Source organism: Sulfitobacter geojensis, assembly GCF_000622325.1.
Lineage (GTDB): Bacteria > Pseudomonadota > Alphaproteobacteria > Rhodobacterales > Rhodobacteraceae > Sulfitobacter > Sulfitobacter geojensis.
This window is the reverse complement of the sequence record NZ_JASE01000005.1, coordinates 3,656,523-3,771,865: the sequence shown is the minus strand read 5'-3', so window position 1 is coordinate 3,771,865 and position 115,343 is coordinate 3,656,523. Positions and strand designations below refer to the sequence as shown.

Genomic DNA, 115,343 nt, shown 5'->3' with positions numbered 1-115,343 from the left:
GTGGTTTGCAGGCCTCGAAAGATTACACAAAATTCACCATGGACGGCTTGGCCGAGGGCGGCATGACTGTTGCGCCGGCGGGTGATGCGCTGATGGGCGAATTGCGCGAAATCGGCGCAACGATGACATCCGAATGGCTTGAAGCGGCGGGTGACGATGGTGCGGCCATTGTCGACGGCTTCAAGGCGATGAAGTAACCGTTGATTGCAAAAGGGTAGGGTCGCGCAAGCGGCCCTATTTGCCGATATGACATATGACGCATTTATAAACGCCGAGCGGACAGGCTGGCACGAGCGGGCGGAGGTCTATGCCACGCACACTGCGCGGGCGACCCTGCAGATCGTGCCTGCAATGTTGGATGCTTTGGGGCTGCGCCCCGGCATGCGTTTGCTGGATGTGGCATGTGGCCCCGGCTACGTTGCAGGAGCGGCAGCTGCGCTGGAGGCCGAGGCAACAGGCGTAGATTACGCTGCTGGTATGATTGACGCCGCAAGGCAGCGATTTCCCGATTTGCCGTTCGAGGTTGCGGACGCGCAAGCGCTTCCGGTTGCGGATGGGACGTTTGATGCTGTCGCCTGCAACATGGGATTGTTTCACATGGGGGATCCGGCGCTGGCCATGCGCGAGGCCGCACGCGCGTTGCGCAGGGGCGGCCGGTTTTGTTTTAGCCAGTGGACGGCACCATCCGATTCAACGCTGTATGCGGCATTGTTTGCAGTGCTGAAGGAAGAGGCCGATATGGGCCGCGCCGATCCGGCACCCGATGCCTATGCGCTTTCTGATCCGCAAACCGTCACCAGCATGATGGATGCCTCCGGTTTCGACGACATCACGACGCGTCGGCTGGACACGGAATTGATCGCCACGGGGCCGGATTTTTTCGATTTTTTCATGCAGTTTGGCGTGCGCGTTCCGTTGATCGTCGCCGCACAGGAACCGGATGTTCAGCAGCGGCTGCGCGACCGCATCAACGCGGCCATGACACCGTTTCAAACGCCAACAGGTTTTGAGGTGCCCATGCCCAGCCTGATTTATACAGGGACCAAGAAATGAAAATTCTCCGGCGTGTGCTTGATCTTCTATACAGTGCTGCGGGCGTTATCGCAGCGTTGTGCCTGATTGCCATTTTGTCGTTGATCGTTGCTCAGATGATCGCGCGCTGGACCGGAGAGATATTTCGCGGCGCCCCTGATTACGCGGGATACGCCATGGCGGCCGCCAGCTTTTTCGCTTTTGCCAGTGCCTTGAACAGGGGGGCGCATATTCGCGTGTCTGTTCTGCTGAACGCCGTATCGCCGCGCGTCAAATACGCGTTGGAAATCTGGTGTTTCGCGCTGGCATCGGCCATCGCGTGGTATTTCAGCTACTACGCCTATTGGTTTGTTTACTGGTCCTGGAAATTCAACGAGGTCAGTCAAGGGCAGGATGCAAGCCTGTTGTGGATCCCGCAATCCGTGATGGTGATCGGCGGCGGGCTGCTGGCTGTCGCGCTGACCGACAATCTGATCCACGTGTTGCTCAAGGGCAAACACCGCATTGTCCGCGACACTGTTGAAAGCCACGGGGAATAACCATGACAGAGCTTTACGCAATTATCCTGTTTCTTTTTGTCCTGTTCCTGCTGCTTGGCACTGGTGTCTGGGTTGGTCTGGCCCTGATGGGGGTTGCTTGGGTCGGGATGGAATTGTTTACGACCCGCCCAGTGGGGGACGTGATGATCACAACGATCTGGGCCTCGTCATCATCTTGGACGTTGACGGCGCTACCGTTGTTCATCTGGATGGGCGAGATCCTGTACCGAACGCGCTTATCCGAAGACATGTTCAAAGGGCTTTCGCCATGGCTTGCCCGTTTGCCGGGGGGATTGGTGCATACCAACATCGTGTCTTGCACCGTGTTTGCGGCTGTTTCGGGATCTTCCGCCGCGACGCTGACGACGGTGGGCAAGATGGCGATCCCTGAATTGCGGGCGCGCAACTATCCCGAAAAGATGGTCATCGGCACGCTTGCCGGTGCGGCGACCCTTGGTCTGATGATCCCGCCGTCGCTGGCGCTGATCGTTTACGGCGTGACCGTCAACGAAAGCATCACCAAGTTGTTCTTTGCTGGTGTGTTCCCCGGTCTGGTGCTGGCAGGGATGTTCATGGGCTATGTCGCTTTCGTCAGCGTTACCTCGAAAGACTGGAACCCGACTGTCGAGAAAGGCATGAGCTTTTCCGAAAAACTCGCCAATTCGCGTTTCCTGTTGCCGGTTTTTGCCCTGATCACAGTTGTCATTGGTTCAATGTACGCCGGTCTTGCCACCGCGACCGAGGCGGCGGCGATCGGGGTGATCGGCGCGCTGGTGCTGGCATTGTTGCAAAAGTCCCTGACGTGGGACAGCTTTCGCGAAAGCCTGATGGGCGCGACGCGGACCTCTGCAATGATTGCGCTGATCCTTGCCGGGGCGGCCTTTCTGAAGCTGTCGATGGGGTTTACAGGCTTGCCGCGTTCACTCGCTGACGGCATCGCCGCGATGGAACTGACACGGTTCCAACTGCTCATGGCGCTTTTGGTTTTCTATATCATCCTTGGCATGTTCCTTGACGGAATTTCCGCCATTGTGCTGACCATGGCTGTGGTCGAACCTATGGTGCGCAGCGCGGGTATTGATCTGATCTGGTTTGGTATCTTTGTGGTGGTGGTCATCGAAATGGCGCAAATTACACCGCCCATCGGGTTCAACCTGTTTGTCCTTCAGGGCATGACGGATCATGAAATGGGCTATATCACCCGCGCCGCCCTGCCGATGTTTGCGATCATGGTGCTGATGGTTTTCGTTCTGATCTGGTTCCCCGAAATCGCGACTTGGTTGCCGGAGAACATGCGGTCAGGGCCGGGTTAAGGGGATGTTTGATGCAACGGTTTCTTTGGCTCGCGTCATCCCATGCGCGGGCCTGTCTGATCCTCGGATTGCTGGGCGGTTTGGCCCTGCCGTCCTTTGCGGCGACGCTGGTGGTGTGGTTGCCGCATATGGTGGCGATCCTGTTGACCGTGACTGCCCTGCGCATCGGGCACCGCGCCGCGATGGGGGCGGTTGGCGATCTGCGATGGGGGCTCAGCGCGGTCGCGCTTTTGCAAACGGGCGTCCCTTTGGCGTTGCTGGGGGCGCTGATGTTGGCGGGCCTGCAAGACACATCCGCGACGCTGGCGATTGTGCTGGCCTGTGCAGCACCGGCGATCACCGGCAGCGTCAATCTGGCACTGATGCTGCGGTTGGACGCGGGGCGGATGATGCAAATTCTGGTGCTCGGCACCGCGGCGTTTCCAGTGACGGTTCTGCCGATACTGGCATTCTTGCCGCAAGCGGGTGCACCCGCGGTGATCATCCTTGCCGCGCTCAAGCTGTTGGTGGTGATCGTGTTGGCAACGGGGCTTGGGTTTGTTCTGCGGCATCGGTTTTTTCCGCTCCCCAGCGAGGGACAGGTCAAGGCGCTGGATGGTCTATCGGTGCTGGCGTTTTCGTTCATCGTCGTGGGGCTGATGGCCGCGCTCAATCCGGCGCTACGCAGCGATCCTTTGGCGGTGGCGAAATGGGCGGTGCTTGCCTTTGCGATCAGCTATCTGTTGCAACTGGCGACTTTGCTGGTGTTGCGACGCAGCCCATTGCGACGTGTCGCGGGACCGTTGGCCATCGGGGCAGGCAACCGCAATATCGCGATCTTTCTGGTGGCCTTGCCCCCCGAGGTTCTGGCCCCGTTAATGATTTTTATCGGATGTTGGCAATTGCCGATGTACCTGACACCGATGCTGTTGCCACGGCTTTACACATGGGCGCTGCGTGATGGGTAACTGGCCGCAAATCCGTACTGTCGGGCTGTCTGGGATGTTGGTCACTTTCGCAGGTGAGATGTCCGAACCGGCCAACCGTGCTGCCCTTGCCTTTCGCGCTGCTGTTGATGGGGCGGCGTGGCCGGAGGTGTCGGAAACCAGCACTTCACTGGTCTCAACGTTTCTTGAGGTCGACCTTGCGAGCACCGCGCCCGAGGAGATGAAAGAACGCCTTGAGGCACTATTGAAAAGCCGCGACTGGTTTGATGCGGATTTGCCGACCGGCCGGACCTTGTGGCATGTGCCAACGCTTTACGGCACTGAACTGGCCCCACAGCTTGAGGAAGCCGCTGAAGTTGCGGGTGTTGATCCTGATCAGGCCATTGCGGAAATATCCGCCTCTCGCGTGCGGGTTCTAACCATCGGTTTTGCCCCCGGTCAGCCCTATATGGGTGAACTTTCAAAGACGTGGAACATCCCGCGCCAACAGGGGCTTACCAAATCTGTGCCCTCCGGTGCGCTGGTCATTGCCATTCGTCAGTTGATTGTATTTACCAACGCCGCGCCCACGGGTTGGCGTCACATCGGGCAGACGGCGTTTCGAACTTTCCGCCCCGATGCAGATATGCCTTTCACGCTGGCACCGGGGGATGAATTGACCTTTCCCGCGATCAGCCGCGCCGAATATGATGCAATCCTTGCCAAGGACTCTTCCGGTCTTGGTGGTGCGTCCCGCGAGGTGCTGACATGACAGCGCATCTGACAATTACCCAAGCCGGTCCAGCGCTGAGTTTGCAGGATCAAGGCCGTGCCGGATATCGTGCCCAAGGGTTGACCGTTGGCGGGGCGGCAGATCGCACCGCCTTGTTTGAAGGTGCCGCGTTGCTGGGCCAGTCCCCGACCCATGCGGCGATCGAAATGGCCGGCAGTGGCGGCAGTTTCACCAGCGACGCCGATATCCGCATTGCGCTGACGGGTGCTGAGATGGCCGCCCAGATTGATGGCGAACCACTGGTTTGGGGCGCCAGCCATCGCCTGCCTGCGGGTGTAACGCTGACGATTGGTGGCGCGCGCAATGGCAGCTACGGGTATCTGCATGTGGGCGGTGGTTTTGCTACGCCGCCCGTGATGGGATCGCGGGCCAGCCATCTTGCAGGTGGCATCGGAACGCTGTTGCAAACCGGTGAAGCCTTGCCGCTTGGCCCCGACGCGGCGCAGGATGTTGCGATGACCCTGCCCAAATCCGACCGTTTTGGCGGCGGGAAAATACGGCTGGTGGAATCGATGCAAACGACATCCTTTGATGCAGAAACCATCGAACGCTTTACCGCCACGCCCTTTCGCCGTGATGCCCGCGCCAATCGCATGGGCGTGCGCATGGATCATGATGGGGACGGATTTGCCACCGGCGCGCAGCTGAGCATTGTGTCCGAAGTTGTCGTGCCCGGTGACATCCAGATATCGGGTGACGGTGCCCCCTATGTACTGATGTATGAATGCCAGACCACGGGGGGGTATCCGCGTATCGGATCGGTGCTGCCTTGCGATTTGCCGCGCGTGGCGCAGGCGCAAACCGGGGCGGCCCTGACGTTTGAATTTGTCGGGATGGAAGAAGCGGTAAACCTGCAAGCCCGCTACATCGCCGCCCTGAATTCCCTGCCGTCGTCCGTGACGCCGCTGGCGCGCGATCCGGCCGGCATGCGTGATTTGCTAAGTTATCAAATGATCAGTGGTGTGGTTTCCGCCGCTGCGAACCCTTTCGAAGAGGAGAGTTGAGCCATGCCAACTGTAGATCTGAACGCCGATATGGGCGAAAGCTTTGGCCCGTGGAAGATGGGCGATGATGCGGCGTTGTTAAGCATTGTCACCTCCGCCAATGTTGCCTGTGGTGGGCATGCGGGGGATGCGGATGTGATGGCCGCGACGATGACACTGGCGCATCAGAATGGCGTTGGTATCGGCGCGCATCCGGGGTTCATGGACCTTGCGGGATTTGGCCGCAATCGGATGTCGGTGCCGCGCGGGACCTTGCAAAATCAGGTACGGTTTCAGGTCGGCGCGTCGCTTGGCATGGCGAAATCAGTCGGCGCAAAGGTACGGCATCTGAAGCTGCATGGTGCGATGGCGAATATGGCGTCCGAAGATGAACAGATGGCGCGTGACCTGTATGAGGCGGCATTAAGCGTTGATCCTGATCTGATCATCATGGTGCTGGCCGCGACAGCGCAACAAAAGGCGGTTGAGGCGCTAGGGTGTGCTTGGGCGGGTGAGATTTTTGCGGATCGCGCCTATAACGATGATGCCACGCTTGTTGACCGGTCTCTTGACGGTGCGGTGATCCATGATGCGGAACTGGCCGGCGCGCGAATGGTCGAGATGGTTAAGGCCGGTGCGATCATCACGCAAAGCGGCAAACATATCCCGACGCGGATCGACACAATCTGCCTGCATGGCGACACCGCCGAAGCGGTGCAGATTGCCGGCTCGGTGCGCCGCCAACTGGAAGCGGCAGGGATCACGTTGGCGCAGTTCAGCGGTCAGGTATAGGCGGGTCGTTTAGGATACGTATCCGGCAACGACTTGCAGCAGTTTGTAAGCCGTGCGGGCATCGCTGCCGACCACGTCCAAAAACTCTTCGGCGCCGATCCGAAGACAGGTCAACTCACTGGCCGCACGCATGTCCAACGCGCGCGGTTCATTGCGGATCAGTCCCAGTTCGCCCACCAGTTTGCCCGCACCGGAAGTGGCGATCAGCACGTCATCCTTGCCCTCAACGGGCAGCAACAGGTCAGCTTTGCCTTCGGTGATCAGATAGGCCCCGCTGGAGGGGTCATCGTCTTTGTGGAACACATATTCGCCCGTCTTGGCCTGATACCAGCGCGCACTAAAAGCAAGCAGGCGCAATTGCTTACGCTCCAGCCCCGCGAAAAGGTCGGTCTGTTCCAGCGCACGCAGTTTACGCGCAAGATCAGCCCCTACCGTGTCATCCTCATCAACCGGCGCGGCGCTGGCGAGTGTTGAAATCCGGCCCTGTTGCAGAACGAACTGGGCATCAAAACCGCTGGTGTCGTCAAAGCTGGGCTGTAAGCAAATGATCGTCGCCTCTGGCAAAAGGCCGCGCAAACGGTCGTGCAGGCCGGCGCGGGTGGGCGCGTCAAAACTGGACAGCACATTGTCGAGGATCAGCACCTGCGGCCGCTTGATCGTGGCGCGGCTGATCGCCAGCGTTTCGGTCAACATAGCCGACAGATTGGTGCCCCCCAGCGTTAGCGGCAGATCAAAGATCAGGTCCAGCACCAGCCCTTCAAGCTGTGCCGCATACAGGGCATCCACTGCCACACCGCGCAGGGCGTCCCCTTGCGCACCGGCGGTTTCGGCAATCTTGCCAAACAGCACATTCTCCAGCACGGTCAGCCCTGCAACGGGGGTGTCGGGGGTGATCGGGCTCATCAATCCAGACAGGCTTTGCTGTAGGTCGGCCGCATGGCTTTGGCGGATTTCCAGCACGCGGTTAATGATCTTGTCGGGAAAGGCAGATCCCAGCTTTTCTGCAGATATGGCAAAGGTTACGGCCAGCAAAGACGCCTTGTCAGCAACACTTAAGGCGGCACCGTCGCGCTGTTTGGCCCGCAAATCAACCGCGGCTTCAAAGGTTGCCGGGTCAAGCCCCAATTTGCGAAACAGCGGGTGATCGGTGCCGTCCACGCCGAAAGTCTGGCGCAGGACATCAACGGTATCAACGGCCAGTTGCAGTAGATCCTGTTCAAGATCCAGCTTGGCAAGCAGTTCCATGAATTCGGTCTGTTCTTGCAAAAGTGCCGGGGTGATCACCTGTTTTGGGGTGGCGAAAATCAGGTTCTCCGCAACGGGCAGGGCTGGATTAAACTTTTGTTTGTCAAAGACATGGACATGTTCAGTCAATTCCGAACTGCGCAGTTTATCATGGACTTCGCCGCGCAGATTGACCAGGGCGGCCGCGAGTTCGGAGTGGGCATCTGCCTCGAAACGCTGATCCAGACCGCGCAGAAATAGGGCGCGGTCAATCTCCATCCCCTTGATCAGAGACAGCCACCACGCCCGTAGGCCGGTTTCACCGTCAATTTGCATGTCAGCCAGATCGAACCAGTTTGCCTCTGACGGATCCGTGCTGTTGCCTGCCCGCGCGCTTTCTTGTCCCAATGGCGTGAGGGTACCATCCCCTAAAGGGCGCAGCCGTAAGGGCAGAACTACGTTATCGCCAAAGCTGCCCAAAAACATCACCGGGCGCGAGGTGGCATGGCCAATGCGCTTGGCAATCGTTGCCTGATGCAGTTCGGACAGGGGCTGTCCGGCAAGGCTGACCTTGCCCGCTGATGGGATCACTTCGCGCATCAGCACTTCGGCAAAGGCACGGCGGTCTTCGTCGCTGGGTGCTGTGATGGCAACCGTGCTGCCTTTGGCAAAGGTCGCGCTGACATCTTCCAGAACCGCATTCCCGTCCGCGTCCTGAACGCTGATCGCGTTGAACGTTACATCACCAACAAGGGGGGGAATGTCGCCGGGGTCTGTGTCGAACAGGTCTGACGATACCATGCCGCTAGGCGCAAACCGTTCCATGATGATCTCCCAACGCAGGGCCATGTCCTGCGATTGATTGTAGTAGGCCAGCAGCTCTTTCCACGGACTGGACAGATCCTTGTAGGCCGCGAGGGCAGCGACTAGCGCGCCAACGGTGACTTCGCCGGTGATGGTCAGGTAACCGCCAATGGAATAAAAGAAAAACGGTGTGAGCTGGCCAATGAAGTTGTTGAGAAACTTCATAAAGAACTTCTTTTGGAAGATCTCGAAGCGGATCGCATAGAGCCGGCCCAGACGTTCGGAAAACAGTGCCATCCGATAGCGCCAGCCACCATTGGTGCGTAAGGTGCTGGCACCGGCCGCCCCTTCGCCGATCTCGGCGGCCAAGGCCCGGATCTGGATCACGCGTTTCTTGTTCAGCAGGTTGATCTGTCGTTGCAACTTGGGGATCAGCCATGCTTGCAAGGGGATCAACGCGCATGCGGCAAGGCCAAAGGCGATGCTTTGCATGAACAGGAACACCAGAATGGTCAGCATCTGCCCAGCCTGCAACACGGGTTGCGCGACGGCATCGCCCATCAAACCGCCCATCGGTTCCGATTCCGATGTCACCATCGACACCAGTTCACCCTGGCTGGTGCGTTCAAAATAGGGGGTGGGAAAGCGCAGGATGCGCGCAATCAACGAATAGCGCAAGCGGCGCAAAAGCCGTTCCGCAAGCACCCCTTTCATCGTGTTGATCCGCATCTTCATGATGCCGTGGCCCAGCACGGACAACAGGAACGCCCCGCATAAAAGCATCAGGAATGTGATCTGGTCGACAGTAACGCCAAAGAAATTGATGTTATCCGACGCTGCACCAATCGCGTCGTTGATGATGCGTTTGGGCAGTTCGAGTGTGAGAAATAATAAGGGGAACAGAGTAAGCGTGACGGCCAGCAGGATCAGCTGATCGCGTTTGGAGTACTTCCAGATAAATGAGAACAGTGAAGGTTCGATGGAAATTGTCCGGAAATGAAAATTGGCAAATGGTGTGGTAACAGGGTTAACAAGAGCTGGCCTTCGAAATCAAATGAATTGCGCCGCGTTGTGAATTCACTACCATACCACTGGAGGAGAAAGCATCTTGGATACGGCGCTTAACACGGCCCTTTTGCTATTGGTCCTTTTGCAGGCCAAACACATGTTTGCAGATTTCTTTTTGCAGACCCCGCGCATGTTGGCGGCGCGCAGCACTTATGTCCATTTCGGACGGGCGGAACATGCTTTTCTGCATGCGATCCTGTCCTTTGTCGCGCTCAAGATCTGTGGCGCGCCATTGGTTTTTTCCATTGTTATCTGCGCAGTTGAGTGGGTCGCCCACTATCACATCGACTGGATCAAAGGGTGTCATTCCGAGCGCAAGAAACATGGCCCCACAGATGCCGCGTACTGGCGTGCGTTTGGCCTCGACCAACTGATGCACCAACTGACCTATATCGCCATGATCTGGGCCTTTGCGCGTTACGCGTTCTAGACCTTCACGACCTGCTTTCCTCCCTTCGAAAATCTGATTTCGACGCTGTCCAGCGGTTTTATTGTTGCTGGTTAACGAACAGTCTTTTTCCGGCCGTCTGATTGTAAGGCGGAAATGTGGCCAATTTTGTTCAAATTGCCATATTTCATCTATTATCAACGATTTGCTTGGAGGTTTGTCTTCAATTCGGGCATTTTCAGGACGGTGGGGGCCGTATTGACTTGGAAATGTCTTTTGCGATGGTTGTGAGTGAAGGGGAACCAGCAATGCCGATTGTGGCACTTTCGAGTCTGCAGAAAACGGGCCAGTTTGTTTCGGGCGATATGTTCGGTGCAAACGCGGTTTTTGGGCTGACAGAGGACGGGATTCCGACGGGTGCGTTTGCGGATGCGGCAACGGTTCTGGGCGTGCAGAATGTTCGCTTTGGCGGTGGGCAGGCGGACCTTGATCCGAGCAAGCCAAACGCCGCCGGTGAATTGCCGGTGCAAGGTGTCGATGCGATCAATGTTGTCGAGATGCCCGGCGGGGCCTTGCGCGCCGAGTTGGTTGAGTTTTTAGACTGGTGCGTGCGCACAACAGCCAGCGGCACCCCGACCAAAGCGACGTTGATCATTCCCACAAAGCACCTCAGCGCTGAAGATTACGCCGATTTCGCACAGGAGATCGAAGTCTTCGCCACAGCGGCCATGCAACAATATGGCGATGTCATTGCCGCGTTCCAGATGGGGAACGAATATTGGGAAATGGGCGAGACTTCATATGGTATCAAAGCATCGCTTGGGGCCGAAGCGCTGGCGCGGGGGATGGCAGCGGCAGGGGTGGCCGAGGCGGATCAGCCTGACATTCTGGTGCAGATGGGCACGGCGGGCAATCTGGGGTCGGAATTTCCTGCGGTTCCCGGCGTTTCCGATTTTGCGGCCCGCAATCAGGCGGCCAACAACCAGATCATTGATCAACTGAGCGAGGAAGCGCGCGCCGCGATTGATGGTGTCACCGAGCACTACTATTACAACAAGCTGGATTATGAATTTGCCGACCTCGACAGCGGGGTAAAGAACATCAACAAGGATTTCGACATCTGGTCGGACAGACTTGGCGACGATCTTGATCTGCGCATCACGGAATGGAACGTGAAAACCACAGCCGATACGCAGCATGGCATGGTGGCGGGCTCCAGTATGGTCAAACAATTCGCGAATATGATCGCGATTGGTGTAGAGGGTGCCCATGTTTGGGCATTGGATTACCATTCGCGCACAGCTTTGACGCTGGACACGGACGAAGGCGTTCGGCTGGATGCGCAAGGGCGGTTGACTAATTCGGCCCAAGGCGCGGTTTTCGATTTGATGTCGGATGCCTTGGTGGGCAAGGAACTGGTCTCGGCCGGATTTAGCAACGGCTTGCCCGAAATTGCGGTGACGGCTTATGCGGACGCGCAGGAGATGGTTTTTTACATTACCTCGCGCAGTCTGGAGGAGACAGGGTTCACGTTAGATCTGGCAGCCCATCTGCCGACAGCTGCGCCAGTAACTGCGGTGCAGATTTCGATGGATATGGACAGCTCGAATGGAATGCAATGGAGCGTTGGCGATGAGGCCAAAAGCGTTCTGGTGAACGGGCAACCGTATTTCTACAACGAACATGATGTCGATGTAACGCTGACGGATATGGTTTTTGCCGATGCCAGCGAAATTGCGCTGGAATTGAAACCATTCGACGTGATCGAATTGACGGTGCAGCTGGACACGTTGCTCGAACCTGAAGAGCCGCAAATTCAGGAAACACCACAGACACCAGCAACATCCGCCAAGCATTACTTTCTTGGGGATGAGGCGGATGACCTGATCCAGCTGACGGACAACATTGTCTTTATCGAAAGTGGTGCTGGCCTGGACACGCTTGTGGTGGACGCTATGAGATCCGACGCGGTGCTCGACATTGACGGTTTCGGCAGGCCCATCCTGAACGTAACCGGTTTTGCCCCTGAGGTGATCCTGACCAATCTGGAAAGGATAGAGTTTTCCGATGGGATGCTTGCGCTGGACATCGAAGGGAACAGTGGCCAGGCTTACCGGCTGTATCAGGCCAGCTTTGCCAGAACGCCGGACGAGGCGGGGTTGGAATTCTGGATGCAACAGCTCGACAGCGGGGCGCTGTCCCTTTTGGACGTCGCGGAGCAGTTTTTAACGTCGGCCGAATTTTCAGGAACTTACGGACAGAATGAAACCCTTGGGGATGCCCAGTTCATTGACCTGCTCTATGAAAACGTGCTGGATCGTTCTCCTGATGCGGCAGGTTATGATTTCTGGCTGACCCAAGCTGCCCAAGATGTGTCGCGCGAACAGATGTTGATCTCATTTTCCGAAAGTGACGAGAACAAGCAACTGGTTGCGCCGGCAATTGATGATGGCATCTGGTTCAGCTAGAACGCGAGCCGGCCCGCTTTTGGGGCACCGTTGTTTAACGGCACCGCCTGTTTTAACGCAGCTTAACCCTTTTGATTTCGCTGCCCCAGCCAGAAATATTATCGCGGGCCTGAATGCCGACTTCGGTCATACCCGCAGGAATTTCCACGCCTGACAGCGAGCGCGTGAAAGGCTGTTCGTTGGTATGTGGATGCGCCAAATTGCGCAGACCCAGTTCGTTGCCATCCATATCCACAACGCGCCAGGCATCTGCGTAATGATCCCACCCCGTGTCGCCATGTTTTAAGGTGACATCAAAACTCCAGTAGTTGCCCGATTTTCTGGCCGCTACGTTTTCGATCTGTGGGGAGTCGGCAAAGACCAAGGTTGAAGAAAGAAACAATGCAAGGGTCGAAGAAATAATGCGTGTAAACATGACATCACCAATTGAGTTGGGTGGTATGTAATCTACTGTACTATTTTTCCAAGAGGATGCCACGCGACTGTGAAGCGAATTCCCGCCGCCAGATGACGATAAGTGTCATTATTGCACCAGCAAGCAGCAGTACAGGGCCGCCCAGCCAGCAAACAGAGGCGAGTGAAAAGTAAACAGCCCGCAGGCCACGGTTGAAGCTGCGCGCGGCTGTGACGTTCAATTCGCCAGCTTTGCGGGCCATTTCTGGTGCCCGCGGATCGGTTGGATCATTCGGAACCGCTCCCATTATCACAGAGCAATAGCCGAAAAGCCGGTTGGACCAGACGAATTTTAAAAATGCATTGGTCAGAAAAAACACCACCAAGAGCAGCTTGATTTCCCAAACGATGGGGGGATGCGCCGCCAATGTCAGATCCTGTGCCACCACGGCAAGGTTGTTCGCATTACCAATCACCGCAAGAATGCCGCCGATTGCAATCATCGAGGTCGAGGCGAAAAATGAGGTGCCCTGGCGCAGCGTGGCGATGGTCTGGGCGTCAAAAATGCGCGGCTCGCGGGTCAGCATTTGTTGCATCCATTCGCGCCGGTAATTCGCCATGATCATCGACACCGACGGTTGACGGGCGCTGGCGTGTTCGATGCGCCAGCCAATCACAAGCCAGACGCAGAACAGCGTGCCAAGGGCGACAAAATCCAAAGGGGCAAAGAGGGCAAGGCGATCGGTCCAGTTCATGGTATGCTCATAGAGTGGTGAGATGCATCTTGCCAGCTTTCATAATTGGTAATATTAGTTTACCAAAACCCGAGGTGCCGATATGGAAATGCCAACGCCGGATAAAAGAGTGATTGCGCGTAAGGCGCGGGTCGTTGCACGGTTGCAGTCTGTGCTGCCCGCAGATGCGGTTATCCACGACGAACGTGAAACGCGGGCCTATGAGTGTGACGCGCTGACGGCCTACCGCTGCCCGCCAATGGTCGCGGTTTTGCCGTCAACCACGCAAGAAGTCTCGGACGTTTTGCGCATCTGTCATCAGGAAGGCGTGCCTGTGGTGCCGCGCGGGTCGGGGACGTCTTTGGCGGGTGGGGCCTTGCCCACGGCGGATTGTGTGATCCTTGGCGTCGCACGCATGAGTGATGTGATCGAGACGGATTACGACAACCGGCTCGTCCGGGTGCAGACAGGGCGCACCAACCTGTCGGTGACGGGGGCCGTCGAAACGGACGGATTTTTCTATGCGCCGGACCCGTCCTCGCAACTGGCCTGTGCCATCGCAGGCAACATCGCGATGAATTCAGGGGGCGCGCATTGTTTGAAATACGGGGTAACAACGAACAACTTGTTGGGCGTGACCATGGTGATGATGGACGGGGAGATCATCGAGATTGGCGGCGGTCATCTGGACGCGGGCGGTTTGGACCTGTTGGGGGTTATCTGCGGCTCCGAAGGTCAGTTGGGTGTCGTGACCGAGGCCACCTTGCGGATATTGCCCAAGCCTGAAGGGGCGCGACCTGTGCTGATGGGATTTGATGACAATGAGGTGGCGGGTGCCTGTGTCAGCGACATCATCAAGGCCGGCGTTTTGCCTGTCGCCATCGAATTTATGGATCGCCCCTGCATCGAAGCAACAGAAGCGTTTGCCAAGGCGGGGTACCCCATGTGCGAGGCCTTGTTAATTGTCGAAGTTGAAGGATCGGATGCCGAGATCGATCACCAACTGGAGCTGATTATGCAGATTGCGCGCCGGCACAATCCTGTGGAGCTGCGCGAAAGTAAATCGGCAGAGGAAAGCGCGAAGATCTGGCTTGGGCGCAAGTCGGCCTTTGGTGCTATGGGGCAGATCAACGATTATATGTGTCTGGACGGGACCATTCCGGTGTCGGCCCTGCCGATGGTGTTGCGGCGGATTGGCGAGATGTCGGAAGAGTTCGGGCTGAAGGTAGGCAACGTATTTCATGCGGGCGACGGCAATATGCACCCGCTGATCCTGTTCGATGCCAATAAGCCCGGTGATCTGGAGCTGTGCGAAGCATTCGGTGCCGAAATCCTGAAGCTGTGTGTTGAGGTCGGGGGCTGTTTGACCGGCGAACACGGCGTCGGAATTGAAAAGCGTGATCTGATGCATGTGCAATATGAACCGGCGGATCTGGAAGCGCAGATGGCGGTGAAAGATGTGTTTGATCCGGCGTGGTTGTTGAACCCGGCCAAGGTGTTCCCGCTGGATGTTTCCGAAGCGCGGCGTGCTGTGGTTTTGGCGGCGCAATGAGTGGTCGCGATTGAGGATGGTGGGGATGAGAATGCGGACAGTATATAAGGCCAAAAAGAGATGATGGTTGCGAGTGAAGCAGAGCTGGCGGCCTGTGTCGCGGACGCGGTTGATCCCTTGTCGATCCGGGGGGGCGATACACGCGGGATGGCGGGCGCGGGAGCGGCTTTGTCCGTTGCGGGGCTGTCGGGCATTACGCTTTATGAACCCGGCGCGCTGACCATGGTGGCGCAGGCGGGCACGCCGGTGGCCGAGATCGAGGCGTCGTTGGCCAAAGAAAACCAGCGATTGGCGTTCGAGCCGATGGATCATTGTGGTGTGATGGGACGGCAAGGTGACGCAACCATTGGCGGTGTTTTCGCCGCGAATGTCAGCGGGCCAAGACGGATCAACGTGGGGGCGGCGCGGGATTTCCTATTGGGTGTGCGCTATGTCGACGGGCGCGGCGTTGTTGTGAAAAACGGCGGGCGGGTGATGAAGAATGTCACCGGTTATGATCTGGTAAAGTTGATGGCGGGGTCGTTTGGCACTTTGGGGGTGTTGAGCGAAGTGTCATTCAAGGTTTTGCCAAGGGTAGAGACGCAGGCGTCGCTGGTGTTGCACGGGTTGGACGACGCGCAGGCAGTGACGGCGATGAGCCGTGCGATGGGCAGCCCGTTTGAAGTGACAGGTGCGGCGCATGATCCGGCAACGCGGCAGACCGTGCTGCGGGTGGAAGGGTTCGAGGCCAGTGTTGCGTACCGGATCGAGCAGTTGAAAACGCTGCTGAGGGCCCAGGCGGACCATATGACGGTTTTGGCGTCCTCCGATTCCGATGCATTCTGGATCAAGCAGCGCGATCTGACCGCTTTCCACGGGGGCGAGGGCGACGTTTGGCGGGTGTCTTGCAAGCCCTCTCTGGCACCAGCATTGATCGGCAAGGCCGGTGCGCAGGCGCATGTGTTGGATTGGGCTGGCGGGTTGCTTTGGCTGCGGATGGCACAGGGAGCTGATCTGCGCAAAAGGCTTGGCCCATTTGACGGACATGCGACGATTGTCCGTGCGGATGCGCAGACCAAAGCGCAGTTGGGGGTGTTTCATCCCGAAGCGGCAGGTGTGGCGAAATTGACCGCTGGATTGCGGGCGCGGTTCGACCCTAAGGGGTTGTTTAGCCCAAGCCTGATGGGCGCGGTCGTATGATCCTTACGGCACTCTTTGTCGTGTTTTTTGTAGCGGGGCCTTTGGCCTTTCGCGGCTTGACCCGAGGCCGCGTACAACAGCGTTCACTCGGCGTCGGGACAGCGGTTTGCGCGGGTGCGGGGCTGGCGCTGCGTTACGGGTTTGCGGAACTGTGGGGGCGCAATGTGGCGCTGACCGTGCTTTCCATTGCGCTGATCTGGTTCGCGTGGATCGGCGTTTTGGCCTATGGTGCGCGAAAGCTGCGTCAGGTCGACGGCGGTCTGCGCATGCGACGCTGGACCGGCGTCATCGGGGCGGCAGGTACAACGATGCCGTGGTTCGGTCTGGCCTCGGCCAATCTTTTACAGGGGTAGCCGCCGTGCGCCCGACATAATCACCGGAGCTTTCATGCAGACGACATTTACTGACACACAGATGCGCGATCCGGCGATCCAACGTAGCAACGAGATATTGCGGTCTTGTGTGCATTGCGGGTTTTGCACGGCGACGTGCCCGACCTATCAGGTTTTGGGCGATGAATTGGACAGCCCGCGGGGGCGGATTTATCTGATCAAGGATATGCTGGAAAATGACCGCGACCCGGACGCGAAAACGGTCAAACATATTGACCGTTGCCTGTCTTGTCTGGCCTGTATGACCACCTGTCCGTCAGGCGTGCATTATATGCATCTGGTTGATCATGCGCGGGAATATATTGACCAGCGGTACAAGCGCCCTTTCACAGATCGGGCTTTGCGCTGGATGTTAGCGCGGATCCTGCCCTATCCGATGCGGTTTCGGGTGGCCTTGCTGGGGGCCAAGATCGGACGGCCCTTTGCGCGGTTCATGCCGGATGTACGGTTAAGGGCGATGTTGGAAATGGCACCCAAGGTGATCCCGCCGGTCAGCCGTAACGATGATCCACAAAGTTTCGCGGCCGTTGGCCCAAAGCGCAAGCGCGTTGCCCTGATGACGGGCTGTGCGCAAAAAGCGTTGAACACCGATATCAACGACGCCACGATCCGTCTTTTGACGCGGCTCGGGGCCGAAGTTGTGGTGGCCGAAGGGGCAGGGTGTTGCGGGGCTTTGACCCATCACATGGGCAAAACCGATGAAAGCCACGCCAGTGCCGCCAAGAACATCCGCGCATGGTGCCGCGAAATGGATGGTGAAGGGTTGGACGCGATTGTGATCAATACGTCGGGCTGCGGTACAACGGTTAAGGACTACGGGCATATGTTCCGCAATGATCCGCTGGCGGCTGATGCGGCAAGGGTGTCGGCGATTGCCCGCGATGTGTCCGAAGTTTTGATGGATCTGGAGCAGGATGCGCCTGCACACGGCACCGCGTCGGTCATTCCCGAGGGCATGGTGGTGGCGTATCATGCGGCCTGTTCCTTGCAACATGGTCAGCAGATCAAAACCTTTCCCAAGGATTTGTTGAAAAAGGCGGGGTTCACGGTGGTGGAGCCCGCCGACAGCCATTTGTGCTGTGGGTCGGCAGGCACGTATAATCTGATGCAACCCGAGATTTCAGGCCAGTTGAAGGCGCGTAAATTACGCACGCTTGAGGCCAAGAACCCCGATGTCATCGCGGCGGGCAATATCGGCTGTATGATGCAGATCGGATCGGCGGCATCGGTGCCGGTGGTGCACACGGTTGAGCTGCTGGATTGGGCATCGGGAGGGCCGAAACCGGCGGCGTTTACGGATGTAAACCGGCGTGATCCTGCGATTCCCCGCCTGCGGTAACGCATTTGCCCTAATTTTGCCGCAAGTCGTCTGTAGCTGCTTGATTATAGCAAATTTGGAGACTTTCGGTGCGGCGTTGGGTGGCTCTTACTTTGATGATGGCTGTCATCACGACAGCAGCTTTTGCACAGGATGCAAGGCTGAAACGCCTGAGTTCTGGTGTGGATGCGACCGCATGGGAAGCTGTCGGGCGTCTGAATATTGGCGGAGCGGGATTTTGCACCGGTGCCTTAATTGCGCCGCGATTGGTGCTGACGGCGGCGCATTGCCTGTATGATCGCGACACAAAGCTGCGAATTGATCACGGGACAGTGCAGTTTCTAGCGGGCTGGCGCAACGGACGGGCCGGTGCGTACCGCGACATTCGCCGCGCGGTGGTTCACCCTGATTTTGTCTATGATGGCGATGTGTCATCGGATCGTGTGCGCAACGATCTGGCCCTGTTGGAATTGCAGCGGCCCATCCGTAATACTACGATCAAACCTTTCGGCACCGCTGCGCGGCCCCGTCCGGGGGATTCCGTTGGTGTCGTTAGTTATGCCAAGGATCGTTCCGAAGCCCCGTCTTTGCAGGAAGTCTGCAAGGTTCTGGCCCAACAGGAAGGCGTTCTGGTCACATCCTGTTCGGTGGATTTCGGTGCCAGTGGGGCCCCGATTTTCAGTTTCCATGACGGGGAAGCCCATATTGTTTCAGTAGTTTCGGCCAAGGCCGAAGTCGACGGGCAGCGGGTTTCTTTGGGCACCGCCTTAGGCGCGACTTTGGCGGTTTTGCAGGCCGAGTTAGTCGCCGGCAAAGGTGTGTTTCAAGATGATGCGCCACGGCGTAAACGGGTGTTGGTTGGTCAGGGCAATGCCAGCACCGGCGCAAAGTTCGTGAAGCCATGAAGATATTTGTGAACATCGCGATGGCCGCACTATGTGCGATGATGCTGGGCGGTGCGGCGGATGCGCAATCCACCAAGTTGCGCAAGCTGGGCACCCAGAACGATGCGCTGGCTTGGCAATCCGTCGGCCGGCTGGACATCGGGCGCAGCGGGTATTGCACGGGCACGCTGATCGCGCCGGATCTGGTCTTGACCGCGGCCCATTGTGTGTATCAGAACGGAAAATTGGTAACGCCCGCAAACATGACCTTTCGTGCAGGGCTGACCAATGGGACGGCTGCTGCAAAGCGGGTGGTGTCCCAGATAGAGGCGCATGTCGGGTATACTCCGAATCGCGGTTATGATCTTGATAACGTGCGTCATGATTTGGCTTTGGTGCGGCTTTCCGATCCGATCCCGACCCATGAACTGAACCCTTTTGCAGTCTTTTCCAGCGCGATCCCCAAAGGGCCGGTCAGCGTTGTGTCCTATGGGCGCGGACGTTCGGATGCTCTGTCGCGGCAGAACCAGTGTCAGGTGATGGGCATGCGGGACCGGCTGATTGTGCTGGATTGCGACGTCACATTCGGGTCAAGCGGTGCGCCGGTGTTTACTCATTTGAACGGGCGCGCGCAGATCGCTTCGGTAATTTCGGGCGGGGGCACCTCTGCCGGTAAGGAAGTTGCATTTGGCATGGCGCTGCCGCAGCTGATTTCCGATCTCAAACGCCAGATGCGGGCGAACAAAGTGCGCCCCGGTGCCAAAATCCGGCGGGTGACCGTCGGGACGCGCAAGACATCCACCGGCGCAAAATTTGTACGCGCGAACGGGTCTTGAAACCGTAAACCATCCTTCCCACATGAGTGACATCAAGATGCCTAATCAGGGTCTTGGTGACAGAAACAGGGCCTGTCCAATAACGGAAGGTCCAACATTCAATCGCTCTAGAATGAGGATGAACACGATGAGAACCTATGATTTTGCACCGCTGTACCGTTCAAGCGTCGGCTTTGACCAGATCGCCAGCATGATGGACCGCGCCCTGCGCGCCGACAGCACAACGCAAAGCTATCCCCCTTACAACATCGAAAAACTGCAAGACGACGCCTATCGCATTTCCATCGCGGTCGCCGGCTTTTCGGACAATGACCTGTCCGTCGAAGTGCGCGACAAAGCGCTGATCGTGTCTGCCCGCAAGGCGGATGAGGAAGAAGGCAAAACTTACCTGCACCGCGGCATCGCAACGCGTGCCTTTGAACGCCGTTTCCATTTGGCAGACCACGTTCAGGTGACCGGCGCAGAGCATGTCGATGGCATGTTGCACATCGAGCTGGAGTTGCAGGTGCCCGAAGCCCTGAAACCCCGCCAGATCCAGATCGCTTCTGACGTGAAGCGGGTGGAGAAGGATGTCGTCGATGCGAAATCCGTCAACTGAGGCAGCTCGGGCATGACCCGACAGCCCTTGACGGCGACAGAGTTCTGAACCTCCTCCCCCGAGACAGACTCTGTAAGGTCCGGTGCCACGCGCACCGGACCTTTTTTATGGCTGGCGACGTTCGCTACTCGGCCGACAGGCTTTGCGCCAGCCGCATCAGTTGCACGGCTTCAGCGCGATAGCCGAAAGGATCATCGCCCTTGGTTTGCGTCGCCAGCTTGATCGCATCGGCGTAAGTCCAATCGCCCGTATAGGTCCCGTCGCGTAGCAGTTGACCGAACCCCGCGATGGCAGTGGCAAAACCGGCCTCGCCCGTTACGGTGGCCTGAACCGGCGTTTCGATCAGCGCACTGGTATCGCTGCCCGGCGCTTTGTAGCGCAGCCGCAGAAAGGCCAGTTCGTCGCTGGCGTCCTGAGCAATCACAGGTGCGCCATAGCGCAGCGGGTCATTGCGTTCGGCGGCTGATCCTGTCGGTGTAACCTCGTAAATCGCGGTGACTTGGTGGCCTGCGCCAATGTCGCCTGCATCTACCTTGTCGTTGTTAAAATCCTCGCGGTTCAACGCGCGGGTTTCATAACCGATCAGACGGTATTCTGATACAGTAGCCGGATTGAATTCGATCTGAATTTTCACGTCATTCGCGATGGGAAAAAGGGCACCGCCCAATTGATCCACCAGCACCTTCTGCGCTTCAGACAATGTGTCGATGTAAGCAGCCTGCCCGTTGCCGTTTTGCGCCAGCGCTTGCATCGTCGCGTCGTTCAGATTGCCACGGCCAAAGCCCAGAACGCTAAGGTAGGTGCCGCTGTCGCGCTTATCCGCGATATAGTCCTTCAGCGCGTCGGGGTCGTTCAGCCCGACATTGAAATCACCGTCGGTGGCAAGGATGATCCGGTTCACGTCTCCCTCCTCGGACATGGCGGCGGCGGTGGCATAGGCCTGTTGCAGTCCTGCCTGCCCAGCCGTTGATCCGCCTGCGCCCAGATTTTCCAGTGCATTCAGAATAGTCGCGCGGTCGGATGCCGCAGTGGGGGCCAGAACTTCACCCGCCGAACCGGCATAGGTGACGATGGCAATCTGGTCTTCAGGGCGCAGCTGGCCCAGCATCAGACGGAAACTTTGTTTCAGCAGCGGCAGTTTATTGGGCTGCTCCATAGAACCAGAGGTGTCGATCAGGAACACAAGGTTCAGCGGGGGACGGTCGGCCAGATCGGGCAGCGCCCCCTGAATGCCGATGTGCAGCAATTGCGTGTCCGCGTTCCACGGAGTCGGGGTCAGTGTGACGGTCGGCTGAAACGCGTCAGTGCCAGTTGGCGCGGCATATTCGTAAGGGAAATAATTGATCATTTCCTCTATGCGCACCGCGTCTTTTGGCGGCAACTGACCGTTGCTCAAAGAGTTGCGGATCACTGCGTAAGACGCGGTATCCACGTCGATAGAAAAGGTCGACACAGGCGTTTGGGTTGTGACCTGCACGGGATTCGTGTCCGCGTTGGCAAAGCTTTCTGTAGTGCTTTCGGGGACGGGCAACATTACGGGCGCATCCAGCATCATGCGACTGGTGGCGGGCGCGGGGGCGATCATCGGCATGGGGCTGACGGGGGCGGTTGCCATGCTGTCAGCGGCCATTTCGGCGGCGACCACTGGCGCGCTTTCGGTCATGCCCGCGACGTCCTCGGGCGCGGTTTTGCGCAACACAACGGCGGGTGCTTCCTGAATGGGCGCGGGTTCGAATGCGGCATCCGAGGTGGTCGGCATCAGGTTTTCGCCCAGTGGCGACAGCATCACGAGGCCAACTGCAACAATGGCGGTCGACGCGGTAAGACCGGCGCGCGAGGTGATGGTGGTCAGCATGTTTCGTACTCCTGAGATAAGGCCCTTTTTCGGGCGATCAGAAGTAAGACGCGCCGCGTCCCGTGATCCTTGGAGGTCGGCAAAGTTTTTTTGCGCCAAGGCGATATTATCGGCCTTTTTCTTGGAATCGGGGCCGGGTGTGGCGGCGTATAACAGGGATTTCAATTCATCGAGGTCGTCGCTCATGGCGTGTCCTCCTTGCGCAGGGTTGCGAGGTGTTTTTTGGCTTGGCTGATGCGCCAGCTGATGGTGCCTTCCGAAACGCCCAGAATGTCGCCGGCCTGTGCATGGGTCATCTCATCAAGGATCAGCGCGAGCGTATCGCGCAGGTCGTCAGGCAGGGCGCACATGGCTTGTGTTAACCAATCCAGTGCTTCGTCGGCTTCTTCATTGGCGGCGCGGCGGCTGACTTCCCAATCTCCCCAACCTTTGGCGGCCTTGGCGTGGGTTGCCGCGCGGCGGCGGCGGTCATGGGCCGCGTTCACACACAGACGATAAGCCCATGTGGTAAAGGATGCCTCGCCGCGAAAGCTCTGCAATTTTGCGGGCAGGGCGGCGCAGATATCCTGGGTCAGATCCTCGGCTTCGGGTTGGGATCCGGTCAGCCGGAAACACAGGCGGAACAGGCGGTCATAATGCCGCTCTATCAGCGCAGCAAAAGCACCAGCATCGCCACCAGCCGCCGCGAGGGCCAGAGAGGTATCGTCGGTTTGCATCAACATCACCTACGTATGACGCGCGCGCTGCGTCAATCCTTGGCTGTTGTAGAAATTTATTTTCTGAACGGCTTGGCAACTTCTTTGCGCGATAGAGGGGGCGGCGGCGATCTTGAGGTATCCATGCAAATAGTTCTGCGCAATCTGTTGTTTGCCTTTACGGGGCTGTCGGGCAGTGTGGCCCAAGCGGAAGCGGTTTCGATCCTTGGCAAAAATGTCCTGAACGCAGATCGCGGCAGCCTGTTTGTCGCCGCGCGGTCGCCGCAGTCGGGGCAGACTGCAGCGCTGTTTATTGATCGGGATCACAGGGGCATGTTTTCAGACCGGCCCGCGCATGTGCCGGCCTATGCCAGTGCGCCTGCAATCCTGCGTGGCACAGACGTGCAAGTGATCCGCGCGCTGATCGAGGAAGCCGAGTCGCGCCGTGACGGCTATGATGCGGTGCAGCACGGGGCGCGGATCAAGCCGCGCAAACGGCCCACGCAGATGACATTGGCCGAGATTTTCGACTGGATCAAAGCAACGCCGGGGCAACCGCACGCGATTGGTCGTTATCAATTTGTGCCGAAAACCCTGCGCCGTGTGGTGGCCAAGGTGGGGGCGAAACCGACACAGCGGTTTGATGCCAAGATGCAGGACAAGCTGGCAGATGTTTTACTGGTTGAGGCAGGGCTGCACAGGTTTCGCGCCGGTGCATTGGGGCGCAAGGGCTTCATGAACAATCTGGCAAAGATCTGGGCGGGTTTGCCCAATAGCTCGGGGAAATCCCACTACGAGGGTTATGCAGGCAACAAGGCGTCAATCACGTTGCGCCGGTTTGATGCTGTGATGGCGCGGATTTCGCCGGATCGAGGGTAGGGTAGGGCGGGGTTAACCCCGCCCTACGGATCATACAGACATACAGATGTATTTCATTTCGAGGTAATCCTCGATGCCGTGGTGGCTGCCTTCGCGGCCAAGGCCGGACTGTTTGACGCCACCGAACGGTGCCACCTCTGTCGAAATGATACCGGTGTTCACACCAACGATGCCGTATTCCAGCGCTTCGGCGACCTTGTAAACGCGGCTGAGATCTTTGGCGTAGAAGTAGGAGGCCAGACCAAAGATCGTGTCGTTTGCCATTGCGATCACCTCGTCTTCGTCCTCGAACTTGAACAGGGGTGCAAAGGGGCCAAAGGTTTCGTCCTGTGCGACCTGCATGTCCTGCGTGACGCCCGTGACGATTGTGGGCGGCAGGAAGTTACCGTCCATCGCGCCATTGCCACCAAGGATCACGGTGGCCCCTTTGGAAACCGCGTCATCAATATGTTCTTTGACCTTTTCGCCAGCGGCGGTGTTGATCAGCGGACCAAGGTCTACGCCCTCTTCAAAGCCGTCACCGATTTTCATGGTTTCAACGCGGGCTTTCAGGCGTGCGGCGAAGTCGTCGTAAACGCCTGCCTGCACATAGATGCGGTTGGCACAGACGCAGGTCTGGCCGTTGTTGCGGAATTTGCACAGGATTGCGCCCTCAACAGCGGCATCCAGATCGGCATCATCAAACACGATGAACGGCGCATTACCGCCCAGTTCCATTGAGCATTTCATGACTTGATCAGCGGCTTGCTTCAACAGGATGCGACCCACTTCGGTCGAGCCGGTAAAGGTAATTTTGCGCACGGCCGGGTTTTCGCAGAACTCTTTGCCCACGGCAGAGGACGACGAAGACGGCACCACGTTGAACACACCCGCGGGGATGCCTGCGCGCTCGGCCAGCACACCCATGACGATCGCAGACAGTGGCGTTTCGGCTGCAGGGCGGGCGACAAATGCGCAACCGGCGGCCAGCGCAGGCGCGGCTTTGCGGGTAATCATTGCGTTGGGAAAGTTCCAAGGCGTGATTGATGCGGCAACGCCGATGGGCTGCTTGATGACAGTGATGCGTTTGTCGCGCTGGTGGCCGGGGATTGTTTCGCCGTAGACACGTTTCGCTTCTTCGCCGAAAAATTCGATGAAGGACGCGCCATACCCGATTTCGCCTTTGGCTTCTGCCAATGGCTTGCCCTGTTCAGCTGTCAGGATTGCGCCAAGGTCATCCTGGTTCTCCATCATCAGGTCGAACCATTTACGCATCACGCCTGCGCGTTCCTTACCGGTCCATTTCGCCCATTCTTTTTGCGCGGTTTCAGCCTGCGCAATCGCGCCTGCGACCTGTGCGCGGCTCAGGTTTGCGACCTTGGCGACAACATCGCCGCGCGCTGGGTTCAGCACATCGAAAGTGCCGTCTTCGCCATCTACCCATTTACCACCAATATAGGCACGGGTTTCCAGCAAGCTTGGATCGTTCAAAAGGGATTTCAGGTCAGTTACATTGGTCATCGGGATTCTCCGCTAGGGTTGCGGGACTCCTTTCAATTCTAATGCGATTTGTCCAGTTTTTCTTGGTCTACGCGCCTGTCGTAGGCATCAAGCCAGCGCGTGTTTGCCGTTGCGTGTCAACCGTTGGACAAGACGATCCGCGCGGTGACCGGGCAGGAGGGTGCGTGCAGGGGTGTTGGACGTTGTGCCGGCCATCAGGCCTGGAAAAAGCGCTGTGATTTCAGCGATGGCCGCGGGCGTCAGGCTTTTGCGGGCTTCGGCACCCAGATACAGTGTTTCGGCCGGAACATTATCGGCAAACACCACTTCATGCGCGTCGCACAGGAAATGCCAATAGGTCACGAAACCTTGATCGGTGACGGGCGTCACGCCGGGCAGAATCGTCAGTTTATGCGCGGGGACAAGCACCTGACGGGTGCCGGTCATGCGTTCCGCTACCTTGTTGTCCAGCATTACACGGTGTTGTCGGGACAGAACCATCGGACGGCTGGGGCATCCCAGCCCAAGACTGCCAGCCGCGAACCGCACCGGCGTCATGCCACCGGTTGCCCGCACACTGCGCCCGCCAATCCACCGGATCGCTTGTGCCCCGTGATCCAGCGTTTCAACCAGATCACCGGCGTTTAATGTTTCGACCGCACGTTCGCCGCTGGGCGTTTTGATCATTGTGCCCTGCACAAAACAAACGGCAAAGTTGGAGGTCTGGCGTGAACCGGTCAGGCCGGAATAGCCGTTCCCGAATAGCGAATCCAAGGTCAGGGACCGGATCGCGCCTGCTTCCAATGCGGTCTGGTCGCCATTCGCCGAGAACTCGGGCGCGAGATAGGTATTGCCTGCCGTGTCTTGAAAAAGAACAGCGGTGATCGTGGCCGTGGTGCCATCCGTATAGGTGATCGTCGCGTTGTAGATCGACGTGCCATCAAAGGTCTGTTCGGGGCCGCCATCAAGACTGAATGTCTCATTGGCAAGGTTGTTGTTCATATCGTAGGCTGTGCCTGTGCCGCCGGCAAACCCTGTTGACCCCGGCGCAAAGGACTGCGTCTGTTCCCACAAAGGATTGGACACATCGCCGAACGTCAGCCCGACAAGATCACCGGCGTTTTCAGCAGTGGTATTGCCTTCGGTCGGGTCAATGAGTGACTGGACGCCGAGACTGATGACATTGAATGTGGTGGGCATAGGATTATTGGCAACTTTTAACAAAACACAGGTCGTCACGAGAAGGGATAGCCTTGCGATGCGGTGGTTCTGGGTCAAATTTGAGGCAAATCGTGAACAATTGTGTCATTCACTAAAAATGCGGGTTCGCAGGGCTTTGGCGGCTAAACCAATGGTTTTGCTCGCATGACGCGCAATGTCGCCTTGTATCCGTGGTTCAAGTTTGTCCAGAATTTGACGTTTTGGCAGGCCATCTGGTTTCTTCTGTTCCAGAACGCGCTGTCAGCCGCCGAAGCGATTCTGCTTTATGCTGTGTATGATGTGGCAACCACCGTGATGGAGGTGCCATCGGGGTATATGTCCGACCGACTGGGGCGGCGCCGCACCTTGATTGCGGCGGCATTTTTCGGCGCAGTCGGGGCCGGGCTCATTGCTGCTGGATCGGGGTTTGCGATCTTTGCCATTGCGCAGGTTTGTCTTGGGGCAACGGCTGCTTTCAGTTCCGGTACAGACAATGCGCTGCTGTATGAGTCTCTCAAGGCACAGGGGCGCGAAGCCGAAGTAGAGGCGCAAGAGACCCGTGGTTGGCAGGCGGCTTTGATGGGCCTTGCGTTATCGGCAATCACCGGCGGGTTTCTGGCCAGTTACGCTTTCCAATGGGCGTTTGTCGCGGGCGCGGCAGCGCAAGCGGTGGCACTGTGTATCGCGTGGCGCTTCGTCGAGCCGCCGCATGGCACACGCGCCATCGCCAACGCGGGACCATCCGGTCAATGGCAGCATTTTCGACAGGCGATGCAACGGTCCGTGCTGGTCTGGCTGTTTGTGCTATCAGTGCTCATGTACGGCTTTAGCCATGTGCCCTTTGTATTTGGTCAGCCGTTTATCGCCCAAGCGTTGGAAGGCGTGGCGTGGTCACCGCCCATCGTCAGTGGCGCGGTCAGTACAGTGATGATGCTGGTGTCGGTTCTGGCCTCGTTGATTGCAGTGAGGCTGCGCCAGCGGATTGGCTTGGCCGCGATTTTGCTGTTCGCTTTCGCGATCCAGATCGGGTTGATCGGGGTCTTGGCGCTGACCAGTTCTGCATTGGCCATTGCGGTGCTGTTCCTGCGTATGGTGCCTAATTCCTTTGCGCGCCCTTTCATCGTGGCGCGCATGCAGCCCCTGCTGGATGATACGGGGCGGGCAACCTATCTTTCGTTGCAAAGTTTTGTCGGACGATTGTTGTTCGCGGGCAGCTTGTTGCTGGCGTCGTCGCAGGTTCAGCAAGGGACGGTGATGGCATCCGCAGACATACAGGCGACCCTAGGCATCTATGCAATCGGCGGCGTTTTCTTTTTGCTTGCGCTTACGGGATTGGCGGGCTGGGCCAAGCTGGATGTCGATCGTACCGGTTAGCCCTTTCCAACACCAACGGCTTTTGTCACAGTCCAAGAAACAAGGCCCGCAGGTGATGTAAATCGTCGTTACATCGCCTATATTGAGTTTATCATTTTGAAGGAACGGAGTGTCGCATGGCAAATTTGGACGCACAGGTCAAAGAATCGCAGACGCAGGTGGCGCAGGCGCAAAGCAAAATTGCCGAGCTGACAAGCCGCATTGAAATCGCGCGTGCCAAGATGAAATCCGGCGATGACGCGATGATCGACATTGAAAACGCGACATTGGAAGATGTGCACGCCCACACCGATGTGATGAACGCCAATATCGCCGAGTTGATTATGGGGCTGGACGATGTGACCGCAGGATTCAGCCGCGATTTCGACGAGATGCGCAACAAGACCGGTTGGGAGAGCTTTGTCGGCATCTTCGCCAGCGCCAAATCGGATGCGATGCGGCAGGAACGTGTGCGCTCGGCCTCGATCGACGACAAGTTGCAGGATCTGATTTCCAAGTCCGACACGATTGTTCAATTGCTTGAAGGGCAATTGGCGATGCTGGAAGAACAAAAGATCAAGGTCGAGGATAACCTGACCGGCACGCTGGACGAGCGTGAATTTACGGTGGGCGAATTGGAAACCATCCGCGCGGACCTGCAAGCGATGGACCCAAGCATCATCAAACTGGAGAATGCGATTGCGTCGGAAACAGACGCTGCCAAACGCACCAAGCTTGAGACGGAGCTGGCCGAGGCGAACACCAAATACAATGCCTTGGTGCAAGAGGAGCAGGTCAAGCTGGCCAAATCCCAGACGCTGGAGCGCTATATCGAGAAGGGCAAAACCTGGATCGACTCTCTGCAAAATCAGGCGGCAACGCAGATGGTTTTGATCAACAAGTTGCAGACAGATACCAAACAACGGGTTGTGTTGTACGATGCGCTGACCAAATCGTTGAAAACCGCGCAGCAGCAGGATGTGGCGCACCGGATCAACGAGATCGGCGTGAAAACGGATCAGGAAGCACAAACAGCCATGGCGGGGATCGGCGCGGCGACGAATGCGCGCATGGCCGAGATGATGGAAAAGCACGAGGACCACATGGTGTTCGCCAGAGAAGTGTTGGAAGCGAAAGCGAAAGCGGACGAGCGCTTTGCGCGGCGGTTCCAGTCGATCATCGAGAAGCATGACAGCAATCAGTATGGTGGATAACGGCTCTTCAACATCCGGTTTAAGACCGGATTTTCATCGCACCCTATGCGGACCGGTTCCGAGCGTTCATGTCTGAGGTGAGTCGCGATCACGTTGGCCTGTCCGACACCTATGCCTCGCGCCGGTATTTCCGAAAATTCGAAGGCATCATGCAGCATATGTTGCATGTAGCAGGGGTCATGCAGGCCGAGGGCCAGTTGAACGAGGATGAGGTGGAAATCCTGACGCGCTATGCGGTCAAGCTGACCCATAGTTTCAAGGCCTTGGGGTTGAAGTATCTATTGGCGGGGCGTGAAACAGGACGGTTTTTCGGGTCTCTGACAATGGACAATCGTGACAGTGGTTTTCCGGTCGCCGAAGAACTTATGACCATGGCCAATGACGCGCAACAAGCGGGGGCGCACCTTGAAAACATGGCCGGTGTCGAGGCGCTGAAAGACCAGATGGTGCAGACCATTCTGGGTGCGCGCGAAATTCCGACGAAGCTGCAGTTTTCCCTGTCGCAGCGGTTGTATTACGAAGAGCTTTTGAAGGGTGATCTATTCTGGGTGCAAAATGACGCGCAGGCGCAATGGATCGGAAATATTTCCGAAGGGCGCCGCCGGTTCCGTTTGCATTGGGCCAGTTACGACAGTCAGGTGAACCTGCCGGTCATCTATTTGATGGAGCTGGAAGATACGGGAAAAATCGGGTTGCCCAAAGACCAGCGGCGCTGGCCCGAAGTACAGGCGCATTTAAGTGCACAGGCGCTGGGCGGGTTGAAACTTTTGACGATTGCCAAAGGGTTTGACGAGGATTTTGACGATCTGCACCCCAAACGGCTGCGCCGGTTTCATTTGGGGCCGATGTATTCGCATAGCTATACCAAACAGGCAGGGCCGTTACGCGAGGTTCTGGCAGAAGCAAAAGCACCTGCGGGGCAGGATTGGGCCTTGGTCTGGACCGAGGAAGAGCTGGTTTCGGACCGGGTCATCGCGCAGAAATCGGGATGGTTTTCGACGGTGGAGCGTGAGGTTTTCGCGCTGGATCCCTTTGCGGCGCAGGGATCGGACTTGGGGGCCACACGGCAGGAACGCAGCATCATTCTGCCGCAACGGGTATTTCAGGTTCTGGATGAAAAACAGCCGTCAGGCTTTGGCGCGGTGCGGAAATTTGTGGTCAGCGGGTCAGGGCGTGTGTTGCAGTATTAAACGCACACGAGGGGCGCTGGGCGTGAGTGCGGACAGTATATAAGGCCAAAAAGAGAATAGGATTGGAGCAACGATGAGCCAGACATCAGATGCCATGGAGTTGCGTGAGGAAGATATTGCGGGCCATGTGGCCGTGGCGCAGGCCTTGTTGGAAGGGTTCGACCATGCGCCGCGCATTGGCACGGCGGCCGGGGCGGAACCGGTGGAACGCTCGTCAGGAATTGGAACAAGGCGCAGGTTTCGCAGCACGACACCGGGTTTGGTCACGCAACGGCGGGTAGCATCGGGTGCGGTGTCACTGATTGCACGGGTTGAGGGCGCGGACGGCGATGATGCGCTGATGTCGCCGATGCAGGCGACGGTGCTGCACGCATTGCGCCGCGCTATCGCGATTGCCTTGGCGGTGGCGGAGAATGTGGCAGAGCATTCGGGCCTCGGTGATCTGAAGCGGGCTAACCTTGAGGGGTCTTTGCCTGCCGCCCGCAAGTCGGAGTTTAGTGAATTGTTGGCGGCGGAGGCCTTGGTCACGCTCTACGTCTTTGGCAATGCAGCCGCTTATCTGCTGTCCTCGCATTTGCCGGAAGCCTCTGTTGAGGTGGGCGATGTAGAGGAAGTGCTGACCGATAATGGTCAGAACGCGCTGCACGGAGCATTGTGGGAGCTGGATCAGGACATCGCGGCGCATGGGACGGATGATGCCCGTCTGGTGGCGACGGTGTCAGCCTTTGCCGAGGTTTTGATGGAAAAGGTCGCGCTGCGGGCGCAATCGGCCCCGAGGCTGGAGACGTTTTCATCGGCAAGCTGGCGTGTTGAGGCGGATGATTTCACCGTGTCCGGCTTCACGCCTGCGCATAAGGCGGCGTCGACCAAGCTGACCATGACGTTCAAGAAACCGAACGAGGTGGTAGGCAATCACATCGCCAAGTATCAGGCGATGAAACTTGCCAAGATGCTGATGGCCTATGACTTCGACCGGCGGTTGAACCCCTTTGCGGAGTTGGGCGGATTTATCTTTACCTTCATGGGCGATGGCGCGCCGGGGACGGGGAAAACGACTCTGATCCAGATGATGGCGGGGTTAATCTCGGAGTATTGTGCCAACGCGGATTATCCGTTTCGCTATCAGAACCTGAGCACGGATAATATCGACAGCTATCAGGGCAAATCGGGCCAGAACGCGAAGGCGTTTATCAACACTATCATTGACCCGTCAGTGATTGGCTTTGGCACGATTGACGATATTGACCAGCTGGCGGGCAAGCGCGGGGACAGGCAGTCGAGTGCGGGGCAGTTGGAGATTACCGCCGTGTTGATGGAGAGTTTCGCGGGGGCCAATACGGTTGTGCGGGGAAATTGCACCTTCGGGATGTTCTCGAACTACCCCGAGAACGTGGACGATGCTTTGCGCCAACGCGCAGGGGCGCGGTTCCTTGTCGACGGTCCGCAGACGCGGGAGGATTACGTCGATATCCTCTATCTGCTGATGGGCAAGAACCACGATATTCCGCTGGGGGAGCATCAGGTGTTCGAGGCGCAGGCGATCAAGAAAGCCGTTGCCGCGTCGTTCGAGGGGCACTCAAAACCGCATGAGGCGGGGTTGCTGACGGTCTATGAAGCTGTGCGCTCGGAGATTGGCGAGTTGGATACGATCAACAAGCTGGGCACCTATCTGAAGGGGATACAGGAGGCCGATCCGCGTTTCACGGGGCGGGCGATCAAGAACATCACGGATGCGGTGAAGGTGCGGGCGATGGACTTTGAATTGCCCGATGAGTGGATGGAGCAGCCGGATTTGTTCCTGTTCAAAGGCTATGACGAGAAGAAAGCGATGATTGAGGGGATGCGCCAGCCGATCACGGTGGAGATGGTGGTGCAGGAGATCAATCGCTACGCGGATTCAGAGTTCCGTTATGCGGATAAGTCGGATGAGGTGGCGATCGAGAATGCCGTGAGGGATATGGGGCGGATGGAAGAGGCGAAGAAGCGTTATTTGTCGGGGGGTGAGGGGTGAGTAAAAGATCTAAAGAAGTGTTGGGACGAGTTATAGACAGATATAGAAATATTCCTGATGAATTAAGAAGTGGCAAACCACTTCGAGTTGGGGAAGCTCTCACAAAGATTTTTTTGCTAGTTATACTTATGTTAGCGATAGGGCCACAGCATACGGAAAGTAATGGCTGGCAATGGCGCTTCTTCGTCTTCTTGTTGTCTCCGCCAAATGAGATCGGCGACACCTTTGCAGGAATTGCAGGCGTCCTTGCTTTTCTTTGGATCATTGTGACCGTTTGGCTTCAAAGCTTGCAGCTCGCAGATCAAAAAGAGGAGATATCTCGACAAGCTGATGAGTTTGAAAAGATGAACTCGACGATGAGCCAACAGAATTTTGAAAATTTCTTTTTTGAATTGGTAAATACACAGAACTCAATTGTGAATTCGTTTGATTTACGGAAGTCAAAAGACGGATCAATTATTTCTCAAGGGCGCGATTGCTTTGAGAATTTTTATAGGGATGTCGTTGGCTACGATATGCGTTGGATAACGCAGGAGTCGGAGAACCCTGATAATGCAAGTGAAAATTATGAGAAAGTACTTCAGGATCATGGATCAGACTTAGGCCAGTACTTTAGGTTCACCTACAACGCTATGAGGGAGATTGAAGAATCTGAGTATTCTTCTAAGCGGCATCGACGTTTGTTCAGAGCACTTTTTTCAGATGATGAACTTCTTATAATTTTCTACAATTGCTTGAATCGACGCGGAAAAAAGTTTGTTCGATACGCTGAGAGCTTTGAAATTTTCAACAATCTTCCTCACGATAGGCTTGTGCGCAGAGAACATTGGGAAGAGTACCAAATATTGGTTGAGAAATTCTCATGAACCGCCTCATCAAACACGGCCTCATGTTCGGCAACTTGTTCCATGTCTCCTCGCCCGCGTTGGTCGAGCGCTACAACCGGGCGCTCGAACACCTCACCGGCAAACGCACAAAACTTACCGACTTCCACATCGACATCTCCGGCTACTCCCCCGAGGTGGGCGATGACCTGAACGATCAGGCCTACCTCAACCACCAAGGCGTCAACCGGCAGTTTATTCTGCTGAGCATGGAGCAGCGCACGGCACCTTTGCTCAATATGAAATTCTCGACCTCGCGTGCGATCCTGCAAGACTTCATTGCCGAAAACGAAGCGCAACTGTTTGCCCTGACGGCGCGGGATGCGGTGGCGGGGGAGATGGTGAATTCGGTTTATGACGTCACCACGCCGGCGCGGCTGTTTGACATTCGACGGGTCGAGATTGAGGCGGATACCACGGCAGGCACGGTGAAAGACGCGGAGAAACTCGGCGCGATGGTGGACCGGTTCAAGACGGAACCGGATGGCTGGTTTGATGATGTGTTGATTGCGGAGATGATCACGCTGGCGGGCAAGACCGGTGATGTGGTGCGCAATCCGGTGCGGTTGAAACAGATGGGGTTTGACCAGCGCAACTTTTGGACCGCGCATTTTGGCGGGCTTTATGTGTTTCAGGATGTGGATCATCCTGCGGTGATTGCGCCTTCGGGCAAGGACCATTTGGGCGACTTGCCGATCAAGTACACCTTTGACGGGCACGACAGGAACCAGATTGCGAAGTTCTTTGAATACAACGATCTGACCGAAACGATTGTCGAGGGGCGCAAGGATCATGCGGCGGCGATCCTGCGTCAGAAGATGGATTTTATTCTGGTGGATGCGGTGGCGGATCAGGGGGATCTGGCGGGGGCGACGCGGGCGGATATGCGACGTCTGGCGCGGACCCATCGCGACAAACTGCCAGAGGAGTTTCACGCGCTGAATGCGCTGGTGAACTGGGCCGAGAATGGCGGCAAGTGGCCGCGCATCACCTCGGATCATCCGGCGTATTTCTACACGTTGCGTGCGTCAGACACCAAAGACGCGGGTTTGGTGAATATGTTGTTGGCCGAGCTTGCACCCAAGGACGCGCGGCAGATGTTCATTTGCCACAAAGAGCTGTTTTATGCGACCTATGCGCGCTGGCCCGAGGCGAAAAAGGCTTACGTTGTGGATTTCCTTGTGGCCGAGTATCAGGTGGACAAGGCGGGCGCGCGCGATACATTGTTTGGCCATGACGCGCCGATGGAAGACCCCGTGCGGGACAGGCCCGAACGCGATCTGATTGCGCGGGTTGGCCCGTGGGGCGCTGTGAGGGGGAACAGATGATCGGGTTTATCCGTCTTTTCGGGATGCTGTTTATCGCATTGACGGTGATCTACGTGTCGCTGTCGTTTTACAGCCGTGCAGTGCGCAAATCAAAGCTCAAGAAAAAGTGGCACGCGGGTAAGCAGCTGGTGGATCGTGATACCTTTGTGCAGCGGGGTCTTGAACGCTATGACGGGTCAATCCGGCGCAAATTGATTTTGGGCGTGTATGTTGTGCCTGTGGTGGTGATTGCGGTGATCATCTACCTGACGAATTTTACCTGAGAGGGTGTGACGATGTTTTCGGTTATCAAATGGGTTTTCTGGGGCACCATCTGGGTGCTGGTTCTGGCAGTGTTTCACTACACGCTGCCGCAGGTCGATATCGTACGGGTGACGGACACTTACGAAAAACGCATTGATCCGGGCGAGAATTCCCTGTTCTGGGCGCAGGCGGATGTCGGATCGGATGGCACCGTGGCGAACCGCGATGTGTTCTTTATCCAGACGCGACGCGCCAAGGGGGACGTGATGGTCTACCGCAACGAGGACACCGGTTGGGGCTGGCCGCCCTATTTCAAGTTCGACACCTCGAACCTGCAAGCCGAAGCGGCAGATGCGAAATCGACATCGGATGCGGCGAATTATTTCGCGCTCAAGCATTACGGCTGGCGCAACGAATTCCTGACGATCTTCCCCAATGCGATTTCGCTTAAACCGGTGGACGGGCCCGATGCCTCCAAGGGGATCCCATTCCTGAACATCTTTATCATCACGCTGTTTGCCGCGATCGCATGGGCGATCTGGGTGCGCTGGCGGCGGTTCCGCATGGCGCGGATCGACCCGACGCTTGAGGCGATCGAGGATGATTTTGCAGAACGGGGCGGTGCAGTAAAACGCTGGCTGGGGACGTGGAAGAAAAAGCTCTAAGGGTTGTGCGTTCTCAAGCTGGATCAATCCGCGAAAAGATAATCGGTTGAGGCGATTTCCTGTGCCTTTTCGGCAGGGATCGCCAAAAACGAGGTCAGCGCATCGGCGTTCTTTTCCACATCCGATGTTTCACGCATCCGCGACAGGTTCTCGAAATGCGCATCGCGGATGCGGTCGCTTTCAAACACCATATCGTTGCGGATGGTCGGGAGCAGCCGTTCGAGCGTATCATTCGAGGTCTGATCACCCGCCAGCCCCACACGCATGGCGTGACCCGTGAGATAATCATCGCTGAACTGGCATTCGATTTCCATGATGCGTGTGGTAGAGCGGTCGGCGGCAAAGTCGTTCAGCAGGTCAAGGTTGGCCGGATCCATACAGATGATCAGCTTGTCTGTTTCGAAATAGTCAAACAACATCCGCATCAATGCCCGCCTGTGGCGATGGCGTTTTTCCAATGTGTTCTGGATGCCGCCAAGGTCGGGCAGGGGGGTGTCCTCTTCGTTGAACAGATATTCAATGGCGGGGACATTGGTGACCTGCCGGATGCGATCCAGCACACGTTTGGCCACATGCCATTTCTTGCAAACCACAATCAGCAGTTCGCGCTCACGGCCCAGTGTGCTTTCGGTTTCCCAAAAGCGGGTGGCAAAGCGGCGTCCGTTGCGCCCGCGACCGGACAGGAACTGGAACAGGCTGCGCCCTTCGTTGCTGATCTGGAATTGCACGCCCTGCGCCACATAAAGCAAGCCAAGACGGCGCTTGAGGTCTTGCGCTTCGGGGCTGATTTTGCGCGCGAACAGATAATCCTGCGACAGCAATAGTTCATAGTGATCGTTGTAAAACGTCACCGGCATTCCGTAATCGGTGAACATCAAAAAGGTCAGCGTGCGCGACCGGATTTCGTTTTCGGGGACCAGATGGCGCACGAGGGTCTGGAAAAACGTTTCATCGGGAATCCATGTGGTGCGGAAGAACCGCGCGACATCGCGACGTTTTCTGACAAACTTCAGCACCGCTTCGATGGTGCGGCGACGCAGACACCACCACTGCGAACCGATCATGATTTGCAAATCTTCCGGAATGTCGCGTTGCAAGCCAAGACGTTTTTGCGCTTCGAACAGAAAGTAGAACAGCCGCTTGTGTTCGCGTTCGTTAACAAGGTGGCGGTAGATCAGCCGCTCTTCCTTCCATCCGGTCTTGATCCAGTCACTTTCGAAATAGTCGAAGCTTTCGATAAAGTCGGCGTCGTTATCGTCCAGAAAGCGGTGGGTGTACTCAGCAGATTTGATGGCCATGCAATCACCCGACAGCATGTAGAAATGCGAAGCCCGCGGGAAAGCGTCCACGGCAGATTGAACGGCGTTTAGCGTCGCCTGCACCAGCGACCATTCCCCCCAACCGCATTTGATGCGCTTTTTGGCAAAGGTGACGTTCGGGTTATTGGCCAGCGCTTCCTTGATCTGCTTGAAATGTGCGGCTTTGGCCGACGCGTCAAAATGGATCGACATGTAGTCCCCGACCGCAGTCAAACGCTCCGCTTGCCGGATAACGGCCTCGGGGTCTTTGTGACATAGTAATATATAGGCGATTTTTGCCATGCCGAAGACGATGAGCCCTTTTGACTTTGATTGTTTCGTTGATAATGGTGAAGACAGATTGAATAAACACCATTAATTTGCTTTTTTAAGCCAAGACCGAACTGTTGCAAAAACAGTCGCATGAGCAGAGGACGCGCAGTATGGGATTTCCCGGCACCTGGATGACTGAGAGTGAAAGCGTGGTATACCGCGTGGTACCAAAGTGCGCCTGTTCAACCATCGGTCAGATCATGTTCTATTCGGATCACGGAAATTTCTTTGACGGTGACATCCATGACGCGCAATCTGGCATGCATAAATGGGCGCTTGAGGCGTCGCAGGTGCCGATCACCGCAAATGTGACGAACCACGCCTCCTATTCCTTTACCTGCGTGCGCAACCCTTACACGCGCATCCTGTCGTCGTTCTTCGACAAAATCTGTGGCATCCAGCGCAATGGCAAAAGATATCGCGGCAATCTGGTGCCTTTGCTGATCCAGAAATACGGTATCGAAGTGGGCGGCGATGACGGCAAGCAGGACTTCGACCAGATCCAAAGCTTTCGCCGGTTCCTGTTATTTGCCCGCGACACCATCCGCTGGCGCCGCCCGATGGACCCGGACATCCACTGGTCCGCGATGTCGGGCCATGTCAGCACCTTCATCGTGAACGGCGGGAAGTATGACAAAATCGTCTGGACCGAAAAGTTCAACGAAGGCATGCAGGACGTGTTGAATTCGATCAAGACACCGAACCCTGTGAACATCGAGGACATCCCCCGCTTTAACGAAAGTGAAGGACACGGGCCGAAACGCGCCCATCCGGTCGAGGATTATTTTGACGATCTGTCGATGCATCTGGTGCGCGAAATCTACAAGCGTGATTTTGATCTGTTCAAATATGATTTCGACAATCCGGCCAACAAGATGCCTGTCGGTGAAATTGATCTGGACGAAGTGCACGCCAAGCTCGGCGACTAGCACAGGCTGATCGTCTGCTGCGATGCTGATTTATGGCAAGTTTTCAGCCGAGTTGTTGACTGCCGCGCCGCTGTGACTTGCACGCGGGGCTGCGGCGTCCTACATCCCGTATCATGGCCCAAGTTAAATCATCATCGAAATCAGACCCGAACTACAAGGTTATCGCTGAAAACCGCCGCGCGCGGTACGATTACGCGATCGAGGATGATATTGAATGCGGCATAATCCTTGAGGGTTCCGAGGTGAAATCCTTGCGCATGGGCGGATCGAATATCGCCGAAAGCTATGCCGCGGTCGAGGATGGCGAGTTGTGGTTGGTGAATTCCTACATCGCGCCCTACAAACAGGCCAAAACCTTTGGTCACGAGGAACGACGCCGTCGTAAATTGTTGGTCAGCCGCAAACAGTTGGCCGATCTGTGGAGCGCAACGCAGCGCAAGGGCATGACACTGGTGCCGCTGGTGATGTATTTCAACCATCGCGGCATGGCCAAGATCAAGCTGGGCATCGCCAAGGGTAAGCAGAACCACGACAAGCGTGAAACTTCGGCCAAGCGGGATTGGGCGCGTCAGAAATCGCGCCTGATGAAAGACAACCACTAGGCCTTTGCGGCTCCATCTACTTGCCAGTCACAGCCCGCAGCGGTAGTCAGGATTAACATCCTGACGAAAGGCCTGCGCATGACTGATGACCCCAAAACCCTTGTGTCGACCGGATGGCTGGCCAAACATTTGAAAGACCCCGATATGCGCGTGCTGGATGCCTCGTGGTATCTGCCGGACGCGGGGCGTGACCCGAAGGCCGAGTATGATGCGGCCCATATCCCCGGCGCGCGGTTTTTCGATATTGAAGATATTTCGGACGCGCGCTCCGACCTTCCTCATATGGCCCCGCCGGTCGAAAAATTCATGTCCCGTATGCGGGCGATGGGTGTCGGCGACGGGCATCAGATCGTGGTGTATGACGGTGCAGGTTTGATGTCGGCCGCCCGCGTCTGGTGGCTGTTCAAGCTGATGGGACAGGACAATGTTGCAGTGCTGGACGGTGGCCTGCCAAAGTGGGTGGCCGAGGGCAACGCAACCGAAGACATGCCGCCGATCCCGCGTGACCGTCACATGACCGTGCGGGTGCAAAACAATCTGGTGCGGGATGTCACGCAGGTGGCCCATGCGTCCAAACTGGGCGATCCGCAGATTGTCGATGCCCGCGCGCCGGCCCGTTTTCGCGGCGATGCGCCAGAACCCCGCGAGGGGCTGCGTGCCGGCCATATACCGAAATCCCGCAACGTGCATTACGAGGCCCTGTTGAACGCGGATAAAACCATGAAAACCCCCGATGAAACCCGAGCAGTGTTCGAGGCCGCAGGTGTTGATCTGGCCAAGCCGGTGATCACCAGCTGCGGGTCGGGCGTGACGGCGGCGATCCTTGCGCTGGCACTGGAACGAATGGGCCATACCGATTGGTCACTTTATGATGGATCATGGGCGGAATGGGGCATGTTCCCCACTGTTCCCGTGGCAACTGGAGAAGCTTAATGTTTGAAACTCTGCAATCGCAACCTGCGGATAAAATTCTTGCCTTGATGCAGATGTACAAGGAAGATCCGCGTACAACCAAGGTAGACCTTGGTGTGGGCGTCTATAAGGACGCCACCGGCCTGACACCGGTGATGCGCGCAGTCAAAGCCGCCGAACAGCAGATATGGCAGTCCCAGGACACTAAAGTTTATACCGGTCTTGCAGGCGATCCCGCCTTTGCCGATGCGATGGTTTCGCTGGTGCTCGGCGATGCGGTGCCGCGTGCAACTGTTGCGGCGGCAGCGACCCCAGGTGGGACGGGCGCGGTGCGTCAGGCGTTTGAAATGGTGCGCATGGCCAAGCCGGACGCGCGGGTGTTTGTCTCTGATCCTACGTGGCCCAACCACCTGTCCATTCTGAAATATCTTAACATCGAAATCGTTCCGTACCGCTATTTCGACAATGAAACCCGTGGGGTGGATTTCGACGGTATGATGGCCGATCTGAAAACCGCACATGCGGGTGATGTGATCTTGCTCCACGGTTGTTGCCACAACCCCACCGGCGCAAACCTGAACGCGGCCCAGTGGGATGACGTGATCAAGGTCTTGCAAGACACCGGCGCGACGCCAATGATCGACATCGCCTATCAGGGCTTTGGTGACGGTCTGGACGCGGATGCGGCGGCGACACGTAAACTGGTCGCTTCGGTGCCGGAATGCCTGATCGCGGCGAGTTGCTCCAAGAACTTCGGCATTTACCGCGAACGCACCGGATTGTTGATGGCCGTGGCTGCCGATCCTGCCGCGCATGCGCTTAATCAGGCGACACTGGCATTTCTGAACCGCCAGAACTTCAGCTTTCCGCCGGATCACGGGGCGCGGATTGTGACGACAATTCTGAACGACGACGCTTTGCGCGCCGATTGGATGGCCGAGTTGGAAGAAGTGCGCGGCGCGATGCTGGGTCTGCGCACACAGCTTGCTGGTGAATTGCAACGTCTGTCCGGTTCGGACCGGTTCGGTTTTCTGGCGCAACACCGCGGTATGTTCTCGCGGCTGGGCACGTCACCTGAAAAGGTCGAAGAGCTGCGCGTCAAACACGGTATCTATATGGTGGGTGACAGCCGGATGAACATCGCGGGCTTGAATGCCGACAGCGTGCCGGTTTTGGCGGCGGCGATCATCGACGTCGGCATCTAAGCCTGACGCATGGGGGGGGGCCGTCGCTTTGGCGTCGGCACTTCAACCCACCAATAAAAAAGCCCGGGCGATGACCCGGGCTTTTCGCGTTTTTAAAGGTGGAAACCTTAGCTCTTGGAGAACTCGGGGTAAGCGTCCATACCCAGCTCTGCCATGTCCAACCCGTTGATTTCGGCTTCTTCGCTGACGCGGATGCCCATGGTTGCTTTCAGGATGAACCAGACCACACCGGATGTAACGAAGGCAAAGACACCCACAACGATGATGGAGTAAAGCTGCGTGCCGAGGCTTGCGTCACCGTTTGTCAAAACAACCGCGATGGTGCCCCAGATACCGGCGCAAAGGTGCACAGGGATCGCGCCGACAACATCGTCGATCTTGAGTTTGTCGAGCATCGGTACGGCGAAGACAACAATCACACCACCGATACCACCGATGAGCGTGGCCATGCCAAGGGTTGGTGTCAGCGGCTCTGCCGTGATCGACACCAGACCGGCCAATGCGCCGTTCAGGATCATTGTAAGGTCAGGCTTCTTATACAGAACCTGCGTCAGGATCAGGGCCACGACGGCACCACCGGCAGCGGCTGCATTGGTGTTGGCAAAGATGCGGCCAACGTCGGCGATGTCACCTACAGAACCCATCGCCAGTTGCGAGCCACCGTTAAAGCCGAACCAGCCGAGCCACAGGATGAACATACCCAGTGTCGCCAGTGCGAGGTTGGAGCCCGGCATCGGGTTCACACGGCCGTCTTTGTATTTACCGATACGTGGGCCGAGGATCAGCGCGCCTGCGAGAGCAGCCCAGCCACCGACGGAGTGCACAACAGTCGAGCCCGCGAAGTCGAGGAAACCCATTTCGTCAAGGAAGCCACCGCCCCATTTCCAGGAAGCCTGCAAAGGATAGATGATACCTGTCAGGATGACGACGAAGATCAGGAAGGGCCACAGTTTGATACGTTCAGCCAACGCACCGGACACGATAGACGCGGTCGCCGCACAGAACATCAGCTGGAAGAAGAAGTCGGACGCGGTGGAAGCATAGCTGCTGTCATCCGCACCGGCCAGATCAATACCAACCGCTTCGAGAATGCCAACGCCGAAGACGCCGGAAAGCACACCTTCGATTGACCATGTGCCCAGAGGGTACATCAGGTTATAGCCGAACGCCCAATAGGCGATAGTGGCCAGTGAAAACAGTGCAACGTTTTTGGTCATCTGCATGGTGACGTTTTTGGAACGCACCAGACCCCCTTCGAGCATGGCAAAGCCGCATGCCATGAAGAACACCAGAAAGCCACCAATCAGGAACAGCAGGGTGTTCATGATCCAGACCATTTCGGCGGTGACGGCAGCAGCTTCTGCGTCCTGCGCCAGACCCACTTGCGGTACAGCAATCGCCGCCGCTGTGAGGAGTAGTTTTTTCGACAATGTCATCGTTTCGTTTCCCTTCTTGAGCTTAGATAGCGTCGTCGCCGGTTTCGCCGGTGCGCACCCGCACGGCCTGTTCCACGTCGAGGACAAAGATTTTGCCGTCGCCGATTTTGCCGGTCTGTGCTGTACGCGAGATCACTTCGACGATCTGGTCGGCAACGCCGTCTGCCACGACCAGTTCAAGTTTGACCTTGGGAACAAAGTTCACGACATATTCCGCACCGCGGTAAATTTCTGTATGGCCCGACTGTGCGCCGAAACCTTTAATTTCTGTTACCATCAGCCCGCGGACGCCCGCTTCGGTCAGCGCCTCACGCACCTCCTCCAGCTTGAATGGTTTAATTGTTGCAATGATGAGTTTCACTGATGATCCCTCTTTCGATTGGCAGGTGGTCCTGCGTTGTGCAGATGCAGAAACTGGCATTTTGCAGGTGAGCGGAAGGGTCCATGTGGAATCTGGCGGCGCAAAATCACCCTAAATGCACAAATTTTAAACAAATAGAAAAATTCGCACATAAATTGGGCAAATGATTGATTATCAAGGGGGCAGCTAATGCTAAACATTCCCGACAAAGCGGGCTATGGTATTGAAAAAAGTGTAGCCGGGCAGGCAAAGTTATGAGTGACAGACCAAAGCGCAAGCGCCCCTTGGTGGCGGATAAGCGGTATCCTTCCAAACCAAAGGCGGCCGCCAAGAAACCGGTGAAAAAGCCGGTGAAAAAATCCACATCGACCAGACGCAAGGCCGCGCCCAAGCGGGCAAAACGTGGTGGGATTATCGGGCTGATCACGGCACTTTTCTCTTGGGTGCTGCGTCTGATTTGGAAGATTACCTGGCGGCTGACAGCGGTTGTCGTCCTCGCCTTGGCCGTCGCGGTCGGCTATCTTTACACCACATTGCCCCCGCTGGAGGCTTTGCTGGACGGGCGTGCAAGTGGCTCCGTGACGATGCTGGACCGCAATGGCGCTGTGTTTGCACGCCGCGGTGACCAGTTTGGCGGTGTTGTCACGGCCAATTCTGTTTCCCCCCATCTGAAAAACGCCGTAATCGCGACAGAGGATAAACGGTTCTACCGCCACTTCGGGGTCAGCCCGCGCGGCATCGCGTCCGCCGTACGTATCAACCTGTCGGAGGGGCGCGGACCGTTGTCGGGGCACGGGGGGTCGACGATCACCCAGCAGGTGGCGAAACTGATCTGTCTGGGCGAACCCTTTGATCCCTCGACCGGCATGACGGAAAAACAATACGAGGCCGAGTGCCGCCGCAACTCGATCCAGCGCAAGGCAAAGGAAGCGCTGTTTTCGATGGCGATGGAGGCAAAATACTCCAAGGACGATATTCTGTCGATCTATCTCAACCGTGCCTACATGGGCGGCGGTGCCTATGGTGCCGAAGCCGCCGCACAGCGGTTTTTCAGCAAATCGGCCGCCGGTCTGGGTGCCGCTGAAAGCGCGATGCTGGCGGGGCTTCTGACTGCGCCAACGACTTTGTCGCCCACCAACAATCTTGACCGGTCCCAGAACCGTGCCGCAACCGTGATCCGCCTGATGCGCGATCAGGGGTATCTGACACAGGCGGAGGCAGATGCCGCGCAGGCCAATCCAGCGGAGTTATCCGACGAAGCGGAAGCGCAGGTCGGCGGGTATTTCGCGGATTGGATGATTTCAGAAATTCCAGATTTCATGCGGTCGACGACGTCGGATATGCGGATCAAGACCACTTTGGACCAGCGTATTCAGAAAGCTGCTGAAGAGGGGCTGAAATGGGTCTTTGATAACAAGGTGCGTGAGGGATCAAAGGCGCAGGCGGCAATTGTTGTGATGTCGGCGGACGGTGCGGTGCGCGCCATGGTCGGCGGGCGAAAAACCAAGGTGTCGGGCGTGTTCAACCGCGCGACCCAGGCCCTGCGCCAGACCGGATCTGCGTTTAAACCTTTCGTATATGCGGCGGCCCTTGATCTGGGGTATTCGCCCAACGACCTGATCGACGATTCCCCCTATTGCCAGACGATCCCGGGGTCGGGCGAATGGTGCCCGCGCAATTATACCAATACGTTCAAAGGTATGGTGACGCTTACTGAATCCCTTAAGCAGTCGTTGAACATTCCCGCAGTCAAGATTTCTGAAAGCGTCGGGCGGGTTCTGGTCAGCGAAGTTGCGACCCAATTCGGCATCCAAAGCGATCTGGCCTCTGGGCCGGCGCTGGCGCTTGGTGCATCCGAAAGCACCCTGACCGAGATGACAGGCGCCTATGCCGGCATCCTGAATGGCGGGTCTTCCGTGACGCCCTATGGCTTGGTCGAACTGTCGCTGACGGGCGACGCGGAACCGTTAATGGGACGCGGCGGCGGTATCGGCGAACGGGTGATACAGGAAAGTGCCGCACGGCAACTGGTCTATATGATGGAAAAGGTAATTTCCGAAGGGACCGGCAAGCGGGCGCAGTTTGAAGGCCGCGAACTGGCGGGCAAAACCGGAACGACTTCGGCCGCGAAAGACGCGTGGTTCATCGGGTTTTCGGCCGATTATGTTGCCGGCGTCTGGATGGGCTATGATGACAACACGCCGCTTAAGGGGGTGACCGGTGGCGGGTTGCCGACAGACATCTGGCGCGAGGCGATGATCCGCGTTCATGCCGGTTTGCCGCACAATCCCTTGCCCATGTCGGCCCCTGTCCCGCGCAGTGGCTTGGGGGAAACCCCGCCTGAATCCGCGCCGGCGCCCAAGCGCAACGAGGGCACGATTATTGATCAGGTCTTGCGCGACATCTTTGGCGGCGGGTCTGGCGGGTCAAGCCCGTCACCGACCGGCGGAAACCGTTAAACTTGTGTGTGTCCTGATGCCTTCGGGACGGGCCAGCGAAAGGCTATCTTAAGCCAAAGCTGATTTTACTGCCCCTTCGGACTGCGCTCCCTAACAGCGTGGCGAATCGAAATTAGGAGCAGCGAAACGCATGGGCGTGCAACGGGTCAACGCCGGATATGAAGAACTGCGCGCCATTCGTCGGCGCAGTCGCGGCTTGTTGTGGTTTGTCGGCCTGTTCAGCCTGTTTGCGAATCTGCTGATGTTGACCGGCCCGATGTATATGCTTCAGGTCTATGACCGTGTGCTGGGGTCGGGGTCGATTGAAACGCTGGTAGGGCTGTCAGTGCTGGTGGTGGTGCTGTTCGCCGCAATGGCCGTTTTTGACGCGATACGGGCCAAAATTATGGCGCGGATCGGCATGCGGTTTCAACGCGATCTGGATGACCGCGTCTTTGATGCGGTGGTGCGCAAATCAGCCGTTACCGCTGATGCGCAGGCGCGTGCGGGATTTGCCCACCTCGATGCCGTGCAGCGGCTTCTGGCGGCACCTGTGGTGATCGCGGGTTTCGATTTGCCGTGGACGTTGATCTTTTTCGGCGCGATTTTTGTTTTTCATCCCTATTTGGGGTGGATGGCAGTGGGCGGGGCCGCGACGCTGGTCGGGATCACCATTGCCAATCAACTCTTGACCAAACGCGCGCAGGCCGATGCGGGACAGTTTACACAACAGGCTGATGCCATCGCGGAACAGGTAATTTCGGAAGCCGAAACCATCGAGGCGATGGGCATGCGCGATGCTGCTTTTGCACATTGGAAACGGGACCGTGACATCGCGCAGGCGGAACAGATGCGCGCCTCTGATGTCGGCAGCGGGTTTTCGGCGCTGACCCGCACGCTGCGGCTGTTTTTGCAATCCGCGATGTTGGGCATGGGGGCATGGCTGGTGCTTGGCAATCAGATGACGGCGGGTGGTATGATGGCGGGATCGATCCTTTTGGGACGCGCGTTATCGCCCATCGAAACGCTGGTCCATCAGTGGCCGGTGGTTCAACAGGGGCTCGAGGGTTGGCATCACCTTGCAGGGTTGTTGTCGGCGGTTCCCGTAGAAGAGAAACGTTTGCTCCTGCCCGACCCTGAGGCGCGGTTGACGATCAACGCCTTGACCGTCGTGCCACCGGGGGAGCGCAAGGCGGTACTCAAATCCGTCAGTTTCCACATCACGCCGGGGCAGGCCGTGGGCGTGGTCGGTCCGTCAGGCACCGGCAAATCCAGTCTGGCCCGCGCCCTTACCGGCGTCTGGCGTCCGGCCGGCGGTGACGTCCGGCTGGATGGGGCCACGTTGGACCAATATGGTGCAGCGCGGTTGGGCCGTCACATCGGATATCTACCCCAGCGGATTCAGCTTTTTGACGGCACCGTGGCCCAGAATATCGCGCGGCTGGCACAGACCCCCGATGAGGCCAAGGTGGTCGAGGCAGCGAAACATGCCGCTGCCCATGAAATGATCCTCGAACTGCCCCAAGGCTATGACACGGTGGTCAAAGGCGGGCTTTTGCGTCTTTCGGGGGGGCAGTTGCAACGCATCGCGCTGGCGCGTGCAATTTATGACAATCCGGTCGTGCTGGTGCTGGATGAACCCAATGCCAATCTGGATAACGCGGGTTCGCAAGCTTTGAACGAAGCGATCCGTGGGGTCAAAGCGCGCGGCGGTGCGGTGCTGATTATGGCCCATCGTCCCGCAGCGATACAGGAATGCGAAATGCTGTTGGTGCTGGACAAAGGTGTGCGCGTGGCCTTTGGCCCAAAGGACGAGGTATTGTCCGGCATGGTCAAGAATGTGCAAAACATCCAGCGGCCCCGCAAAGCGGCTGGGATGGCATGACTAAGGATCGGGCGCAGTCGCTGTCGGCGAAATCCCAGATCCTGATCGGGTTGCTTACCATCGTCGTACTGGTCGCGGGGCTGTTTTACTGGGCTGCAACGGCAACCATCACCGGTGCCGTTATCACCACGGGCACGATCGAGGTCGAAAGAAATCGCCAGATTGTGCAGCATCCCGGTGGCGGGGTGGCAAGGGCCATACATGTGCGCAATGGTCAATATGTGGCGCAGGGTGAGGTGCTGATCGAACTGGACACCCGCCGCCAACAGAGGGAACTGCATTTTACACAGGCGCAGTTATTCGAACTTCGGGCGCGCCAAAGCCGGTTGAAAGCAGAGCAAAGTGATCTGAGATCGGTCAGGTTTGATCCGTCACTTGTCAAGCAAAGCAGGGTCAATGCGTCGTTCGCGTCCCTGCTGGACGGACAGCGACAATTGTTTCAGGCAACCCGCCGCACGATCGCCATCGAAACCACCAAACTGGAAAACCAAAAACAGCAGATCACGGCGCAGATTAGTGGGATCGACGCGCAGGAAATGGCGCTGATCCGGCAACTGGAATTGATTGCGCAAGAGTTGGCCACGCAGCAATCGCTGCGGGCGCGCAAACTGACCTCTGCCAGTGCGGTGACCGCGCTGGAGCGCCAGCAGGCCAGCTTGCGCGGGTCTCTTGGCGAAGTTGCGGCCAATCGCGCGGCCGCACGGCAACGTTTGATCGAGACGGATCTGGAGCTGGGGCGTTTGGTCTCGCGCCATCTGGAAAAAGGCGTTGCGACAGCGCGTGATCTGGATGCGCCGATCCGCCAGTACCAACGCGACCTGCGCGCGCTGCGCGAAGAGATTGCGCAAGCGAAAGTCCGTGCGCCGGTGTCGGGCATTGTTTATGGTATGACATTGCGCACCGCGCGTGCGGTGCTACGTCCTGCTGAACCGCTGCTCTATCTTATCCCGCAGGACCGACCCTTGATTGTCGCCATGCGCGTGTCGCCAAAGCATATTGATCAGGTGGCCTTGGGTCAAAAGACCAAACTGCGTCTCTCCGCGCTGGATCAGCGGATGACGCCCGAGGTCTGGGGCCGGATTACGCAGCTGTCTGCGGATGCGATTGCGGATGAGGCGGGGGGCGAAGCGTATTTCCGCGCTGAAATGGTTCTGCCTGCCGAAGAGTTGGGGCGGTTGCCCCCCGGTGTGCGCCTGTTACCCGGGATGCCGGTCGAGGCGTTTATCCGCACCGGCGAACACTCGCCCATGGCCTATATGGTGAAACCCGTGGCCGACTATTTTGCCCGCGCTTTTCGCGAAAGCTAGGTCTTTTCGTTTCCGCGTAACATCGCTAGCGTCCGCGCAACATGATTTGCAAAGGACATCGCCATGAGCATCACAAACCGACTGACTGAACTGGGTGTGATCCTGCCCGACGCGCCTGCGCCCGCGGCGAACTATGTACCTTTCGTTCAGGTTGGAAACATCGTCTATGTTTCTGGCCAGATTTCGAACGGGCCGGACGGATTGATCACCGGCAAACTGGGCGCGGATATGTCGGTTGAAGACGGCGCTGCGGCGGCTAAAACCTGTGCGATCAGCCTGCTGGCGCAGCTTAAGGCGGCCTGCGGCGGCGATATCGAACGGCTGGTGCGGGTGGTCAAATTGACGGGGTTTGTGAATTCGACACAGGAATTCACCGATCAGCCCAAGGTCATCAACGGCTGTTCCGATTTTCTAGTCGAGGCGCTGGGCGACAAGGGCCGCCATGCGCGGTCGGCCGTTTCAGCCCCTTCGCTGCCCCTGGGCGTCGCTGTTGAAATTGAAGGCATCTTTGAAATCGCATGACCCTTTCGCGCTTGTTTTATGACATCCCTTTGGCGCATCGCGCGCTGCATGATGTGAATGCGGGGCGGCCCGAAAACAGCCGCGCGGCGATCCGTGCCGCGATTGACGCAGGCTATGGCATCGAAATTGATGTGCAACTCAGCGCCGATGATGCGGCGATGGTGTTTCATGACTATGCGCTGGACCGGTTAACGGATCAGACGGGACCGATACGGTTGCGGGGCGCGGATGATCTGGCGAAGATACCGCTGAAAGGCGGGGATGAGGGCATTCCCGATTTGCCCGAAGTGCTTGCGCTGGTGGCAGGGCAGGTACCCTTGGTGATCGAACTCAAGGATCAGGACGGCGCGATGGGGCCGAACATCGGTGCGCTTGAACAGGCAACAGCGGATGCCGTTGCGACTTACGCAGGGCCATTGGCGGTGATGTCGTTTAATCCGAATTCCGTGGCAAGGATGGCAGAACTCCTGCCCGCGGTGCCGCGCGGGATTGTGACCAGTGCGTATCGTTATGCGGATTGGCCCCTGTCGCGTGCAACCTGTGATCATTTGCGCGACATCCCTGATTACGACCGCGCGCAGGCCTGTTTTATCAGTCACGAAGTTGGCGATTTGTCAGCCCCTCGCGTTGCCGCGTTGAAGGCGCAAGGGGCGATGATCTGTTGTTGGACCGTACGCAGTGCCGCGCAAGAAGCTGAGGCGCGTAAACTGGCAGATAATATCACCTTTGAGGGATACGCGGCCGCGCTTGACGCTTGAAACAGCCTGCTATCGCCACAAGTAGTGAGGCAAGCAACGAGGGCAGCAAATGAGTGCGCAAAGCATCGAGATCAGGTTGATGGGCGGAATCGCCGAAATCGGCCAAGCGGATTGGGACGCCTGCGCTTGTCCCGAGACTGCCGACGGCAGTCCGCCGCATGATCCGTTTACTACATACCGGTTCTTGTCCGCGCTTGAGGAAAGTCAAAGTGTCGGGCAAGGCACAGGTTGGCAGCAACAGCACCTTGCCGCGTTCATCGAGGGGCAGTTGATTGCCGTTGCACCGCTTTATGCGAAGATGCATTCGCAGGGTGAATATGTCTTTGACCACAACTGGGCCCATGCGCTGGAGCGGGCGGGCGGCAGCTATTATCCCAAGCTGCAAATCGCGGTGCCCCATACCCCGGCCACGGGCCGCCGTTTCCTGACCCGACCGGGTTTCGAGGACGTCGGCACACAGGCGTTGATCCAAGGGGCGGTGCAGGTAACGGATAACAACAACCTGTCCTCCGTCCACATCACCTTTTGCACAGAGCAAGAGGCGCTGAGCGGTCAGGACATGGGGCTGATGATCCGCAAAGGCCAGCAGTTTCACTGGCGCAACAACAACTACGCTGATTTTGACGGTTTCCTGAGCAGCCTGAATGCGCGCAAGCGCAAAAACATCCGCAAGGAGCGCGCACAAGCGCAAGGGTTTGGCGGGCAAATACAAACGTTTACCGGCGATCAAATTCAACCCGAACATTGGGATGCCTTCTGGCAATTCTATCAGGACACCGGCGCGCGCAAGTGGGGCACACCTTACCTCACGCGGGCCTTTTTCGACATTGCGCAGGAAACCTTGCGTGATGATATGGCGCTTGTCCTGGCACAACGGGACGGGCGTTGGGTGGCAGGGGCGCTGAACTTCATCGGTGCGGATACGCTTTACGGGCGGTACTGGGGGTGTATCGAACATCACCCCTGTTTGCATTTCGAACTGTGCTACTATCAGGCGATCGACATTGCGATTGCCAATGGTCTGGCAACCGTCGAAGCGGGCGCGCAGGGCGAACATAAGCTGGCCCGCGGTTATCTACCGACGCCGACGTGGTCACTGCATTGGATGCGTGATGAGGGCTTTGCGCGCGCGGTTGGCGATTATTTGCAAGCCGAACGCGATGCGGTCGATCAGGAAATCGAGATTTTGACAGAATACGGGCCGTTCAAACGTGCCCGCGTTGAGGAGCAGGAATGACAGAAAAACTAAGTGAAGAGACGCGCAATACGGTGTTAAAGCCCCTGTTTGATACCGGGTGGGCGATGGTCGACGGGCGCGATGCGATCCGCAAAACCTTTGTCTTCGGCAATTTTGTCGAGGCCTTCGGCTGGATGACCCAAGCGGCGATCTGGGCGGAAAAATGGGACCATCACCCGGAATGGGACAATGTTTACAAGACCGTGAATGTGACGCTTACCACCCATGATGTGGACGGGTTAAGCGCGTTGGATGCCAAACTCGCGCGCAAGATGGACGGGCTATTCGGCGAGGGGGCATCCTGATGGAAGAGGTGGAGAATACGATGGAATCAATGATGACGACCGAGATCTGGCAAGGTAAATCGCTGTCCGATTTGCTGACGCTGGAGTTTCTTGCAAGTGCTGCTGGTTCGCTACTGGGTGCAATTGCGATCCTGTTGCTGGGGTGGATTGTTTCGGCATGGCTGCAACGGCGCGTGTCCAGTCTGGGCCGCAAAAACAAACATCTCGACGAGATGTTGTTCGACTTTCTGGCCTCTATCGTGCGCTACGTGGTGTTGGGCTTTACGCTCTTGTTTGTGCTTAACACTTTCGGTGTTCAAACCACGTCGGTGGTGGCTGTTATCGGTGCCGCCGGTCTGGCGATCGGTCTGGCGCTGCAAGGCACCCTGTCGAACGTGGCGGCGGGCGTGATGCTCATCCTGTTCCGCCCTATCAAGATTGGTGATTTTGTTGAGGTTGCCGATGAAATGGGGACGGTCAAACAGATCAATCTGAATTTCACCGAACTTGCCGATTTGAGCAACGTTCAAGTCATCGTGCCCAACTCCGAGGTGTGGGGCAATGTGATCACCAATTATTCCACCAATGACAAACGTCGTGCGGAGTGGACGTTCGGCGTGGGTTATGGGGCAAATCTGAAGGATGCGGAAACCATCATCCGCGATACCATCATGGCCGACGCGCGCGCCCATGCGGACCCCGAACCGTTTATTCAGGTGACAAACCTTGGCGACAGTTCGGTCGATTTTCTGGTGCGGGTCTGGTGCAATGCCAGCGAGTATTTCGCGTTTCGCGCGGACATGACCAGGCAGGTCAAAGAAGCGCTGGATGCCGGTGGTGTGGATATTCCATTCCCGACACGGACGATGATCCAGGCGTCGAGCTAAGGTTAAAGAAACGGGGCGCAATAAATCGCGCCCCGTCTCACAAATTACATGCTGGCAAGCAGGCCTTCGCCGCCGGATACTTCACATACGCCGGGGCTCTCTTCCTCTTGCAGCAACGTCACTTTGCCGTCGTCCACCAACATCGCATAGCGTTTTGACCGCGCGATCAGGCCGGCGGGGGCCGCGTCAAAATCCATACCAATGGCTTTGGTGAATTCGGATGAGGCGTCTGCCAGCATGGTGATCCCTGCCGCTGTCGCGCCTGTCGCTTCGCCCCATGCTTTCATCACAAACGGGTCGTTGCACGACACACAGATGATCTCGTCTACGCCCTTGGCATCGAATTCGCCCTTGGTACGCACAAAGCTTGGGACGTGGGCGGAATGGCAGGTGGGCGTGAACGCACCCGGCACGGCAAAGACAACGACCTTGCGGCCCTTGACCTTGTCGGACATTTTTACGGGGGCTGGCCCTTCAGCGCCCATTTCTACCAATGTTGCGTCGGGCAGGGTGTCGCCTTGGGTAATTGTCATAGCATATGCCTTTCATGTGATTGCCTATCTTGGCATGCAGCATATAGGTTCCACCGCTAAGGGCGACCAGTTATTCGGAGAGAATTCATGGCTCATGTAGTTGTTATCGGTGCGGGGCAGGCAGGGTCGTCCTGTGTCGCCAAATTGCGCAACGGCGGGTACGACGGGAAGGTGACCCTGATCGGGGCGGAGCCGGTGCCGCCGTATCAACGCCCGCCCCTGAGCAAAGCCTATCTGATGGGGGATATGACGCTGGAGCGGTTGTTCCTGCGGCCCGAAAGTTTCTATGATGAGTTGGATATTCAGCTGCGTTTGAATGCGCGGGTTGATGCAATTGATGCGCAAGCGCGCACCGTTGCCATAGGCGGCGATGTGTTGGCCTATGATGATCTTGTCCTGACCACCGGATCGGAACCCAACCGCTTGCCCACAGCCATCGGCGGGGGGCTGGACGGGGTGCATGTGGTGCGCGATCTCGCGGATGTGGACGGCATGGCACCGCGTTTTGTCAAAGGCGCGAAGGTGCTGATCGTCGGCGGCGGCTACATCGGGCTGGAGGCCGCATCGGTCGCGGCCAAACTTGGCTTGCAGGTCACGTTGGTTGAAATGTCCGGCCGGATCTTGCAGCGGGTCGCAGCCCCTGAAACCAGTGATTTCTTTCGTGCTCTTCACAAGGGGCATGGCGTCGATATCCGCGAAGGTGTCGGGCTTGAGACACTTCTGGGGGAAGGGTCGGTTAGCGGCGCGCGCCTGTCGGACGGATCCGAGCTGGATGTGGATTTCGTGATTGTCGGTGTCGGCATTCGCCCGGCGACAGGTCTGGCCGAAGCCGCCGGTGTTGTTTTGGAAAACGGAATAAAGGTCGATGCGCAGGGGCGCACGTCGGTCGGCGGTATTTGGGCTGCGGGGGATTGTTCGTCCTTTCCCTATCGCGGCGGGCGTATCCGGTTGGAATCGGTGCCAAACGCGATTGATCAGGCTGAAGTGGTTGCGGAAAATATCATGGGCGCGGGCAAGGAATATGTCGCGAAGCCGTGGTTCTGGTCGGATCAATACGATGTGAAACTACAGATCGCTGGCCTGAACACGGGCTATGATCGTGTTGTGACCCGCCGCACGGACGCGGATAGCGTCGCATTCTGGTATTACCGCGGGGATGAATTATTGGCCGTGGATGCAATGAACGATCCACGCGGATTTATGGTGGGTAAGCGTTTGATCGAAAGCGGCAAATCACCTGCGGCTGAATTGATCGCGGACCCTGCAACAGAGTTAAAGGCTTTGTTGAAAGCGTGAGGATTATCGCGGGTAAATCACGCGGCACGGTGCTTGCCGATGTTGGCAAGGGCGACGTCGCTGCGCATCTGCGCCCCACATCGGATCGCGTACGCGAAAGCCTGTTTTCCATGTTGACGCATCACAATGTGATCAACGGGGCGCGGGTGCTGGACCTGTTCGCTGGCACCGGTGCCTTGGGGCTGGAGGCGCTGTCGCGTGGTGCCCAGTTCGTGTGTTTTGTCGAAAACGGCCGTGTCGGCCAGCGCCTGATTGGTGAAAACATTGCCAAGATGAGGGTTGCGGAGCAGACGACCCTGCTGCGCAATGATGCGACGGCACTAGGGGCGTGGCGGCAGGCCCCGTTCGATCTGGTGTTCCTTGATCCGCCCTATGGTAAGGGCATGGGCCAACAAGCATTGGCCGCGGCGCAGGCAGGCGGTTGGCTGGCCGCTGGTGCGATGATCGTCTGGGAGGAAAACGCCGCGCAGTTCGCACCAAAGGGGTTCACCCGTTTGGACAGCCGCAAATACGGCGATACCCATGTCACCCTGCTTGAGGTTACGCCAAGTCCCTGATCGCCGCGCCCAGCCGTTTCATACCTTCGTTGATCTGTGCTTCATCCGCCAAAGAATAGGCCAGCCGCAACGTATTCGCACCCGAGCGATCGGCAAAGAACGCATGCCCCGGCACAAAGGCCAGTTTTTGTGTTTCCAGCGCGTGACGCAGCAAAGCCGCACCGTCCATATCTTTTGGCAGGGTCACCCAGACAAACATTCCGCCTTCGGGTTTTGTCCATTCCACCCCGTCTGGCATATGTTCTTGCAAGGCGGTCAGCATCGCATCGCGGCGCAGGCGGTACACCCGTCGTAGGTTGGCAGTATGATCGGTGAAAACCGACCGCGCGACGGCGTTGATCGCCATCTGGTTCAGGGTGGACGAATGCAGGTCCGCCGCTTGTTTCATCAGCACAAGGCGGCTGATCACCGGTTCAGCGCCACAAATCCATCCGACCCGCAGACCGGGGGCCAGCGTTTTGGAGAAGCTGCCGCAATACAGCGTGCGACACTCGTTGATGCTGCCCTTTCGAGCGATTTCGAGGGCTAGCATCGGGGGGATTGGATCGCCGTCAAACCGCAAGGATTGATAGGCCGAATCCTCGATCACCGCGATGTCGAGCGTGTCGGCCAGATCTAGGATGTTTTCACGTGCTGCGCGGTCCAGCGTTTCGCCTGTGGGGTTGGCAAAATCCACGGAAGCATAGGCAAATTTCACCCGGCCGCCGTTGTCTTTGGCGGTCTTTGCGTAATCTTCGGCCGACCGGTTTCCGCGCGGGATCAGGCGATCATAATGCGGTTCATAAGCGTTGAAAGCCCCGAGCGCGCCAAGATACGTCGGCCAGCCGATCAGTGCTGTGTCATTCGGTGACAGCATCAGCTTGCCGAGATAATCCAGCGCCTGTTGCGAACCTGAGGTGATCAAAATGTTGTCGCGGGTACAGGGGACGCCAAGGGCGCCCATTTCACCCACAATCCAGTCGCGCAGCGGGCCGAACCCTTCGGAAACGGAATATTGCAAGGCGGCGCTGCTCTGCGCGGGGGATAGCGCGTCGGTCATCGCCTCCTGAAAGGCCTGCACAGGGAACAACGCAGGGTCGGGAATGCCCCCCGCAAACGAAATAATATCAGGCTGATCCAGCAGTTTAAGCAGTTCGCGAATCTCGCTTGCCTGCATCCGGTCCATGCGGGTGGCGAATATTTCTTGCCAATTCATGTCAGAATCCCTTCCCTATTTGGGGCAAGACACCACATGATTGAAATTATGGCAATAGTTATTACCTAAAAACGCAAGATAATTGCGAGACGGGGTGGATCAACCGTAGGTCGGGTGGAACTTGCCCGCTGGCGATAGGGTGAAAATTTCCACACCATCCTCAGTGACACCGACCGAATGTTCAAACTGTGCTGACAGGGATTTGTCACGTGTTACTGCGGTCCAGTCATCCGAAAGGGTTTTGGTTTCGGCGCGGCCAAGGTTCACCATAGGCTCGATGGTAAAAAACATCCCCGGCTCCAGAACGGCACCGGTGCCCGGTTTACCATAGTGCAGAACATTGGGCGGCGAGTGGAACACACGCCCCAGCCCGTGGCCGCAAAAGTCAGTAACAACAGACATACGCTGCGCTTCGACAAAACTCTGGATCGCATGGCCGATGTCACCAAAGGTGTTGCCGGGTTTGACCGCTTCGATCCCGCGCATCAGGGATTTATGTGTAATATCAATCAGACGCTCGGCCTTGCGCGACAGTTTGCCCGCCACATACATGCGGCTTGTGTCACCGAACCAGCCATCCACAATCACTGTCACATCAATGTTCAGGATGTCGCCGTCTTTCAGCTTTTTGTCGCCGGGGATGCCGTGGCACACCACATGGTTCACCGAAATACAGCTGGCGTGTTGATACCCCTTGTACCCGATCGTCGCGGATTTCGCGCCGGCGGCATTGACCTTGTCTTCGATAATCCGGTCAATCTCGGCCGTGGTCTGACCGACAAAAACATGCTCTGCAATTTCGTCCAGAATGGTCGCGGCAAGCGCACCAGCGGCGTACATGCCAGCAGAATCGGAAGGGTCGTAAATGCGAATGCCGTCTTTTGTCTGGCGGCCACGGTGTTGTTCAGTCACCGGTTTCTCCAATCGGTTATCATTTATGTCTTCCTAGCGCGTGGGGCGGCCAAGGACCAGAGGCCCTGCAATTGTTACCGCCTGCGGTGTAATATGGGTGGCGATGCAGAGGGTTTCCACCCCGGCCTCTGTCGCCGCAGCATGGGCGGCGGCATAAGTCGGGTCAATGTCAGCGGCCATTGTGACATAGGTGCAGTCGGTACGTTGTACCAGATACAGCAGCACGGCGCGGTGTCCGGCATGGGCGACTTTGGCCAGTTCGCCCAGATGTTTGGCACCCCGCGCGGTAACGCTGTCGGGAAATTCTGCCAACCCTGTTTCGCGCGATAGGGTGACGGATTTGACTTCGACATAGGCGTCCGGCAATCCGTTTTCAGTCAGCAGAAAATCGATGCGGGAGTTGGTGCCGTATTTCACTTCGGGGCGCACGGTGGTGTAACGCTCAAGCCCTGCGACCTCGCGCGCTTCAAGTGCGGCGCGCACGGCCTTGTTGGGCAAAGAGGTGTCGACGCCGGTGAAATGGCCATTCTCGTGATCCACCAGCCGCCAGCCATAATTCAGCTTTTTCTTGGGATCATCGTTGGGTTCCAGCCAGATCTTTATGCCTTCATCGGCCAGTCCCATCATCGATCCGGGGTTGGCGCAATGGGCAACCACTTCGGTGCCGTCCTCAAGTCTGCAATCGGCCAGAAAGCGTTTATAGCGGCGGATCAGACGGGCGGGGACAAGTTGGGTTTGAAAGCGCATGGGGTGCGCCCTATACCCTATCCAAAGCACGCTCAAGGAGAAGCGCCATGTCCAACCCCACCGCCGCCATGATCGTCATCGGAGACGAAATTCTGTCTGGCCGTACCCGAGACAGCAACATGCACCATCTGGCAGGGCAATTGACCGAGGCCGGTATTGATTTGCAAGAAGTGCGGATGATTGGCGATGTGCGCGAGACGATTATCGGCGCTGTGCAGGCGATGTCGGCCATCTATGACTATGTCTTTACCAGTGGCGGTATTGGGCCGACCCATGATGATATCACCGCAGATTGTATCGCTGCAGCCTTTGGTGTGTCGATTGATGTGCGCGACGATGCGCGCGCGGTATTGGCTGAACATTATGCCAAGTCCGGCACCGAGTTGAACACGGCGCGTTTGCGCATGGCACGTATTCCCGCGGGCGCTGACCTGATCGACAACCCTGTTTCCGCAGCACCGGGTTTCAAGCTGGAAAACGTCCATGTGATGGCTGGTGTCCCGTCGGTGTTCACCGCGATGGTTGCTTCTGTATTGCCGACCTTGACGGGCGGCGCGCCACTGATCAGCAAAACCCTGCGGATCGAACGGGGCGAGGGCGATATCGCCGGTCCGTTGGGGGCCTTGGCTGACGCTTTCCCCTTGTTGTCGATGGGGTCATACCCTTTCCAGAAAGACGGGAAATACGGGGCCCATATCGTGATCCGGGGCAATGATGTCGACCAGATTGATGATGCCCTGGCGCAGCTTGAGGCCGCGTTTTCATGACCCCGACCTTGCCTGATTTGTTTGCCGCGTCCGAAGCGACATGGCCCGCCGCCCGCGTCTGGGAACAAGACGGGTTTACCTTGCGCGACGGGCAGGGCGGGGGGCAACGGGTCTCTGCCGCGACCGCCTTGGGCGCGGTATCCGGGGATCAGATCACAGCTGCCGAAAACGCCATGCAAGCCATGGCTCAGCGGCCGATCTTCTGTGAACGTGGCACGACGCCTGATCTGGACAGTGCGCTGGCCGCGCGGGGGTATCTGCGCAAAGACCCGACAACAATTTATGTGGCACCCATCGAACAGCTGACCGATGTGGAAATCCCGCGCGTGACGGCGTTTAGCATCTGGGAACCGCTGGCCATCATGAACGAGATTTGGGCGACCGATGGCATCGGACAGGCGCGGCGTAACGTGATGGCGCGGGCCGCTTGTAAAACGGGGATTTTGGCGCGATGGAACGAAAAACCGGCGGGTGCGGCTTTTGTCGGGGTACATAAAAATATCTGTATGGTGCACGGGCTTGTCGTGCTGCCACACCAACGCCGACAAGGGGTTGCCGAATGGATGATGCGCCGGGCTGCCCTTTGGGGCCACGCACAGGGGGCCACGCATATTTCCGTCCTCTGCGTCGATGCCAACGCCGGTGCAAATGGGCTTTACCGTGCTCTGGGCTTTGACGCTGTGGGCGGATACCATTACCGCGTATTGCCCGATTAAAGGACCAGATGATGCAAGACGACATGCCCACCGCCCTTGACCTGCCGATGATGGATCCGTTGCCGGAAGCCACGCAGAAATATTTCGATATCTGTCAGGAAAAACTGGGCATGGTGCCTAATGTGCTGCGGGCTCATGCCTTTGATGTGAACAAGTTGAACGCGTTCACAGCCCTTTATAACGACCTGATGCTGGCCGACAGCGCGCTCACCAAACTGGAACGCGAGATGATCGCGGTTGCCGTCTCCTCGGTCAATAAGTGTTTCTATTGCCTTGTGGCGCACGGGGCAGCGGTGCGTGAGTTGTCCGGTGATCCGGCCTTGGGGGAGGCCTTGGTGATGAATTATCGCGTGGCGAATATTACGGCCAAACAACGTGCGATGCTGGATTTCGCAGTGCAGCTGACCCAACACAGCGCAAGTGTCGAAGAAAAAGACCGTCAAACGCTGCGCGACGCAGGGTTTTCCGATCGTGACATCTGGGACATTGCCAATGTGGTAGGGTTTTTCAACATGACCAATCGCGTGGCCAGTGGCACAGACATGCGCCCCAACGCCGAATACCACGCACAGGCGCGATGATCCGCGCAGGCCTTGCCTTTTTGCTGATGGTGGCGGGGCCTGCGGGTGCCGTCGATTTCAACTTGCCTGCAACCGCCCGCCAGACCGTGGTGCGCGACACCGGCCCAGATATCTATGATGCGCCGATCGGAGTGTTTGAAAACGGACAGGTGGCAATGGTCACGCTGGAAGGGGCGGTACAGCGCGCGGCGTGGCGACTTGATTCACCGGGTCTGACACCGTTTCAGGTAATGCGGCCGCTGCGCGCGCAATTGATCGCAGCGGGGTATGAGATTGCGCTGGATTGCCGGGATGTGGTCTGCGGCGGGTTTGATTTTCGTTTCGCGACCGAAACACTGCCCGGCCCGAACATGTACGTTAACATCCGCGCTTTCCAGTTTGTGACGGGGCTGCGGATGGTCGACGGCGATCTGCGCGAGGCAGTGACGCTATTGGCAAGCACCTCTGCCACCTCGGCCTACGTCCAGATCATTCGCGCCGGCACCGCAGAGAAAGAAACGTTGTCAGTCACAACCGACGCTGCATTGCCCGTGGGCGCGGGTGCGGTCGAGATCGGCGATGTTTCGGCGGCGTTGCTGGGTAAGGGGCACAGCGTGTTGGGCGATCTGGACTTCGAAACCGGCAGCAGCAGTCTTGGCAAAGGGCCTTTCGAAAGCCTTGCCGCCCTTGCCACGTTTTTGCAGGACCGCCCTGATCTGCGCGTCGCTTTGGTTGGCCATACCGATACAGTTGGCGGGCTGGATGCGAATATCACGGTGTCACGGGCGCGGGCGCGTTCTGTGCGCCAGCGTTTGATCGAACGTCATGGCGTTGACGGCGCGCGGATGGATGCCGAAGGCATGGGGTATCTGGCACCGGTCGCCAGTAATCTGGAAGACGCAGGTCGCGAACAGAACCGCCGCGTTGAGGTGGTTCTGTTGGGCGCGCCGTGAAAGTCGCTAAAGCAGGGTGATGCTTGATCGCGACGACAGGGAGTCGCGGGCCAGTTGATCCGTGGCACCGATATGCCAGTCCAACCCGCTGTGCCCCGATTGCGCCGCTGCACGCAGATTGGTCGCCGCCTTTTGTGATTGTTGCGCGGTGTTTAACAGGGCTTCTGCCAGCTTGGCGCGGTCGTCGCGAATGGCCTTTATGCGCTGATCATGCGTTTCATTGCTGATCTGGCCAGCGGCAAGGGAAAGCGACAGTTTGTTCAGCTGGGCATCTTGCGCCGCCAGAAGGTCGGGCAAAGAGGTCTGGAGTGACGCCAGATTGTCATTCGCCTTACGCAGATTGCGCACCAGAGCATTGGGCGAGGCCAATGTAACCCGGCGTTGCACATCCTTTTTGCCCGCCATGTTGCCAATGACGGCACCCCCCGCGGCCCCGACTGCCGCAGTGGTGATGCAATTGCTGGCGTTGCTGGCTGACAGAACGCCCAGACCGCAGCCCACAGCCGCGCCAATCATGGCCCCTTTCAACGTAGACGCGCGCACAATCGCATTGGCATGCGCGTTCAACTGGCGCGCCTGTTTGGTCATCCCGTCAGAGGCAAGCACACTGCCATGAAACCCAAGCGGATTGGTCTCAAGCCGTGTCGGGGCATGTGGCGTGGTTTGCGCGCAAGCGCTCAGGGTTAGCGCTGCGATGCTCAGCAGGAGGGTGTGTTGTTTGATCATGAGCCTGTACTTTGGGTTATTGTTTCGCTGATGGATACACAGCGTTTCGGGCCGATTTGTGGCAACCTTTCCACCCACGAGGGAATGTTTGAAAAGTGATAAACATAAAAAACCCCCCGACGCGTTTGACGCACCGGGGGGTAAGTTTCACCGAGGGAAGCGGTGTAGAAAAGGGTGTAGGTATCACCAGTCGCTGGGGCCTTTGTCGGCGAATTCATGAACCAGAAAGTCGATGAAGGCGCGGACCTTGGGTTGGGTAAAGCGACCCGGAGGATAGACGGCATAAATACCTTGGGTTTCTTGCGGCAGGTCTGGAATGGCGTCCTCGACCAGACCTTTTTCCATGGCTTCGGCGTATAGAAAGCTGGGCAGATAGGCGATGCCAAGGCCGGAGATTGCCGCGTTCAGCAGGGACTGTCCGTCGTTCACAGACAACCAACCGGCAGTACGGACCTGACGTTTTTCACCGGACGGGGCCGTCAGTTTCCAGACATTGCCGCTGGACTGGTTTGAATAATGCAGCAGCTTGTGATCGTTCAGATCGTCGATCTTTTCGGGACGGCCGTATTGTTCGAAATACTTGGGCGATGCGATCATGCGTTTCGTGGTTTCCGTTAATTTACGGGCCCGCAATGTGCTGTCTTCCAGCTCACCGATGCGCACGGCCATGTCGAAACCTTCGCTGATCAGCTCAACATAACGGTTGTTCAGCACCATATTGACCGTAATGTCAGGGAAATCGCTTAGGAACTCCGAAAGGGCAGGCGACAGGTGGTTCACACCGAAATCCGTAGCAACCGAAATGCGTAAAAGACCCGAGGGCGCGGATTGCATGGAGGTGACCAACGCGTCGGCTTCACCCGCATCATTCAGAACACGACGGGCGCGGTCATAATAGGCAAGGCCGATTTCGGTGGGCGATACACGTCGTGTGGTGCGGTTCAGCAATCGCGCACCCAAACGTGCCTCCAGCGAGGAGACATGTTTTGAAACCGCGGATTTTGAAATCCCCATTTTCTTTGCCGCGTCGGTAAAGCCACCTTGATCCACCACGGTGGCGAAAGCTTCCATCTCTGTCAGGCGGTCCATACCCGCTCCTTCACATCACTTGTTTCAAGCGATGGTATGGCGGCCAATTCGGGCAGGAAGGGGGCAGGGGTGAGACAGTTGCAAGGTATTTGCGGGGATCGTTGCGGGCACGGAAACAAGTGAACGCTGTGTTTCCAGGACGCAAATCGCCATGCTGCGGCTGGCGGTGGATTCGCGCAGGGCGTAATGGCGCGGACGCAGGGACACATTGCTTGGCGCCCCTGCGTCCACTGAAGTTTACAAAGCAGCCGCCAGTCGCGTGCCTTGATCAATCGCCCGCTTCGCATCCAGCTCAGCCGCAACATCTGCACCGCCGATCACGTGGCAAGCCTTGCCTTTGGCTTCCAGCGCGTCCGCCAAGGACCGGTCCGACAGCTGACCTGCGCAAAGCACAATCGTATCCGCCTCTACCAATGTCGGGTTCTCGCGGGCCTCACCGAAAGAGACATGCAGCCCGTCGCCGTCAATCTTTTCATAGTTCACGCCCGCTATCATCTTGACCTCTTTCATGGTCAGGGAGGCGCGGTGGATCCAGCCGGTTGTTTTGCCCAGACCTTTGCCAACCTTGGTGGTCTTGCGCTGCAACATCGTGACCTCACGCGCGGCCTTGTCGGGCTGTGGTCCTTCGGGTGCCAGACCTGCGCGGTGTTCGGCGGGGTCGGTAACACCCCATTCGCGCATCCATTCGGGCAGGTTCAACGTGGTGCTTTCGCCATCATGCACCAGATGTTCGGACACGTCGAACCCGATGCCACCGGCGCCGATCACGGCTACCTTCTGGCCGACCTTTGCGGTGCCGTTCAGCACATCGATATAGCTGACGACGTTGCCCGCGTTCTGGCCCGGGATTTGTGGGTCGCGCGGGATGACGCCGGTGGCGATGATGACTTCGTCAAAGCCGTCCAGATCATTGGCGGAAACTTCGGTGTTCAGCTTAACGTCGACGCCCCGTTCTGCCACCATGGCGCGGTACCAGTCGACAAAGCCCCAGAACTCTTCCTTGCCGGCCACTTGTTTGGCCAAGTTCAACTGGCCGCCGATTTCGGACGCGCGGTCAAAAACCGTCACCCTATGCCCGCGTTCTGCCGCTGTCAGTGCCGCCGAAAGCCCCGCAGGTCCGGCCCCGACAACCGCGATGTTTTTGGGCGTTGCAACAGGTTCAACCAGCAACTCTGTTTCATAACAGGCGCGGGGATTGACGAGACAGCTGGAGATTTTGCCGCCGAAGGTGTGATCCAGACAGGCTTGGTTGCAGGCGATGCAGGGGGCGATCTGTGCGGCCTTGCCATTCATCGCCTTCGCGACGAAATCCGGATCCGCCAGCATGGGCCGTGCCATCGACACGATATCGGCACAACCGTCCGCCAGTACCTCTTCAGCGACTTCGGGGGTGTTGATTCGGTTTGACGCAATCAGCGGGATACCGATCTTGCCCATCAGTTTCTTGGTCACCCAAGCGAAAGCGGCGCGCGGCACAGACGTGGCGATGGTTGGGATGCGGGCCTCGTGCCAGCCGATGCCGGTGTTGATGATGGTCGCACCGGCTTTTTCGATCTCGACGGCCAGTTGCGCCACTTCTTCATAGGTCGATCCGTTCGGGACCAGATCAATCATCGATAGCCGGTAGATGATGATGAAATCGGGGCCCACGGTTTCGCGCACGCGCTTAACAACTTCAATCGGCAGGCGCATCCGGTTTTCGTATGAACCGCCCCAGCCGTCCGTGCGTTTGTTGGTGTGGGTGACCAGAAACTGGTTCAGGAAATATCCTTCGGACCCCATCACCTCGACGCCGTCATATCCGGCCTCTTTGGCGCGCCCCGCGCAGGCAGCGATATCCGCGATCTGCTTTTCGATGCCGGCTTCGTCCAGTTCTTTGGGCGCGAACATCGAAATCGGGGACTTGATGGCAGAGGGGGCGACGCAGTCGGGCGAAAACGCATAGCGGCCCGCATGCAGGATTTGCATGGCGATCTTGCCGCCTGCTTCGTGAACACGCTTGGTGACAATGCTGTGGTTTTTTACATCCTCATCCGACACCATCATCGCGGCACCATGTGCCACTGATCCTTCGGGGTTCGGCCCGATGCCACCGGTGACCATCAGCCCCACTTCGCCGCGCGCGCGGGTTGCGTAAAACTCGGCAACGCGGTTCCAGTCTTTGGTTTCCTCCAGCCCTGTGTGCATTGATCCCATCAAAACGCGGTTTTTCAGCGTGGTAAATCCAAGGTCGAGGGGGGCAAGCATATGCGGATAGCTGGACATGAGGCAGGGCCTTTCTGGCTGTAACAGGTTGGGGCAGACAACATCGCAAACATGTGGCCAAGTCACGCACAACGCCGCGTCATCACGCGCGCTATTGGATAACAGGCGCGAACCTGAGACAAGGGGAGAGACAGAATACGACGCCCAGTAAGCCAAGGATCAATGCACATGACCCCCGAAGAAATTGCCAAGCTGCCCTACCGCCCCTGCGCCGGTGTGATGTTGTTGAATGCCGACGGGCGGGTGTTTGTCGGGCAGCGCATGGATCGCCATTCCGATGCCTGGCAGATGCCCCAAGGGGGCGTGGAAAAGGACGAGGACGCAGGCGAAGCGGCGCTGCGCGAGCTGGAGGAAGAGACCGGTGTTTCACGTGATCTGGTCACGGTTGTGGCGGAAACCGCAGATTGGGTGCCCTATGATTTGCCGCAAGATCTGGTACCGCAATTGTGGAAGGGCCGGTTTCGCGGGCAGAAACAGAAGTGGTTTTTGATGCGGTTTCACGGTGAGGACGCGCAGGTCAATATCGTGACCGAGCATCAGGAGTTTTCAGCATGGAAATGGCTGCCGGTGAATGAATTGCTGGACAGCATCGTCCCGTTCAAACGCGCGGTCTACGAGGTGGTGCTGAGCGAATTCAAGGAGCACTTATGATACGCCTTTTGGCCCTTGCCTTGGCCATCTCTGCGCCGATGCCTGCATTGGCGTTGTCCTGTCTTGCCCCTGATGTGCTGCGCAGCTACGCGCAGTTTGATGCGGCCAAGGAAGAATATGTTGTGGTCCATGGCCGTCTGACATTGGACATGTCCGAACTGCCCAAAGGCATGATGGGGGATCAGCGGCCGCCACGGATGACCAAACTGTCCGCAGCGTTGAAAGGGAAATCGCTGAACGACAGCGGTTTCACAGTACCGTTTGACCGGCAATTGACGCTTGAGGTGACCTGCCTCAGCCAATGGTGCGGGCAGGTTCAGAACGGCGAGGATATACTCGCCTTTGTGCGCAAGGATGCCGACGGCTATGCGATGCGCGTCTCCCCGTGTGGCGGCACGGCTTTTGCAACGCCGAAACCCGCGATGCTAAAACAGGTCACGCAGTGCATGACCGAACAGAATTGCACGGGCGATTAACGGATCAAGGGCACATGGGGTGCGGCATCTTCCGGCAACAGGCCGGTAAGGCGGGGATCATCGGCCAGCTCGATTTTGCGGTGATACGGGGTGAACCCGCTGCGGATGTAAAAATCCAGCGCCTGTGGACTGTCGAACGTGCAGGTATTCAGATGGAACCGCGTGATTGGCGCGGCCCATGCCTGCCCGATTGCCTGATTCATCAAATACCGGCCTGCGCCACTGCCAATCAGCTTTGGCGTTAATCCGAAGTGAGCCAGTTCACATGCGCCGGGCTGGCGAAAATCCAGCTCCAGCAAGGCTTCGTCCTGTCCGTCCCGCGACAGGGTAAACACCGCGACCTCTGGGTCATTCAATATTTCCATGAGCGCGGCATCGTCCAATCTGCGGCGTCCGAACCACATCCAGGGGGAGCCGACGCGAGCGTAGACATCGCGATACCACGCCAGATCGGGGGTGGCTTTGCGAAAGGTGACCCCCTGCGGTAAGGCCACGTCGCGCCGCGCTGCCTGCGATTTCATTTCGAGTTGCGTGACCACCATCGCAACTTTGCCGTCAGGCACGTCGTGATATCCATCCGTCAGCATATGCTTACACCAAACCTTCGGCTTTGAATGCGGCCAGCATGTCCTTTTGCGGGCGCGGGCCGATGTGGCTGATAACTTCGCCAGCACAGAGGTTGCCCATGCGTCCACAGGTTTCAAGGTCAGCCCCTTTGGACAAACCGTAAAGGTAACCGGCGGCAAACTGATCGCCCGCCCCGGTGGCATCCACCGGCGTTACAGATGTGACACCGACATCAACGCGTGCGCCGTCCTTTATCAATGCCACACCGTCGCCTGAACGGGTGCACACGACGTTGGCGCAAATGTCGGCAGTTTTAGAAAGCGCGACCTCAAGGTCATCAGTTTCGAACAACGACTTCAACTCGGCTTCGTTGCCGATGACATAGCCCAGATCGTTTTTGATGAGAGACAGGAAATCGGCGCGGTGGCGTTCAACGCAGAACGGATCGGAAATTGCGATGCCGGCCATACCGCCGCCCGCTTTGGTCGCACGTGCCGCTTCGCGAAAGGCGGTTTTACCTGCGTCATGGTCAAACAGATAGCCTTCGAGGAACATCAGTTTGGCGTTGCCGCTGACCGCTTCGGGCACATCTGCCGAGGTCAGGCCGGTTGAAATGCCCAGATAGGTGTTCAAAGAACGCTCGCCGTCCGGCGTGACAAAAATCATGCAGCGCGAGGTCGGCGTTTCGCCATCCGCTACCGGCGGGTTCACAAAGTCGATGCCGTGATCTGTCATGGCGCTGGCATAAAACCGGCCCAATGAATCGTCGCGCACACGCCCGATAAAGGCGGATTGCATGCCAAGCGCACCAGCCCCAGCGATGGTGTTTGCCACTGCACCGCCGGGGGTCTGCACGCGTTCGTTCATTGCGCCATACAGCACTTCGGCGCGGTCCTGTTCGATCAGTTGCATTATGCCTTTTTCAATGCCCATTTCGGCCAGAAAAGGGTCATCGGTTTGGGTGATCACATCCACAACGGCGTTGCCGATGCCAACAAGGTCATAGGTTTTCATGTCGTTTTCCTTTGGGGATTAGTGGACGGTCTTGTCCTCGAAAGGGCAGAGGTCCTTGATTATGCATGTCGGGCACATGGGTTTGCGTGCCTTACAGTGATAGCGCCCGTGCAGGATCAGCCAGTGATGCGCATGCAACTGGAAATCCGCGGGAATGTTGTCTTCGACCGCGCGCTCCACGGCCTCTACGGTTTTGCCGGGGGCGATGCCGGTGCGATTGCCGACCCGGAAAATATGGGTGTCGACGGCTTGCGCGGGCTGTTGCCACCACATGTTCAACACAACATTGGCGGTCTTGCGTCCTACACCGGGCAGGGATTGCAGCGCGGCGCGTGAGTTTGGCACTTCACCGCCATACTCATCGACCAGAATTTGGCTCAGCTTCATCACATTCTTCGCTTTCTGGCGAAACAATCCAATGGTTTTGATATGGTCGGTCAGCCCGTCCAACCCCAAGTCCAGCATTTTCTGCGGGGTGTCGGCCACCTTGAACAGCTCTTTCGTTGCTTTGTTCACACCGGCATCGGTGGCCTGCGCCGACAGGGCGACGGCAACGACCAAGGTATAGACGTTCACGTGGTCCAATTCGCCCTTCGGCTCTGGATCGGCGTCCTGAAAGCGGGTGAAAATCGCGCGGATGGTATGATAATCGAGCTGTTTTGCCATGGGCGTTGGTATGGGCGAAACCGGCAAGGGGGGCAAGCCGTTGCGCATGTTTCGGGTCGCAAGGGCCGCAATTGCTGCCTAGATTGGGGGCATGAACCAGACAACACACATCCCCGCATTTGACGACGGCTATCACTATCAGGTCATGCGCCGCGCCATTGAACTGCTTGACGGGGCCGAAGAATCCCTGACCCTTGAACAGATTGCCGAGGCGATGGGCATGTCGCCCGCACATTTCCAGCGGCTGTTCTCACGTTGGGTCGGCGTGTCCCCGAAGCGCTATCAGCAATATCTGATGCTGGGGCAGGCCAAGGAAATGCTGCGCGACCGCGCCACCACCTTGCAAGCCGCGCATGAGGTCGGCCTGTCCGGTACGGGACGTCTGCACGACATGTTTCTGCGTTGGGAGGCGATGAGCCCGGGTGAATTTGCCCGCGCGGGGGCGGGGCTGACCGTGTATTGGGGGTGGTTTGACAGCCCCTTCGGGCTGGCGCTGGTGATGGGCACGGAAAGGGGCATTTGCGGTCTCGCACTCGCAGCGGAGATGGGCAAGGATGCAGCGATGCAGGATCTGGTCACGCGCTGGCCGAACGCAACCTTTGTCGAGGATGCGGACAGGTTGCGCCCTTGGGTACTCACCGCCTTTGGTGCCGAAGATAGCACACGCGACAAGGCACCGGTTTACCTGATCGGCGCGCCTTTCCAGATCAAGGTCTGGGAAGCATTGCTGCGGGTCCCTTCGGGTCATGTGACCACCTATTCCGATATTGCCAGCGCCATCGGCAATCCCAAAGCGGTGCGCGCGGTTGGCACTGCGGTGGGGCGCAATCCGGTGTCGTGGTTGATCCCCTGCCACCGTGCCCTGCGTAAATCGGGGGCTTTGGGCGGTTATCACTGGGGATTGCCAGTGAAACGCGCGATGCTGGCGTTCGAGGCCGCGCGGGCAGAGGTTTAGCCCGTGTGCCTAGGCAAGATACTGCCGATGCATATTTCCCCGTGATTTTATCCGGTGGCGACCCCATATATACCGCATTGAATAATGCGCCCTGCCCGAACGGGGCCCGAACACAAAGGCAGTAGCTATGATTTCTTCGAAACTTTCCTTGGCCGCAGCAGTGGCCGGTTCGCTTGCGCTTGGCGCATGTACGCAACCCGCCGGTATTCTGGCGCAGCCGGGTGATCCGAACCAGAAAACCAAGAACGGCGCTTTGATCGGTGCGGCCTCCGGTGCCCTGATCGGCGCTTTGGCCAAAGACGACAACCGCGGTGATGGCGCGCTGGTCGGTGCGGTTGTTGGGGGCGCGCTGGGCGCGGGTATCGGTTACAACCTTGACAAGCAAGAGGCCGAACTGCGCCAGCAGATGGGGTCTAACGTGGCGATTACCAACACGGGTGATCGTTTGATCGTGACCCTGCCCAACAACCTGTTGTTTGCAACAGACAGCAGTGTTCTGACGCCGACCTTGCAGGGTGATTTGCGCGCCTTGGCACAGAACGTTCAGGTTTACGCGGACTCAACATTGCAAATTGTCGGTCACACCGACAGCGACGGCGACGCAGCCTATAACCAGACTCTTTCCGAAAGCCGCGCACAATCCGTGGCGAATGTGCTGATCAACAGCGGTGTGCCGCCACAGCGTGTGCGCACCTTCGGTCGCGGGGAAAGCCAGCCGGTTGCGAGCAACCTGACACCTGAGGGCAAGGCACAGAACCGCCGCGTCGAGATCGTGATCCTGCCGAACCCTTCCTGATCTTCTCGACCTCAGCAAAAACGCACAAAGCCCCTGCATTTCGCGGGGGCTTCTTGCTTTTTAGCACAAATGGCTCAGGTATAGCCTATCTGAATTTCTTGCTAGGAGGCATCCTATGACCACCCCTAAACTTCTCGGTATCTCTGGCTCCTTGCGGGCCGATGCGACCAATACCAAACTGCTGCACGAAGCCGCACGTCTGTTCGGCCCGTCCGATTTCGACCTGCTCGATATCCGGTTCCCTCTTTATGACGGGGACGACGAAGCGGCCAATGGCGTGCCGCAAGCCGTGCAAGACGCCGCCGCGCGGATTGCTGCGGCGGATGCGGTGATCATTTCAACGCCCGAGTATAACAAAGGCCCCTCCGGTGTGATCAAGAACGCGTTGGACTGGATCAGCCGCGCGGACGGCACCCCGTGGAACAACAAACCTGTTGCCGTGATGTCCGCCGCTGCTGGCCGTGCCGGGGGCGAACGCGCACAGATGATCCTACGCAGTTTCATGGTGCCTTTCCGTCCGCGCATCCTTCAGGGTCCGGAACTGCATCTGGCAGCAAGCTCTGACGCCTTTGACGAAACCGGTCAGCTAACCGGCGAGATGTACGTCAAAGACCTGACGCAGCTGATGCAGTCCTTGCGCGACATGATCTAAGGGCGCGCCGCAGGCCCGATCCCTGTTGGTCGGGCTTGCAGGGGCGGGCCGGTTTCCTTTAGGCCGTGGGGATGGATACGACACAAACCCCGCATATCACCCAGCATGACATCCTTGATCCGGCGCGTGCTAATGCGATGCACGTGGCCTTGGGGGTGTCGGCGGGCTGTGCCACCGGCACGCCGCTGCCTCCCTTCTTCCACCAGCTATATTTCTGGGACCCTCAAGTGGCCGAACAACTGGGTCGTGACGGGCATCCCAAGGTTGGCGGGTTGATCCCCGATATGGGGTTGCCGCGCCGGATGTGGGCGGCGGGGCGTCTGGCGTTTCACGCGCCGCTCAGGGCCGGCGTGGCTGCGACGCGCACCAGCATCTGCGAAAGCGCGACGCCGAAACAGGGGCGCAGCGGACCGTTGGGTTTTGTCACCCTGCGCCATGACGTGCATCAAGACGGGCAGTATTGCCTTAGCGAGTGGCAGGATCTGGTGTACCGCGAAGATCCCGATCCGGCAGCAGTGAAACCCGCCTTGATCATGGCCCGCACGGATGAAGAACACCACGAGCAGGTATCGTTTTCATCGACGCTTTTGTTCCGCTATTCCGCGCTTACTTTCAACGGGCACCGCATTCATTACGATCTTGATTATGCGCGCGACGTCGAAGGCTATAGCGGGCTGGTGGTGCATGGCCCGCTGTTGGCGCAACTTCTGATGTTGATGGCGCAGGACCAGCTGGGCCCGCTTGAAACATTCAGTTTTCGCGCGACATCTCCCTTGATGCATTTCGAAACGGCAACGCTGTGTCGCAAGGGCCGTGATCTATGGGTGCGCGGGCCGGACGGGCGGCAATGTATGACGGCGCAGGCCTAGAAACTCTGATCGACGCGAAACCCGTCGGGGATTCCTTCGTCGCGGTCATCGAGCAGCAGGTCGGCCATCACATGGGCGATCTTGGGGGCCATCCCGAAACCGATCTTGAAACCGCCGTTGGCGATGAAATGCCCCGGTCGGTCCGGCCAAGCGCCCAGCATCGGGGCGCGGCTGCGGGCGCGGGGACGTACACCGGCCCAGCGTTCCAGCACAGGTGCATCCGTCAGAACCGGCAGGGCAGCACGCGCTTGGGCGATCACATCGTCCAGCATCGCGTCGGTCTGTGTGCCGCTTGTGAAATCCCGTTCGGATGTGGACCCGATGGCAACCGTGCCGTCGTTGTGCGGGATCACGTGAATGCCATCCGCGTAAAGCTGCGGCAGTCCACGCGCGTCATACGCCAGCAGCGCAGCTTGTCCTTTGACACCGTTGCCCATCGGGCGGCTGCGCCCGGTGTTCAGGGCCTCCAGACCGGCAACCCCCGTCGCCCACAATACTTTGCCTTCATCGTCGCCCTGCGCCTTTACCGTCACGCCGTGCGCGACAAGTGCGGCAACCAAGGCCTGACAGGCCTTTCGCGGATGAACCAAAGCGCTCAGCGTGTCGCGGATCACAAAACCGGCGGGGCTGCGGGGTTGCCAATCTTCACCGGTCGCGGGGATGACCTCCCACAAGGCATGAACTTGCCAAAGCTCCCTTGCGGTCTGCGCCCGTTTGCGCGCCAGTATGAGGGCGTGATCGTCGGCGATGGGCTGGATGCGCCCGTTTCTGGCATACCCCGATGACACACCGCTTGCGGCCTCGACATCTGCCCAGAACCCTTCGGCCATCAACAGGCTGTCGAGTTGAAAGGCCTTTTTGGGGTTCCAGTGTTCCGGGGCATGCGGGGCCAAGGCACCGACGACACCGCCACTGCTGCCCGCCGCTGGCCCGAAAGGGTCAATCAGCTGGACCTTGGCACCGCGCTGCACGGCAACCCATGCAATCGACAGGCCAAAGATGCCCGCGCCGCGTATCGTCAGATCATATATTGCCAATGCCTGCTCCTTCACGCATGCCTGCGTTATGTCCTCTTTACGCGGGTAGCCCATGCAAAACCAGACTGATCAAATCACGTGGCGCGACGGCGATGTGCCGGTGTCGACCCGTTTTGACGACCCTTTCTTTAGCCTTGAGAATTGCATGGCTGAAACGCAACATGTGTTTCTGGATGGCAATGACCTGCCCGCCCGGTTTGCGCGCGGTTTTCGCATAGCTGAGTTAGGGTTCGGGACGGGGCTGAACCTGCTGGTCGCTTGGGATGCGTGGGACAGGGCCGGCATCACAGGGCCGCTGCATTTTACCAGCTTCGAGGCCTTTCCGATGACCCCCGATGATATGGCCCGCGCCCATCAGGCATTTCCCGCGTTTGACGGCAAACGGGATGCGCTGGCGGCTGCGTGGCAGGGCAAAGGCGGGGTGATTGAACTGCCCGGATTGCGGGCCGAAATCGTTGAAGGCGACGCGCGGCTGACCTTGCCTGCGTGGCAAGGACAGGCGGATGCATGGTTTCTAGACGGGTTTTCCCCCGCCAAGAACCCCGAACTCTGGGCGCCCGAATTGATGCTTGAGGTCGGCGCGCATACTGCCCCGCTTGGCACCGCTGCGACCTATACTGCCGCAGGATTTGTGCGCCGTGGATTAGACGCGGCCGGTTTCGAGGTGGAGCGCACAACAGGATACGGGCGTAAACGCCATATGACCGGCGCAAGGATGCCCGCATGAGCCAAAGTAACAATATCCCCCTTGGCATCGGGCTGATGATTGCCACAACTTTTGTGTTTGCGGTGCAGGACGGGCTGTCCCGGCACCTGGCGGGGGAATACAACGTGCTAATGGTGGTGATGATCCGCTATTGGTTTTTTGCGGCTTTTGTCGTTGCCATTGCACGGCGCAACGCGGGCGGTGTTCGTGCGGCCGCACAAACGCACCAGCCGGTTTTACAGGCCTTCCGCGGCGTTTTGCTGGCGGCTGAAATCTGTGTGATGGTCGCAGCCTTTACCGTTTTGGGGCTGGTCGAAAGCCTTGCCGTGTTCACTTGCTATCCGCTGTTGGTCGCCGCCTTGTCGGGGCCGGTGCTTGGCGAAAGCGTGGGCTGGCGACGGTGGCTGGCCATTGGCGCGGGCTTCGTCGGGGTGATCATCATTTTGCAACCGGGGATGGGCGTGTTTGACCCTGCCGCCGTCATTCCGTTGGTGTCGGCAACCCTGTTTGCCATTTACGGGTTGCTCACCCGATATGCCGCGCGGCTGGACACCACCGCGACAAGTTTCTTCTGGACCGGCACGGCGGGGGCCGTTGCGATGACGCTGGTGGGGCTGTGGTTCTGGGAGCCGATGACGGGCACCGACTGGATTTACATGATGTTTTTATGTGTGACGGGGGTGACCGGCCATTGGTTGTTGATCCGCTGCTACGAAGTGGCAGAGGCCAGCGCGGTGCAGCCCTTTGCCTATTTCCAACTTGCGTTCGGCGCGATCATCGGGATCAGCGTGTTTGGCGAAACGATCCGTACCAATGTGGCCATCGGCGCGGCAATTATCATTGCAGCGGGTTTATTCACTTTTTGGCGCGAGCGACTTCAGGGTCGCGCCAATGAGCTCCTGTGAAAACGGCACGGGCAGGGGATCTTTGCCCAGACGCGCGCGATAGATCGGCAGGCTTTCGGTCACGCGCATGATGTAGTTTTGTGTTTCGCGAAACGGCACCATTTCGACCCAATCGACAATGTCGATGTCGCCTTTGCGCGGGTCACCGTAATCGGCCATCCAACGCGGAGGGCGCGCGGGGCCCGCGTTATAGGCCGCCGAAACCATCACCACATTGCCGTCAAACCGGCCTGCCATCTGTGATAGGTATTCCGCGCCGAGCCGCGCGTTATAGACCGGATCCGCGGTCAAACGGTCGGTGGTGTGCAATTCGCTGACACCCAGATCACGGGCCACGTCGCGTGCGGTTGCCGGCATGATCTGCATCAGCCCGCGCGCGCCGACACCGGATTGCACAACGGGGTCGAATTCGCTTTCGCGCCGTGCAATCGCAAGGGTCATTTCCGGCACCATCGGCAATTCCATCTGCGTCAGCGGGTGCAGTGCATAATAGGGCGCGGCGATCGTCAGGCCACGGCGCGCGGCCCGCTTGCCGATCATCACCGCAAGATGCGGCTGGCCGGCGTCAATTGCGGCCTGTCCAAGCAGGGCAAGGTCCTCGGGCACCAGTTGTTCGGCAAGGTGGGTCCAGAACCGTTCGGCAAGGTTCAGTTCGCCGGAGGCTTGCAGCAGTAAACCGGCCTCGAACAAAGGGGCGTTCGCCAGTGGCGATGTGCGCCAGTATTGCGCGGGGGGCGCGCCGGCCAAGGTCGCGTCAAAGGGCAGACCGGCGCGTTCGGCGGCAAGCAGCCCGTAAAAAGACGTCTGGTATTCCGCGCCCATTTCATAGGCCAGCTGGGCTTCTTCTGTCTTGCCCATCGCCTCCAGTGCCCGGCCCTGCCAATACCCTGCGCGGCCCTGCGAAATAGGGGACTGCACGACGCTGTCGTGGTTCAGGAAATGCTGCAAGGCGGCTTCGGGGTCATTCAGGAACCGCAGGGCGATATAACCCGACAGCCATTCCAGATCGGCGTAATGCGAACCACCGTCAAGAAAATGTTGCGAGGCCAAGGCATAGGCGCGTTCGGGATCGCCAGAGCGCATTTCGCCCCGCGCCAAGGCACGCCGCCGGTTGGCCCAAGCAACGGGTTGGCCCAAGGCCTCTGCACTGGTGGAACGCTCCAGCATCAGGGTTTTGGCATCGTTCACCAATCCTTTACGGATGCGCCATTCAAAGCGGTCCGCCTGAAGCCCCGCATCTGCGGCCTGCGCAGCGGGTAAGGCGTCGATCAACCGGTTCACATCACCTGCCCGCTTTTGCAAAGCGATGCGGGTTTCGGCCAAGGCGATATCGTCCTTGCCGACCAGGTCAAACATCTGCCGCGCCTCTGCGTGTTCTCTGGCCCACAGCATCGCATCAAGGCGCGCTTTGTGGTGGGGTTTAAGCAAGTCTTCGTGCGTTGCCAGAAACAGGGCCTGCGATGTCGGGTTCATTGCCATGGTGCGCCACGCGAGCACGACATTGGCCTCTGCCTCGCCCCGCTGGTCGGCACGGATCAAAGCGGCGGCATGGGCCAGCACACCGCGCGGCGTCTGCGCAGGCATCGCGGCAAAAAACGACAGAATCGCGGCATCGTCCTGTTTTATCACCACGTCTTCGGCTTGTTTGCGCAGATAGGCCTCGCCGGGCCAGTCGGGGCGGCGGTTCAAAAAATCGGTGACGTCGGCATAGGTGCCGCGCCCCGCCCGCAGGCGTTGCCATTCGATCACGTCCGCCGCGACCTGCCCGTCACGTGCCGCGAGTTGACCCGCAACCTGCCAATTGCCGTTGCGCATCGCCTCCATCGCCCAGCCCAACGGGCGGGGGCGCTCGGCCCAGGCACTAAGGCCAGTGATGAAAACAAGCAGCACTGCGGTCAGAATCCGTGTCATCACTTGCATTTCCTGTCGGCAAAGGGCTAGAGCCTTGCATCATATCCAAGAGACTGGCGCAATCAAATCACAACGCCGGTATTTTTCCCCGTCAGGCGGATGCCTGCCGTCATCGTCCAAGTTTGGCACAACAAAGGAGCGTGCACATGTTCAAAGGCTCACTGCCTGCCCTCGTCACGCCGTTTCGTAACGGCGCGCTGGATTTGGAGACACTGAAGAAACTTGTCGAATGGCACATCGGTGAAGGGTCAAGCGGGCTGGTTCCTGTCGGTACCACCGGCGAATCGCCAACCCTGACACACGGCGAACATGAAACCGTCGTTGAAGAGGTGGTAAAAGCGGCCGCAGGGCGCATTCCGGTGATTGCCGGTGCAGGTTCGAACAACACGGTTGAATCGATCCGTCTGGCCCAGCACGCCGAGAAAGTCGGCGCGGATGCGATCCTTGTTGTGACGCCCTATTACAACAAGCCGACGCAGCGCGGGTTGATTGCGCATTTCACGGCCATCCACGACGCCTGTGCCTTGCCGATCGTCATCTACAACATCCCGCCGCGTTCCGTCATCGACATGACACCAGAGACGATGGGCGAACTGGCGCAACTGCCGCGTATCATCGGGGTCAAGGATGCCACCGGCGATCTGGCGCGCGTCAGCATGCAGCGGATCACCTGTGGTGCGGATTTCTGTCAGCTATCGGGGGAAGACCCCACAGCGCATGGTTTCAACGCACAGGGTGGTGTGGGCTGTATTTCGGTCACGGCCAATGTGGCCCCGCGTCTGAGCAGCCTGCTTCAGGCGGCCTGCGCCAAAGGGGATTATGCCGCCGCGCTGGAAATACAGGACCGGTTGATGCCATTGCACAAAGCCATCTTTACCGAACCGGGTCTGGTGGGCGTGAAATACGCCATGTCGAAGCTGGGCCTTTGCTCGGATGAGGTGCGTTTGCCGCTCACGAGCCTGACGGATGAGACGAAGGCAATGGTCGACGCAGCACTGCGTCATGCCGGTCTGCTCAACTGATCCTGAAATAACGTAAGGCGGGGATAATCCCGCCCTACGGCGCGTGTTGATGTAGGGCGGGGTTATCCCCGCCGCTGTGCTTTACCGCTTGCCGTAATACAGGCCGACGACATGTTCGGCTTGCGCAAAGAACAGCCAGCGGGCCGTCAAGACGCCGCCGACATGGGCCAGGACGGCAATTACCGCAAGAATGTGATTGAACGGCAAAAGCAGCAACAGAACCGGCAGCACGCTCATCAGCGCCAAGGCGATGATCCGCAGTTTCGTTGCATGTTTGCGCCCGATCACATGCACAAATTCACGCAACAGATAGTTGGTGCCGGTGTGGGGCGGTTCAAAGGCCCGCACGCTACCGATCCCGCCCAACTGTGTGGCGGAGGCCATGTCACTGCCACTTTGTGCCAGTCGTTTGTCACCCAGCATCCAGGTCACGATCTGAATGCCACCTGCGATGACAATCAGCAACATCGCCCCTTTGACCTGTCCGGCCAGCAGCGCGCCGCCGGCAAGCGAAAGGGACAGAAAGTTCAGCGGTGTCAGGGGCATATTCCAGCGCGGTACGGTTTTAAGCTGGGCATAGATCATCGAAGTGGTGAACACGGTTCCAATGGAAAACAGCGCGCCCAATATGCCAAGGAGCGTCCAACGGGTATCAAAGAACACTAGTCCAAGCCCGTAAATGCCCATCAATACAAGCGCCGCAACCGCGCACCACGCTTCGCGGCTTAGCCAGCTTGAGCGCCACTGGGTAAACGCCTTGAGCGCGCGTTCAGGGTGGCCAAGGTGAAAGGTCGAGGAGATCAGCCCGCCAACGGCCAGCAGATAGGCGATGGTGAAAAAGGCAAATGCCGAAGTGCCGGTGACAGCAGGCACGCCAAGGCCTAGCCAGACAAGCAGCCCGAAACCAAGGCCTGAAAACACCGAGAAGAAGATGACGGAAGGTGCGGGATGCATCAGATTTTCTCCAGTGCTTTGTCGAGCCAGCCAAGGAAACCCTTGGGCTCTGCCACGACCGGTTCGAGGAAGGGGGCGAGCACGTCAAACTCTGGCCCAGAGCTTGGCAATGTGTCTTTGGGGCGCGGGGGCAAGTATTTATTGACGGGCTTGGTGCCTTGTTCGGGCATCAGGTCAACGCCGCCACGTTCTGCAACCAACTGGCTAACGGCGCTATCGGGGTCGCCGAGATCACCAAAGTGACGCGCACCGGCAGGGCAGGTGCGCACGCAGGTTGGTTCGCGATCCACTTCGGGCAGGTTTTCGTTATAAATACGGTCCACACAGAGGGTGCATTTTTTCATCACCTTCTCTTCCTGATCCATCTCGCGCGCGCCATATGGACAGGCCCAAGCGCATAGCCCGCATCCGATGCAGTCGCTCTCGTTGACCAGAACGATGCCGTCCTCGACACGCTTATAGCTGGCCCCCGTGGGGCAGACCGTGACGCAAGGCGCATCCTCGCAATGCAGGCAAGATTTGGGGAAGTGGATCAGCTGAGCCGCCCCTTGTTCAGGCTGTACTTCGTAGGAATGCACGCGGTTGAGGAAAGTGCCTGAGGGGTCGGCACCGTAAGGGTCTTGATCGGACAAGGGCGCCCCGTAGTTTTCCGTGTTCCAACCTTTGCAAGAGATCACGCATGCATGGCACCCGACGCAGGTATCAAGGTCGATAACCAGCCCGAGCTTTTTGTCGGTTGTCTGTGGCAATGTTGTCATGGGTTTTCCTCCGCACGGGGGTCAAGACTTTCGAAAAAGTTCTGAGATTTTTCTTGCAAGACAAACAGGTTTCTCATTTGCCAACCTTCCATGCCAGTTTATCGGGCCCTTTCCCGACGGGGGATTCAATCGGTGGATATTCAGGCCGCGATTCTTTAGGTGCTTCCGTCTTTTCGATCCGCACCTTCAAATCAAACCATGCCGCCTGACCGGTGATCGGGTCGGAGTTGGCCCACCGCATGCCGTCCGCTTTGGGGGGCAGAAGTTCGTGGATCAGGTGGTTAAGCAGGAAGCCCTTGGTCGCCTCGGGTGCGTCTGTATCCAGCGCCCATGCGCCTTTGCGTTTGCCGATGGCATTCCACGTCCAGACGGTATTTTCGTTCAGCGCGGCCATCTCCATTACCGGTACGGTGATTTCGCCGTGTGGCGAGGAGACCCGCGCCCAATCGCCATCGCTCAGATCATTCTGGCGCATCAGTTTGGTCGGCAGGTACAGCGGGTTGTGTCCATGCAACTGACGCAGCCAAGCGTTTTGCGATCCCCATGAATGATACATCGCCATGGGGCGCTGGGTCAGCGCGTTGATGGTGTAACCCTCATTGCCCTGTTGATCGGTCTCGTACCAGATCGGCAGCGGTGACATCGTCTCTTTGATCCGCTCGCGCAGATGGCCGGGCGGTTGCCGTTCACCGTGGCCTTCGGCGGCCAGTTGGAATTTGCGCATCGGCTCGACATAGAGCGAAAACAAGTAGGGCTGTGGGCTGTCGAACAGGCCCATGCCGACGGCCCATTCCTGATACTTCATGTTCCACGGCTTATAATAGGTCGCCCCGTCGGGGATGTGTTCGACGAAAAAACCGCCATTTTCGATGTAATTGTCGATCTGGCCTTCGTTCACGCCGCCGCGCCCGGATTGCAGGCCCTTTTCGCCCATGCGCCAACCTGCCAGCGGCCCAATACCCGGACGGCGTTCGTGGTTGATGATGTAATCGGCGTAGTCGGCGTATTTCTGTGTGCCATCTTCATTGACGAAGCCGGGTAAACCCAGCTTTGCACCCAGATCACATAAAGCGGATTGAAAGCCTTTGACGTTGCGGTCGGGTTCGACCACAGGCCAGCGGATGGCATCCGCCGCCGCGTCCGCCTCGCAGATCGGGCGGTCCAGCAACGAGATACAGTCGTGGCGCTCAAGATAGGTGGTGTCAGGTAGGATCAGGTCGGAATAGGCAACCATTTCAGAGCTATAGGCATCGGAATAGATGATATGCGGGATGACGTAATCGCCGTTCTCGTCCTTGTCCGTCAGCATTTCCATAACGCCGCCGGTGTTCATCGACGAGTTCCACGACATGTTCGCCATATACATGAACAGCGTGTCGATCTTGTAAGGGTCGCCCGCATGCGCGTTCGAGATGACCATATGCATCAACCCGTGGCTGGACATCGGGTTTTCCCATGTGAATGCTTTGTCGATGCGGGCCGGTGTGCCGTCGTCTTTCAGCGCCAGATCGTCAGGACCATGCACAAAACCAAGGTGCGGTCCGTTTAGCGGTGCGCCGGGTGTCATGCCGACGTGCGGCTTTGGGTGGGCTGTCGCTGGCTTGGGATAGGGTGGTTTAAAACGGAAGCCGCCCGGAACCTCGACCGTGCCAAGTATGATTTGAAGCGTGTGCAGTGCGCGGCAGGTCTGAAAGCCGTTGGCATGGGCCGAAATCCCGCGCATGGCGTGGAAGGACACAGGGCGGCCTGTCATGGTCTTGTGCTTCTCGCCGCGGAAATCGGTCCACGCGTGATCCAGCTCGAATGCTTCGTCAAAGGCAACGCGGGCAAGTTCCGCAGCGATCGCACGGATACGCTTGGCGGGGATGCCGCAGCGCTCCGCCACAGCTTCCGGCGCATATTCATCGCTCAGATACATCTCGGCCATCTGGTGAAAGACGGGGCGGTGGGTGACGCCTTTGGCGCGGTGGGTGGCCGACAGATCAGGTTTGACGCCGGGTTTATCATAGGCGGTAAGTTTGCCTGTTACGCGGTCCACGACCAGTTGTTTGCCGCTTTCGTCCCGCAGATAAAGACCGTACTCGGGTGATTTTTCATCGTTGTTCACCAGAACGGGTGCGTCTGTGTACTGCGCGAGATAGTGCAGATCCATCTTGCCCGCCTTCATCAGGCAATGGATCATCGACAGGATGAACAAACCGTCCGTACCGGGGGTGATTCCGACCCAATCATCGGCGACCGCGTTATAACCGGTGCGGATCGGGTTCACGCCAATGACGCGCGCGCCACGACCCTTGATTTTACCGATGCCCATTTTGATCGGATTGCTGTCGTGGTCTTCGGCAACGCCAAACAGCATGAACAGCTTGGTATGATCCCAATCGGGTTGACCGAATTCCCAAAACGCGCCGCCCATGGTGTAGATGCCGGCGGCGGCCATGTTTACTGAACAGAAGCCACCATGTGCCGCATAGTTCGGTGTGCCAAAGGCCTGCGCCCAGAGGGATGTGAAGGATTGCGACTGGTCGCGACCGGTAAAGAACGCGAGCTTTTCGGGATTGTCTTTGCGGATGGGCTCAAGCCAGTCAGCCGCGATCTGATAGGCCTCATCCCAACTGATTTCTTCGAACTCGCCAGACCCGCGCGGCCCGACCCGCTTGAGCGGCGATTTCAAACGTGAGGGCGCATTGTGCTGCATAATCCCTGCGGACCCTTTGGCACAAAGCACACCCTTGTTGACCGGATGATCGCGGTTGCCCTCGATATAGGCAACTTTGCCCTCTTTCAGATGCACATTGATCCCGCAGCGACAGGCACACATGTAGCAGGTCGTCTTGCGAATCTCGTCGGATACCTTGGGCGACAGATCTAGCTTGGGCTGGTTCATGGTGTCGGTCCTTTCTTAGGTCAGATCATGCTGCGGAGCAGGGAGAATGCCGCCAGCCCGATCAACAGACACAGGCAGAAGGGTTTGTAATAGGGTTCCCAACGGGGATTGAAGAGCTTGGTGCCAAGCCAGACGCCCAGCAGTGTAATTGGCGTAAGCGTAAGGGCAGAGAGCGTAGCGGTATAGGTCATCACGTTGAAAAAGATCAGATAGACCAGTGAGCCGAGGGAGCCGATTAAGAGATAAAGCACCAGCGTTCCGCGCATGGAGCGCGCGCTGTTGTTCTGACTGAGCACGTAGAGCGCCACAACCATACCGCCCACATGTGCGACGCCTGACACTATTCCCGCGATAAATCCGGTGATGAGCGTGCCTGCGCGACTGGCCAAGGCCGGAATGTTGACCCTGAGCAGCTGAAGTGCTGCGAGCACCAGAATGATGGCCAGCGCGATTTGCTTGGACGCTTCGACCGGGAGCGTCACCGTCATCCACAAACCCAGCGGCCAGCCCAACCAGTTGCCGATCACCAGCAGTGCTGTGCGCGGACGATCCGCATCTTGCCAGCCGCCGCGTGCCATCAGCAGGCTCGCGGCCATTTCCTGAAACCACAGAATAGGAATCAACAGGATGGGTGCGATAAAGCTTGCCGCCGATGCCATTACAAGCGCGGACAGCGCAAAGCCCGCAAAGCCGCGCACCAGTCCGGCGACGAACAGGATGCCGAAAAGAAGGATCGTTTGGGAAGGGGTGGTGGGCAGCGCTGACCATATCTCAGTCATTGCCGTTTGCCTGAAGAGCCGTGACCGCGATCATGTTGGTCACGTCCTCTGCCGTACAGCCGCGCGACAGATCGTTTGCCGGTTTGGTGAGGCCCTGAAGAACGGGACCGATTGCATCACAGCCACCAATCCGCTGCGCGATCTTATAGCCGATATTGCCAGCATCAAGGTTGGGAAAAATCATCACGTTCGCATGTCCCGCCACGGAGGACTCCGGTGCCTTGGACTTGCCTACCGACGGGACGAAAGCCGCGTCGAATTGCAGCTCTCCATCGGCTTCAAGATCGGGATGACGCTCTTTCAGAATGCTGGCCGCATCGCTGACTTTGGTCACATTGGGATGCTTCGCGCTGCCCATGGTCGAGAAGCTGAGCAAAGCGATTTTGGGCGCTTCATCAAGCAATTGGCGGTGCGACGCGGCAGAAGAAGCGGCAATGGCCGCAAGCTCGTCTGCATCGGGGTCAATCACCAGGCCGCAATCGCCAAAGGTCATCGCAGCACGGCCTGACGGATGATTATCCGGCAAAGCCATCAGGAAAAAGCTGGAAACAAGCGGCGCATCCTTGGCTTTGCCGATGACCTGCAAGGCGGCACGCACGGTATCGGATGTGGTATGTACAGCGCCGCCAACGGTGCCATCCGCATGGCCGTTGCGCACCATCATCGCGGCAAATACCAGCGGATCGCGGGCCTGTTCGGCGGCGAAATCCTCGCGGATACCTTTATGTTTGCGCAGGTCGTAATAGGTTCTGGCGACCTCTTGCGTCATATCGGACGTTGCCGGATCTTCGATGGCGATCAAATCAGCTTCGGTTGCGCCCACCTCTTTCATAAGGCCGGTCACGATTGTCGCAGAACCGACCAACGTGATACGCGCGATACCTTCACGCACAGCTTCAAGCGCGCCGGCCACGATCCGGGGATCGTGGCCTTCGCTTAGGACGATATGGGCAGGCCGGGACGCCGCGCGGGTGCGTAACTCATGCAGCATTGTCATGGCCTGTCCTTCTTATGCGTTTGCCTGCGGGCGCATGTCGTCTTTGCTGATGCCCGCCACAGACACCGGTTTCTTCATGGCATCGCGGCGGAAAGGCTCGCCCAGTTCCTGATTGAGGATAACCTCAATAAAGGTGGTTACGCCTTCTTTCATCTGCTCTTTCACAGCCGTGTCCAGAGCGATTGTCAGCTGTTCCATGCCGGTAACCTGCACGCCTTTTAGGCCGCAGCCTTTGGCGATCTCGGCATAGTTGACGCCTTCGTTCAGCTCGGTGCCGACAAAGTTATCTTCGAACCACAGGGTCGTGTTCCGCTTTTCGGCACCCCACTGGTAGTTGCGGAAGATAACCATGGTGATTGCAGGCCAGTCGCCACGGCCACAGGCCGTCATCTCGTTCATCGAGATGCCGAATGCGCCGTCACCTGCGAAGCCCACGACAGGCACGTCAGGGCAGCCGATCTTGGCGCCAAGGATAGCGGGCAAGCCGTATCCGCACGGGCCGAACAGACCCGGTGCTAGATATTTGCGGCCTTTCTCGAATGACGGATAGGCGTTGCCGATGGCACAATTGTTGCCGATGTCAGACGAAATGATCGCATCTTTTGGCAGTGCCGACATGATTGCACGCCATGCCTGACGCGGTGCCATGTGGTCGGGCTTGGCTTTGCGGGCACGCTCGTTCCAATCAATGCCTTCGTCCTCGTCATCCTCGTGATCCATCGACGACAGTTCCTGAGCCCAGCGGGATTTTGTCAGGCCGACCAGATCTTTGCGTTCCTGACGCCCCTTGTCACCGGCACCGGCTGACAGGTTCTCCAGCAATTGCTCTGCCACGCGCTTGGCGTCGCCCTGAATTGCCACATCGACCTTTTTGGTCAGACCGATCCGGTCGGAGTTGATGTCGACCTGAATGACTTTGGCTTCGGTTGGCCAGTAGTTGATGCCGTAACCGGGCAGGGTCGAGAACGGGTTCAGGCGGTTGCCGAGCGCAAGCACAACGTCCGCTTTCTGGATGATCTCCATCGCGGCCTTGGACCCGTTGTAGCCCAGCGGACCAATCGCCAGCGGGTGCGAGCCGGGGAAGGCGTCATTGTGCTGGTAGTTACAGGCAACCGGCGCATCCAGTGCTTCGGCCAGTTTGGCAGAGGCATCAATGCCGCCGGACAGGATCACGCCCGCACCGTTCAGGATGACAGGGAATTCTGCTTCGGAAAGCAGTTTTGCCGCGTCTTTCACAGCCTGTTCACCGCCCTGAGGGCGCTCAAGCCGGATGATCTGGGGCAGTTCGATGTCGATGACCTGCGTCCAGAAATCGCGCGGCACGTTGATCTGCGCAGGAGCCGAACCGCGCCATGCTTTCTCGATCACACGGTTCAGAACCTCTGCCATGCGGGACGGGTCGCGGACTTCTTCCTGATAGCAAACCATGTCTTCGAACAATTTCATCTGTTCGATTTCCTGAAAACCGCCCTGACCGATCGTCTTGTTCGCGGCTTGTGGTGTGACCAGCAGCATCGGTGTGTGGTTCCAGTATGCCGTCTTGATCGGAGTAACGAAGTTGGTGATGCCGGGACCGTTCTGCGCGATAGCCATGGACATTTTGCCGGACGCGCGGGTGTAACCATCCGCGATCATGCCACCAGATGTTTCATGCGCGCAGTCCCAGAATTTGATACCAGCCGCTGGAAACAGATCAGAGATCGGCATCATGGCGGAGCCGATGATCCCGAAAGCATTGTCGATGCCGTGCATTTGTAAAACTTTTACAAACGCTTCTTCGGTGGTCATTTTCATAGCAGCTAATCCTTAAAATTTCGTAGGGGGTGCGATTCTGGGGCAAATTAGGCTTATGGGGGGCTTCGGGTTAGGACCAAAAGGGATTTGCCTTTAGGTCCAATTCATCTTGTGGCCTCAATCTCGCGGGCGATGAGGTCTACGCCTTCGCGGATGCGGGCCGCAGGGATGGAGGAATAGGCGAGCCGGTAATAGTTGGATGGTTGATGGGAGCCGGCAAAAAACGCGCGGCCGGGTTCGATCAGGACGCCCTTGGATTGCAACCTGCGGGCAAGGTCATCTGTGTTGACGTGATCGGGCGCCCGCATCCAGAAAGACGAGCCCCCGAAATAGCCGCGACCGGAAATGCGCAGATCATGCGCGGCCAGCGCGTCCTCCATCAGGCGGCGGCGTTCATGCAGGGCGGTGCCCATGCGCCGGATCAGGGCGTCGTAATGGCCAAGCGACAGGAAATAGGCGGCGGTGCGCTGAATGTGACCCGGCGCGTGGCGCAGCACAGAAGCCCGCAGTGCACGGGCCTCGCGGATGAACGGTTCGGAACCGACCAGATACCCAAGACGCAGACCCGGAAACAGCGATTTGGAGAAGCTGCCGACATAGATCACGCGGCCATCTGTATCGAGAGATTTCAGCGCGGGAGAGGGGGATTTGAGAAAGGACATTTCAAATTCATAGTCGTCCTCGACAATCAATGCCTCCATCTCGCGGGCGCGGTCAAGCAGGGCGTGACGCCGCTCCATCGGCATGGTCGCATTGGTGGGGCACTGGTGGCTGGGGGTGGTGAAAACAACATGGGTTTCAGGCGGGATCGCATCGGGCGGAAGCCCGTCTTGGTCAACGCGCACAGGGGTTACGTTGCATCGAGATTGGGACAGGATGTCGCGCAGCGCGGGGTAACATGGGTCTTCCAGAACTGCATTCCGGCGCTGGGTCAAAAGCACCTGAGTGGTCAGCCAGAGGGCATTCTGCGCGCCCAGTGTGATGAGGATTTGTTCAGGCCGTGCGGTGATGCCACGGCGCGGCAGGGTGTGGCGGGCGATGAATTCGATCAGCTGCGGATCGTCCTGATCATAGTAATCAGTGGTCAGCGCGGTAAAGTCTTTTTGCCCCAAAGCCTGAAGGGCGCAGAGCCGCCAGTTGGCGTGATCAAACAGGGTCTGATCAGCCTGTCCGTAGATGAAAGGATAGCGAAATCTGGCCCAGTCCTGAGGTTTGGACAACGCCGACCCGCCGCTGAATTTCTGCCCGATGGCGCGGGTCCAGTCGACGGCATCCTGACTTTCGGGAGAGGCTGTGAACGACGGCGGCGAGGGCGCGTTTTCCGAGACGAAATAGCCCGAACGGCCCTTGGACGAGAGGTAGTCGTTTGCCAGCAATTCGGTGTAGGCGATGGTGACGGTGATGCGGCTGACGCCAAGATGTGACGCGAGTTTGCGCGTCGAGGGCAGCTTCTCACCCTGCTGGAAGCGACCCGATAGAATGCCTTGGGCAATCATCTGCTGGATCTGCTGTTGCAGCGTGCCTTGCGCTTCGGGATGGAGGAAAAAGGTTTCGACAGGTAGGGCCATTTTTTCACCCTATACTGGACTGAAGTGAGGTTCAATCTGGCATTACAAGCGGGCGAAAATACCTGTTTGCCCCCTTAGAATGCCTTGAATTTGGGCGCATGTAAAGTCAAAAACGAGACATTGAGTATCAAAAACAGACAAAAGTGCAGAATTGGGTTCTGCACCCCCTGTGCACCCCCCGTACACCGTGCGGTGCATCCAGCCTGTGGAAAGGATGTTTTGGTCGAACGGCAGGCGGAAACACCGATGAAGGATGCCGCGATGAACAAAAAAGATGCCTTTACGCAGATGATGTACGAGTTGGAGGATCTGCAACTCGGGATGCGGGACGAGTGGTTGCAGGACAGCTTGCCCCTGGAGTGGGACGGAATGGAATATGGATCACCCAGCCCGCGCGCCAAGACACGGGTCACGATCCGCATCGACAGCGATATGCTGCGTTGGTTTCGCAAGATGGGGCCGGGGTATGGGCCGAGGATGAACCAGATTTTGCGGATTTACTGGACGGCGCTGTTGGGCGGCGGGATCAAAGGGTATCCGGACGACAACAATATTCCGCGCCTGTTGAACAAGGGCAACGCGCGGATGCGGGAAATGTATAAGGATTTTCCCTGAGTTATTGAGTTATGTGGTGAGAGGCGGGATGCAAAAAGCCCTCGCAGAGAGCTGCGAGGGCTTGGGATCGCGCAAGTTGCGCTAGGTGTTACGGGCATGCCGCGTTGTAACGTGAGCCGTCTGGACGCTGATAGACGCAGGACCCTGATTGGGTCTTGCCGATATAGCTGCCCGCGGCTGCACCGGCTGCACCCCCGACCAGCGCGCCGAGAATTTTGTCGTCATCACCGGAAACCGCAGCACCGGCGGATGCGCCAACTGCGGCACCGGCAAGCGTGCTGGTTTGTTGGTCGGCACAAGCGGCCAGAGCGGCCATCAACGGTACGGAAAGAAGTAGCTTTTTCATGTTTTTCTCCATGTTGGGTCTGTGGGGAAAACATGCTGCGCGATGTATGGTTCCATAGAGAATGTGCAAAGGGCGGAAATTGGCCGGTGGGCCGAAGCCAGACAAGCAAAAGCCCCGCAGAATGCAGGGCTTTTGTTGTTTGTTCAGGATGTGCGCAACTGCGCTGGTTCAGGCGAATACACGACCCAAGGCACCGTCAACCGCGGTGATGATCTGGTCGATGTCGTCTTTTTGCGCGATCAGGGCGGGCGAGAAACACAGGGTGTTGTTCTTGCCGGGCACGGAGCGGTTGGTCATGCCGATGATCACGCCTTGGTTCATACAATCGCCAACCACGGCGGCAACCTGCGCTTCGGCGGCGGGTGCGCGGGTGTCGCGGTCTGCAACCAGTTCGGCGCCGAGAAACAGCCCCTTGCCGCGCACATCGCCGATGATGGCGTGTTTGTCGGACAGGGCGCGCAGTTGGTCGAGCATATAGTCGCCCATCTGAACGGTGTTATCGAGCAGGCCTTCCTCTTCGATGATCGCCATGTTTTCGAGGCCCGCTGTCGGGCCAGCGGTACACCCGCCAAAGGTGGAAATATCGCGGAAATAGTTGAGCGGGTCGGAGGCGTCGTCCTTGAACATGTCAAAGACTTCTTCGGTGGTCACAAGGCAGGAAATGGCGGCGTAACCGGACGCGACCCCTTTGGCCATTGTGACCATATCGGGTTTGATGCCGTAGTTCTGATAGCCGAACCATGTGCCGGTACGCCCGACGCCGCAGACGACTTCGTCGATGTGCAGCAGGATGTCGTACTTTTTGCAGATTTCCTGAACGCGGTCCCAATAGCCGTCTGGCGGGGTGATGACGCCGCCGCCCGCGGTCACCGGTTCAAGGCAGAGGCCGCCGACGGTGTCGGGACCTTCGGCAAGGATAACCTTTTCGATCTGGTCGGCGGCCCAGACGCCGTAGTTTTCCTGCGGCGCGCCGTCTTGTTCAAACGCGCGGTATTCCATGCAGTGGGGCACGCGGATAAATCCGGGGGTGAAGGGGCCGTATTGTGCGCCGCGTTCGTCCTGTCCACCGGCGGAGAGGGAGGTGATGGTGGTGCCGTGATAGTCGCGGTCGCGGTAGAGGACCTTGTGCTTTTTACCGCCGTATTTTTTGTGAGCGATCTGGCGGACGATTTTAAAGCCCTTCTCGTTCGCCTCGCTGCCGGAGTTGGCGTAATAGACGCGGGACATGCCGGGCATCTTGGAGATCAGTTTTTCAGCGAAGTTCGAACCGGGGATAGAGCCGGCGGAGCCTGCGAAATAGTTCAGTTTGATCAGCTGGTCGCGCACGGCATTGGCGATGCGTTCGCGGCCGTAGCCGACGTTGACGGTCCAGACCCCGCCGGAGACGCCATCAAGGTGCTCTTTGCCCTTTTGGTCCCAAACGCGCATGCCTTTGCCTTCGACGATGATGCGGGGATCGACCTGCTGGGCTGCGTCGTCGTTCATGTACTGCTTGTGCTGGCTCAGGTGGTGCCAGATGTGGGCGCGGTCTGCCTCGACAACGCGGGAGATGTCATTTTCGTTGAAGTTGCCGTCCATGGGTCAGACCTTTCGATATGTGAGAATGAGCGAAATCGGGGCATAAAGCCCCCTTTGGAGTCAATCACTGCTGGTTTATGGAAGAATCAAGTAGGGCCAGAAGTTGTGTAACGCTAGTGCCAGAAAACGGACGTGTCCAGAAATGGCAAGCGCCGTGGGCACAGGGATCGCACAGCTGCCCGTTTGACAGGCACCGGCGAGGAATCGCAAAAACTTGCCAAAACGCGGTTCTTGGTTTTAGGATAGGCGCACCAGCGTCCTTTATTTCAAGGGCGGCCCTGTTTCGCGTGGATACATTTACCGCGCCGGCGCGGGCACACCGAAATTTGACCCCAACGTATTCAATGCCGTCCCATTTGAGGAGGACATATCATGGCATCCAAATTAGCCGGCTCGGTTGGCCGCAAAGGTAAAAACGCACCCGATGATGTGAAAACCGTTCAGACCCTGTTGAACGGATTTGCAAGCAAACTGAAAACCGCAAAGCTGAAGCCGGACGGCGCGCCGAGCCCAAAGCTTGAACAACTTATCGGCACGTTTCAAAGCGAGATCTGCGGGTTCAAGCCGGATTTCAGGATTGATCCGGGCAAGGGTACCATCAAGAAACTGATGGGCGGCCCCGCGAAAGCGGAAAGCGAACACAAGGCAGCAGTCAAGAAGGTCAAGAAAGACCTGCTGAGCGATCGCGACAAGGTGATGGCCAAACTGATTAAAGAGGCCGAAGCCATCGCCAAGGCGAAGGGGATGCCGCAAACTGCTGCGCGGGTGCTGTATAACGGTGTCGAACAGAGCGTTATGGGAGCCTGGGATTCCGCGGTGGATGCGGTTGAGGATGTCACCAAAACCGGCAAGAGCGAGATCACCAAGATCGCGGATCAGGTGAGCAAGCAGGCGGTGGGCGAGATCCAGAAAGCCGCAGGCAAAATGGTTTCTGTGCAAGTCAGTGTCGTCTCTGCCTTGTTGGGGGCGGCCAAGAAAGCGGCCAAGACCAAGCAGTTGTCCGGTAAGGCGGCCCAGGAGTTGTATGACGGCATGGAGCAGTACGCCAGTGACCAATGGGCATGGCTGACGGGTGGGGAAACAGCGGAAGAGGCGGCAAAGAAACAGGAAAAACTGGCAAGAGAGGCGACCAAGACAATCGACGAGGTGGTCAAGAAAATTGATCCGGGTGAATGCCTGCCGGAGGACAAGACGCCATTGGTTTTGTCAGGTTCCGAAGTGGCGAAGGTCAATTCGCCCTGTTTTGCTTTTACCGTCAAAGGCAAAAGCGATGATCCCAAGTCGCAGGTGTTGCTGTGTCTGGACAAGAAAGACAATCACATCGACATCACCAAAGGGTACGGCAAATCATCGGTTGTGCCGTTATTCAAGCTGATAGATGACAAAAAGCTGTGGGGCAAAACGGTCAAGTTTTTTGCGATGGAAACAACCGACGGCAAACCGGATGACAAGTCGAAATCAAACGTGGTTGAATTGCAAACACCGGTGGAGCCGTTCAAGGGTACGATATCCTACACCGGATTGGGCGGCGCTGCGGGGTTGAAATACACCGGCAACGGCCACGGTCGTTTGTTGAGCTATACCAAGATCAACGGCTGGTATTTCTTCAAGCACGGCGGCAAATACGAGCGCGATCCGGCGATGCGTGGATTTGACTGCATTACCTATGTCGGCACAGCGAACAAAGTCAGCAGCGGCATGGACGGGCGCGGTGACAAACTGGCCAACAAGCTGGGTGCGTCGCAGGTCGAAATGGAAAACAAAAGTAAAGCGGACATTATCGCGTTCTTTAACGGGGATGGGAAAACCGGCAAATACATCGGCTGGTGGAGCACGCATTGCTTTGTCATCATCAACGGTACCGTGCATGACTGGTCGCCCAACACAAATGGATACCGTACGACCAAGGCGGCCTCCTTTGGGTGGAAAAACGCCGGTAACTATGTGCGAAAGCTGTGACAGGTCGTTTTTGTGATTGATTGCGATGTGATCCTGCGTCGAACTGGGCGCAGGAGGCCGAAAGCATGAAACAATCAGATGCGTTCTGGAACGTAACCGCACCACAGGGCGAAATTCGCGCGGCGCTCGACGGGGATATCCGGTGTGATGTCGCCATTGTCGGGGCCGGATTTACCGGTTTGCGCGCGGCCTTGTTATTGGCCGAGGCGGGCACGGATGTGGCCGTCTTTGAGGCGGGGGATGTGGCCAATGGCGCGTCGGGGCGCAGCGGCGGTCAGGTGAACCCGATGTTGCCGGTGGCCAAGCCCGACGATCTGCGCCGCGCGGTCGGACCGAAGTATTTTGAAACACTGGCAGAAGCGGCGCTGAAATCAGCGGATGATTTGTTCGAGCTGGTCGAGAAATACCAAATCCGGTGCGAAGCACGGCAGAAGGGATGGTTGCGGGCGGATCATTGCGATGCCGCGCGGGTGACCGCACAGGAAAACGCAGCGCTTTGGAACAAGCTGGGCGCGGAGTTTGAGTTTGTCGGACGGGACGAGGTGAAACGGCTGACCGGCGCGCACGGGTATGCCTCGGGGACGGTCAGTCCGCGCGGCGGGGCGGTGCAGCCCTTGGCACTGACGCGAGGGCTTGACCGCGTGGCGCGCGGCGCGGGGGCAAGAGTTTATAGTCATTCGCCGGTGACCAAGCTGGCGGCCGAAGGCGGGCAGTGGGTGCTGGACGTGAACGGACACCGTGTGGTCGCCGAAAAGGTGATCGTGGCGACAAATGGCTATACGGATCATCTGGTGGCGGGGTTGAAGCGGTCGGTTCTGCCGCTGACCTCGATCCAGATTGCCACCGAGCCGTTGGAAGAGGACCGGCTGGCCGCGCTTTGCCCTGAGGGGCATACGATTTCGGACACGCGCCGGTTGATCATGTATTGCCGCCGCGAAACGGGACGGCAGTTTATCTATGGCGGGATGGGATACCGGACGCCGACAGGCGGTGTGGGCGGTTGGTCGTGGCTGTACAAGGATGCGGCACGGATATTTCCGGGCTTGAAGGGGGTCAAATGGTCATATCGCTGGGGCGGGACCGTGGCGCTGACGCCGGAGCGGGTGCCGCATTTGTTTGAGCCGCAGTCGGGGCTGATTTGCGGGCTGGGCTATAACGGGCGCGGTGTCGCGATGAGCCTTGTGATGGGGCGCGAGATGGCGCGGCGCGCGTTGGGTACACCGTCCGAAGATTTGCCGATACCTGTCGCCGCGATGAAGCCCTATCCGTTTCGTGAGCCGCAAGTGCTGGGGGCCGGTGTTGCCATGTCCTATTGGCGGATGCTGGATCAGCGCGAAATGGGGCTGCGGGCGGGGTAAATTGGGCAGGTGCGGGCGCTGGAGGTGCGGGAGGATAACGGTTGACAGACTTTGCCTGCGCCCGTCCTATTGCCGCATAGTTTTGTCCTTTGGCTTTCAATCAGGAAAATGCAATGCCCAGCCCAGTTTCAGAATATCCACCGGTGCTTATCGATGCATTGACGCCCTATACGTCAACAGACGTTATTCAGTCGTCTAACGTCACTTTCAGTTTTTTGGGGGGCGGGGTGAATGTAGAGGCCGGCGAAACCAGCGCTGATGATGTGCCGTCAATTGCCTGGACCGAAACCCAGAAGGATTACGTCCGCGATATTTTCACCTATATCTCGACTGTCGTGGACCTCACCTTTACGGAAACGGCGGTGGGCGGCGGCGTGAACATCGAGTTCGCGCAGGTTGCGGCCTTTTCCGACCCGACGCTTACCGGTTTTTCCGTGCCGCTGGCACCGGGGATTTCGCAGATTGTTGTGCCCACGGAATATGCCGATCTGGATGACGTGACGCTGATCCACGAGATTGGTCATTCGCTGGGGCTGAGCCATCCGTTTGACGGCACAAGCAAACTGCCGGGGGTCGATGTGGATAGCGACCTTGGCACGTTTGCGTTGAACACCGAACTGGCGACGCGCCTGTCCTATAACCCCGGTGCCCATGCGGATTATCCGGGGCTCGATATCACGGGCGAGCCGCTGGCATTCGGGGCATTGGACATCGCCGCGTTGCAGCTGCTTTATGGTGTGAATACCAGCACAGGGGCGGGCGATACGGTTTATGGCGTTGATCCGGCGCTGATCACGATCTGGGACAATGGCGGCCATGACCTGATCGATTTCTCCAGCGCGAACGACGATGCGGTGATTGATCTGCGCGCCGCCACGCTTGAGCTTGAGGCGAACGGGGGGGGATATCTTTCGTACATCGGCGCAAACGGCGGCACGGTTGCCAATGGCGGCTATACGATTGCTTTCGGTGTCGAGGTCGAGGAGGCGCGGGGCGGTTCAGGCGCGGACATGATCACCGGCAATACATTGAACAACCTGCTAAGCGGGAATGGCGGCGATGACATGCTGACCGGCGGTGCGGGATTTGACACGGCACTTTATACCGGCGCGCAGGGCAATTATACCCTGACATTGAGCGCGGCCAACACAACAATTCAAGACCGGCGCGGCGACGGGGACGGCACCGATACGCTGGTCGAGATCGAGGCGCTGGCCTTTGGCGATAGTGCCGTCGCACCGTTTGATTTGACGAAATTCGCAGGAACGCAGACCCTGAGTGAAGCGCAGATGCACAGCTTTGTGGAGCTTTACATCGCTTATTTCAATCGTGCACCGGATGCGGTTGGCCTGAACTTCTGGGGCACCGCCTTTGCCAATGGTACCACGCTGGAGCAGATGGCGACCCTGTTCATTGATCAGGATGAAACACGCGCAACCTATGCCGCCGATCTAAGCAACGCGGATTTTGTCACGGCTGTTTATGCCAATGTGCTGGGCCGTACGGGCGATCAGGCGGGCATTGATTTCTGGCTGGGGCATCTGGATGATGGCACCGTCGGGCGCGATCAGTTTATTCTGGGTGTCCTTGAAGGGGCGAAGACGCCGATCGTGGGCGGTAGCAATGAACAAATTGCCCAGCAGATTTCCGACCAGCAGCATCTGAGCATCAAGACGGATATCGGGGCCTATTATTCGGTCACCAAAGGCATGTCGGATGTGGATAACGCGGCCGCGGCGATGGCGCTGTATGATGGGTCTGCGGGCAGTGTGACGGCGGCGCAGGCCGCGATCGACGGCTATTTCGCGACGGCGGTCGAAAGCGACAGCGGCATGTTCCTGATGCCATTGGTCGGCGTGCTGGACGATCCGTTTGGCGGTGTCGCCTAGACCCGTTTCCATCCGTTCAGTCCAGATGCGTCGATTTGGACTGATCTGGACTCATGCGTGTGCTGCAAGTGGCAGTTTATTGTTTGCCGATTTCGACAGCACTGTCTTTGGACGACGCGATGTGGTGCCGGTTTCGGGAGCAAGGCGGATATTCGGGCAAAAAAGCGTGCCGGATTTGATTGCTCTGGGAAGAAAGAATCGACATGGTGTTTGTGGATGGTTGTGTAATGTGGCGAAAAACTGAGATTCAGGATTTCATTTTTGGCACTTCGCGCGGTCAATCAAGCCAAGACCGGCAATGATGTCGGCGGAGTACCATGCCCTCGCAACCTTGCGGCGGGTGAGTTCACTAGGGAGAGAACGATGATCAAGAAGACAGTAACAGGATTTGTTGCCGGTGCCGTAATGGCGATTTCCGGTCAGGCAGCAATGGCGGATGGCCACGGTGAAATCACCGTTGCGTATTTCCTTGAGTGGCCAATGCCATTCCTCGCGGCCAAAGCATCCGGCGAATATGAAAAAGCGCTGGGCAAGAAAATCAACTGGGTTTCCTTCGAGACCGGTACAGCAATGTCCGCCGCGATGGCATCCGGTGACGTGCAGATTTCCGTGTCGCAGGGTGTGCCGCCCTTCGTTGTGGCCGCATCCGGTGGTCAGGACATTCAGGTTGTAGACGTCGCGGTGTCCTATTCCGAAAATGACGGCTGTGTTGTGCACGCCGATCTGGAAATCGACAAGGATTCTGCAGGCGAGCTTGCCGGCAAGAAAGTTGCCGTGCCTTTGGGGACTGCTGCGCACTATGGTTTCCTGCGCACGATGGACCACTTTGGCATCGACCTGTCCACCCTGTCCGTTGTTGACATGGCACCACCGGAAGGTGCCGCGGCGTTGAGCCAGAAGGCGGTTGATTTCGCCTGTGGGTACGGCGGTGGTTTGTCGCGTATGAAAGAATACGGCAACGTGATCCTGACGGGCCCGGAAAAGGAAGAGCTGGGCATTCTGGTCTTTGATGTGACATCCGTTCCTGCTGCCTATGCAGCTGAAAACGGTGAGGAACTGACCAAGTTTCTTAAAGTGACAGCCGCGGCCAACGCAGCATGGGCCGCTGATCCAAACGACGAATTGCTCGCCGCAATTGCAGAGCAGGCCGGTATGGATCTGGAAGCAGCGCGTTCGTCCATCGCGACAATGGCGTTCCCGTCTGTTGACGAGCAGCTCTCGGGTAAATGGCTGGGCGGCAATGCGCAGACTTACATGAAGGGTGTGGCCGATGTGTTCGTGAACGCAGGCTCCATCGATTCGGCTTTGGACAGCTATGAGGGTGCGGTGAACACAGCGCCTTTGATGGCGACCAAGTAAGACAGCTGTGGTGCGGCCCTGACATCGGGGCCGCACTGCTTACGATCTTCAGCTGAACGAAACCGAGGCGGGGCAAACCCTGCCCTTTGACCCTGACAGGGGTGGGAACACGGATATGACCGGACTCTCCATAGACAAACTTTCGATGCGCTTTGACCTGCCGGATGGCGGTGCGGTGCAGGCGTTACAGGATGTGTCGATTGATCTGAAAGCGGGCGAACTGCTAAGCGTTTTGGGGCCGTCAGGCTGTGGCAAAACCACGCTTTTGAACATTGTCGCGGGGTTTCTGGCTCCGACCAGCGGTGTGATGACATTGAACGGGCATACGATCACCGGCCCTGATGCGGAGCGCGGTATGGTGTTCCAGCAGGGCGCGCTGTTCGAGTGGATGTCGGTACGCGAGAATGTCGGTTTCGGCCCCTCGATGAAGGGCATGCCGAAGAACAACAAGAACGAGATTGTCGACCATCTGCTGGATGTGGTGGGATTGCAGGACTTCAAGGAAAAGGCGGTTTACGAGCTGTCCGGCGGGATGCAGCAGCGTGTGGCCTTGGCCCGCTGTCTGGCAAATGACCCTGATGTCATTCTGATGGACGAACCGTTGGGCGCATTGGATGCCCTGACGCGCGAAAAGATGCAGTCGCTGGTTTTGAAGCTGTGGAAAGAAACCGGCAAGACGATCATTCTGATCACCCACTCGGTTGAAGAGGCACTGTTGCTGGGCGAGCGGTTGATCGTGATGGCCCCGCGCCCCGGTCGCATTCACAAGGAATACCGTTTGCCCTTTGCCGAGCTGGGTGTGGGCGCGGATCTGCGCGAAGTGAAGAAACATCCCGATTTCGGTCCCCGACGTGAAGAGATCCTGAACATGATCTGGGACATGGAAGAAGAAATTATGGGCACCAAGGAGGACGCGGCATGATTCCTCTGATCATCTATGTGCTTATTTTTGTTGTGGCATTCGTTGTCGTGACCAAGGTGGTCGAGGGCCGCGGCACCAAAGACTATACCTCGCTCAAGACGGTGACGTTTGGCGACGAAAGCGCGGTAAAGCCCAATCGCGCCGCGGGGATCATTTCGATCCTGACGATTTTCCTGATGTGGGGGATGTTCACGGGATCAAGCCTGCTGCCCAGCTTCCTGCATGCGCCGGCGCCCTTTGTGGGCACCACGACGTTCACTTACACAGCACAGGTCGAAGGGCAGGCACCGGATGACGCGACGGTCACAGTGATCGTACATCCGCGCGGGGAACCTGTGGATGCGCCCGAGATCGAGCCCGGAGAAGGGTTTGCCAAGAACGATTCCATTGCGATTGCGCAGTGGCGCACAGGGCTGGTTGCTGTCGACAGGAATGACGAGCTGACCAAAAAGGACGGCGCGCGGGTGATTGCGATCAACGGCAAAAAGATTGCGCCCGGTCAAACGGTGGCGACAGACAACGGTTCGGTAACTTTGTCCGACAAGGGCACGCCGAACTTTGAGCCTGCCAAGGGATGGCAGATGCAACCGCTGTATTTGCCCTCGCCGGAGGAGGTCTGGACCCGTTCGGTGCAGATCGCATCGGAAGGGTTTCGTAATTTTACCCTGTTGCAGCATCTGGGATATTCGCTGTTTCGGGTGATCGTCGGCTTTTTGCTGGGGGCTGTTGTCGGCATTCCATTGGGATACGCGATGGGGCTTAGCAACTGGTTCCGCGGTTGGTTTGATCCGATCGTTGAATTCATGCGCCCCGTGCCCCCGCTGGCGCTGATCCCACTGGTGATCATCTGGTTCGGCATTGGCGAGGGCGGCAAGATCATCCTGTTGTTCCTTGCGGCGCTCTGGATCATGGCGATTGCAGCACGCTCAGGCGTGTCTGGCGTGAAGATTTCCAAAGTGCATGCGGCCTATTCACTGGGGGCAAGCAAATGGCAGATCATGCGCTATGTCATCATCCCCAACTCCCTGCCCGAGATATTCACCGGTGCGCGGGTCGCGATGGGGGTTTGTTGGGGCACGGTTGTTGCGGCGGAACTGGTCGCGGCGGAACAGGGGGCCGGTATGATGATCATGACTGCGTCAAAGTTCCAGAACACGGATATCGTGATCATGGGGATCATTCTGATCGGTGTGATCGGTTTTGGTATCGACATGCTGATGCGGGCCGCCGAGCGGTTTCTGGTCCCTTGGAAGGGCAAGGGGTAATCCTGAACTTCTCTGCGCTACCAATGCGATATTAGAAACAAAAACGCCGGAGCATCGCTCCGGCGTTTTTTGTGTTTGCTGGGTGGCATCGCTTTCTTTCAAAGAAAGCGGTCGGAAACTTTGAAAGTTTCTGATCCCTGTTGCTAGCGTTACTTGCCCCGACGCGGCGTGGTTGCCCCGCCCTTGTTCTTGGGTTTGCCGCCCGGCTTGCCCATCTTGTTCGGCGGGGTGAACCGTTTTGACGGATCAGACGCACGTTTGTAGCTTTTGGCACCCGCTGGCGCATCTTCGCGGGCCTTGAAGGGTTTGCCGCCCTTGGGCTTGGCCCCCCGTGGTGCGTCGGCTTTTGGGCCGTCCTTTTTCCAGACCGCTTTGGCCTTGGGTTTGCCCGGTGCGTCGCCGTTTGATTTTGGTTTCGGCGCGGCACCGGGTTTCATCGGGCTGCGTTCGGTCTTGTGAGACTTTGGGGGACGCTCGCCTTTTGGCTTGTCCGCATGCTTGTGTTTCGGCTTGTCGAACTTGGGCTTTTCCGCGCGCGGCTCGCTTGCATAACCATCCGCTGCGGCGGGGCGCGGTTTGCGCGGTGCCGGTGCTGCATCCGGGTCAAAGTTCGATTTGCGGTGTGCCGGTTTCGGGCCACGATCAGGACGCGGGCCGCGATCAGGGCGGGGGCCACGGTCGGGCCGGCCGCGTGGCAGATCAGGGGCCTTGTCGAGCTTGGTCACGATCGCACCCGCTTCGACCACGCGGTCGGGGCCGAGGGCGTTCATGAATTTATCCGCAGAAGACGCAAGGATTTCGACAAAGCTGTGGTCCTGCTGGACACGGATCGCACCGACGTCGTCTTTGGTCAGGTCGCCCTTGTTGCACAGCATCGGAAGCAGGGTGCGCGGTTCCGCGCCATCCGCGCGACCGGTCGAGACCGAGAACCAGACCGAGGGCCCGAAACTGGGGCGCGGGCGATCGTCCTTGGTGCCGGGATCGGTCAGATCTTCGGGGGCGGAAGCGCGGGCGCGGTAGAGGTTGACGAAAGCGGTGGCCAGCTGTTCGGCGCTGAATTTTTCGGTCAGGGAGGTCACGAAACCGGCGGCATCATCGGGCGCGGGCGTGGACCATGCCTCGTCTGACAACAGGCGTTCCTCGTCGGCGGCCATGACTTCGGCGGCAGAGGGGGCTGCGCCCCAAGTCGCGGACAGCTTGGCCCAGCCGAGCAGGCGGCTGGCCTTGGTTTTCATTTTGGCCGGAACGATCAGGGCCGACACCCCCTTGCGTCCTGCGCGGCCCGTGCGGCCCGAGCGGTGCAACAACGTGTCGGCGTTTGACGGCAGATCGGCGTGGATCACCAGTTCGAGGTTGGGCAGGTCAATGCCGCGTGCGGCAACATCGGTGGCGATACAGACGCGGGCGCGGCCATCGCGCAGGGCTTGCAAGGCGTTGGTGCGTTCGGATTGCGACAGTTCACCAGAGAGCGCCACAACGGAAAAACCGCGGTTGGTGAACTTGGTGGTCAGGCGTGCCACAGCGGCACGGGTGTTGCAAAAGACGATGGCGTTCTTGGCCTCGTAAAAGCGCAGCACGTTGATGATGGCGTTTTCGGTATCACGCGGGTGGATTTGCAAGGCGCGGTATTCGATATCGGCGTGCTGTTTCGCCTCGCCCACGGTTGCGATCCGCTGCGCGTCCTTTTGATAGGATTTCGCGAGCTTTGCGATGGGGGCCGGTACCGTGGCAGAGAACAACAGGGTGCGGCGGTCTTCGGGGGCTTCGGAGAGGATGAATTCCAGCTCTTCGCGGAACCCCATGTCGAGCATTTCATCCGCTTCATCGAGGATCACGGCACGCAATTCGCTGAGGTCGATGTTGTTGCGTTTGATGTGGTCACACAGACGGCCGGGCGTGGCGACAACGATATGTGCGCCCCGGTCAAGCGCGCGGCGTTCGGTGCGCTGGTCCATGCCGCCGACGCAGGTTGTCACGATTGCACCGGCCTTGGCATAAAGCCAGCTGAGTTCGCGGGCGACCTGCATGGCCAGTTCGCGGGTCGGGGCGATCACCAGCGCAAGCGGGGAGGACGCGGGACCGAAGCGCAGTTCGTCCTGTAAAAGAGTGGGCGCAATGGCGAGGCCGAAGGCGACTGTTTTGCCCGAACCGGTTTGCGCGGAAACCAGCAGGTCCTTGCCATTCAGCGCTTCGTCGGTGACGGCCTGCTGGACAGCTGTTAATGTTTCATAGCCTTGCGCTTCAAGCGCATCTGCGATTGTCTGGATCACGTGGGTCGTCCTGTTCTGAGGGGGGCCGAGCAAGAGGCGCGGCAGCCTCAGGCGTTTGGCCGAGGCATGTGTTTCGCCCGCCTGTAAGGGGTTCGGGCGGCAATGTACATGGTTTTGTTGAGGTCGCGGGGCTGCGTGAAGGGTTTGTAGTGAAATATAGTGGACGTGCGCAACTGAATTTTATATCGGGCGCGGCGGGAGGCTGTTATGTCAGATGATTTTCAAGTGGGGTTGGACGGGCTGGACGCGGTACGAAAGCACCCGGACGTGCGCAGTATCGAAGATGTAATCACTTTCCGGTTGCAGCGCCTTGTCGCCATTGGCGAACGGGCCGGGCATGACTGGTCCCAGCGGATGTTTGATCTGAGTTTGAATGAATGGCGGTTGCTGGCTTTGGTCAAAGGGCGTGCACCGGCGCGTGCTGGCGGGTTGGCAGATTTGTTGGTGATGGACAAAAGCCAGACGAGCCGTGTGACGAAATCTTTGTTGAACAAGGGGCTGATCCGCAGTTTCCCTGATCCTGATGACGGGCGGGCAGTGGCGTTGGAGCCGACGCCAGAGGGCGTTGTGCTGTACCGGCGGGTGTTCGCGGAAGTCATGCGCAGCAACGAGCGCGTGCTTGATGTGTTGACCCATCAAGAGGTGCAGATGCTTGATGAAATTCTGGGCAAACTGATCGAGCACAGCAGTGACTTACTGGAGGCCCGGATGGGGCGTCCGCTGAACCGCTAGGCGCAGGCGAGATGCGCGGCGCGGCTGCGGGTTTGCCGAAGTCGCGGGATTTTTATTGGCGGTGCGGGTGCGGTAGCTGTTACGCAAAGGAGCGGGCAAGCCCGCATTCGATTTATTTTGTTGGAGGCTCTGCCTCCAAACCTCCGCAGCATTTAAGGCCAAAAAGAGAATGAATTTGTGATGAACGTTGTGCCCGATACGCGGGATCTGGTGTTGGTCGGAGGCGGGCATGCGCATGCGTTGGTGTTGCGGGCCTGGGGCATGGACCGGTTGGCGGGGGCGCGGGTGACGGTGATCAATCCGGGGCCGACAGCCCCTTACACAGGGATGTTGCCCGGACATGTGGCGGGTCATTACGGGCGCGACGCGTTGGAGATTGATCTGGTGCGTCTGTGTCGGCATGCGGGCGCGCGGCTGATTCTGGACAAGGCGGTTGGTATAGATCGGGGGCGGCGCGAGGTGCATTTGGCGGGGCGCGGGCCGGTGGCCTATGATGTGGCGTCGATTGATGTTGGTATCACGGCCGAAATGGATCTGGCGGGGTTTGATGCACATGGCATCGGGGCGAAACCGCTGGATGCTTACGCGGAACGGTGGCGGCAGTTTCTGGGGCGCGCGGTCGCGGGGAAGGTTGCACCGGATGTGGCGGTGATTGGCGGCGGCGTGGCGGGCTGCGAATTGGCGATGGCGATGGCGTTTGCCCTGCGCGGTGCCAGTGTGGCGGCGCGGGTGACGGTAATCGAGGCGGGGCCGCAGATTTCGGGCATGGGCGCGGCGGCACGGCGCAAGATATCGGCCGCGATGGCAGCGTTAGGCATCGAGGTTCGGGTCAATGCGCGGGTTGTGGAGGTCACGGCGGACCGGGTGGTGTTGGAAGATCAGCCGCCGGTCAATGCGGGATTTTGCGTCGGTGCGGCGGGCGCGTTTCCGCACGGGTGGATTGCGCAGACGGATATGCCGCAGCGCGACGGGTTTATCGAGGTCGGGCCGGATTTGGGTGTGACGGGGGATCCTGCGTTGTTTGCGGTGGGCGATTGTGCGGTCATGCCACATGCGCCAAGGCCCAAGGCCGGCGTGTTTGCGGTGCGTGCGGCCCCCGTGTTGCATCACAATCTGCGTGCCGCTTTGACAGGGGGGCGGCGAAAGACGTGGCAGCCCCAAAAGCATTACCTCAAGCTGATATCGCTGGGCGGGAAATCTGCGATGGCCGAGAATTTCGGCGTGAGCGTGAAGGGCGCGTGGCTGTGGCGGTGGAAGGACCGGATTGACCGGAAATTCATGGACAGGCTTGGGGATTTGCCGGTCATGGCGGCCCCTGTTGTGGCGGGCGAGGTCGCGCAAGGGGTTGGCGAAATACTGGCCGCCAAGCCGCTGTGTGGCGGTTGCGGTGCCAAAGTCGGGCGGGGTGTTTTGTCCGGGGCCTTGCAGGGTATTGCCCCGGCAACGGGGGATGTGGTGACTGGCGCGGGGGATGATGCGGCGGTGTTGCGCCAGCCGGGCGGCGGGTTTCAAGTGATCAGCACCGATCACTTGCGTGCGGTGGTGCAAGATCCGGCGCAGATGGCGCGGATCGCGGCGGTACATGCCTTGGGCGATGTCTGGGCGATGGGGGCGCAGCCGCAGGTGGTTCTGGCACAAATCGTGGTGCCGCAGATGTCCGCGGCTTTGCAGGAGCGTAGTTTGGTGGAGATCACGTGGGAGGCCCACGCCGTGGTGACGGCGGCAGGCGCGCAGCTGGTGGGCGGGCATACGACGATGGGGGCGGAGCTGACCATCGGGTTTACGGTGACTGGCACGCGGGCAGAGATGCCGCTGACGGTCGCGGGCGCGCAGCACGGGGATGTGTTGATCCTGACGCGGCCCCTCGGGTCGGGGGTGATTTTGGCGGCGGATATGGCGGGGCAGGCAGATGGACGCGATGTGGCTGCGGCATTGGCCGTGATGGGCCAGCCGCAAAACCGGGAGGCCGCTGTGCTGGCAAAGGTCGCATATGCGATGACGGATGTGACCGGTTTTGGTTTGGCGGGGCATGTGCAGGCGATTTGTGCCGCATCGGGGATGGATGCGGTTTTATGGCGCGACGCGGTGCCGGTTTATGCGGGGGCGCGGGCGTTATCGGAGGCGGGGGTATCGTCAAGTCTGATGCCGTCCAACCGCGCGGATGCGCCGGTTTTGGGGACGGATGATCCGTTGCTGTTCGATCCGCAGACGGCAGGCGGTCTATTGGCAGCGGTGCCCGAGACGCAGGTCAAGGCGGTGTTGGCCGCGTTGAAGGCGCAGGGTTGTGAGGGCCATCAGATCGGACAGCTGTCGCGGGGCAGTGGTGTTTTGACGCTTAGGTAAAGCGCGCGATCAGGTCTTTGGCGGTTTCGATCAACGTCTTTTCGTCAAGATCAGGCATTTCGATTTGCGCTATGGGCGAGGCACTGGCAGCGGCGGATTTGGTATAGCGCGGGTCATAGTGTTCGCCGATCAGCCCTGCGGCGAGGGCCTGCCAATCGGCGGCCTGCGCCTGAGCCTGCCATTTCGCGATGCGGCCGGCGGGATGATAGGGCCGCAACAGGTCAATCAGATTGCCAAGCTGCGCGGCATTCCGTGTCAGGTCGGCGTAGGCGCGGCACAGGAAATCCGCGCGCGCTGAAAGCGGTGCGTTGATCGTGATGCGGGGGGCATCGCCCATGCGCGTCCAGAGGGAGGGCGGGATGATGCGTTGGCCGATCTTGCTGCTTTCGGCCTCGACGAAGGTAAGCCTGTTCGGATCAAGCGGGGTAAGTGCACGGGCGACGCGGCTTTCGAACATGCGTTGGGCCGGTTGCGGTGTGGAGATGGCCCCGAACAGCGATCCGCGATGTTCTGCCATGGCTTCAAGGTCAAGCACCTGTGCGCCGCATTGCGACAGGTGATGCAAAAGGGCGGTTTTGGCCGTGCCGGTGCCCCCCTCGATCAGCATCAGCCGGTGGGGCAGGGGCGTGTCATAAAGCGTTTGCACGACAGCGCGCCGATAGCTGCGATACCCGCCCTTCAGCAGTTGCACCCGCCAGCCGACCTGATCAAGGATCGTTGCAAAAGCGTTAGAGCGTTGTCCGCCCCGCCAGCAATAGACCAGCGGTTGCCAGCCGCCGTCCTTGCCCGAGAGGGCGTTCTGCAAATGGTTGGCCGTGTTTTGTGCCACGAGCGCACCGCCGATCCTGCGGGCGTTAAAGGGGCTTTCCTGCGCATAAATGGTGCCGACCAAGGCACGTTCGCTGTCTGTCAGCACGGGCAGGTTGATGGCACCGGGCATATGGTCCTGTGCGAATTCGACCGGCGCGCGCACATCGATGATGGTGTCTGCCTTCAGCGTTTGAAGCGTGGTCAGGGACGTCAGGGTGAAGGGGGTCATGGGGTGCCTTTGCGCGGGTATCCTTCCTATCTATCTGGTCTGGGGGTAAGGTCCAGCATTCAGCGCCCGAGAAAGACCAGCCCCGCGCAGAGCACAAAGAGCATCCATTGGGGCAGGCCGAAGATCGTGGCCGCAGGACGGCTCAGCCAGCGCAGCTGCACAAGCCAAGCGCCTGCCCACACGAGATAAAGTAGGGCAAGGCCGGACAACAGCAGGGGTTCAAGCGGGCCGAGATCCCGAAATGCGGCGACAAAGAGCAGCAAGGTTATCGCAAGTAGATCGACAGATACCATTTGGAAAACGCACATGGCCTGCACCCAGTGTTTGGTGCGGGCGGCGTCATCGGGGGGCGGGGCAAGGGCCGCTGTTTCGCGGGTGCCGGCAAACAAATGGGCAGCGAACGCCAAAAGCGTCAGGCAGGCGGCGATGAAAAGGGGGATGTTCACGGCGGGCTCCGGTAACTTGGGCGTGCGTGATCACCTTAACGAATGGTCGGGTGGGGGGAACAGTGGCGCAGTGACGCACTGCGTGGCGGGAATGACGGCTGCCTGAGCGGCACAGGCTTGCGCGTGACTACCCCGCCGCGCGGCGTGACGGGATCGGCCCGCAAAACGCAACGCGTGCGTGGCGGGCCGATCCATATCGTTGTTTTTGCCGTGTCGGCAAGGGAAAGACCTAGGCAGGGGACAGGATGTGGATTTTGCGGTCCGCCAGCATGTCTTTGGTCTTGGCACCGTATTCTTTCATATGCGGTGCGGCGGCATGCGCGCCAAGCGCTTGCATGCTTTCCCATTTTTCAACCACAACAAAGGTGTCGGGACCAAAGGCGGCCTGCATCGGGCCGGCGTTTTCAGTGTCGATTGTGGCCTCGTAGGCGATGCAGCCGTCTTCTGCCAGAACGGCGGGCACATTGGCGTTGAACATTTCCAGTACGGCGGCCCGCTGCCCGGGTTTGGTGGTGATAACGGCAACGACGTGGACGATAGACATATTGTGATCCTTGATTTCGGCCTGAGCCGTATTTGAACTTTGTGCAGGTCAGGCGACAGCCTGATCCGGTTTAGTGTTGTCCCGCCAGATCAGCGCGACAATCACCGCAGAGGCCAGCCCCCCGATCAAGGTTGTCATCAACCCCGGGAAACTGAAAGCAAAGCCGGCGGCCGCGAGGGGCAGACGCATCCACGGGCGTACCATGCCGACGCCCAGAAGATAGCCCTCAAGCCCGCCCGAAAGCAGGGTAATGCCGATGATGATCGACGGCAGGACGTAGATCAATGGCGTCAGATCGCCCTGAAGCACAAGAGCGGGCTGGAACAGGAAGAACAGCGGCACGAAATAGATCACAATGCCAAGCCGCATCGCGGTAAAGGAGGTCTGCATCGGTTTGGCACCGGCGATGGTCGCCGCCAGAAACGCCGCCGCGCCCACAGGGGGGGTGATGACGGACAGCATGGCGTAATAGACGATGAAGAAATGTACCGCGACCGTGTTCAACCCGCCGATTTCGATGATGGCAGGGGCAAGGGTAACGGCCAGAAAGATATAGGCCACGATGGCAAGTCCTGCCATCCCCATGATGAAGCAGGCCAGAACCCCCAGCGCGATGATGAGATAGACGTTATCCCCGCCCAAGGCGACAAGACCAGATGTCATCGACCCTGTTACACCGGTGATGGTCAGCGCGCTGACAACAAAGGCAATCGGCAGGATGATCGCTGCGGTTTGCGTGACCAGCACCCCAACTTGGCGCAGAGTGGCAAACAGACGTTTCGGGGTCATCATTGTCGAGCGTTGCAGAAAGCTGAGGGCGATCATCAGGGCACTTGCGTACCACGGTGCGTAATATTCCCAGCGCATATAAAGCAGACCCCAGACCAGAAAGATCATAACCGACAGGAAGGGCCAGCCGCGTTTCATAACCTCGCGGGCGGAGGGCAGTTTGTCCTGGCTCATGCCGACCAGTCCCTTGCGCGCCGCATAAGCGTCAACTTGCAGGATCAAGCCAAAGTAGAACAGCAGGGACGGCAGGATCGCCGCGACCATGATGGTGGCGTAATCGACCCCGATGGTGATCGCCATGACAAAGGCAATCGCGCCCATCACGGGGGGCATCACCACACCACCGGTCGACGCGCAGGCCTCGATTGCGGCTGCGTAATGCGGCGGGTACCCGACCTTTTTCATGGTGGGAATGGTGATGGAGCCGGTGCCTGCGATGTTGGAAAAGATCGAGCCCGACAGCGAACCGAAAAAGGCGCTGGCCACGATCGAAACTTTGGCAGGGCCGCCCCGGTATTTGCCAAACCCCGCATTCGCGAGGTCGATAAAGAACTGTCCGGCGCCGGTTGCGATCAAAACGCCGGCAAATACGAGAAACCCGAGGACAATTTCGGCGACAATCTTGGTCGTGATGCCCATCAAGCCTTCGGTGCGGAACACATGCGCTTCGATCATCCGTTCGAAGGTATAGGGAATGCCCATCAGGAGGCCGGGAAAGTAATCGGCGACAAGTGGGTAAAGGCCCAGCAGGAGAACCACCAGCAAGAACGGGATCCCGCCAGAACGGCGCGCGATTTCCAGCATCAGGACCCAAAGGACCACGCCTGCGGGAAAGTTTGTCCAGCCTGCCTGTACGATGTCCCACGCATGGGTCGAGAACCACATGCTGATGCCAAGCGCGACAGCGGCGGCGATCACGTCATAAATCGGCACGCTGCGATGGTGGGGACGGGCGGGCAAGGCGATAAAAGCTGCGGCCAGAAAAATGCCGATAAAGAACCAGTAGTATTGCCCTTCGAGCAACCTTTTGCCGCCAATCGGCACACCAAACACATAGGCAAGCCCCATGCCGAGACCGCAAGCGCACAGCAGGACAAAGCCGATGCTGGTCCAAGAGAAAAGGGTGCCCAACCGTGTGATTTCGGAGGTGTGTTCGGCGTCGGTATCTGCATCAGAAGCCGTTTGTGTATGTGTGTCTGACATGTGGTGATCCCGGGCAAAAGGTAGGAAGAGAGGTGTCGTCAAGAGACGGAGCAGCGGACCGCTCCGTCGTTTGTCGGATCGATATACTGCTTAGAGACGCGAGCGGAACGCAGGTAGACCTTCGGTGTGCTTGGCCATCAGTTCCAAGAACGCTTCGTTCTCGAAATTGATCTCGATGCCTTGCTCCATCGCATCCTTCATGCCGGCGCGGCGGGCTTCGACCCATTTGTCCATCAGCTCAATGGCGGCGTTGTTCCAGACGTCGTCCTCGTCGGTCCACTGGCCGATTTCGCGCAGATATTTCACGGTGCCTTCGTGGATGGGCATCGGGTTGTTATCAAGATACCCGCGGAACAGATCGACAGACATACGCGCAGCCAGTGCATGTGACCCTTTGTAGGCGTCATGCGATTCATGGATCCATTTCGCCATGTTATACGCGAAATCCACCTCTGCTGTGGCGGGCACGGAATAGACAAAGTTCGACGTCATCGAGTTCACACCCTGCGCCGTCTTTACACCCAGCGAAATTTTGGTCGGGATCGTCATCGGGCGGTGGGCCAGATATCCGTCCCAGCCGGCTTTGTTTTCCGGGTCCATTTCCAGCCAGCGGATGCTGCCGGGGGCGCCTTCCATTTCGGACAGAACCGACGAGATCGGCGAGCAATAGGCAAGATCGGATTTGCCCTCGACAACAGAGCGGCAGTTTTCACCATAGCTGGAGGCCGGCACAAAGGTGATTTTCTCTGCCGCTTCTTCCGGTGTCAGACCGGCAAATGCAGGCAGCGCCTTGGTGATTGCCGTAACGATTGCAGGCGAGAAAACGCCGGACGTGATGCGCACGCCGCCTTTGCCGATATCTTCAAGAGACTTGAGGTCGGAATCGCCAGCGGTGACAAAACCCCAAGGCGTGTCGTTGTGATGCCACAGGATGCGCTGCGGCATCGGCTTGGCCGACGCATAGCCGCCAACGCCTTCGGTCTGGATCGCCATTTCAGAAGCGGAAAGCGAGGAAATCGCGATGTCTTCGCGGTCCGTCAGGCGCTTGAAACGCATGGGTTCGCTGTCTTCGGGAACGATCCGCACGGTGGTGCCGGTTTCTTTCTGAAGCGCCGGACCCCAGCCGTTTGTCGAGGCAAAGCTGCCGGAGGATGTGCCCGGTGTGCCGATGACCAAGAGGCGGGGCCATTCATAATCCTGCGCCATGGATGCTGTGCTCAGACCCAGTGTGACAAGGACGGAGCCGAGCCCCAATCGCATGAATTTGTTGGTATTTTTCATCTGTTCTACCTTTCCTGTTATGGTTTCTATTTATGTGGAGCGGCTTGATATGCGCAGACCTGTGCCCTTTGCGATCCGTCGGATAGACGTGTGCAGGGCTTGTGTTTTACGCAGACATAGATGTGGTGTGATTAGACAAGCCGGGCATCCTCCTCATGCCGTTCGGGCCTGTATCGCCGAGTGTAAAGTATCGGGCGACACAGCCGTCATTCGTTACGGTCGGTGCCCTTCTCCCGAGGGCGTACGACTCGATCTTGGGTCAAGGTTAGGAACAAATTTGGCAAGCCGCAATGCCGCTGGGCGGAACATAGTTCCACGTTTTGGAGTTGTGTCGCAGTGCGAAACGTAACGGCGATTTTCCCTTTAAAAACGTCAAATTCGGCTGAAATTACCTTACGTCCAAGCGGCTGTTGGATTTGCTGTGGATGGCTGTCTGGCAATGCGATGGAACGGGCGAGTTCGGGCGTGCTGATGCGGCTTGCCCGCTTGTTAATCCGGCTGATTAACGGATTGCGATCGTCATTGCCGGCGCAAAGCTGTTGATTGTGGCGACCGGCAGATGGATATTGCCTGATACCTTTCTTAACGGATTTGCACATGCGCGCGCTTCATACTGCCGATTGGCACATAGGTCAGACCCTGAACGGGTGGTCGCGCGAAGCGGAGCACGAAGTGTTTCTTGCCGCGATTGGCGAGGTTTTGGAGCGCGAAAAGATCGATCTGCTGTTGGTCGCGGGGGACATTTTCGACAACACAAACCCCTCTGGCGAAAGCCAGCGGTTGTTGTATCGCGCTCTGGCCGATTTCAAACGCCGCCGGCCAGCGCTGAGTGTGGTCATTTCAGGCGGCAACCATGATCCGGCTTTGCGTCTGGAGGCTCCGAACGACTTGTTGGAAGGGTTTGACATTCACACCGTTGGCACGCTGCGCCGCAGGGATGGCAAGGTTGATCTGGATGCGCATCTCATTCCGGTGAAGGATCAGGGCGGCGCGGTGGCGGCCTATGTTCTGGCGATCCCGTTCTTGCGGGCTGCGGATTTGACCGGCATCAGTTTTTCGCAAGGGCCCCAAGGCGTGTCCGTCATCGAGGCCGCCCGCCGGTTTCATCAGGAGATCACCGATGCGGCGACACAGATCGTTGGCGATGTGCCGTTGATCGCAACGGGTCATCTGCATTGCGCCGGTGGGTTGGAAAGCGAAGGGGCGGAGCGGCGGATTCTAATGGGCGGGGCGCATGCGGTGCCGCCGGACATATTTCCTGAACGGATTGATTACGTGGCTTTGGGACATCTGCACGGGCCGCAGAACCTTGATGGCGGGCGGGTGCGTTATGCTGGCAGCTGTTTTCCGCTGTCAGCCTCTGAAATACGTTATTCCCACGGCGTGACCGTGCTGGACATTGACGGGCGCGATATCACAACCACGCATGTCGATATTGGCTGGCCTGCGCCGGTGTTGCGCCTTCCCGAATCCGGCCTGACCACCCTTGCAGGGTTGGAGGCGGCACTGGCAGAAATCGAAGAGGTCGAAACGATCGGCCTGCGCCCGCTGGTCTATGTTGAGCTGGAGGCAGAGGACGCTCCGGCCGTTGTGATGGGCAAGGCCGAAGCATTGTTGCAAGACGCACCGGTCCGCCCTGCGGGGGTCCGTATTCATCGCCCCGCGCAGGACACGGAAAACAGGCCGGCCCCCCCCGTCGTGCCGCTGAGTGAAACCACCCCCGAAGCGTTGTTTATCCAAGCTTTCGAGGCCGCAAACGGGTTTATGCCCGAGGAACGACATCTGGCGGCGTTTCGCGATGTGGCGGGCGGGGTTTAGCGATGCGGATATTGTGTATTCGCGGCGAAAACATTGCGAGCCTTGCCAAACCGTTCGAGATTTCCTTGGATGCGGCACCGCTTTCTTCTGCCGGATTATTCGCCATCACCGGCGAAACGGGGGCGGGCAAATCCAGTATTCTGGACGCGATGTGCCTAGCGCTTTATGGCAGTTGCCCGCGTCTTTCGGGGGATGGTACGCGCGAAACGGTTACGGATATTGACGGGCATGATTTGCGGTCGAACGATCCGCGGATGGTGCTGCGGCGCGGGGCGGCGATGGGGCTGGCCGAGGTTACATTTCAGGCCGACGATGGCGAAACCTATACCGCTGCGTGGCAGGCGCGCCGGTCGCGGGACAAGATCGACGGGCGGTTGCAATCGGTCGAGCGCAGCCTGTTGCGCCTGTCGGACCAACAGATGCTGGAGACCCAGCTGACGCGCGTGAATGACAGGGTGGTTGCCCTGACGGGCCTGACCTATGACGAGTTCCGCCGCACGGTTCTTTTGGCGCAGGGCGATTTTGATGCGTTTTTAAGTGCCAAAACGGACGAGCGCGCGGCGATCCTTGAAAAGGTCACTGGCACCGGCATTTACCGCGAGATTTCGCGCGCGGTGTTTGAACGGCACCGGCAAGCCAAAAGCGACCTTGCCACATTACAGACGCGCCGCGCAGAGCATCATTTGCTGTCGGCAGAGGAGCGTGCGGAACTGGATGCGGCGCTGGACCGGCTGCAAAAAGAGCAGGACGCGGCAGCGGCGGCTTTGGCGCAGGTGCAGAAAGGGCTGGATCGTTACAAGGCGGTTGCCGACGCCCGCGCGGATCTGGAAACCGCCGCGCACCGCGCCAGACAGGCGCAGGAAGCGGTTGCTGCTTTGGCTCAGCAACGCCAATGGCTGGCGGCGTGGGACGATGCAAAAGGATTGCGCGCCGAGGTGCGTGAACGTAGCGAGGCGGGCCATGCGCTTGCGCAGGCGCGCAGGGATGTCGAGACGCGGTTCGCCGCACATCAGAGCAAAGAAGCAGAAGTCGCATCGGCGGAGACCCTGTTTCACGAAGCGGATGTGGCCCATCAACAGGCGGATGATGTGTTCAAGGCATTCGGGCCTGTCTGGACGGAAGCGGCGGACCTCGACAGCCAGATCGTGACGGCGGTGAAGGAACAAGCGGAGGCGGCAAAGGGAGTGGCGCAACGCGAGGCGGAAACAGCCGGTTGCGCGCAAGAACATGCGGATTTGACCGCGAAACAGGAAAATATGCGCGCAACGCTTGATGCGGATCAGCGCCGGATGGAACAGACGGCCGGTTACGATGTGCTTTTGGCTCATTGGACGATGCTGGAGGATCGGCTGAGCGCCCGTATCGCGGCGGTGGATCTTGCGGCGTCGTCACAGATGGAAACATCGCAACTGGCGCGGAGCATTGCGGGGGACGGGGCGCAACGCGCGCATTTGCAAGAAGAAATCCGGCAAGCCGCAGGGCGCATCGACGCCGCCCGCGCGGTGCAGGCCGGGATCAGGCAGGAACGCGAAAACCTGATCAAGGGGGACCCCGCGTCCCGCTTGGACGGTTTGCGCGCGGCATCGATGAATTTGCGCAGGCTGCAACAGGGCGCTGCTGAGGTCCGCCGTGCAGATGCGGAACTGGCCGCGTCACAGGGCAGGTTGGTCACGGCGCAAAACGCGTTAGAGACGCATCGCGAAACGGTGACGTCACAGAGGGCCAAGCGCGATGTGGCGCGGGGTGTTATCGCGCGGCTTCGCCAGCCCTCTGCGGCGGCAACGGCCGCTGCATCGCGCGAGGCCGCAGCAATGCGGTTGCATCTGGTGGCGGGGGAGCCCTGTCCGGTGTGTCAGTCGACATCGCATCCGGTGATGGCGGACAGCGATATCGCCAAACTGGCAGAGGCGTTGCGAAAAGAGCTGGCTGACGCGCAGCAAGAGCATGATGCGGCCGAGGCCCTTGTGAACAAGGCGATGAGCGAAGCAGACGCAGCGCAGGCAATGATCGCCGGAGAAACATCCGCAAGGCCAAAGCTGGACAAGGATATCGAGCGGGCGATTGCGCAATTTGCAGATGCGCTTGAGCCGTTGCAGAACGCGCCATTTGCGGCAGATGTGCCGCATGATCCGCGCAGCGATGATGGCGCGTTCGAAGCGGTGTTCGCGCAGATGGACACCAGACAGGCCAAGGCGGAGGCGGACCTAGCGCGGCTGGCTGAATTGAATGAACACCATGACGGGGCGGCCCGCGCGATTGATGCGGCGCGGGACCAAAGCGCCAGTTGCGAGGCGCAGATCAGAGAGATTGACGGACGCGTTTCCGATACGGAGAAAAAGATCGCAGCGCTAAAGCAAACTGTCGAAACGGCGCAAAAGACTGTGGTGGATATTGATCAGCGACTGCGACCGATTCTGGCGCCGACCGGTCTGGACGTGGAACAGTTCGGTCGGGAGGGCGCAGGTGCGTTGCAGGCGCTGCGCGAGAACATCGCAGGGCTGAGCGAGGTGCAGGCCTCAATTGCAAAAAGGCGCGAGGACGTTGCCGGTATCAGCGCGAAACTGGCGACAGCGGCTGCGGCGTTAAACGCGGCGCAGGCCAACCTTGAAACCGCCAAAAAGGTGGAAGAGGGCCGCATTGGCACAGTGGAGAGATTAAAAGCTGCACGCGCTGATTTGTTGGAGGGGGAAGAGACCAACACGCATCGCACCCGTACCAATGAACGACGGCTCGCGGCGCAAAAGGCGGCAACGGCTGCGCAATCAGCACTGGGTGATGTTCGCACAGCCGCGGCATTGGCGAAAAATGCTTGGGAGGCGGCGAGGGAAACAGCGCTGAAAGCCGAAGCGCGGGCGGCAGCGGCGCAAGAGGCGCTGGTTGAGGCCTGCACTGCCGCAGGGCTTGACCCCGAGCGGGTTGTTGAATTGCACGGCAGCGACGCGCAACTGGTGCAGGACCGCCGCAAGGCGGTGCAGGATTCCGACACCGAAGCCGCAAAGGCCGAAGGGGCGCATAAGGAACGGGACGGCGCGGTGCAGCGATTGCTGGCGCAGGGGATGCCAGAAACGCCCGAAGGTGAGCTGGCGGCGCAAAAAGAGGAAATAGAGGCGCAGATCAAGGCGCACGGCGAGGCACGGGGGCGGCTGGCCGAACGGCGCGATGCGGACCGCGCAGCGGCCAAAGCGCTGTCGGGGCTGGAGCACGAAATCGACGAAGCGCGTAAAGTATTCGAGACTTGGCTGGCTGTCAGCGATGCAATCGGCTCTGCCAAGGGGGACCGTTTTGCGCAGATCGCCCAAGCCGTGACACTTGCCATGCTGGTCGAGCGGGCGAACCACCATCTGGATGATCTGAAACCGCGATACCAGTTGCGGGTGGCGTCAAGTGATCTGGCGCTGCATGTGATCGACCGTGACATGGCCGGGGATGCGCGACCGACCCGTCTGATGTCCGGTGGCGAGCGATTTCTTATTTCGCTCGCCCTTGCGCTGGCCCTGTCGGGCATGGGAAATCGCGGAGCATTGGTGGGAACGCTGTTTATTGATGAAGGGTTCGGATCGCTTGATGCGGACAGTCTGGATCTGGCCATCGACGCGCTGGAACGGCTTCAGGCGCAGGGGCGCACCATTGGCGTGATCAGTCACGTTCAGGCGATGAAAGACCGCATTCCCGTGCAGGTACAGGTTTCCAAAACCGGCGGCGGCGCAAGCGAGGTGACGCTGGTCACGCGGTAAGCTGCCGTGCGGTGCCGTCAGGCGGGCGGCTTGCCGATTGGTTGGAAACTGTCGAACGGGGTGCCGGTGACCTCTTCGAATTCGGCAGCGTCCCAGAAACCGATCAGGATGCCCGTGCCGGCGGCATTGTGCTGGCTGGCCAAGACTTCGGCGGTGGCGGTGATGCGGGTGTGGTGCTGCAATGCCCATGTGGTCAGGGCGCGTTCCATTTCGGCGCGAGCTGTCACATGTTCCGGTGCATCCGAGCTGCCGATATCGCGCAGCTCTTGCGGGTCCGTTTCAAGATCGAACATCACCGGCGCAAAGCCTTCGCAGCGGATATATTTCCAGCGCCCGTCATGGATCATCACGGTGCGCGCGTCCTCTTGCCGGACGCCCAGTTCCTGCGCCATTTCAAAGCTGGAATAGTCATGTTCGCTGATCGCAAAGCGGCGCGAAAATCCTGATGTGCCATGCAAAAGCGGGGTCAGGTCGCGCCCTTCAAGGATGTGGGGTTTAGGGGCACCGCCAAGGGCCTTGAGGAAGGTCGGCGCAAGGTCGATCATTTCGATCAGTTCACCGGATCGCGTGCCGCGCGTCGCGTCGGCCTGCGGGCGGGGATCGGCAATGATCAGCGGTACCTTGACGGCGACCTCGTGATAGAAATCCTTGTCGCCCATCCAGTGGTCGCCCATGTAATCGCCGTGATCCGAGGTAAAGGCGATGATGGTACTTTCGCTAAGACCCGTTTCATCCATCCACGCGAACAGGCGGCCCAGATTGTCATCCAGTTGCTTGATCAGCCCCATGTAGGCAGGGATCACATGTTCGCGCACATGATTGCGGCTGAAGCTTTTGCAGACGCGGGCGTTTTGGTAGGCGCGCAGCAAGGGGTGATCGACTGTGCGCTCTGCGTCCGAGCGGATCGGGTCAACAATATGTTCGCTGCCGTACATGTCATGATAGGGCGCGGGCACGATATATGGCCAATGGGGTTTGATATAGCTCAGGTGACACATCCATGATGTGCCGTCTTTTTGCGCCTCTGTCATAAAGTCGATGGCGCGGTTGGTCATATAGGCGGTTTCGGAATGTTCTTCGGGTACATTCGCAGCAAGGCGGGAGTTTTTCAGCAGCCACGCCGACATCAGTTCGCCGTCTTCATCAAGGCCTGAATTGGCGAAGTCCTCCCAAGGGTTATCGGATTTATAGCCAAGGCTGACGAGATAATCGTCATAGGCCGACCAGCGCTGGCGGGCGCTGTCGGGATGCAGACCGTCGTCGCGTTCAAAGGCTTCGAACCCGCATTCGGAAACCCGCACGCCGATTTCACTGGCGGGATCAATGCCCAGCCACGCCATCCCCTCCTGATCCGCCGTCATATGGGTTTTGCCGACCAGCACCGCGCGCGCGCCCGCTTCGCGCAGATGATCGCCAAGGGTCGGTTCGCCGACCCGAAGGGGCATGCCGTTCCAGGTCGCGCCGTGGCTGCGCACATATCGTCCGGTATAGGCAGACATGCGCGAGGGGCCGCAGACCGGCGATTGCACGTAAGCCTTGTCGAACTGGACACCACGTTTGGCGAGGGCATCAATGTGGGGCGTGTGCAGATGCGGATGGCCATAACAGCTGAGGTAGTCAAAGCGCAGCTGGTCGGCCATGATCCAAAGAACGTTGGGGGTGCGGGACATCAGGCGGTTTCGCTTTCGATCATAGAGGGCGGAAGATGTCGCAGCGGGCTGTCGCTTGGGCTAGGCCGGTTTGACGTTTCGCCGGTTTAGTCGTCCGGCGTGCCAGTGGCCAGATCCTGCACGATGTCGCGCAGTTCTTCCAGACCTTCGACTTGTTGCTCCATCAGCCGTACCCGAGTGACGTCAAGCGCACTGACATCGCCGGCAAGCGAGGTCCAGACGTCACCGTCAAAGATGGCTGCGCCATAAGCACCTGCCAGCAGCATGACGTTTTCGTTGGCGTCAATGTGTGGTAAATGAACCGGCGCGTTCGGATCA

104 protein-coding genes (2 of these 104 cut by a window edge) are annotated in these 115,343 nt (G+C 58.6%); 64 read left to right on the top strand and 40 right to left on the bottom strand.

Translation table 11 applies throughout. The annotated features are described in order from the left end of the window. The 8 genes in view from Z947_RS0120475 to Z947_RS0120440 are tightly spaced (at most 49 nt apart) and all read left to right on the top strand, a layout consistent with a single transcriptional unit that may run on beyond the window. Positions 1–197 carry the 3' portion of a TRAP transporter substrate-binding protein gene (locus tag Z947_RS0120475; protein WP_025046150.1) on the top strand. It extends 793 nt beyond the left edge of the window, so the window shows 197 of its 990 coding nt (coding positions 794–990); its start codon lies beyond the left edge, outside the window; it ends in the stop codon at positions 195–197. Positions 198–246: 49 nt separating this feature from the next. Then, on the top strand, positions 247–1,053 hold the full coding sequence (locus Z947_RS21620; RefSeq protein ID WP_025046149.1) for a class I SAM-dependent methyltransferase: 807 nt from the start codon (positions 247–249) through the stop codon (positions 1,051–1,053). Further along, a complete protein-coding gene (locus Z947_RS0120465) occupies positions 1,050–1,571 on the top strand; it encodes a TRAP transporter small permease (RefSeq protein WP_025046148.1) in 522 nt (173 codons plus the stop codon). Before Z947_RS21620 ends, Z947_RS0120465 begins: the two co-directional genes overlap by 4 nt. A 2-nt stretch (positions 1,572–1,573) precedes the next feature. Beyond that, the gene (locus tag Z947_RS0120460) at positions 1,574–2,884 is read left to right on the top strand and encodes a TRAP transporter large permease (protein WP_025046147.1); all 1,311 of its coding nucleotides are present in this window, start codon (positions 1,574–1,576) and stop codon (positions 2,882–2,884) included. Between the two features lie 11 nt (positions 2,885–2,895). Further along, positions 2,896–3,831: a hypothetical protein gene (locus Z947_RS0120455; protein ID WP_025046146.1), complete on the top strand. Its 936-nt coding sequence runs from the start codon at positions 2,896–2,898 to the stop codon at positions 3,829–3,831. Further along, a complete protein-coding gene (locus Z947_RS0120450) occupies positions 3,824–4,561 on the top strand; it encodes a 5-oxoprolinase subunit B family protein (RefSeq protein WP_025046145.1) in 738 nt (245 codons plus the stop codon). Before Z947_RS0120455 ends, Z947_RS0120450 begins: the two co-directional genes overlap by 8 nt. After that, a complete protein-coding gene (locus Z947_RS0120445; protein ID WP_025046144.1) occupies positions 4,558–5,586 on the top strand; it encodes a 5-oxoprolinase subunit C family protein in 1,029 nt (342 codons plus the stop codon). Before Z947_RS0120450 ends, Z947_RS0120445 begins: the two co-directional genes overlap by 4 nt. A 3-nt stretch (positions 5,587–5,589) precedes the next feature. After that, a complete protein-coding gene (locus tag Z947_RS0120440) occupies positions 5,590–6,357 on the top strand; it encodes a LamB/YcsF family protein (RefSeq protein WP_025046143.1) in 768 nt (255 codons plus the stop codon). Between the two features lie 9 nt (positions 6,358–6,366). On the opposite strand, the gene Z947_RS0120435 is transcribed toward Z947_RS0120440, so the two are convergent. After that, a complete protein-coding gene (locus tag Z947_RS0120435) occupies positions 6,367–9,243 on the bottom strand; it encodes an ABC transporter transmembrane domain-containing protein (RefSeq protein ID WP_338057846.1) in 2,877 nt (958 codons plus the stop codon). 250 nt (positions 9,244–9,493) lie between these two features. On the opposite strand from Z947_RS0120435, the gene Z947_RS0120430 reads away from it, so the two are divergent. After that, positions 9,494–9,883, top strand: coding sequence for a DUF3307 domain-containing protein (locus tag Z947_RS0120430; RefSeq protein ID WP_025046141.1), 390 nt, complete (start codon positions 9,494–9,496; stop codon positions 9,881–9,883). Positions 9,884–10,149: 266 nt separating this feature from the next. Further along, positions 10,150–12,309, top strand: a complete 2,160-nt coding sequence (locus Z947_RS21615; protein WP_162171878.1) for a DUF4214 domain-containing protein — start codon at positions 10,150–10,152, stop codon at positions 12,307–12,309. Positions 12,310–12,361: 52 nt separating this feature from the next. Here Z947_RS21615 and Z947_RS0120420 read toward each other — a convergent pair whose 3' ends face one another. Both Z947_RS0120420 and Z947_RS0120415 read right to left on the bottom strand, forming a co-directional pair. Then, positions 12,362–12,724 (bottom strand): hypothetical protein, encoded by a 363-nt coding sequence (locus Z947_RS0120420; protein ID WP_025046139.1) that lies wholly within the window; start codon positions 12,722–12,724, stop codon positions 12,362–12,364. Positions 12,725–12,764: 40 nt separating this feature from the next. Continuing rightward, complete coding sequence (locus tag Z947_RS0120415) at positions 12,765–13,457, bottom strand: DUF599 domain-containing protein (protein WP_025046138.1); 693 nt, start codon at positions 13,455–13,457, stop codon at positions 12,765–12,767. An 82-nt stretch (positions 13,458–13,539) separates the two neighbouring features. Between Z947_RS0120415 and Z947_RS0120410 the strand changes: the two genes are divergently transcribed. The 7 genes from Z947_RS0120410 (at position 13,540) to Z947_RS0120380 (ending at position 20,195) form a co-directional block, all read left to right on the top strand. Beyond that, positions 13,540–14,988 carry an FAD-linked oxidase C-terminal domain-containing protein gene (locus Z947_RS0120410; RefSeq protein ID WP_025046137.1) on the top strand — a complete coding sequence of 483 codons (1,449 nt, stop codon included), beginning with the start codon at positions 13,540–13,542 and terminating at the stop codon, positions 14,986–14,988. 60 nt (positions 14,989–15,048) lie between these two features. Continuing rightward, positions 15,049–16,167 carry an FAD-binding protein gene (locus Z947_RS0120405; RefSeq protein WP_025046136.1) on the top strand — a complete coding sequence of 373 codons (1,119 nt, stop codon included), beginning with the start codon at positions 15,049–15,051 and terminating at the stop codon, positions 16,165–16,167. Continuing rightward, positions 16,164–16,520 (top strand): hypothetical protein, encoded by a 357-nt coding sequence (locus tag Z947_RS0120400; protein WP_025046135.1) that lies wholly within the window; start codon positions 16,164–16,166, stop codon positions 16,518–16,520. The genes Z947_RS0120405 and Z947_RS0120400 overlap by 4 nt, the downstream gene beginning before the upstream one ends. A 34-nt stretch (positions 16,521–16,554) precedes the next feature. After that, positions 16,555–17,898: a glycolate oxidase subunit GlcF gene (gene glcF / locus Z947_RS0120395; protein WP_025046134.1), complete on the top strand. Its 1,344-nt coding sequence runs from the start codon at positions 16,555–16,557 to the stop codon at positions 17,896–17,898. Positions 17,899–17,993: 95 nt separating this feature from the next. Further along, positions 17,994–18,782, top strand: coding sequence for a trypsin-like serine peptidase (locus Z947_RS0120390; RefSeq protein WP_025046133.1), 789 nt, complete (start codon positions 17,994–17,996; stop codon positions 18,780–18,782). Continuing rightward, complete coding sequence (locus tag Z947_RS0120385; RefSeq protein ID WP_025046132.1) at positions 18,779–19,597, top strand: trypsin-like serine peptidase; 819 nt, start codon at positions 18,779–18,781, stop codon at positions 19,595–19,597. The genes Z947_RS0120390 and Z947_RS0120385 overlap by 4 nt, the downstream gene beginning before the upstream one ends. A 127-nt stretch (positions 19,598–19,724) precedes the next feature. Then, on the top strand, positions 19,725–20,195 hold the full coding sequence (locus Z947_RS0120380) for an Hsp20 family protein (protein ID WP_025046131.1): 471 nt from the start codon (positions 19,725–19,727) through the stop codon (positions 20,193–20,195). Between the two features lie 124 nt (positions 20,196–20,319). Here the strand turns inward: Z947_RS0120380 and Z947_RS0120375 are convergent, their stop codons facing one another. Continuing rightward, positions 20,320–22,236, bottom strand: a complete 1,917-nt coding sequence (locus Z947_RS0120375; protein WP_025046130.1) for a vWA domain-containing protein — start codon at positions 22,234–22,236, stop codon at positions 20,320–20,322. Further along, a complete protein-coding gene (locus Z947_RS0120370; RefSeq protein ID WP_025046129.1) occupies positions 22,233–22,766 on the bottom strand; it encodes an RNA polymerase sigma factor in 534 nt (177 codons plus the stop codon). The genes Z947_RS0120375 and Z947_RS0120370 overlap by 4 nt, the downstream gene beginning before the upstream one ends. Before the next feature lie 123 nt (positions 22,767–22,889). On the opposite strand from Z947_RS0120370, the gene Z947_RS0120365 reads away from it, so the two are divergent. After that, a complete protein-coding gene (locus Z947_RS0120365; RefSeq protein WP_081781231.1) occupies positions 22,890–23,624 on the top strand; it encodes a lysozyme family protein in 735 nt (244 codons plus the stop codon). 30 nt (positions 23,625–23,654) lie between these two features. Here Z947_RS0120365 and Z947_RS0120360 read toward each other — a convergent pair whose 3' ends face one another. Together Z947_RS0120360 and Z947_RS0120355 are read right to left on the bottom strand one after the other, a co-directional pair. Beyond that, positions 23,655–25,124, bottom strand: a complete 1,470-nt coding sequence (locus Z947_RS0120360; RefSeq protein ID WP_025046127.1) for an NAD-dependent succinate-semialdehyde dehydrogenase — start codon at positions 25,122–25,124, stop codon at positions 23,655–23,657. Between the two features lie 87 nt (positions 25,125–25,211). Beyond that, positions 25,212–26,303, bottom strand: a complete 1,092-nt coding sequence (locus Z947_RS0120355) for a Hint domain-containing protein (RefSeq protein ID WP_025046126.1) — start codon at positions 26,301–26,303, stop codon at positions 25,212–25,214. Between the two features lie 165 nt (positions 26,304–26,468). On the opposite strand from Z947_RS0120355, the gene Z947_RS0120350 reads away from it, so the two are divergent. The 8 genes from Z947_RS0120350 (at position 26,469) to Z947_RS0120315 (ending at position 35,191) form a co-directional block, all read left to right on the top strand. Beyond that, a complete protein-coding gene (locus Z947_RS0120350; RefSeq protein ID WP_025046125.1) occupies positions 26,469–27,677 on the top strand; it encodes an MFS transporter in 1,209 nt (402 codons plus the stop codon). Between the two features lie 116 nt (positions 27,678–27,793). Further along, entirely contained in the window at positions 27,794–28,870 is a 1,077-nt protein-coding gene (locus Z947_RS0120345) for a hypothetical protein (protein ID WP_025046124.1), read from the top strand. A 68-nt stretch (positions 28,871–28,938) separates the two neighbouring features. Next, a complete protein-coding gene (locus Z947_RS0120340) occupies positions 28,939–30,060 on the top strand; it encodes a hypothetical protein (RefSeq protein WP_025046123.1) in 1,122 nt (373 codons plus the stop codon). A 73-nt stretch (positions 30,061–30,133) separates the two neighbouring features. Continuing rightward, positions 30,134–32,071: an AAA family ATPase gene (locus Z947_RS0120335; protein WP_025046122.1), complete on the top strand. Its 1,938-nt coding sequence runs from the start codon at positions 30,134–30,136 to the stop codon at positions 32,069–32,071. After that, positions 32,068–32,937 (top strand): putative phage abortive infection protein, encoded by an 870-nt coding sequence (locus tag Z947_RS0120330; RefSeq protein ID WP_156026676.1) that lies wholly within the window; start codon positions 32,068–32,070, stop codon positions 32,935–32,937. Before Z947_RS0120335 ends, Z947_RS0120330 begins: the two co-directional genes overlap by 4 nt. Further along, entirely contained in the window at positions 32,934–34,283 is a 1,350-nt protein-coding gene (locus Z947_RS0120325; RefSeq protein ID WP_025046120.1) for a DUF6638 family protein, read from the top strand. Before Z947_RS0120330 ends, Z947_RS0120325 begins: the two co-directional genes overlap by 4 nt. Next, a complete protein-coding gene (locus Z947_RS0120320; protein WP_025046119.1) occupies positions 34,280–34,546 on the top strand; it encodes a hypothetical protein in 267 nt (88 codons plus the stop codon). Before Z947_RS0120325 ends, Z947_RS0120320 begins: the two co-directional genes overlap by 4 nt. 12 nt (positions 34,547–34,558) lie before the next feature. Then, the gene (locus Z947_RS0120315) at positions 34,559–35,191 is read left to right on the top strand and encodes a DUF1523 family protein (RefSeq protein ID WP_025046118.1); all 633 of its coding nucleotides are present in this window, start codon (positions 34,559–34,561) and stop codon (positions 35,189–35,191) included. Positions 35,192–35,214: 23 nt separating this feature from the next. Here the strand turns inward: Z947_RS0120315 and Z947_RS0120310 are convergent, their stop codons facing one another. Then, complete coding sequence (locus Z947_RS0120310; RefSeq protein WP_025046117.1) at positions 35,215–36,792, bottom strand: DUF5928 domain-containing protein; 1,578 nt, start codon at positions 36,790–36,792, stop codon at positions 35,215–35,217. Between the two features lie 140 nt (positions 36,793–36,932). Here Z947_RS0120310 and Z947_RS0120305 point away from each other — a divergent pair, with 140 nt between their 5' ends. The 4 genes from Z947_RS0120305 (at position 36,933) to Z947_RS0120290 (ending at position 40,470) form a co-directional block, all read left to right on the top strand. Next, complete coding sequence (locus Z947_RS0120305; protein ID WP_025046116.1) at positions 36,933–37,751, top strand: sulfotransferase family protein; 819 nt, start codon at positions 36,933–36,935, stop codon at positions 37,749–37,751. Positions 37,752–37,864: 113 nt separating this feature from the next. Beyond that, positions 37,865–38,353: an SsrA-binding protein SmpB gene (smpB, locus tag Z947_RS0120300; protein ID WP_025046115.1), complete on the top strand. Its 489-nt coding sequence runs from the start codon at positions 37,865–37,867 to the stop codon at positions 38,351–38,353. A 78-nt stretch (positions 38,354–38,431) separates the two neighbouring features. Next, positions 38,432–39,286 carry a 3-mercaptopyruvate sulfurtransferase gene (gene sseA, locus Z947_RS0120295; RefSeq protein WP_025046114.1) on the top strand — a complete coding sequence of 285 codons (855 nt, stop codon included), beginning with the start codon at positions 38,432–38,434 and terminating at the stop codon, positions 39,284–39,286. After that, entirely contained in the window at positions 39,286–40,470 is a 1,185-nt protein-coding gene (locus Z947_RS0120290; protein WP_025046113.1) for an amino acid aminotransferase, read from the top strand. The genes sseA and Z947_RS0120290 overlap by 1 nt, the downstream gene beginning before the upstream one ends. A 107-nt stretch (positions 40,471–40,577) precedes the next feature. Here Z947_RS0120290 and amt read toward each other — a convergent pair whose 3' ends face one another. Further along, positions 40,578–41,906, bottom strand: a complete 1,329-nt coding sequence (gene amt, locus Z947_RS0120285; RefSeq protein ID WP_025046112.1) for an ammonium transporter — start codon at positions 41,904–41,906, stop codon at positions 40,578–40,580. Between the two features lie 22 nt (positions 41,907–41,928). Continuing rightward, the gene (locus Z947_RS0120280; RefSeq protein WP_025046111.1) at positions 41,929–42,267 is read right to left on the bottom strand and encodes a P-II family nitrogen regulator; all 339 of its coding nucleotides are present in this window, start codon (positions 42,265–42,267) and stop codon (positions 41,929–41,931) included. Positions 42,268–42,521: 254 nt separating this feature from the next. Here Z947_RS0120280 and Z947_RS0120275 point away from each other — a divergent pair, with 254 nt between their 5' ends. From Z947_RS0120275 to Z947_RS0120240, 8 genes are all read left to right on the top strand, one after another. Beyond that, a complete protein-coding gene (locus Z947_RS0120275) occupies positions 42,522–44,726 on the top strand; it encodes a transglycosylase domain-containing protein (protein WP_025046110.1) in 2,205 nt (734 codons plus the stop codon). 130 nt (positions 44,727–44,856) lie between these two features. Continuing rightward, a complete protein-coding gene (locus Z947_RS0120270; RefSeq protein WP_025046109.1) occupies positions 44,857–46,590 on the top strand; it encodes a type I secretion system permease/ATPase in 1,734 nt (577 codons plus the stop codon). Continuing rightward, positions 46,587–47,897, top strand: a complete 1,311-nt coding sequence (locus Z947_RS0120265; protein WP_025046108.1) for an HlyD family type I secretion periplasmic adaptor subunit — start codon at positions 46,587–46,589, stop codon at positions 47,895–47,897. Before Z947_RS0120270 ends, Z947_RS0120265 begins: the two co-directional genes overlap by 4 nt. A gap of 63 nt (positions 47,898–47,960) precedes the next feature. Continuing rightward, positions 47,961–48,419, top strand: a complete 459-nt coding sequence (locus tag Z947_RS0120260) for a RidA family protein (protein WP_081781188.1) — start codon at positions 47,961–47,963, stop codon at positions 48,417–48,419. After that, positions 48,416–49,177, top strand: a complete 762-nt coding sequence (locus tag Z947_RS0120255; RefSeq protein WP_025046106.1) for a glycerophosphodiester phosphodiesterase family protein — start codon at positions 48,416–48,418, stop codon at positions 49,175–49,177. Before Z947_RS0120260 ends, Z947_RS0120255 begins: the two co-directional genes overlap by 4 nt. A 49-nt stretch (positions 49,178–49,226) precedes the next feature. Further along, positions 49,227–50,414: a GNAT family N-acetyltransferase gene (locus Z947_RS0120250; protein ID WP_025046105.1), complete on the top strand. Its 1,188-nt coding sequence runs from the start codon at positions 49,227–49,229 to the stop codon at positions 50,412–50,414. Further along, complete coding sequence (locus Z947_RS0120245; RefSeq protein ID WP_025046104.1) at positions 50,411–50,719, top strand: 4a-hydroxytetrahydrobiopterin dehydratase; 309 nt, start codon at positions 50,411–50,413, stop codon at positions 50,717–50,719. Before Z947_RS0120250 ends, Z947_RS0120245 begins: the two co-directional genes overlap by 4 nt. 29 nt (positions 50,720–50,748) lie before the next feature. Continuing rightward, a complete protein-coding gene (locus tag Z947_RS0120240; RefSeq protein WP_420804514.1) occupies positions 50,749–51,585 on the top strand; it encodes a mechanosensitive ion channel family protein in 837 nt (278 codons plus the stop codon). Positions 51,586–51,629: 44 nt separating this feature from the next. Here the strand turns inward: Z947_RS0120240 and Z947_RS0120235 are convergent, their stop codons facing one another. Then, positions 51,630–52,118, bottom strand: coding sequence for a peroxiredoxin (locus Z947_RS0120235; protein ID WP_025046102.1), 489 nt, complete (start codon positions 52,116–52,118; stop codon positions 51,630–51,632). An 87-nt stretch (positions 52,119–52,205) separates the two neighbouring features. Here Z947_RS0120235 and Z947_RS0120230 point away from each other — a divergent pair, with 87 nt between their 5' ends. Both Z947_RS0120230 and rsmD read left to right on the top strand, forming a co-directional pair. Further along, positions 52,206–53,414 (top strand): NAD(P)/FAD-dependent oxidoreductase, encoded by a 1,209-nt coding sequence (locus Z947_RS0120230; protein ID WP_025046101.1) that lies wholly within the window; start codon positions 52,206–52,208, stop codon positions 53,412–53,414. Further along, on the top strand, positions 53,411–53,971 hold the full coding sequence (rsmD, locus tag Z947_RS0120225) for a 16S rRNA (guanine(966)-N(2))-methyltransferase RsmD (protein WP_025046100.1): 561 nt from the start codon (positions 53,411–53,413) through the stop codon (positions 53,969–53,971). Before Z947_RS0120230 ends, rsmD begins: the two co-directional genes overlap by 4 nt. Here the strand turns inward: rsmD and Z947_RS0120220 are convergent. The 3 genes from Z947_RS0120220 to sfsA form a co-directional block, all read right to left on the bottom strand. Continuing rightward, a complete protein-coding gene (locus Z947_RS0120220; protein WP_025046099.1) occupies positions 53,955–55,166 on the bottom strand; it encodes an aminotransferase-like domain-containing protein in 1,212 nt (403 codons plus the stop codon). The two genes, rsmD and Z947_RS0120220, sit on opposite strands and share 17 nt — an antisense overlap. Before the next feature lie 99 nt (positions 55,167–55,265). Continuing rightward, positions 55,266–56,078 (bottom strand): type I methionyl aminopeptidase, encoded by an 813-nt coding sequence (gene map / locus Z947_RS0120215; RefSeq protein WP_025046098.1) that lies wholly within the window; start codon positions 56,076–56,078, stop codon positions 55,266–55,268. Positions 56,079–56,111: 33 nt separating this feature from the next. Next, positions 56,112–56,825: a DNA/RNA nuclease SfsA gene (gene sfsA / locus Z947_RS0120210; RefSeq protein ID WP_025046097.1), complete on the bottom strand. Its 714-nt coding sequence runs from the start codon at positions 56,823–56,825 to the stop codon at positions 56,112–56,114. 47 nt (positions 56,826–56,872) lie between these two features. Between sfsA and Z947_RS0120205 the strand changes: the two genes are divergently transcribed. The 4 genes from Z947_RS0120205 to Z947_RS0120190 are packed head-to-tail and all read left to right on the top strand — an operon-like array spanning position 56,873 to position 59,821. Further along, entirely contained in the window at positions 56,873–57,592 is a 720-nt protein-coding gene (locus tag Z947_RS0120205) for a competence/damage-inducible protein A (RefSeq protein ID WP_025046096.1), read from the top strand. Next, positions 57,589–58,308 carry a GNAT family N-acetyltransferase gene (locus tag Z947_RS0120200; protein ID WP_025046095.1) on the top strand — a complete coding sequence of 240 codons (720 nt, stop codon included), beginning with the start codon at positions 57,589–57,591 and terminating at the stop codon, positions 58,306–58,308. The genes Z947_RS0120205 and Z947_RS0120200 overlap by 4 nt, the downstream gene beginning before the upstream one ends. 11 nt (positions 58,309–58,319) lie before the next feature. Next, positions 58,320–58,889 (top strand): peroxidase-related enzyme, encoded by a 570-nt coding sequence (locus Z947_RS0120195; protein ID WP_156026675.1) that lies wholly within the window; start codon positions 58,320–58,322, stop codon positions 58,887–58,889. Then, on the top strand, positions 58,886–59,821 hold the full coding sequence (locus Z947_RS0120190) for an OmpA family protein (protein WP_025046093.1): 936 nt from the start codon (positions 58,886–58,888) through the stop codon (positions 59,819–59,821). Before Z947_RS0120195 ends, Z947_RS0120190 begins: the two co-directional genes overlap by 4 nt. 6 nt (positions 59,822–59,827) lie before the next feature. Here Z947_RS0120190 and Z947_RS0120185 read toward each other — a convergent pair whose 3' ends face one another. The 3 genes from Z947_RS0120185 to Z947_RS0120175 all read right to left on the bottom strand — a co-directional run bounded on the left by Z947_RS0120185 (position 59,828) and on the right by Z947_RS0120175 (position 63,901). After that, positions 59,828–60,547 carry a glycine zipper domain-containing protein gene (locus Z947_RS0120185; RefSeq protein ID WP_025046092.1) on the bottom strand — a complete coding sequence of 240 codons (720 nt, stop codon included), beginning with the start codon at positions 60,545–60,547 and terminating at the stop codon, positions 59,828–59,830. A gap of 183 nt (positions 60,548–60,730) precedes the next feature. Further along, a complete protein-coding gene (locus Z947_RS0120180; protein WP_025046091.1) occupies positions 60,731–61,636 on the bottom strand; it encodes a LysR family transcriptional regulator in 906 nt (301 codons plus the stop codon). Between the two features lie 237 nt (positions 61,637–61,873). Beyond that, a complete protein-coding gene (locus Z947_RS0120175) occupies positions 61,874–63,901 on the bottom strand; it encodes an NADPH-dependent 2,4-dienoyl-CoA reductase (protein WP_025046090.1) in 2,028 nt (675 codons plus the stop codon). Between the two features lie 168 nt (positions 63,902–64,069). Between Z947_RS0120175 and Z947_RS0120170 the strand changes: the two genes are divergently transcribed. Continuing rightward, positions 64,070–64,552, top strand: a complete 483-nt coding sequence (locus Z947_RS0120170) for an RNA pyrophosphohydrolase (protein WP_025046089.1) — start codon at positions 64,070–64,072, stop codon at positions 64,550–64,552. Next, a complete protein-coding gene (locus tag Z947_RS0120165; protein ID WP_025046088.1) occupies positions 64,549–65,028 on the top strand; it encodes a hypothetical protein in 480 nt (159 codons plus the stop codon). Before Z947_RS0120170 ends, Z947_RS0120165 begins: the two co-directional genes overlap by 4 nt. Here the strand turns inward: Z947_RS0120165 and Z947_RS0120160 are convergent. Genes Z947_RS0120160 through nth form a run of 3 tightly spaced genes read right to left on the bottom strand, consistent with a single transcriptional unit; the run spans position 65,025 to position 67,275 of the window. Further along, positions 65,025–65,615 carry a GNAT family N-acetyltransferase gene (locus Z947_RS0120160; RefSeq protein WP_025046087.1) on the bottom strand — a complete coding sequence of 197 codons (591 nt, stop codon included), beginning with the start codon at positions 65,613–65,615 and terminating at the stop codon, positions 65,025–65,027. The two genes, Z947_RS0120165 and Z947_RS0120160, sit on opposite strands and share 4 nt — an antisense overlap. Positions 65,616–65,619: 4 nt before the next feature. Beyond that, a complete protein-coding gene (locus Z947_RS0120155) occupies positions 65,620–66,609 on the bottom strand; it encodes an adenosine kinase (RefSeq protein ID WP_025046086.1) in 990 nt (329 codons plus the stop codon). Positions 66,610–66,627: 18 nt separating this feature from the next. Beyond that, positions 66,628–67,275 (bottom strand): endonuclease III, encoded by a 648-nt coding sequence (gene nth / locus Z947_RS0120150; RefSeq protein WP_025046085.1) that lies wholly within the window; start codon positions 67,273–67,275, stop codon positions 66,628–66,630. 91 nt (positions 67,276–67,366) lie between these two features. Between nth and Z947_RS0120145 the strand changes: the two genes are divergently transcribed. From Z947_RS0120145 to Z947_RS0120130, 4 genes are all read left to right on the top strand, one after another. Next, positions 67,367–68,230: a methylated-DNA--[protein]-cysteine S-methyltransferase gene (locus Z947_RS0120145; RefSeq protein WP_025046084.1), complete on the top strand. Its 864-nt coding sequence runs from the start codon at positions 67,367–67,369 to the stop codon at positions 68,228–68,230. Between the two features lie 127 nt (positions 68,231–68,357). After that, positions 68,358–69,026, top strand: coding sequence for a YiaD family glycine zipper/OmpA-like lipoprotein (locus Z947_RS0120140; protein WP_025046083.1), 669 nt, complete (start codon positions 68,358–68,360; stop codon positions 69,024–69,026). A 115-nt stretch (positions 69,027–69,141) separates the two neighbouring features. Then, positions 69,142–69,678, top strand: a complete 537-nt coding sequence (locus Z947_RS0120135) for an NADPH-dependent FMN reductase (RefSeq protein WP_025046082.1) — start codon at positions 69,142–69,144, stop codon at positions 69,676–69,678. A 71-nt stretch (positions 69,679–69,749) separates the two neighbouring features. After that, a complete protein-coding gene (locus Z947_RS0120130) occupies positions 69,750–70,547 on the top strand; it encodes an HTD2 family dehydratase (protein ID WP_025046081.1) in 798 nt (265 codons plus the stop codon). On the opposite strand, the gene Z947_RS0120125 is transcribed toward Z947_RS0120130, so the two are convergent. Beyond that, positions 70,544–71,578, bottom strand: a complete 1,035-nt coding sequence (locus Z947_RS0120125; protein WP_037939790.1) for an NAD(P)/FAD-dependent oxidoreductase — start codon at positions 71,576–71,578, stop codon at positions 70,544–70,546. The two genes, Z947_RS0120130 and Z947_RS0120125, sit on opposite strands and share 4 nt — an antisense overlap. Positions 71,579–71,636: 58 nt before the next feature. Here Z947_RS0120125 and mnmC2 point away from each other — a divergent pair, with 58 nt between their 5' ends. Next, positions 71,637–72,311 carry a tRNA (5-methylaminomethyl-2-thiouridine)(34)-methyltransferase MnmC2 gene (gene mnmC2 / locus Z947_RS0120120; protein ID WP_025046079.1) on the top strand — a complete coding sequence of 225 codons (675 nt, stop codon included), beginning with the start codon at positions 71,637–71,639 and terminating at the stop codon, positions 72,309–72,311. Next, positions 72,308–73,195 carry a DMT family transporter gene (locus Z947_RS0120115; protein WP_025046078.1) on the top strand — a complete coding sequence of 296 codons (888 nt, stop codon included), beginning with the start codon at positions 72,308–72,310 and terminating at the stop codon, positions 73,193–73,195. The genes mnmC2 and Z947_RS0120115 overlap by 4 nt, the downstream gene beginning before the upstream one ends. Here the strand turns inward: Z947_RS0120115 and Z947_RS0120110 are convergent. Beyond that, on the bottom strand, positions 73,142–75,115 hold the full coding sequence (locus Z947_RS0120110) for a lytic transglycosylase domain-containing protein (protein WP_025046077.1): 1,974 nt from the start codon (positions 75,113–75,115) through the stop codon (positions 73,142–73,144). The genes Z947_RS0120115 and Z947_RS0120110 overlap by 54 nt on opposite strands. 137 nt (positions 75,116–75,252) lie before the next feature. Between Z947_RS0120110 and dapA the strand changes: the two genes are divergently transcribed. Then, entirely contained in the window at positions 75,253–76,128 is an 876-nt protein-coding gene (dapA, locus tag Z947_RS0120105; protein WP_025046076.1) for a 4-hydroxy-tetrahydrodipicolinate synthase, read from the top strand. A gap of 81 nt (positions 76,129–76,209) precedes the next feature. On the opposite strand, the gene Z947_RS0120100 is transcribed toward dapA, so the two are convergent. The 7 genes from Z947_RS0120100 to pdxR form a co-directional block, all read right to left on the bottom strand. Next, on the bottom strand, positions 76,210–77,082 hold the full coding sequence (locus Z947_RS0120100) for a dimethyl sulfoxide reductase anchor subunit family protein (protein WP_025046075.1): 873 nt from the start codon (positions 77,080–77,082) through the stop codon (positions 76,210–76,212). Beyond that, complete coding sequence (locus Z947_RS0120095) at positions 77,082–77,840, bottom strand: 4Fe-4S dicluster domain-containing protein (protein WP_025046074.1); 759 nt, start codon at positions 77,838–77,840, stop codon at positions 77,082–77,084. Before Z947_RS0120095 ends, Z947_RS0120100 begins: the two co-directional genes overlap by 1 nt. 73 nt (positions 77,841–77,913) lie before the next feature. Next, positions 77,914–80,727, bottom strand: coding sequence for a molybdopterin oxidoreductase family protein (locus Z947_RS0120085; RefSeq protein ID WP_025046073.1), 2,814 nt, complete (start codon positions 80,725–80,727; stop codon positions 77,914–77,916). Positions 80,728–80,747: 20 nt separating this feature from the next. Next, positions 80,748–81,506, bottom strand: coding sequence for a sulfite exporter TauE/SafE family protein (locus Z947_RS0120080; RefSeq protein ID WP_025046072.1), 759 nt, complete (start codon positions 81,504–81,506; stop codon positions 80,748–80,750). Beyond that, a complete protein-coding gene (gene pta / locus Z947_RS0120075) occupies positions 81,499–82,503 on the bottom strand; it encodes a phosphate acetyltransferase (protein WP_025046071.1) in 1,005 nt (334 codons plus the stop codon). Before pta ends, Z947_RS0120080 begins: the two co-directional genes overlap by 8 nt. 12 nt (positions 82,504–82,515) lie before the next feature. Further along, positions 82,516–84,297, bottom strand: coding sequence for a sulfoacetaldehyde acetyltransferase (xsc, locus tag Z947_RS0120070; protein ID WP_025046070.1), 1,782 nt, complete (start codon positions 84,295–84,297; stop codon positions 82,516–82,518). A gap of 104 nt (positions 84,298–84,401) precedes the next feature. Then, positions 84,402–85,865: a MocR-like pyridoxine biosynthesis transcription factor PdxR gene (pdxR, locus tag Z947_RS0120065; RefSeq protein WP_025046069.1), complete on the bottom strand. Its 1,464-nt coding sequence runs from the start codon at positions 85,863–85,865 to the stop codon at positions 84,402–84,404. Between the two features lie 261 nt (positions 85,866–86,126). Between pdxR and Z947_RS0120060 the strand changes: the two genes are divergently transcribed. Then, a complete protein-coding gene (locus tag Z947_RS0120060; RefSeq protein WP_205623830.1) occupies positions 86,127–86,480 on the top strand; it encodes a BrnA antitoxin family protein in 354 nt (117 codons plus the stop codon). An 88-nt stretch (positions 86,481–86,568) separates the two neighbouring features. On the opposite strand, the gene Z947_RS0120055 is transcribed toward Z947_RS0120060, so the two are convergent. Beyond that, positions 86,569–86,826 carry a glycine zipper 2TM domain-containing protein gene (locus Z947_RS0120055; protein WP_025046067.1) on the bottom strand — a complete coding sequence of 86 codons (258 nt, stop codon included), beginning with the start codon at positions 86,824–86,826 and terminating at the stop codon, positions 86,569–86,571. A 168-nt stretch (positions 86,827–86,994) separates the two neighbouring features. Next, positions 86,995–88,404 (bottom strand): aminotransferase family protein, encoded by a 1,410-nt coding sequence (locus Z947_RS0120050; protein ID WP_025046066.1) that lies wholly within the window; start codon positions 88,402–88,404, stop codon positions 86,995–86,997. Positions 88,405–88,776: 372 nt separating this feature from the next. Between Z947_RS0120050 and Z947_RS0120045 the strand changes: the two genes are divergently transcribed. From Z947_RS0120045 to Z947_RS0120020, 6 genes are all read left to right on the top strand, one after another. Next, positions 88,777–90,363: a hypothetical protein gene (locus Z947_RS0120045; RefSeq protein ID WP_025046065.1), complete on the top strand. Its 1,587-nt coding sequence runs from the start codon at positions 88,777–88,779 to the stop codon at positions 90,361–90,363. A gap of 65 nt (positions 90,364–90,428) precedes the next feature. Continuing rightward, positions 90,429–91,721 carry an NAD(P)/FAD-dependent oxidoreductase gene (locus tag Z947_RS0120040; RefSeq protein WP_025046064.1) on the top strand — a complete coding sequence of 431 codons (1,293 nt, stop codon included), beginning with the start codon at positions 90,429–90,431 and terminating at the stop codon, positions 91,719–91,721. A gap of 113 nt (positions 91,722–91,834) precedes the next feature. Next, a complete protein-coding gene (locus Z947_RS0120035; protein ID WP_025046063.1) occupies positions 91,835–93,610 on the top strand; it encodes a DUF4214 domain-containing protein in 1,776 nt (591 codons plus the stop codon). A 363-nt stretch (positions 93,611–93,973) separates the two neighbouring features. Further along, positions 93,974–94,969 carry a taurine ABC transporter substrate-binding protein gene (locus tag Z947_RS0120030; RefSeq protein WP_081781187.1) on the top strand — a complete coding sequence of 332 codons (996 nt, stop codon included), beginning with the start codon at positions 93,974–93,976 and terminating at the stop codon, positions 94,967–94,969. A gap of 115 nt (positions 94,970–95,084) precedes the next feature. After that, entirely contained in the window at positions 95,085–95,891 is an 807-nt protein-coding gene (locus tag Z947_RS0120025) for a taurine ABC transporter ATP-binding protein (protein WP_025046061.1), read from the top strand. After that, a complete protein-coding gene (locus tag Z947_RS0120020) occupies positions 95,888–97,156 on the top strand; it encodes an ABC transporter permease (protein ID WP_025046060.1) in 1,269 nt (422 codons plus the stop codon). The genes Z947_RS0120025 and Z947_RS0120020 overlap by 4 nt, the downstream gene beginning before the upstream one ends. A gap of 149 nt (positions 97,157–97,305) precedes the next feature. On the opposite strand, the gene Z947_RS0120015 is transcribed toward Z947_RS0120020, so the two are convergent. Next, complete coding sequence (locus Z947_RS0120015) at positions 97,306–99,426, bottom strand: DEAD/DEAH box helicase (protein ID WP_025046059.1); 2,121 nt, start codon at positions 99,424–99,426, stop codon at positions 97,306–97,308. Positions 99,427–99,633: 207 nt separating this feature from the next. Between Z947_RS0120015 and Z947_RS0120010 the strand changes: the two genes are divergently transcribed. After that, positions 99,634–100,158 (top strand): MarR family winged helix-turn-helix transcriptional regulator, encoded by a 525-nt coding sequence (locus Z947_RS0120010; protein ID WP_025046058.1) that lies wholly within the window; start codon positions 99,634–99,636, stop codon positions 100,156–100,158. Between the two features lie 180 nt (positions 100,159–100,338). Next, entirely contained in the window at positions 100,339–102,501 is a 2,163-nt protein-coding gene (selD, locus tag Z947_RS0120005; protein WP_025046057.1) for a selenide, water dikinase SelD, read from the top strand. Here the strand turns inward: selD and mnmH are convergent. The 6 genes from mnmH to Z947_RS22145 form a co-directional block, all read right to left on the bottom strand. Further along, positions 102,494–103,540: a tRNA 2-selenouridine(34) synthase MnmH gene (gene mnmH, locus Z947_RS0120000; RefSeq protein ID WP_025046056.1), complete on the bottom strand. Its 1,047-nt coding sequence runs from the start codon at positions 103,538–103,540 to the stop codon at positions 102,494–102,496. The genes selD and mnmH overlap by 8 nt on opposite strands. Before the next feature lie 59 nt (positions 103,541–103,599). Continuing rightward, complete coding sequence (locus Z947_RS0119995) at positions 103,600–103,986, bottom strand: hypothetical protein (protein WP_025046055.1); 387 nt, start codon at positions 103,984–103,986, stop codon at positions 103,600–103,602. A gap of 229 nt (positions 103,987–104,215) precedes the next feature. Then, positions 104,216–104,530, bottom strand: a complete 315-nt coding sequence (locus tag Z947_RS0119990) for a putative quinol monooxygenase (protein ID WP_201039658.1) — start codon at positions 104,528–104,530, stop codon at positions 104,216–104,218. 48 nt (positions 104,531–104,578) lie between these two features. Beyond that, positions 104,579–106,522, bottom strand: coding sequence for a TRAP transporter permease (locus tag Z947_RS0119985; protein ID WP_025046053.1), 1,944 nt, complete (start codon positions 106,520–106,522; stop codon positions 104,579–104,581). Between the two features lie 90 nt (positions 106,523–106,612). Next, positions 106,613–107,803, bottom strand: coding sequence for a TAXI family TRAP transporter solute-binding subunit (locus tag Z947_RS0119980; protein WP_025046052.1), 1,191 nt, complete (start codon positions 107,801–107,803; stop codon positions 106,613–106,615). A gap of 206 nt (positions 107,804–108,009) precedes the next feature. After that, on the bottom strand, positions 108,010–108,402 hold the full coding sequence (locus Z947_RS22145; RefSeq protein ID WP_156026674.1) for a hypothetical protein: 393 nt from the start codon (positions 108,400–108,402) through the stop codon (positions 108,010–108,012). Between Z947_RS22145 and Z947_RS0119975 the strand changes: the two genes are divergently transcribed. Together Z947_RS0119975 and Z947_RS0119970 are read left to right on the top strand one after the other, a co-directional pair. Next, a complete protein-coding gene (locus tag Z947_RS0119975) occupies positions 108,401–109,621 on the top strand; it encodes an exonuclease SbcCD subunit D (protein WP_025046051.1) in 1,221 nt (406 codons plus the stop codon). The two genes, Z947_RS22145 and Z947_RS0119975, sit on opposite strands and share 2 nt — an antisense overlap. A gap of 2 nt (positions 109,622–109,623) precedes the next feature. Beyond that, entirely contained in the window at positions 109,624–113,355 is a 3,732-nt protein-coding gene (locus Z947_RS0119970) for an AAA family ATPase (protein WP_025046050.1), read from the top strand. A 17-nt stretch (positions 113,356–113,372) separates the two neighbouring features. On the opposite strand, the gene Z947_RS0119965 is transcribed toward Z947_RS0119970, so the two are convergent. Beyond that, positions 113,373–115,025 (bottom strand): sulfatase-like hydrolase/transferase, encoded by a 1,653-nt coding sequence (locus tag Z947_RS0119965; protein WP_025046049.1) that lies wholly within the window; start codon positions 115,023–115,025, stop codon positions 113,373–113,375. Between the two features lie 86 nt (positions 115,026–115,111). Beyond that, positions 115,112–115,343, bottom strand: partial view of a hypothetical protein gene (locus tag Z947_RS0119960; RefSeq protein WP_025046048.1) — the end only. It continues 881 nt past the right edge of the window; 232 of the gene's 1,113 nt are visible here — the last part of the coding sequence; its start codon lies off the right edge, out of view; it ends in the stop codon at positions 115,112–115,114.

Bases quoted from the DNA above. Each gene is read 5' to 3' on its own strand.
- Z947_RS21620 (WP_025046149.1), top strand. From the start codon at position 247: ATGACATATGACGCATTTATAAACGCCGAGCGGACAGGCTGGCACGAG.
- Z947_RS0120465 (WP_025046148.1), top strand. From the start codon at position 1,050: ATGAAAATTCTCCGGCGTGTGCTTGATCTTCTATACAGTGCTGCGGGC.
- Z947_RS0120460 (WP_025046147.1), top strand. From the start codon at position 1,574: ATGACAGAGCTTTACGCAATTATCCTGTTTCTTTTTGTCCTGTTCCTG.
- Z947_RS0120455 (WP_025046146.1), top strand. From the start codon at position 2,896: ATGCAACGGTTTCTTTGGCTCGCGTCATCCCATGCGCGGGCCTGTCTG.
- Z947_RS0120450 (WP_025046145.1), top strand. From the start codon at position 3,824: ATGGGTAACTGGCCGCAAATCCGTACTGTCGGGCTGTCTGGGATGTTG.
- Z947_RS0120445 (WP_025046144.1), top strand. From the start codon at position 4,558: ATGACAGCGCATCTGACAATTACCCAAGCCGGTCCAGCGCTGAGTTTG.
- Z947_RS0120440 (WP_025046143.1), top strand. From the start codon at position 5,590: ATGCCAACTGTAGATCTGAACGCCGATATGGGCGAAAGCTTTGGCCCG.
- Z947_RS21615 (WP_162171878.1), top strand. From the start codon at position 10,150: ATGCCGATTGTGGCACTTTCGAGTCTGCAGAAAACGGGCCAGTTTGTT.
- Z947_RS0120420 (WP_025046139.1), bottom strand. From the start codon at position 12,724: ATGTTTACACGCATTATTTCTTCGACCCTTGCATTGTTTCTTTCTTCA.
- Z947_RS0120415 (WP_025046138.1), bottom strand. From the start codon at position 13,457: ATGAACTGGACCGATCGCCTTGCCCTCTTTGCCCCTTTGGATTTTGTC.
- Z947_RS0120410 (WP_025046137.1), top strand. From the start codon at position 13,540: ATGGAAATGCCAACGCCGGATAAAAGAGTGATTGCGCGTAAGGCGCGG.
- Z947_RS0120405 (WP_025046136.1), top strand. From the start codon at position 15,049: ATGATGGTTGCGAGTGAAGCAGAGCTGGCGGCCTGTGTCGCGGACGCG.
- Z947_RS0120400 (WP_025046135.1), top strand. From the start codon at position 16,164: ATGATCCTTACGGCACTCTTTGTCGTGTTTTTTGTAGCGGGGCCTTTG.
- glcF (WP_025046134.1), top strand. From the start codon at position 16,555: ATGCAGACGACATTTACTGACACACAGATGCGCGATCCGGCGATCCAA.
- Z947_RS0120390 (WP_025046133.1), top strand. From the start codon at position 17,994: ATGATGGCTGTCATCACGACAGCAGCTTTTGCACAGGATGCAAGGCTG.
- Z947_RS0120385 (WP_025046132.1), top strand. From the start codon at position 18,779: ATGAAGATATTTGTGAACATCGCGATGGCCGCACTATGTGCGATGATG.
- Z947_RS0120380 (WP_025046131.1), top strand. From the start codon at position 19,725: ATGAGAACCTATGATTTTGCACCGCTGTACCGTTCAAGCGTCGGCTTT.
- Z947_RS0120375 (WP_025046130.1), bottom strand. From the start codon at position 22,236: ATGAGCGACGACCTCGATGAATTGAAATCCCTGTTATACGCCGCCACA.
- Z947_RS0120370 (WP_025046129.1), bottom strand. From the start codon at position 22,766: ATGCAAACCGACGATACCTCTCTGGCCCTCGCGGCGGCTGGTGGCGAT.
- Z947_RS0120365 (WP_081781231.1), top strand. From the start codon at position 22,890: ATGCAAATAGTTCTGCGCAATCTGTTGTTTGCCTTTACGGGGCTGTCG.
- Z947_RS0120360 (WP_025046127.1), bottom strand. From the start codon at position 25,124: ATGACCAATGTAACTGACCTGAAATCCCTTTTGAACGATCCAAGCTTG.
- Z947_RS0120355 (WP_025046126.1), bottom strand. From the start codon at position 26,303: ATGCCCACCACATTCAATGTCATCAGTCTCGGCGTCCAGTCACTCATT.
- Z947_RS0120350 (WP_025046125.1), top strand. From the start codon at position 26,469: ATGACGCGCAATGTCGCCTTGTATCCGTGGTTCAAGTTTGTCCAGAAT.
- Z947_RS0120345 (WP_025046124.1), top strand. From the start codon at position 27,794: ATGGCAAATTTGGACGCACAGGTCAAAGAATCGCAGACGCAGGTGGCG.
- Z947_RS0120340 (WP_025046123.1), top strand. From the start codon at position 28,939: ATGTCTGAGGTGAGTCGCGATCACGTTGGCCTGTCCGACACCTATGCC.
- Z947_RS0120335 (WP_025046122.1), top strand. From the start codon at position 30,134: ATGAGCCAGACATCAGATGCCATGGAGTTGCGTGAGGAAGATATTGCG.
- Z947_RS0120325 (WP_025046120.1), top strand. From the start codon at position 32,934: ATGAACCGCCTCATCAAACACGGCCTCATGTTCGGCAACTTGTTCCAT.
- Z947_RS0120320 (WP_025046119.1), top strand. From the start codon at position 34,280: ATGATCGGGTTTATCCGTCTTTTCGGGATGCTGTTTATCGCATTGACG.
- Z947_RS0120315 (WP_025046118.1), top strand. From the start codon at position 34,559: ATGTTTTCGGTTATCAAATGGGTTTTCTGGGGCACCATCTGGGTGCTG.
- Z947_RS0120310 (WP_025046117.1), bottom strand. From the start codon at position 36,792: ATGGCAAAAATCGCCTATATATTACTATGTCACAAAGACCCCGAGGCC.
- Z947_RS0120305 (WP_025046116.1), top strand. From the start codon at position 36,933: ATGGGATTTCCCGGCACCTGGATGACTGAGAGTGAAAGCGTGGTATAC.
- smpB (WP_025046115.1), top strand. From the start codon at position 37,865: ATGGCCCAAGTTAAATCATCATCGAAATCAGACCCGAACTACAAGGTT.
- sseA (WP_025046114.1), top strand. From the start codon at position 38,432: ATGACTGATGACCCCAAAACCCTTGTGTCGACCGGATGGCTGGCCAAA.
- Z947_RS0120290 (WP_025046113.1), top strand. From the start codon at position 39,286: ATGTTTGAAACTCTGCAATCGCAACCTGCGGATAAAATTCTTGCCTTG.
- amt (WP_025046112.1), bottom strand. From the start codon at position 41,906: ATGACATTGTCGAAAAAACTACTCCTCACAGCGGCGGCGATTGCTGTA.
- Z947_RS0120275 (WP_025046110.1), top strand. From the start codon at position 42,522: ATGAGTGACAGACCAAAGCGCAAGCGCCCCTTGGTGGCGGATAAGCGG.
- Z947_RS0120270 (WP_025046109.1), top strand. From the start codon at position 44,857: ATGGGCGTGCAACGGGTCAACGCCGGATATGAAGAACTGCGCGCCATT.
- Z947_RS0120265 (WP_025046108.1), top strand. From the start codon at position 46,587: ATGACTAAGGATCGGGCGCAGTCGCTGTCGGCGAAATCCCAGATCCTG.
- Z947_RS0120260 (WP_081781188.1), top strand. From the start codon at position 47,961: ATGAGCATCACAAACCGACTGACTGAACTGGGTGTGATCCTGCCCGAC.
- Z947_RS0120255 (WP_025046106.1), top strand. From the start codon at position 48,416: ATGACCCTTTCGCGCTTGTTTTATGACATCCCTTTGGCGCATCGCGCG.
- Z947_RS0120250 (WP_025046105.1), top strand. From the start codon at position 49,227: ATGAGTGCGCAAAGCATCGAGATCAGGTTGATGGGCGGAATCGCCGAA.
- Z947_RS0120245 (WP_025046104.1), top strand. From the start codon at position 50,411: ATGACAGAAAAACTAAGTGAAGAGACGCGCAATACGGTGTTAAAGCCC.
- Z947_RS0120240 (WP_420804514.1), top strand. From the start codon at position 50,749: ATGATGACGACCGAGATCTGGCAAGGTAAATCGCTGTCCGATTTGCTG.
- Z947_RS0120235 (WP_025046102.1), bottom strand. From the start codon at position 52,118: ATGACAATTACCCAAGGCGACACCCTGCCCGACGCAACATTGGTAGAA.
- Z947_RS0120230 (WP_025046101.1), top strand. From the start codon at position 52,206: ATGGCTCATGTAGTTGTTATCGGTGCGGGGCAGGCAGGGTCGTCCTGT.
- Z947_RS0120220 (WP_025046099.1), bottom strand. From the start codon at position 55,166: ATGAATTGGCAAGAAATATTCGCCACCCGCATGGACCGGATGCAGGCA.
- sfsA (WP_025046097.1), bottom strand. From the start codon at position 56,825: ATGCGCTTTCAAACCCAACTTGTCCCCGCCCGTCTGATCCGCCGCTAT.
- Z947_RS0120205 (WP_025046096.1), top strand. From the start codon at position 56,873: ATGTCCAACCCCACCGCCGCCATGATCGTCATCGGAGACGAAATTCTG.
- Z947_RS0120200 (WP_025046095.1), top strand. From the start codon at position 57,589: ATGACCCCGACCTTGCCTGATTTGTTTGCCGCGTCCGAAGCGACATGG.
- Z947_RS0120195 (WP_156026675.1), top strand. From the start codon at position 58,320: ATGCAAGACGACATGCCCACCGCCCTTGACCTGCCGATGATGGATCCG.
- Z947_RS0120190 (WP_025046093.1), top strand. From the start codon at position 58,886: ATGATCCGCGCAGGCCTTGCCTTTTTGCTGATGGTGGCGGGGCCTGCG.
- Z947_RS0120185 (WP_025046092.1), bottom strand. From the start codon at position 60,547: ATGATCAAACAACACACCCTCCTGCTGAGCATCGCAGCGCTAACCCTG.
- Z947_RS0120180 (WP_025046091.1), bottom strand. From the start codon at position 61,636: ATGGACCGCCTGACAGAGATGGAAGCTTTCGCCACCGTGGTGGATCAA.
- Z947_RS0120175 (WP_025046090.1), bottom strand. From the start codon at position 63,901: ATGTCCAGCTATCCGCATATGCTTGCCCCCCTCGACCTTGGATTTACC.
- Z947_RS0120170 (WP_025046089.1), top strand. From the start codon at position 64,070: ATGACCCCCGAAGAAATTGCCAAGCTGCCCTACCGCCCCTGCGCCGGT.
- Z947_RS0120165 (WP_025046088.1), top strand. From the start codon at position 64,549: ATGATACGCCTTTTGGCCCTTGCCTTGGCCATCTCTGCGCCGATGCCT.
- Z947_RS0120160 (WP_025046087.1), bottom strand. From the start codon at position 65,615: ATGCTGACGGATGGATATCACGACGTGCCTGACGGCAAAGTTGCGATG.
- Z947_RS0120155 (WP_025046086.1), bottom strand. From the start codon at position 66,609: ATGAAAACCTATGACCTTGTTGGCATCGGCAACGCCGTTGTGGATGTG.
- nth (WP_025046085.1), bottom strand. From the start codon at position 67,275: ATGGCAAAACAGCTCGATTATCATACCATCCGCGCGATTTTCACCCGC.
- Z947_RS0120145 (WP_025046084.1), top strand. From the start codon at position 67,367: ATGAACCAGACAACACACATCCCCGCATTTGACGACGGCTATCACTAT.
- Z947_RS0120140 (WP_025046083.1), top strand. From the start codon at position 68,358: ATGATTTCTTCGAAACTTTCCTTGGCCGCAGCAGTGGCCGGTTCGCTT.
- Z947_RS0120135 (WP_025046082.1), top strand. From the start codon at position 69,142: ATGACCACCCCTAAACTTCTCGGTATCTCTGGCTCCTTGCGGGCCGAT.
- Z947_RS0120130 (WP_025046081.1), top strand. From the start codon at position 69,750: ATGGATACGACACAAACCCCGCATATCACCCAGCATGACATCCTTGAT.
- mnmC2 (WP_025046079.1), top strand. From the start codon at position 71,637: ATGCAAAACCAGACTGATCAAATCACGTGGCGCGACGGCGATGTGCCG.
- Z947_RS0120115 (WP_025046078.1), top strand. From the start codon at position 72,308: ATGAGCCAAAGTAACAATATCCCCCTTGGCATCGGGCTGATGATTGCC.
- Z947_RS0120110 (WP_025046077.1), bottom strand. From the start codon at position 75,115: ATGCAAGTGATGACACGGATTCTGACCGCAGTGCTGCTTGTTTTCATC.
- dapA (WP_025046076.1), top strand. From the start codon at position 75,253: ATGTTCAAAGGCTCACTGCCTGCCCTCGTCACGCCGTTTCGTAACGGC.
- Z947_RS0120100 (WP_025046075.1), bottom strand. From the start codon at position 77,082: ATGCATCCCGCACCTTCCGTCATCTTCTTCTCGGTGTTTTCAGGCCTT.
- Z947_RS0120095 (WP_025046074.1), bottom strand. From the start codon at position 77,840: ATGACAACATTGCCACAGACAACCGACAAAAAGCTCGGGCTGGTTATC.
- Z947_RS0120085 (WP_025046073.1), bottom strand. From the start codon at position 80,727: ATGAACCAGCCCAAGCTAGATCTGTCGCCCAAGGTATCCGACGAGATT.
- Z947_RS0120080 (WP_025046072.1), bottom strand. From the start codon at position 81,506: ATGACTGAGATATGGTCAGCGCTGCCCACCACCCCTTCCCAAACGATC.
- pta (WP_025046071.1), bottom strand. From the start codon at position 82,503: ATGACAATGCTGCATGAGTTACGCACCCGCGCGGCGTCCCGGCCTGCC.
- xsc (WP_025046070.1), bottom strand. From the start codon at position 84,297: ATGAAAATGACCACCGAAGAAGCGTTTGTAAAAGTTTTACAAATGCAC.
- pdxR (WP_025046069.1), bottom strand. From the start codon at position 85,865: ATGGCCCTACCTGTCGAAACCTTTTTCCTCCATCCCGAAGCGCAAGGC.
- Z947_RS0120060 (WP_205623830.1), top strand. From the start codon at position 86,127: ATGAACAAAAAAGATGCCTTTACGCAGATGATGTACGAGTTGGAGGAT.
- Z947_RS0120055 (WP_025046067.1), bottom strand. From the start codon at position 86,826: ATGAAAAAGCTACTTCTTTCCGTACCGTTGATGGCCGCTCTGGCCGCT.
- Z947_RS0120050 (WP_025046066.1), bottom strand. From the start codon at position 88,404: ATGGACGGCAACTTCAACGAAAATGACATCTCCCGCGTTGTCGAGGCA.
- Z947_RS0120045 (WP_025046065.1), top strand. From the start codon at position 88,777: ATGGCATCCAAATTAGCCGGCTCGGTTGGCCGCAAAGGTAAAAACGCA.
- Z947_RS0120040 (WP_025046064.1), top strand. From the start codon at position 90,429: ATGAAACAATCAGATGCGTTCTGGAACGTAACCGCACCACAGGGCGAA.
- Z947_RS0120035 (WP_025046063.1), top strand. From the start codon at position 91,835: ATGCCCAGCCCAGTTTCAGAATATCCACCGGTGCTTATCGATGCATTG.
- Z947_RS0120030 (WP_081781187.1), top strand. From the start codon at position 93,974: ATGATCAAGAAGACAGTAACAGGATTTGTTGCCGGTGCCGTAATGGCG.
- Z947_RS0120025 (WP_025046061.1), top strand. From the start codon at position 95,085: ATGACCGGACTCTCCATAGACAAACTTTCGATGCGCTTTGACCTGCCG.
- Z947_RS0120020 (WP_025046060.1), top strand. From the start codon at position 95,888: ATGATTCCTCTGATCATCTATGTGCTTATTTTTGTTGTGGCATTCGTT.
- Z947_RS0120010 (WP_025046058.1), top strand. From the start codon at position 99,634: ATGTCAGATGATTTTCAAGTGGGGTTGGACGGGCTGGACGCGGTACGA.
- selD (WP_025046057.1), top strand. From the start codon at position 100,339: ATGAACGTTGTGCCCGATACGCGGGATCTGGTGTTGGTCGGAGGCGGG.
- mnmH (WP_025046056.1), bottom strand. From the start codon at position 103,540: ATGACCCCCTTCACCCTGACGTCCCTGACCACGCTTCAAACGCTGAAG.
- Z947_RS0119990 (WP_201039658.1), bottom strand. From the start codon at position 104,530: ATGTCTATCGTCCACGTCGTTGCCGTTATCACCACCAAACCCGGGCAG.
- Z947_RS0119985 (WP_025046053.1), bottom strand. From the start codon at position 106,522: ATGTCAGACACACATACACAAACGGCTTCTGATGCAGATACCGACGCC.
- Z947_RS0119980 (WP_025046052.1), bottom strand. From the start codon at position 107,803: ATGAAAAATACCAACAAATTCATGCGATTGGGGCTCGGCTCCGTCCTT.
- Z947_RS0119975 (WP_025046051.1), top strand. From the start codon at position 108,401: ATGCGCGCGCTTCATACTGCCGATTGGCACATAGGTCAGACCCTGAAC.
- Z947_RS22145 (WP_156026674.1), bottom strand. From the start codon at position 108,402: ATGTGCAAATCCGTTAAGAAAGGTATCAGGCAATATCCATCTGCCGGT.
- Z947_RS0119970 (WP_025046050.1), top strand. From the start codon at position 109,624: ATGCGGATATTGTGTATTCGCGGCGAAAACATTGCGAGCCTTGCCAAA.
- Z947_RS0119965 (WP_025046049.1), bottom strand. From the start codon at position 115,025: ATGTCCCGCACCCCCAACGTTCTTTGGATCATGGCCGACCAGCTGCGC.